Origin of the sequence: Streptomyces sp. NPDC051567 (assembly GCF_044454165.1) — a bacterium.
Taxonomy (GTDB): Bacteria; Actinomycetota; Actinomycetes; order Streptomycetales; family Streptomycetaceae; genus Streptomyces.
The window spans coordinates 113014-226926 of the sequence record NZ_JBITDK010000010.1; the positions used below are offsets into that span (position 1 = coordinate 113014).

Sequence of the window (113913 nt, forward strand, 5' to 3'; positions counted from 1 at the left end):
GGGTACAGCGGACTCGGTGTGTCCGTGGACTGGCGCTGAGCGGGCGTCACCCGTGGATCGAACAAGGGGGAAAATCGATAATGGTCATGCTACGCCTCACTGTTGAGGATCTGTCCAGAGTTCGCTTCATCGGAACCCTGGGTGCGGAATTCGAAACACGTTTCGCCGAGGCGCGGCTCGCCGAGTCGCAGCAGGACGTCTTCGTCGAATGGCGGCGAAGGGTTAAGCGGCGGTTACGCGCCATGAGCCCAGCCGAAGTCTACGCAGTCACCTCCCGAACCCGCCTGAGGTCTCCGGCCAGTTCCTCGACGATTGGCGACAGGAATTTCTACGCGGCCGCGGTGGAACCTTTCTGGGCGCAGATACGGAACTACCTGGAGCTGGCTCGCGAGGTATGCGGCCGGGCCGTCGTCTCCGGCGGTGTGGAGAGCGCACTCAACAATCTTCATCCAGCCATCAGCTGGGAAGCCCCGGTGCTACGGGTGAATCACGGCCCGCACGACAGGGAGATCGAACTCACTGGCAAAGGGCTGGTCCTGGCTCCGTCACTCTTCGCGCCGAATCCCCTGATGCTCCATTCGAGCACGGGGTGGCAGGGGACGCCGACCCTTGTGTACGCCGTCGTACCGGATGCCGATACCGCCGCCGGACTCTGGCAGGGCGCGGAGGGCGGAACTGCCTTGAGTGAACTCCTCGGGCACACCCGGGCGAGCGTTCTGGAGAGCGTACGCGTACCCGGTTCCACCGGCGAGATATCGCGCCGCCTTCACATATCGAATCCATCGGCAAGTAAACACGTGGGGGTTCTGCGACGGTCCGGTTTCGTGACGACGGAGCGGAAGAACAACTCTGTCGTCCACCGGCTGACTCTGCTGGGCGAAGCGGTTCTGGGCTGAGAAGCGGTTCTCGGTCAGACAAGTACGGGGAGATTTGTTCATGTCCAATACATCATCTTGGCTGGTGACGCACCAGCGAAACCCGTCGGCGGCTCGTCGCGTCGTTTGTTTTCCGCATGCCGGCGGGAGCGCGAGCTTCTTCCGGACGTGGGCCAAGGACCTCGATCCGGATGTCGAATTAGAGGCGGTCCAGTACCCCGGGCGGGAGAACCGCCTTGCCGAACCGCTGATCGCGTCGATGGGGGAGTTGGCGGCCGGCGTGGCCGAGGCGCTCAGCGCCGACCGGAGGCGCGAAACCATTCTGTTCGGCCACAGCATGGGGGCCGCGGTCGCCTATGAGACGTTACGGCTGCTGGAGGCGACGGGCACGTCCCGGGTCACCCGCCTGTGCGTGTCGGGGCGGGAGATATCGGGCTTCTCCGAATCGGTCGACTCCGGCCCGCGTGGTGACGACGACCTGCTGGCGACGATGGCGGACCTCGGCGGTACGCGGTCGGCGGTGCTGGACGACCCGGACCTGAGGGCCATGGTGCTGGACATCGTCCGCAACGACTACCACCTGATCGACACCTACCGGCCGGACCCGGAGGCCACCCCGGTGAGCGCGGAGGTCATCGCCCTGACCGGCGACCGGGACCCCCGGGTCGACGTGGACCAGGTCAAGGCCTGGGAGTCGGTCACTACCGGCGCGTTCTCCGTGAGGGTGTTCCCCGGTGACCACTTCTATCTGACCTCGCATGTCACGAGACTGCTGGAGATCGCGACCGCGCGACAGCGAGATCAGCTTTGAGCTCCCGCGTCATGAACACCCGAGCAGGCAGTTTCCATTCTCGTGGCGCGGCCGGCCACGGGTCCTGGGCGGGTGACGGTAGGGGAAACCCGACCAAGAAGTCTCGACCTAGCTCTGATGACCTCGACGGCGCCCGCGAGTGCAATGGCACTGTGAGATTCCGTCGAGTCGAATACCCGGTCACCACCGCGGACACGGTCACCGACCCCGCGGCCCCCTCCCTCCCCTGGTGGAACCGTCGGGGCACGTGGGCCACAGGATGGCTGCTCGCCGCCCTGTGGGCCGCCGCCTTCCCCGTGGTCTCCTCGCTGGATACGCACAGGCTCTGGGGAACGAGCGCCGCGCTCGGGTACGCGGCTGCCGCAGCCGTCTCCTACGGGCTGCCCGGCCCACGTGCCCGGCGTGCGGCGGTGGCCCTCGCGCTGGCCGGCGCGGTGGTGGTGCCACTGCTCTTCCTCGTCCTGACGGGACGGGCCCAGAGCGAGGTCGACGTAATCGAGCGCTCCGGCCGATTGCTTCTGGAGCAGGGAACCCCGTACCTGCCCCACCCGCGCAAGGTTACGGACTACACGCCGTACCTCCCCGCCATGGCTCTGCTCGGCATCCCCAAGGCGTTGGTGGGCGACCACGGCTGGGCGGCCCGGCTGCTCGGTGACGCCCGGATCTGGTGCGCGGCGGTGTTTCTTCTCTGCCTGCACTCGGCTCGGCTGACGCTCCGTCGTCCCAGGTCGGCCGCCACCCTTACGGGCCCGCGCGCGCGGTTGCCGTACGGAACGGCCGTGGCGGCGCTGATCGCGTCTCCCGTGGTGGCCCTGCCCCTGTGTGTCAGCGGAGTCGACCTCCCGCTGACCGGCCTGTGTTGCCTGGCGCTCGCCATGGCGGCCCGCGGGCGCCCGGCGGCGGCGGGGCTGACGCTCGCCGTAGTGTGCTCCCTCAAGTGGACCGCCTGGCCCGCGATCGCGGTGGTCGTGCTCCTGCTCGGGCATGTGGCGGGCCGCCGGGCAGCCCTGCGGTGCGCGGGCACTGCGGTAGCCGGCGCGACCCTGCTGATCCTGCCCAGCGCGGTGCTCTCACCTGGGGCCATGATCCAGCAGGTGCTGGCCTTCCCGACCGGACGCGGCGACCTGCCGACCCCGGCCGCCAGTCCGCTGCCCGGCCGGCTGCTGGCGGACCTGGGTCCGGCCGGCTGGTACGCGGCCGTCGGTCTGCTGATCTGCGGGGCGCTCGCCGTCGCCGCGTCCCTAGTGCACCGCCCGCCCGCTCATCTGCGGGCCGCGGCCGACCGGCTCTCGATCGGCCTGCTCGTGGCCTTCACCCTGGCGCCCGCCGGACGCTTCGGCTACCTCGCACTACCCCTCGTGCTGATGGGGTGGGCCCGGCTCGCCGATCCGCGCGAACCGGTCCCCAGCCTGACGGTGCGCGGCGCACGGCCCGAACGCGCCGCCCCCGCCGTCCCGGCTCGGCGCACGTACGCCGCCACCGCCTTCCGCACGGGAGGGGAATGATGACCGGCCCGCTGCCGCACCGACGGCCGTCTCCCGCCGACGGCCACCGCCCGCCGTACGGGGCCGGGGGAGAGACCGCCGGCCGGGTGGCCGGCGGCACCGACGGCCTGCCCGGCAAGCGCATCAGGGGCGTGGCTGCCGCCCTGAGCCGGGCGGCCGTCCACTGCTCCTTCGTGGAAGAAGAGGTTGCCGGTCTCGGCGCGTTCGTCGTGCCCGGCGACGTCTGCTTGGACATCGGCGCCGAATACGGCCTCTACACGTGGACGCTGGCCGCCCTGGTAGGCCCCTCCGGGCGGGTGCACAGTGTCGAGCCCCTGCCCGGTCCCGCCCGCTGGCTGCGCACCGGCGCCCGGCTCCTGGGCTGCCGCAACGTCACCGTCCACCGCACCGCCCTCGGTGCCCGTCCCGGTCACGGGACCCTGAGCCTGCCCCGGCGCAGGGGGCTGCCGGTGCACGGGCGCGCCTTCCTGACCCAGGGGGCCTCCGGGCCCGGCCCCAACAGCGAGTTCCGCACATCCCGGCCGGTGCCGGTCCCGGTCCGGACGCTGGACCAACTGGCGTACCGGGCGGGCATCGGAAAGCTGGGATTCCTGAAGGCCGATGTCGAGGGCGCCGAACTCGCCGTCCTGACCGGGGCGCAGCAGGTTCTGCGCCGCTGCCGGCCGACCTTGCTCCTGGAGATCGAGAGCAGGCACATGGACAAGTACGGAGCACGGCCGGCCGACGTGGTCAGCCATCTCCACGACCTCGGATACGGCCTCCACCGCAGGCGCGGAGGGAGCTGGGCCGAAACCACCCACATCACCGACGACTGCCGCAACTACCTCTTCGTCCCCTGAGGTCCCGTGTCCGGCATTCAAGATGATCCATACCGAAGGCGGCGACGGCACCCATGAGCACCACCCTTGTCATCACCAACGACTTCCCGCCACGCCAGGGCGGCATCGAGACCTTCGTCCACGCGATGGCCACCCGCGTTCCCGGCAACGACGTGGTGGTCTACACCTCGAACGAACCGGGGGCAGCCGCGTACGACGCCACCCTGCCGTTCCCCGTGATCCGGGACTCCACCCGCACCCTGCTGCCGACCCGGCGCGTCACCCGAAGGGCGCTGGCCATCGCCCGCGAACACGGCTGTGACCGGGTCTGGTTCGGTGCGGCGGCCCCGCTCGCCCACATGGCCCCGGACCTGCGGCGGGCCGGCATCCGCCGGACCGTCGCCACCACTCACGGTCATGAGATCTGGTGGGCACGTACGCCCGGGGCGCGCCAACTCCTGCGACGCATAGGCGACAGCGTGGACGTGGTGACCTACCTCGGTGACTACACCCGGTCCCGCATTGCACCCGCCCTCGGACCGCGGGCCCGGATGAGCCGGCTCGTGCCGGGAGTCGCCCCCGAGGACTTCCGGCCGGACCTCCCCGCGCGGTACGTCCAGGAGCTCCGCGACCAGTACGGCCTCAACGGCAAGAGGGTCATCCTGTGCGCCTCGCGCCTGGTGCCGCGCAAGGGGCAGGACGTCCTGATCCGCGCTCTGCCGCTCATCCAGCGAGCCGTACCGCAAGCCGCGTTGGTGATCGTCGGCAAGGGACCGTACGAGCGGCGGCTGCACGCCCTGGCCCGCAAGCACACCGCGGAGGGTTCCGTCGTCTTCGCGGGTGGCAGGGGCCACACCGAAATGCCCCCCTTCTATGCGGCAGCCGACGTCTTCGCCATGCCGTGCCGCACCAGGCGCGCGGGCCTGGAGGCGGAGGGTCTGGGCATCGTCTTCCTGGAGGCGGCGGCCAGCGGGCTGCCCGTGATCGCCGGTGACTCCGGCGGCGCACCCGACACCGTGCTCGAAGGGCGGACCGGGCACGTCGTCGACGGGACGGACGTCAAGGCCGTCGCCCGATCCGTCGCGCAGACCCTGCTGTCGCCGGACCGCGCCGTGATGGGCGCCGCCGGACGTCAATGGGTCGAGCGGCAGTGGTCCTGGGACGCCTCGGCCCGCCGGCTGACGCAGCTGCTCGACCCCGACCTGGAGAGGCTGCCGGAGGAGCACGCGCACCCACGCTGACGAAGGCGGACGGCTCCGGTGGCGGCGTACGGGACGGCTGCGGCGCAGGTGTGCGGGTCCGGCCGGTGACGTACGCCGCCGCCGGGGTCCGCGATGGCCTCACAGGTTCTTCAGCTCGGCCGATGGTAGGGAAAACCCTCCCGCGAAGACTCCTCACAGGCCCACTGTCCAGCGCCTGCGTCCGTGCTGGACTGGACGTATCACCTCCGACCGTACTGAGGACCACCGATGACACTGCTCACCGACATCCAGCTACCGGCGACCCAGATGGTCTCCGTCTCCAAGAGCCACCCCGGTGCGACGGGGCCGGTGCCGGTGCTGCGCGACGTCACCGTGGGGTTCCCCGCGAAGTCCATGACCGCGATCATGGGCCCGTCCGGGGCGGGGAAGACGACGCTGCTGCACTGCGCCGCGGGGCTGGACCGCCCCACGAGTGGACAGGTGTTCCTGGGCGACACGGACCTGGGTGCCTGCGACGAGAAGCAGCTGACGCTGATCCGGCGCAGTCGCATCGGTTTCGTCTTCCAGCAGTTCAACCTGCTGCCCATGCTCACGGCGTATGAGAACGTGGCGTTGCCACTGAGGCTGAACGGCCGGCCCCGACACGCGGTCGTCGTGGAGGCCCTGCGACAGGTGGGCCTGGAGGACAAGGCGGGACACCGTCCCGCGCAGCTCTCCGGCGGCCAGCAGCAACGCGTGGCCATCGCCCGGACCCTGGTGGTCCAGCCTGAGATCGTCTACGCGGACGAACCGACCGGATCGCTCGACCGGCAGACCGGCCGACAGATCATGGCGCTGCTCCGGGACGTGGTGGACCGGACCGGCGGGACCGTGGTGATGGTGACCCACGACCCGGTGGCGGCGGCCTGGGCGGACCGGGTGGTCTTCCTTCACGACGGCCGAACCGTGGACAAGATCGACAACCCGACGGCTGAGCAGGTCGCCGCCCGCCTCGGCCGGTGGGAGTCCTGATGTGGCGCCTCTCCGTACGCTCGGTACGCCACTACTGGGTGCTGTTCGCGGGAACCCTCGTCGCGCTGGCCCTCGGCGTGGCGCTGATCGGGGTGTCGACAGCGGCGCTGGCCGCGACCTGGAACGTACCGCAGCCTTCCGGCTCCGGTGACACCTCCATCACCCTCACGGACGGCAAGGGTACGAGCCACACCTTGGTCACCGGTGCCCCCGACATGGGCGGGATCCAGACCGTGCTCGTGATGGCCGGCGTCGTCTCCGCCTTCGTCACGGTCTTCGTCATCGCCGGAACCGGCGCTTTCGGCGTCGCCCTGCGCCGCCGGGACATGGGCCTGCTGCGGCTGGTCGGCGTGGGCGGACCGCAGGTGCGGCGCATGGTGATCGGCGAGTCGGTGGCGGTGGCGCTACCCGCGACGCTCGTGGGCTGCGCGCTGGCGGCCGTCACCACACCGCCCGTGCTGCGTGGCCTCAACGGTACCGGCCTGTCGCCCATCGAGATGCGGGCCGGGTCGCTCGGCGGGCCGCTGCTGTTCGCCGCGTCGTGCGGCTTCCTCATTGCCGTGCTCGGCGCGCTGGCGGCCTCCCGGCAGGCCTCACGCACCGGACCCGTCGAGGCGCTGCGCGAGGCCGATCTGGACTCCCGGGCGATGACCGCCGGACGCGGGACGACGGGTGTTCTGCTGTTCGTCAGCGGCGCCGTGATGCTCGCCCTGACTCCGAACGCGGGCTTGGAGGCGGCCACCCCGCTCGCGCTCTTCGGCCCGATGGCGCTGACTCTCTCGGCCGCGTTGCTCTGTCCTCTCTACCTTCCCTCGCTGATACGGCTGGTGACCGCCGGACTCAAGCGGCCCCAGTCCGTGCCCGGCCTCCTGGCGGTGGCAGCGGTGAGTACATCGAGGCGCCGGACCGCCTCACTGGTCGGCCCGGTCCTCGCCATCGTGGCCATCGTCGGCACCTTCACCGCGGTGATGGCCACCACCGGCGCCACCGTCACCGCCGACGACCGGCAGCGGACAGCGGGCCAGTTGGTGGTGGAGTCCGTCACGCCGGGCAAGGGTCTGAGTCAGGACGTGCTGGCCGAGCTGCGCGAACAACCGGGCGTCCGCGCCGTATCGGCGCTCGCTCCGATGGACGTCGCGGTGGCCGGGCCGTACTCGGCGTGGGAGGACGACGCGGCCGTCGTGGACGTACCGGAACTGGCCCGTACGCACCGCGTCAGCGCGCTGGAGGGCAGCGTACGAGCACTCGCACCGGGCACGGTCGCGGTCTCGAAGGAGTTCTCCGACTGGTACGGAGTCCATGCGGGCGACCGGATCACCTACGGGCGCTTCGGTGGTCAGCCGGTCACGGCCGACGTGACGGCGGTGCTGGACGGCGGCTCGGCGGTGCCGCACGTGGTCCTTGCCCCCGGTACGAGTGGAGCGGCGGCGCCCGAGCGGGCGACGGTCCTGCTGGACGGGGCACCGGGCGGAGCCGACGTCGAGGCGACGGCGGCACGGTTGAACAGCGAACTGCGGGACGCGGGCGCCAAGGCGACACCTACCGCGGACTGGTTCGGTGCCTCCGCCGGTGAGCAGGACCGTCTCAACGACCTGGTCCTACTGGTACTGGTCGGACCCGCCTCGGTGTACGCGTTGATCGCGGTGGCCAACACCCTGGTCATGTCGTACAGCCGACGTGGCAGGGAGATCGCCGGGATGCGCATGGTCGGCGTCAGCGAGGACCAACTGCGCCGGATGGCTCTGTGGGAGGCCCTGACCACTACCCTGGCCGGCGCGGGGGTAGCCGCCGTCGTGATCACCCTCGGCCTGTGGGCGTACGGGGGAGCACTGGAGGCCACGTACGGAACGGTCGACATCAGTGTCCCCTGGACAGTCCTTGCCGGCCTCGTGGCCGCGTGTCTGGCGGCCGCCATCGCAGTAGCGGTGTCCGCGACGAGGCACCTTGCCGGACGAAGTGCCATCGCTGTGCTCAACTCATATCAATGACACCGATGTTCGTATCGTCTGCGGGCCGTGCTCCTCTATGCTGAGCGCACTGCGCACCAGGCTTGATCGAGCGCACATGCTGGTACTCCAGCCTTACCCTCAAGCGGCATCGTCCGTTTCATCCCTCCCGCTGGGTCGACTTCAGCACTCAGGAGCCGCCATGCGCGTTGTATTGGCCGAAGATTCTGCCCTTTTGAGGGTCGGCATGGCGCGGTTGCTGACGGACGAAGGGGTTGAGGTTGTCGCATCGTTGGGCGACGCCGAGAACCTCCTCCAAGTGATCCGTGAACGCTCCCCCGATGTAGCCATCATGGACGTCCGGATGCCCCCCACCTACACGGACGAGGGCATCCGAGCGGCCCGCCAGGTCCAAGTCGACTGTCCGGCAACAGCGGTTCTTGTTCTATCCCAGTACGTCGAGCATGGTTATGCTGAAGAGCTCCTGCGCAACGCGCCCGCCGGCTCCGGGTATCTGCTGAAGCAGCGGGTAGGTGACTTCGATGAGTTCCTCTCCGCTCTCAGACGAGTGGCCAAAGGCGAGACCGTGCTGGACTCCGAAGTGTTCAAACAGTTCGTCGGAAATCCCCGGGAACGCCGCACTATCGACATCCTCACCTCCCGCGAACTACAGGTCCTCGAACTCGTCTCCACCGGCCTCACCAACAGTGGCATAGCCAAGCGACTGGGCATCTCGGAACGCGCTGTGGAGAAGCACGTCACCTCAATCCTGAGTAAATTGCAGATCCCAGCCTCAGGAGAGAACCACCGCCGCGTACTGGCGGTACTCGACTACCTGCGAGGCGTGTAGCCAGGCCGAGGGGCCGGTGCCCCCGCCCTTTGAGCCCTCGTCGGCGCCCCGAGGATTCTCGTGCTGAACGATTGGATGCTCCAGGCGAGGGGCGTGCTTAGGGCTCCTTGCCGAGTCGGTGCGAGCCTGGGCCGTACGGGCCCAATCGCTGGAGGGTGCACCGGCACTCCTGGCTAGAATGCCTCGGCGCACGCCTGCCGCATTTCGGCCTCCCTGCGCGTTTCCTGTCTCCCAGAGCTGTCGAGCGGTCACGTAGGAACGGGAAGCAGTCGGCGTTATGGGGGCGGTGAGGCTTTGTGTATGACGCTCACTCTGCGCGTAATATACACCAGCTGTGCGCCCGATTCCTTTCAGGTGGACCGGTGGCCTGCGGTTTCCTTTCGCGTGTTTCCTGTTCGCATCTTTGCGAAACAGAAAACGGTCGAGCTGGTTGGGTGAAGTTCCGAGAATGGCTTCTTTCGTCGAGCAAGGTGTGAAACGCGTAAGTCGGTGCATTGTGGCGTAGAGCTGAGATATTCTGGTCGGCCGTGGCTGGTGTGATGATTCGGCCGTCCGTGGTGGTGTGAGTACTCGACCGTGGATCGTGGACGACGAGTTGTGGGCACTGATCGAGCCGCTGCTGCCGCCTTGGCCGACGAGGTCACCGGGGCCGCGGCCGGTAGCTGACCGGCTGTGCCTGCAAGGGATCTTGTACATGCACGGAACGGACGCCCCGACCGACTCACCCCGATAGACGCCCCATCCCCTGCCCGCATCGTGGCCCTGCGCGGCACCGACAACTGGTGGGACGAACCGGGCCTGCGAGCCGCCTTCACCCGGGCCTACACCCGCGACCGTCTCCGTTGATCCCCGACCTGGGATCCCTCGAACCCGCCGCGCCGTCCTCCTCGGCCTGCTCCTGACGGTCCGTACCCGCACCCGCCTCCACCTCGCCGGCCCCCTCAGCCGCACCCTGAACCGACACCTGGTACACCACCGGCACCGAAGCGCCTTCCGCATCCACCCCAACTTCACCACGGCCGAGGCATCAGGCGGCTGTCGGGGAACCTGCTCCGGCCCGCCCCCTGACTGGTGACGCGCGGTGCTTTGCCAGGCGTGGGTCGGGGGTGGGGCTCGTCTCCAACGGATCGTTCCGCCGCAGGTCACGGCCAGAGCTCGGGCGGCGTGGGTGTGCTGATCGGCTTCGCCGACGGCAACACCTTCGTGTCTGAGCCGGGCGTGCCGCTGTGGCCGAGGTGCTTCGGCGTAGTAAGAATTGTCCTCCAATTTTTTCGGGGTGATCTTAGGTGAGCGGCGGATCAGGGGGCGCCATGCGTTAGCGTGGCAAGCGTTGATGGCGAGCCCCCGTGCTGGTTCGTGCTGACTTTTGAGGCGCAGTAGGGGTAAACGTGCAGGTCAGAGCGATTTCATGAGATTCCTGCACACCTCCGACTGGCACCTCGGCCGCTCCTTCCACCGCGTGAACCTGCTCGGCGCCCAGGCCGCCTTCGTCGACCACCTCGTGGAGACCGTCGCCGCCCACGAGGTCGATGCCGTCCTCGTCTCCGGTGACGTCTACGACCGGGCCGTGCCCCCGCTGCCCGCCGTCGAACTGTTCGACCAGGCCCTGCACCGGCTCGCCGCGCTCGGCGTGCCCACCGTGATGATCTCCGGCAACCACGACTCCGCCCGCCGGCTCGGCGTCGGCGCCGGGCTGATCGGCCGGGCCGGAATCCACCTCAGGACCGACCCGGCGGGCTGCGCCGACCCCGTGGTGCTGTCCGACGTCCACGGCGAGGTCGCGCTGTACGGGCTGCCGTACCTGGAACCGGCCCTGGTCAGGGACGGTTTCGGGGTGACGAAGGTCAGCCACGAGGCGGTCCTGTCCGCGGCCATGGACCGGATCAGGGCGGACCTGGCCACCCGCGCGCCCGGCACCCGTTCCGTCGTCCTCGCCCATGCCTTCGTCACCGGCGGCCAGGCCAGCGACAGCGAACGCGACATCGCCGTCGGCGGGGTCGAGTCCGTGCCCGCCTCCGTCTTCGACGGGGTCGACTACGCGGCCCTGGGCCACCTCCACGGCTGCCAGACGGTCGGCGAACGGGTCCGCTACTCCGGTTCCCCGCTCGCCTACTCCTTCTCCGAGGCGGCCCACCGCAAGACCATGTGGCTGGTCGAACTGGGCGCGGCGGGCGAGATCGCGGGCGCCGAACGGATCGACACCCCCGTGCCCCGGGCGCTCGCCCGGGTCCGCGGACGGCTGGACGCCCTGCTGGAGGACCCCGCGTACACCCCGTACGAGGACGCCTGGGTCGAGGCCACCCTGACCGACCCGGTCCGGCCCGAGGACCCCATGGTCCGGCTCGCCGCCCGCTTCCCCCACACCCTCAGCCTCGCCTTCGACCCCGAGGACCGCGCCCCCGAGGCCGCGGGCTCCTACGCCCAGCGGCTCAAGGGCCGCAGCGACCAGGAGATCGCCGAGGACTTCGTCGCCCACGTGCGCGGCGGCGGCCCCGCGGACGAGGCCGAGCGGGCCGTGCTCCAGGACGCGTTCGCGGACGTACGCGCCCAAGGAGGCCGGGGCGGCCAGGACGGCCAGGACCCCCACGAGACCCGCCCCACCCCGCAGGAGAGCGTCCGATGAGGCTGCACCGGCTGGAGGTCACCGCCTTCGGGCCCTTCGCCGAACGGCAGGAGATCGACTTCGACGCGCTCTGCGCCGCCGGGATCTTCCTGCTGCACGGGCCCACCGGCGCCGGGAAGACCTCCGTCCTGGACGCCGTCTGCTACGCGCTCTACGGATCGGTGCCCGGCCCCCGCCAGGCCCCCGGCACCGGACTGCGCAGCGACCACGCCGCCCCCGGCACCCCGACCGAGATCACCCTGGAGCTGACCGCGGGCGGACGGCGCCTGGAGATCACCCGGCGCCCCGAACAGGACCGCCCGAAGAAGCGCGGGACCGGCACCACCCGGGACAAGGCACAGAGCCTGCTGCGCGAGCACACGGGCCGGGCCTGGGAACCACTGAGCCGGTCCCACCAGGAGATCGGCGAGGAGATCGAACAGCTCCTCGGCATGAGCCGGGAACAGTTCTGCCAGGTGGTGCTCCTGCCCCAGGGCGAGTTCGCACGGTTCCTGCGCGCCGACGAGGCCGCCCGCGGCCGGCTCCTGGGCCGGCTCTTCGACACCCGGCGCTTCGCCGCCGTCGAGACCCTGCTCGCCGAACGCCGCCGGGCCGCCGAGGCCAAGGTCCGGGCCGGAGACGAGAAGGTGCTCTCCACCGCCCAGCGACTCGCCCAGGCCGCCGGGGACAGCGCCGACCTGCGGGCCTGGCCGCTCCCCGGGCACCAGCCGGGCGACCCCGGGCTGGCCTCGGCGGTCCGGGCCTGGGCGGCCGTCGCCCGGTGCGCCGCCCGGGAACGGCTCACCGTCGCCGAGTACGCCCTGAGCGCCGTCGAGAGCCGCTGCGCCACCGCCCGCCGGGACGCCGAGGAGGCCCGGGAACTCGACCGGCTCCAGCGCCGCCACGCGGAGACCACCCGCCGGGCCGCCCTGCTCACCGCGGCCGGAACCGAACGCGAACGGGTACGCGGCCTCCTCGACCGGGCCCGCCGGGGAGCCCTGGTGGCCCCCGCCCTGGAACTGCGCGGAGCGGCCTCGGCCGCCCACCTCTCCGCCGCCCACGCCGAGACGGCCGCCCGCGCCGGACTCCCGCAGGCCCTCGCCGGGGCCGGGGCCGAACAGCTCGCCACCGTCGAACAGCGGCTGCGCGAGGACCTCGGCGCCCTGGGCGCCGCCCACCGGGACGAGCAGCGCAGCGCCGCGATCGGCCGCGCGCGGGCCGACCTGGAACGCGAGGCGAGGGCCGCCGAGGAGCAGCACCAGGAGTCCGCCCGGTGGCTGGAGGAGTGGGAGACCACCCGGGCCGCCCTCCAGCGGCGCGCGGACGCCGCCCAGCAGGCCGCGACCCTCGCCGAGCAGCTCGCGGGCCGGCTGGAACCCGCCCGCCTCCACCTCGACGCGGCCCGGCGCCGGGACACGCTCGCCGCCGACGCGCGGCAGGCCGCCACCGCACTCCTCTCCGTCCGCGAGGAGTCGGCCGCCGCCCGGCAGCGCTGGCTGGAGCTGAAGGAGGAGCGGCTGCGCGGGATCGCCGCCGAACTGGCCGGGGCGCTGGTGGCGGGGGAACCGTGCGCCGTGTGCGGTTCGCCGCACCACCCGGCCCCGGCCCGGCCCGCCCCCGGCCACGTCGACCGCGCCGCCGAGGACACCGCCCACGCCGCCTTCGAACAGGCCGAGGCGGCCCGGTCCGCCGTCGAACGCCGGCTCGCCGCCGTCGAGGAGGCCCGCACCGAGGCCGAGGCCGCCGCCGGGTCCGCCACCACCGCCGAACTCCTCGCCCTGACCGCAGAGCTGAGCTCCCGCCACGCCGCCGCCCACGCCGAGGCCGCCGGGGCGCACACCGCACGCGAGCGGCTCACCGCCGCCGAGCGGGAGCACGCCGCACGCAGCTCCGACCGGCAGGACGCCGAGCTCCGGGCCGCCGCCCGCGCCTCCCGGCGCGAGGCCCTGGACCAGGAACAGGCCTCGCTGGAGTCCGGACTCGCCCTGGTGCGGGGCGGCGCGCCCACGGTCGCGTCCCGCGCCCGCACCCTGGAGGACCGGGTCCGCACGGTCGCCGGGGCCGCCGCCGCGCTGCGCCGGGCCGAGGCCACCGCCGCCCGCCTCAAGGAGGCCGACGACCAGCTCGCCGACGCCGCCTTCACGGCGGGCTTCGACACCACCGGGGCCGCCGCCGACGCGGTGCTCCCGGAGTACGAGCGCACCGCGCTCCAGCACCGGCTGGACGGCTGGCAGGCCGAGGAGGCCACCCTGGCCGACCGCCGCGCCGAGACCGGCACCGCCGCGGCGGCCGATCTGCCCCCGGCCCGGCCGGAAGCCGCCGAGGCCCGCGCGGCCACGGCCGCGGCACAACTGCGTACCGCGGGCTCCGCCGTGGACGCCGCCCGCTTGCGGTGCGCGGAACTGGACCGGCTCTCCCGCCAGGCCGGGCAGGAACTGCGCGCCCTGGGACCGCTGCGCGAGGCGTACGACCGGGTGGCCCGGCTCGCCGGGCTCACCGCGGGCACCTCCGCCGACAACGAGCGCAGGATGCGGCTGGAGGCGTACGTCCTGGCCGCGCGGCTGGAACAGGTCGCCGCCGCGGCGACGGTACGGCTGCTGCGCATGTCCGGGGGGCGTTACACCCTCGTCCACTCCGACGCCCGGTCGGGCGGGCGCGGGCGCTCCGGCCTGGGCCTGCACGTGGTCGACGCCTGGACCGGCAGCGAGCGGGACACCGCCACCCTGTCCGGCGGCGAGACCTTCTTCGCCTCGCTGGCCCTCGCCCTGGGACTGGCCGACGTGGTCACCGACGAGGCGGGCGGCATGCGCCTGGACACCCTCTTCATCGACGAGGGCTTCGGCAGCCTCGACGACCAGGCGCTGGACGAGGTGCTCGACGTCCTGGACTCGCTGCGCGAGCGGGACCGCAGCGTCGGCATCGTCAGCCATGTCGCCGACCTGCGGACCCGGGTGCAGACCCAGCTGGAGATCGTCAAGCAGCGCGGGGGCTCGGTGGTGCGCCACCGCACCGCGGCCCACCCCGGCTGACGGCCCCCCGCCCCCTCACCGGCTCCGGGAGGACGTCACCGGGGGAACGCGGACGGGCCGCTCGTCCCCCTCCGGGGCGAGCGGCCCGTCCACGTGCCGTGCTGTGCCGTGCCGTGTGTCAGAGCTTCGACAACTCGTCCACCAGGTCGTCCAGCCCCAGCGACCCCTGCGACAGGGCCGCCATGTGCCAGGCCTTCAGGTCGAAGGCGTCGCCGTGCGCCGCCCGCGCGTTGTCCCGGCCCAGCAGCCAGGCGCGCTCGCCCAGCTTGTAGCCGATCGCCTGGCCCGGCATCGACACGTAACGGGTCAGCTCGCTCTCGACGAAGTCCGCCGGGCGTCCGCTGTGCAGCCCGAAGAACTCCTGCGCCAGCTCCACGGTCCACCGCTCGCCCGGGCGGAACGGCGAGTCCGCCGGGATCTCCAGCTCCAGGTGCATGCCGATGTCCACGATGACCCGCGCCGCGCGCATCATCTGGCAGTCCAGGTAACCGAGCCGCTGCTCGGCGTCCTTGAGGTAGCCCAGCTCGTCCATCAGCCGCTCCGCGTACAGCGCCCAGCCCTCGGCGTTGGCGCTGACGATGCCGACGGTGGCCTGGTAGCGCGAGAGCTGGTCCGCGACGTGCGTCCACTGCGCGAGCTGCAGGTGGTGGCCCGGAACGCCCTCGTGGTACCAGGTGGAGACCAGGTCGTAGACGGGGAAACGGGTCTGGCCCATCGTCGGCAGCCAGGTACGGCCCGGACGGGAGAAGTCCTCTGAGGGGGAGGTGTAGTACGGGGCCGCGGCGCCGCCGGACGGGGCGATCCGGGACTCCACCTTCCGTACCCGCTCGGCGAGTTCGAAGTGGGTGCCGTCGAGGTTCTCGATCGCCTCGTCCATGATCCCCTGGAGCCAGGCCCGGACCTCCTCCACGCCCTCGATGTGGGTGCCGTGCTCGTCCAGGTGCTTCAGCGCCTCCCAGGGCCCGGCGCCCGGCAGGATCTTCGCCGCCTCGGCCTTCATCTCGTCGAGCAGCCGGTGGTACTCCGCCCAGCCGTAGGCGTACGCCTCGTCCAGGTCGAGGTCGGTGCCGTTGAAGTAGCGCGACCAGCGGGCGTACCGCTCGCGGCCCACGGTGTCCGGCCTGCCCGCGACGGCCGGGGCGTAGACGGCGCTCATCCAGTCGCGCAGGCCGGCGAGGGCGGCGGTCGCACCGGCCGCCGCGCTGTCGAGTCCGTCGCGCAGGGCCTCGGGGCCGTGGGCGACGAAACCGGCGAAGAAGGCGGGCTCGTCGCCGTCCTCGCCGGCCCAGCCCGTGAGCTGCTCGATGAAGGTGGCGGTGGGGCGCGGCGCACCGTACAGCCCGCGGTCCAGGCCCAGCTGGAGGCTCTCGCGGTAACCGGCGAGGGCGGCCGGGACGGCGTGCAGCCGCTCGGTGATCGCGGCCCAGTCCTCGTCCGTGTCGGCCGGGGTGAGGCCGAAGACCTCACGGATGCTGTGCACGGGGGAGTGGATGTTGCTGACGGCGCGCAGGTGCTCGTCGGCCTCGTGGACGCCCAGTTCGGCGGTGAGGCGCTCGCGCAGCAGGCGGGCGCAGCGGCGCTCGGCGTCGCTGTCGGCGCCGGGCAGCCGCTCGGCGGCGTCGAGGCGGCCGAGGGTGGTGCGGGCCAGTGCGGCGACGGCGTCACGGCCCGCCGGGGAGAAGTCCGGGAGCTTGCCGGAGCTCGCGGCGACGCCGAGGTAGGTGCCCATGACCGGGTCGATGGCGATGAGTTCGTCGACGTAGGCGTCGGCCACCTGGCGGGGCAGCAGGGCGGCACGCCGCGCGTCGTGCGGGGGAAGGATCTCTGACATGCGGACATCTTCGTACGCGGGACGGGTCCGCGTCATCACCGTTCGCTCTCGGCCTCCTGACGCGGGCGGGAGCGGGACCCCGGGGCCGGGGAGCCGCGCTCCCGGGGCGGGGCGCCGTACGGGCCGGCCCCGCCCCGCCCCGGCGGCCGGGGTCACGGAGCCTGCCGCACCTCCTTGCGGGCCTGCTCGCGCGGGAGCCCGTACGACGACCCGTACGACGACCCGTACGGCCGCTCGTGCGGAAGCCGGGCGCCGGCCGGGCCCGTGGCCAGCCGGGCCGTGATCACCAGGGTGCCCTCCTCGATCTGGTAGTCGAGCGGGAGCCCGAGCCCGCGCATGGCGGCGACCATGCCGGTGTTGGACGCCTGGGTGACGGCGTACACGCTGTCGCACCCGGCCTCGGTGGCCAGCGCGATCAGGCGGCGCAGCAGCTCGGAGCCGATGCCCCGGCGCTGCCAGTCGTCCTCGATGAGCAGCGCGACCTCGGTCTCGTCGCCGTCCCACAGCAGATGGCCGAGGGCGACGAGCTTGCCGGAGGTGGTGGTGGCGGCGAGGGTGCGGCCGAAGCGGGGGCTCAGCAGGTGACCGAGGTAACGGTCGGCGTCGGCGACGGGCCCGTGGTAGCGCAGGGCGAGGGTCCGCTCGGAGCAGCGGTCGTGCATGGCGCGGGCGGCCGGCCGGTCGGAGCCGTCGGCGCGGCGGAGGACGATCTCGTTGCCCTCGGGCAGGGTCAGCACGTCCTGGCCGCGCGGGACGCGGGGGCCGAGCCGGGCGTCGAGCTCGACCAGGGCGCGGGCCCGCGCGAACTCGGTCGGGGTGAAGGGAAGGTGGGGGCGCTCGACGGTGATCGCGCCGCCCGAGGGGTCGCGCAGCCGCATCACCGTGGCCTCCAGAACCCCTTCGACGGGGGCGTCGGCGCCCGCGTTGGGGCGGCCGGAGAGGGTGGTCGCCGGGATCGAGTGGATGGTGCAGCGGCCCAGCAGCTGACGCAGGGCGAGCGGGAGCTCGGCGGTGTCCAGGGCGGTACGGGTGGCCAGGCCCAGGAGACGGGTGGGGGTGTCGACCAGGTCGTGGGCGTCGGCCCGCTCGATCCAGGTGGACCGGCCGCCGGCCCGGGAGACGGTCCGGGTGAGGTCGGCGGAGGGCAGCTGCCGGGGGGCGCGCAGCAGGAACTCGTCGACCGTGGAGCCCTCGGGGAGCGGGTGGGTCTGGAGGGTCAGGATGTCGACGCCACTGCCGGCCAGGGCGGTGCAGAGCGCGGCCAGGCTGCCGGGCTCGTCCCGCACGGTCGTCCGCATCTGCCACAGGGTGGTCGTGGCGGCGGCGGTCCCGCCCTCGGCGGCGCCGGTCTCCCGGGCGGTGGCGGTCGTCGCGGCGGCCGGCCCGGCGGCCGGGGCCGGATCGGTGGGCGCGGTGGTCCGCGGCGGCGGCGCATGGCTGTGCCGCCGTGCCCACCAGGTGTGGAAGGCCGCCGTGCCCAGGAGCGCGACGGCCGAGGCGACCAGCAGGATCGGGCCCCTGGGGCCGTGCACGACGAGATTGGCGATGGCGTCCGCGACCGCCACGGCGCAGAACAGCGCGGCCAGCTCGACGACGTCGCGGCGCCAGTGGTGACGGTGGTGGCGGTGGGGACTCTGGGCGGATGCAGGGTTACGGTCAGTCATGGACACCACTGTCGCGCAGGGGTGTTGCGTGATCGCGAACGATCTGTGACCGACTGGTTAAGCGTCGATCGAGCCTGTTTCGCCCAGTTTTCCGGTGCATTTCCCGTCCGGAGGCCCGGGATTCACGGGCCTCCGGGTCCATTCACGGGTCCATGGGTCCGTTCACGGGTCCATGGGTCCGTTTCCGGGCCTCCGGGTTATCGGGTCTCCGGTTCCACGAGCCTCCGGACGGGGCGCGTCGTGGACGGTGCGGGACGGGGCGGTGCGGTGCGGTGCGGGGGCGACAACCGGGGGCGACAACCGAGGGCGCGGGAGGGGCGCGCAGGAGCATCTGCCGTCATCGTTACCCGGCGGTAGACCTTGACGGCAAGCCTTCGGCCAGAGTCGCCCCGCGCGAACATCCCGTGAACGGCTTGATACGTATGCCCGATCTGCCCGCCAAAGGTACGAGGATTGGTCTTGACCAAGGGGGTGCACCGTCCTATCGTCGCAGGGATAGTGCAGGAACCTTTAATAAACAAGGGCGCGGAACTGCCGCTGACACACGGCGATTGCAGCGTTGGCAGGAGGAGTCAGGGTGGGGACCATGCAGCTCGAATCGGTACAGGAGCCTAAGTACTGGCACCTCAGGACCGTTCTCAGTGAGGCGCTCGACCAGGACTTCGCCGTAGGTGAGGTCCTGCCGAACGAACGTGAGCTCGCCGCCCGTTTCGGAGTCGCCCGCGCGACCCTGCGGCAGGCACTGGAACAGCTTGAGCTCGAAGGCCGCCTCCAGCGCCGTCGCGGTGTCGGCACCACGGTCGCCCCGCCGCGCGTCGGCGTCGCCGTCGGCAGCACGCAGCACAGCTGGCCCGGGGAGGGCGGCGACGGCTGGGAGCCGGTGGACGCCACCGAGACCCTGCCGCCTGCGGCCGTGCTCAAGTCCCTCGGCGCCGAGCCCGGCTTCGACGCCGAACGCCCGGTCCACACGGTGCGTCGCACCCGGGTCACACAGGGCCAGGCCGTCGCGTCGGAGCTGCTGTACGTGCCGGACTCCTCCGTGCCCGGCCTCCCCGCCATCGAGGCCCCGGCGGGTCCCGCCCGCGCCCGCGCCGTCCTGCGTGAGCTCCAGCGGCTCGTGCTCGACGGCCAGGACCGCTCGGTGGAGCTGGGCTCCGCCCGCGCCGACGACGCCAGGGAGCTGGACCGCCTGCCGGGCGCACCGGTCCTGCTGGTCACCACCCGCTACTTCACGGCGAAGGGCACGGCCGCGGTCTCGGTGGCCACCTACCGCGCCGACACCTGCCGCCTGACCTTCGGCGACTCGGGCGACGTCGAGATCACCCACGAGCCGCGCGTCGCCTCCTGACCCCTCCTGCCCCTTCCTGATACCTCCCGCACTCTTCCGCACGCCGGGCGGCCCTTCCGCAGAGCCCGGCGATGCTCCCTGCGGTGACTCCCTCTTGTGGCTGTGGCTGTGGCCGGGGTCTGTGAAGTCGCCCTGCCCGGCCTGGTTCCCGCCGCACGCAGGGACGTCCCGGTGGGCGCGGCGTTACAGCCGCGCGACTGGGCGACGGAGCCGCCTGGACCGGCCGGGGCGCGCGATGACCTCACTTGCGGCGAACCGCTCGCGCGCAGCCCACATTTCCGGCCAGGGGGTGAAGTCACCCGGCACCGGATAAAAGGTTCTTTCCGGTGCATTTCGTGCGCCGCTGATGCCTCTGTGACGGATGCGACACTCGGACGGCTGTGCCACTCGCCGTGGCCCCGAACCCCGCGCTCCGCCCTGCCCCTGAGCCTGCCCCTGCCCCGTGCTCGCGGCGAGATGCGGGCTGTCGGCCGGTGCGGGGCGAGGGCGGGCGCTTCGGGATCTCCTGGGCTTCCCCGTCCGCCCTCCAGGCCGCTTCCCCGAGGTGGGTGCGCTCGCCGCCTGGCGCCCGCTGAGGCCCGGACGAGGCGCGTCCTGGCCCTGGGGGAAGGCCGCGGGCCCGTTCGGGCCACACGGGCCCTCCTGTGACTTTCCCGCAACACGCACCCCCGGCGTCACAGGGCGCGGTGGCCGACGTCGACATGGACACCGGCCGGGTTCGCGCGAGGCGAGGGGCGGCGGGGTGGGCGGGGCAGGGGGTGTGGGTGGGCCGGGGCGGTCGACCCGGACATGGTCAGCGGCGGCGGGCCGTGACCGTCTTCTCCACCGCGAAGAGTTCCTCCTCGACGTGGTCCAGCGCGAGCCGAAGTGCCCCCGTGGCCACCGCGGCCTCGCCCAGCAGGGACAGGGCGACCCTCGGCGGGCGCAAGCAGTAACGTTCCAGCTCCTGGCGGAGAGGGCCGAGAACACCGTCCAGGCCGGCCGCCCAGCCGCCGACCACGACCAGCTCCGGGTCCATCGCCAGGACCAGCGCCGCCACGTCGTGCACCAGCCGCTGCAAGAACCGTTCCACGGCGGCCACCGCTCGCTCGTCCCCCCGCTTGGCCATCGCGAAGACCTCGGCCACCGCCGACTCGTCCAGCGGGTCCAGCGGTTCTCCGGTGGTCGACAGCAGACTCTCCGGAGCGACCTCGCGGCCCAGCAGATGCAGTGCGCCGATCTCCCCGGCGGCCCCGCCGAACCCCCGGTGCAGTCGTCCGCCTATCAACGAGCCGGCGCCGGGGCTGAGTCCGGCCATCACGAACACCATGTCGTCGGTGTTCTGCGCGGCCCCCTTCCAGTGCTCGGCGACCGCCGCCGTGTTGGCGTCGTTCTCCACCTGCACCGGGCAGCGGAACGAGCGCTGCAGGCGCTCCCCGAGCGGCAGCCCCGTCCAGCCGGGCAGAGCCGTCCCCAGGCGGACGGTGCCGTCCGCCTCCACGATCCCGGGGCTGCCGACCCCGACCGCCCGCAGGGAGTCCCGCGGTATGCCGGCGCGGCGCAGCAGGTCGGCGACGGCCATCCGCACCTTCTCCAGCCGCTCGTCGGCGGACGCCGTCTCGGCGACATCCTTGGTGCCCGCGCCGATCACCCGGCCGTCCAGCCCCGACAGCAGCACCGCGACCCGGCGCGAACCGATCTCTATCCCGAGCAGGTGTCCGGCTTCGGCGCGGAACCGGAAGCGTCTCGCGGGCCGCCCCTGTCGGCGCGTGCCCTCTTCCACTCCGGCCTCGACGACGAGCCCGCTACCGATCAGCCCTTCCACGACCCCCTCGACGGTCGGCCGGGAGAGCCCGGTCACCCGGGTGAGGTCGGTGAGGGTCGGCGATCCGGCCGCACGCAGTGCCCGTAGCACGACGGCGGAATTGATCCGCCGGAGCAGAGAGGGGTCCCCGCCGGTCAGCTGCCCCAACGTGTGTCCTCCCAGCTAGCGAGCCTGTCAGCCGGATCGTACTGCCCGCCCGATGCGGTGGCGAGAAGTGGCCCCCCATTGACCGGAACAAGACCGTCTTCTCAAGCCGGTGCGACGAATCCCGACTCGTATGCCATGATCACGGCCTGGGTCCGGTCCCGTGCGCCAAGTTTCGCCAGGATCGCACTTACGTGCGACTTAACTGTCTCTGCGCCAATGATCAACTCGGAGGCGATCTCCACATTGGTCAGCCCCCGTGCCACGAGTCGCAGGACCGCCTCCTCCCGCTCGGTCAGTGCGGCCCGCTCCAGTACCGCCCGTGCCTTCCGGTTCCCGTACTCCGCGGCCAGCGCACGTACCGCCGCGGGGAAGAGCAACGTCTCGCCCTCCGCGACCAGTCGTACGGCGTGAACGATCTCCGACGGCCGGGCTCGTTTCAGCAGGAACCCGTCGGCTCCGGCTCGCAGCGCCTGGTAGACGTACTCGTCGTTCTCGAAGGTCGTCACGACCAGGATCTTCGGCGGGGAGTCCACGGTCCGCAGCACCGCACGGGTCGCCTCGATCCCGTCCAGGAGCGGCATCCGCACATCCATCGCCACGACGTCCGGTCGCAGTTGTCTCACGAGCGGGACGACCGAAGCCCCGTCGGCCGCCTCACCCACCACTTCGATGTCGGGCTGGGCTTCCAGGACGGCACGCAGACCCGCGCGTACCAGGGGCTCGTCGTCGACGAGCAGGACGGTGACCGGCATCCGGTCAGCGTATTCGGTCCAGCGGGAGCCGGGCGCGCACTCTCCAGCCACCCGCGTACGGCCCGGTCGTCGCCTCCCCGCCGAGGAGCTGGGCCCGTTCCCGTATCCCCCGTAGCCCGTTTCCACCGCCCGTCGTGACGGTCGGGCGGTCGGGCAGCGGGTTCGTCACCTCCAGGTCCAGCCGGGTCCCGGTCATCTCCACCCGTACCCGCACCGGTACGGGACCGCAGTGCCGCAGCACATTGGTGAGTGCCTCCTGCAGAATCCGGTACCCCTCCCGGGTGACCGGCCCCGGCAGGTTCTCCAGCGGACCGGTCAGCCGGGCGTCCACCGCGGCCCCGGAGGCCCGGGCCGACTCCAGCAGCCGCTCCGCCTTCACCAGGGTCGGCCGCTGGGAGGGCGGCTGTGCGGACTCCCGCAGGACCAGCAGGACACGTTCCAGGTCCTCCAGTGCGGCGCGTCCGGTCTCTTCGATGGCGATCAGCGCCCGATCGGTGAAGTCGGGATCGGCCGCCGCCCGCGCCGCCCCCGCCTGCACGACTGCCACCGTCAGCGCGTGTCCGATGGAATCGTGAAGCTCCCGTGCGATCCGTGCCCGCTCCAGCAGTTGCTCGGTACGGGCCTCCAACACGGTGAGCCTCTCGGCCGCGGAGGGCCCCAGCAGCCGCCGGGCGATCGTGGTGATCGCGTTGCCGAGCAGGACCACGACAACGATCAGGACGACCAACGGAACCGGTGCGAGCAGAGCCGCTGCCCAGCGGGGCGGGGTGAAGAGCGCCGCTGGATCATCGGTCAGTGGGTGCCCGACCGCGATCGCGATCAGCTCCAGGGCCGTCACCGGCAGCCACACGGTCGCGAACATCGCCATGCCCGCGACGACCAGCCGTATCTCCAGCCACAGCAACGTCCGCCACCGGTCGCCCCAGCGCGCCGACCGCGTAGCGGTGATGCTCCGGCCGCCGGAGCCGTCATCGTCCGGGGTCAGCAGGAACTGCGCCTGAAGGACTTCGGACAGCCGTACCCAGGGCAGGAACGCGAACGGTATGACGATCAGTAACGGTGCCCACGGCCAGGAGGGCTTCACGAACATCCAGACGGCCGGCAGAAGCAGGGGGACGCACAGGTGCAACCAGCGCGAGTACGTCACTGGTCGGAACGGGGCGCGGAGCAGTCGGTACATGCCTTCATCGTGACAGTGCCCTGGTCACGAGCGTCTCCCCCACGTGGGGGAGACGCCACCCCCGTACGGGGGAGGTAGGAGGAGGGCCGGGCGGCGAATCTGGGGTCATGAACCGCATCGAGATCCGCGAACTGACCAAGGACTACGGCACCGATCGTGTCGTGGACCACCTCACCTTCGATGTCCTGCCCGGCCGGGTGACCGGTTTCCTGGGGCCCAACGGCGCGGGAAAGTCCACGACCATGCGGCTGCTGCTGGGTCTCGACCGCCCCACCTCAGGCACAGCCACCATCGGTGGACGCCGTTTCACCGAGTTCCAGGACCCGCTCCGGGAAGTGGGAGCCCTGCTCGACCCCCAGGCGGCTCACAGCGGGCGCACGGCCCGGGACCATCTCCTCGCGCTCGCCGTCAGCAACAGCATTCCGGCGGCCCGGGTGGAAACGGTCCTGGAGCAGGCCGGCCTCGCCTCGGTGGCCCGGCGGCGGATCGCAACCTTCTCCCTGGGGATGCGCCAGCGCCTGGGCATGGCCGCGGCGCTGCTGGGCGACCCAGGGGTGCTCCTCCTGGACGAGCCGACCAACGGTCTCGATCCCGAGGGCATCATCTGGATACGTGAGCTGATGCGCGGTCTCGCCGCAGAAGGGCGCACCGTCCTCGTCTCCAGCCACCTGATGGCCGAGAACGCCTCGTTCGTCGACCATCTGGTGGTACTCGGCCAGGGCCGGCTGCTCGCCGACACCTCGATGACGGAGTTCATCGACGCCCGCAGTGCCCCGAGAGCGCGGTTGCGGACATCCGATCCGGAATGTCTGAGAGCTGTCCTCGACAGGGAGGGGTTCCGCCTGGTCGCAGCCGAAGAAGGGCGTTGGACCGTCGACGGCATACCGGCCGCGGCGATCGGAACCCTTGCCGCACGCGAGGGCATCCCGATGCTCGAACTGTCCGACGACCGGGTCTCGCTGGAACAGGCGTACCTCGACCTCACCGCCGAGCGCTCCCCGTTCTCGTCCGTGGCCTGACCGCGCCCCGTCTTCCTCCGCTCTTTGCCCGACTCCGACTCCTGTACCTGCCACCCGGCCCGAATGGAGACCCCTCATGACCACCGGAGCCCTGCCCACCGGAGCCCTGCCCACCGTCCCCGTCCTGCACTCGGAATGGATCAAGATACGGTCCAACCGGTCGTTGCTCGGCTCGCTCGTCGCCGTCTTCGTCGTCACCGTGGGCACGACCGTGCTCACCGCCGCCACGATCGGCGCGGCGACGGAGGGTGCGATGGGTGAGGACCCGCTGCTCACCGCCTTCTACGGAGTCAACTTCGGCCAGATAGCGGCCATCGCCTTCGGCGCCACCGCCTTGGCCGGGGAGTTCCGTGACGGAGCGTTGCGGGTGTCGCTCACCGCTGTCCCGAACCGCACCCGGTTCTACCTCTCGAAGGTCGCTGTGGTGGCCGGACTTTCCTTCCTCGTCGGGCAGGTCACGGGTCTCGTCACCTTCGTGGCAGGGCAGGCGTTCATGGGCGAGCACGCCCTCGGCCTGGGCGACCGGGGCTCGCTGAGGGCGGTCTTCGGCAGCGGCGTCCATCTGATGCTGATCGCACTGCTCGCGGCCGGTCTGACCGCGGTGGTACGCAGCGGCACCCTGGTGATGAGCCTGCTCATCCCCTTCATCCTGATCGTGCCTTTCGTGGTCGGTCAGGTCGTCGGAGGCGCCGGGCAGTTCCTGCCCGACCGGGCGGGACAGATGGTGATGCGCCTGGAGGCGCAGGGGGCCCTGGGCCCCTGGACCGGGCTGGGGGTGGCCGCACTGTGGTCACTCGCGGCACTGATCGCAGGCTGGTTCGCGATGCGCCGCCGGGCCGCGTGACAGCAGCGGACCGCAGAGGTGGACAATCGTAGGGGGAGAGGATGTCTGGATCGATCGTGCCGCACCGCACACGCAGACCGCCCGTGACCACGTCCGGGAGGAGGCGGTCACGGGCGGCGTCGGCCCCTCAGGGGTCAGAGAATGGAACCCGGCGCGTACCCGGCGGCCTCCGGGTGCTGCTTGGCGATGGCCTCGATGCGGGAGACCACCGCCGCGACCTGGTCACCCGCCGCACCGGTGAAGGACAGCTTGTCGGCCATCAGGGCGTCGAGCTGGGCCCGGTCCAGCGGCATCCGCTCGTCGGCGGCCAGCTTCTCCAACAGCTCGTTGCGCTCGGCGCCCTGCTCGCGCATGGCGAGCGCGGAAGCCACCGCGTGCTCCTTGATGACCTCGTGGGCGGCCTCGCGGCCCACTCCGGCCCGTACCGCGCCCATCAGGACCTTGGTGGTCGCGAGGAAGGGGAGGTAGCGGTCCAGCTCACGGGCCACGACGGCAGGGAAGGCGCCGAACTCGTCGAGAACCGTCAGGAAGGTCTCCAGCAGGCCGTCGAAGGCGAAGAAGGCGTCCGGCAGGGCCACCCGGCGGACCACGGAACAGGAGACGTCGCCCTCGTTCCACTGGTCACCGGCCAGCTCGCCGGTCATCGAGGCGTAGCCGCGCAGGATGACCATCAGGCCGTTCACACGCTCGCAGGAGCGGGTGTTCATCTTGTGCGGCATCGCGGACGAGCCGACCTGGCCCGGCTTGAAGCCCTCGGTGACCAGCTCGTGGCCGGCCATCAGCCGGATCGTCTTGGCGATCGACGACGGGGCGGCGGCCAGCTGCACCAGGGCGGTGACCACGTCGTAGTCGAGCGAGCGCGGGTAGACCTGGCCGACCGAGGTGAAAGCCTGGGCGAAGCCGAGGTGGGTGGCGATGCGCTGCTCCAGGTCGGCGAGCTTGGCGGCATCGCCGCCCAGCAGGTCGAGCATGTCCTGGGCGGTGCCGACCGGGCCCTTGATCCCGCGCAGCGGATAGCGGCCCAGCAGGTCCTCCAGGCGGGCGTAGGCGACCAGCAGCTCGTCGGCCGCGGTGGCGAAACGCTTGCCCAGGGTGGTCGCCTGCGCGGCCACGTTGTGGGAACGGCCGGCCATGACCAGCTCGGCGTGCTCACCGGCCAGCGTGCCGAGCCGGGCGAGGACGGCGACGGTCCGGTCCCGGGCCAGCTCCAGCGAGAGCCGGATCTGGAGCTGCTCGACGTTCTCGGTCAGGTCGCGGGAGGTCATGCCCTTGTGGACGTGCTCGTGACCGGCGAGGGCGTTGAACTCCTCGATCCGGGCCTTCACGTCGTGCCGGGTGACCTTCTCGCGTTCGGCGATGGAGGCGAGGTCCACCGTCTCCAGGACGCGCTCGTAGTCGGCGAGGGCCGCGTCCGGGACCTCGATACCGAGGTCCTTCTGGGCGCGCAGCACGGCGAGCCACAGCCGCCGCTCCAGCGTCACCTTGTACTCGGGGGACCACAGGACGGCGAGCTCCGCGGAGGCGTAGCGGCCGGCCAGGACATTGGGGATGCGGGGCTTGGCTGTCACGTGGAGGGATTCTACTTGGGCCGCCGCTGTGCGTTTGCGCAGGTAGGTGACCCGCCTCCGATTGTGGGTTGCTACGAGGCGAGGCGGAGTGAGCCGGACGGTCCGTTCTGCGGCCTACGGAAGGCGCTCGTCCGCCGGGTTCCGGTACGGCAGCAGCTCCGGGCGCTTGGCCGGGCGGCCGTCCCCGGAGGAGCGGCCCGTCAGGCGGCGGCCCACCCAGGGGAGCAGATGCTGCCCGGCGAAGCTCAGGTCCTGGCTCCGGCGCACCCTCCAGCCCGGAGGCACCGCGGCCGGGAGCCCGCCGCGCCAGTCCTCCTCGGCGGGCAGGCCCAGCACCTGCCAGACGGCCTCCGCCACCCTGCGGTGACCCTCGGCCGTCAGGTGCAGCCGGTCGGCGTCCCACATCCGGGGATCGCCCAGGACGGGAGCCCCGTACAGGTCCACCACCAAGGCTCCGTGCCGGGCGGCGAGCTCCTCGACGATGGCGAAGAGTTCCTCCATGCGGGGCCGGAAGCGTTCCATCACCGGCCCGTCGCGCCCCGGCGAGCGCATCAGGACGAGGCGCCCGCAGGAGGGGGCCAGCAGGCCCACCGCCCGCTCCAGGTGTCCGCGCACCCGGCCCATGTCCACCTTGGGCCGCAAGGCGTCGTTCAGCCCGCCCACCAGGGTCACCACATCGGCGCCCATCGAGGCCGCGGCAGGGGCCTGCTCCTCGGCGATCTGCCCGATCAGCTTGCCGCGCACCGCGAGGTTCGCGTACCGGAAACCGGGCTCGCGCGCCGCCAGGCGGGCCGCCAGCAGATCGGCCCAGCCCCGGTAGGAGCCGTCCGGGAGCAGGTCGGACATGCCCTCGGTGAAGGAGTCACCGACCGCGACAAAACTGGTGTAAGACACATTCATCTCCATGGCGGAGCGATGCTACCGCGCGGTACTCCGGCCCCGCAGGGCCGGAGTACCGCACACCGGGGACGGCCCTCAGGCCGAAGCCGGCCTGCTGAACAGCTCGCGCAGCACGTCCTCCATGGTCACCAGCCCCGTCATGGCGCCGTCCGCCCCGAGCACCGCCGCCAGATGGGTACGGCTGCGCCGCATCGCGGTCAGCACGTCGTCCAGCGGCGTGTCCGCCCTCACCTGGGCGATCGGCCGCAGCGCCGACACCGGGAAGGGCTCGTTCCGCTCCGTCGCGTCCGCGTCCAGGGCGTCCTTGACGTGCAGGTAGCCCAGAATCCTGCGCTGCGCGTCCGTCACGGGGAAGCGGGAGTACCCGGACTCCGCAGAGAGCCGCTCCAGCCCGGCCGGAGTGATGCCCTCCCGGGCCGGAACCACCCGGTCCGCGGACAGCACCACATCGGTGACGGGCCTGCGGCCCAGCTCCAGGGCGTCGTGCAACCGCTCCCTGGCCCGCTTGTCGATGAGCCCCGCGTCACTGGAGTCCTTGACCATCCGGGCCAGCTCGTCGTCCGAGAAGGTCGCCGCGACCTCGTCCTTCACCTCCACCCGCATCAGCCGCAGCAGGGTGTTGGCGAAGGCGTTGATCGCGAAGATCACCGGCCTCAGCGCCCGGGTCAGGGTCACCAGCGGCGGACCCAGCAGCAGCGCGGTGCGCACCGGCTCCGACAGCGCCACGTTCTTCGGCAGCATCTCGCCGAAGAGCATGTGCAGGTACGTGGCCAGCGCCAGCGCCACCACGAAGGAGATCGCGTGCGTCAGCCCCACCGGTACCCCGAGGAGGTCGAACAACGGGGTCAGCAGGTGCTCGATGGCCGGTTCGGCCACCACACCCAGCACCAGGGTGCACAGCGTGATGCCCAGCTGGGCCGCCGCCATCATGGCCGACACGTGCTCCAGGCCCCACAGGACGGCACGGGCCCGCCGGTCGCCCTGTTCGGCATACGGCTCGATCTGGCTGCGCCGGACCGAGATCAGCGCGAACTCCGCGCCGACGAAGAAGGCGTTGACGACCAGGGTCGCCAGACCGATCAGAAGCTGGATCGCGGTCATCGGACGTCCTCCGTGTCACGGCCTGCGGCCGGCGGGTCCGGCACGTGCAGCAACACCCGCGCGGCCCGGCGCCCACTGGCGTCCACCACGTCCAGCTGCCAGCCGCCGAGTTCCAGACTGTCGCCGACGGCCGGGATACGGCCCAGCTCGGTCGCTATCAGACCGGCCAGGGTCTCGTACGGACCCTCCGGCACGCGCAGCCCGATCCGCTGGAGCTGGTCGGTGCGCGCGGCGCCGTCGGCGGAGTAGAGCGGGCGCCCGGAGGCGTCCGTGCCGGCCGGGGCCAGGTCCGGGGTCTCGTGCGGGTCGTGCTCGTCACGGACCTCGCCGACGACCTCCTCGACGATGTCCTCCAGCGTGGCCACACCGGCCGTGCCGCCGTACTCGTCGATGACCACGGCCATCGTCTGCCGGCCGGACAACCGGTCCAGCAGCCGGTCCACGGTCAGCGACTCCGGTACGAGGAGCGGCTCGCGCAGCAGCTGCGACACCGGATGGCGGTACCGCTCCTCGGCGGGCAGCGCCAGCACGTCCTTGATGTGGACGGTGCCGACGACGGTGTCGAGGCTGCCGCGGTAGACCGGGAAGCGGGAGAGACCGGTGGCCAGGGTCGCGTTCGCCACGTCCTCGGCGGTGGTCTGCACGTCGAGGGCGGTCACCTGGACGCGCGGGGTCATCACGTTCTCCGCGGTCAGGTCGGCCAGGTTCAAGGTCCGCACGAACAGCTCGGCGGTGTCCTTCTCCAGCGCTCCCGCCTTCGCGGAGTGCCGGGCCAGCGCCACCAGCTCCTGCGGGGTGCGGGCGGAGGCCAGCTCCTCGGCCGGTTCCATGCCGAACCTGCGGACCATGTGGTTCGCGGTGGTGTTCAGATGGCCGATCAGGGGCTTGAAGGCACGGCTGAAGACCCGCTGCATGGTGGCCACGCGCTTGGCGACCGTCAGCGGGGAGGAGATCGCCCAGTTCTTGGGCACCAGCTCGCCGACGACCATCAGGACGACGGTCGACAGGAAGGTGCCGAGGACCAGGGCGGTGGAGGAGGCCGCCCCGGCGGGCAGCCCCATGGCCTCGAACGGGCCCTTCAGCAGGGCGGAGATCGAGGGCTTGGAGATCATGCCGATGACCAGGCCGGTCACGGTGATGCCGAGCTGGGCGCCGGAGAGCTGGAAGGTGAGGCTGCGGACGGCGGTCAGGGCACTGTCGGCCCCGCGCTCGCCGCGCTCCACGGCTCGTTCGAGCTCGCCGCGCTCGATGGTGGTGAGTGAGAACTCGGCCGCGACGAAGACTCCGCAGGCAAGACAGAGCAGCAGCGCCAGGACGAGCAGGAGCACTTCGGTCATCGGCCGTTCACCTCCGTCCCATGATCGGCCAGGAGGAGGGGTATCGCGCGATGTCGGGTACTGGGAGGCTCGCCCATGGGCGGACGCTCACACCTTTCACTGAGAGGAAAACGGGTCCCCACATCGTAAAGGACGGGCAAACCGGACGGATCATTCATGTGACGGATCTGGCTCCGGACGACAGGACCGAGAGGACCGAGAGGACCGAGAGGACCGACAGGTACGGGGAATGCCCGCCCCGCCCCGCCCCGCCCCGGTACCAACACCGGCACCGGCAGGACGTCGCCGTGCCGGGGCCCCGCCGGACCACAGGCGGAAGTCGGTGGCGTACGGCCCGGACCGCGTGCTTGGCTGCCGATCATGAACCTGATCCGGATACGGACCGCCGTCCCGGCCGACGCGGAGAACGTGCTCGGCTTCTGGAAGGAAGCCGCGGAGGGCACGTCCGTCACGGACGACGTGGACGGTGTGTCCCGGCTCATCGGCCGTGATCCCGACGCCCTGATCCTCGCGGAGTCCGACGGACTCCTCGTGGGCTCCGTGATCGCCGGTCACGACGGCTGGCGCTGCGCCCTGTACCGGCTGGCCGTCCTGCCCTCCCACCGGCGGCAGGGGATCGCCACCGCGCTGCTGGAGGCGGTCGAACGGCGCTTCGCGGAGCTGGGCGGCCGGCGTGCCGACGCGATGGTGCTGGAGACGAACGAACGGGCGCACCGGGTGTGGGCCGAGGCCGGTTACCACCGCCAGGACCAGTGGCGGCGCTGGGTGAAGCCCCTCGGACAGGCCTGACGGGCCGGGCTGCCGGCTCTTCGGTGTCCCGGCTCCTCGGCGTCCCGGCCCGTCCGGCGGGCGCGGACGAGAGGGCCGGAGCCGGGGCCCGCCCGTTCACCCGGCGGAGCGGCGGGCCGCTCCGATCACGCAGTACGAGGTGGGCAGCGCCGGGCCGCGTTCGGGCAGCCGGAAGCTGCGCTGCGAGACGATCCGGAAACCGGCGGCCTCGATCGAGGCCAGCGGGTCGCGGGAGGTGTGGCAGCCGCCGAAGAGGCGGGGCCACACGGTCCGGTCCAGGGCCCGCTGCACGGCCGCCATCCCGGGGCCGGGCGCGAGGCCGTGCTCAAGGAAACGCAGCTCGGCGTCGGGCCGCAGCACCCGGTGCAGCTCGGCGAGGGAGCGGGGCAGGTCCCGTACGGTGCACAGCACCAGGGAGGTGACGGCGACGTCGAACGCCTCGCTCTTGACCGGAAGGGCCTCCGCGGCGGCCGGTACGAGGTCCACGGGAACCTCGGCGCGCTGGGCTGCGGCGTAGGCGAGGCGGCGCAGGACCTGCTCCGGTTCGACGGCGACCACCTCGCAGACGGCCCGGGGGTAGTGGGCGAAGTTCATGCCGTTGCCGGCGCCGATCTCGATGACCCGGCCGGAGACCCCGTGCAGCAGCTCACGGCGGAGGGGGGCGAGGCCGGCGCGGGTCTCGGCGGTGGTGCTCGCGCGGGCGTAGAACCGGGCGAAGAGGGGATGGTGGACGGGGTCGCGGGGCGACGTCTGATGCGGGGGGTGAAGGCGGCGCAGGGGCATGGCGGACCTCCGGGGGCGGATGTACCCGTACCTCCAGGGTGCCCCTCGCCGCACGGCCTCATCCACGGGTGCACCGCGCGGGCGCACTCCGCCCGGCCCCGCCCCCGACGCGCCCCGGCCCGGCCCGCCTCCGCCCGGCCCGCCCCCCCGACGCGTCCCCGCCCCGCCCCGGGTGCGTCAGGCGGGCCAGGCGGAGAGGAAGGACCGGGCCGACCAGGTGCCCGACAGGGGCGGGGCCAGCCAGGAAGGGGCCGCGGCGCGGAAGTCCGCCGGGGACAAGGTCCCCGCCCCCGCCGGGACCGCGCCCAGCAGCGGGAGGCCCGAGACCTCCGGGAGGTCGGCCAGGTTGCAGCGGGAGGCCAGGTCCGGGTCGGACGGCCAGCTCCCCACCACGACACCCAGCCCGGCCAGCCCCCGGGCCCGCAGGGCCTCCGCCGTCAGCGCGGTGGAGTTGAGGGTGCCGAGACCCGCCGGGGCCACCAGCAGGACCGGGGCCCCGAGCAGCCGGGCCGCGTCCGCGAGGGTGTGGCCGGCCTCGTCGAAGCGGACCAGCAGCCCGCCCGCGCCCTCCACCAGGACCAGGTCGTGCCCGGCGGCGAGCCGGGTGGCCGCCTCCGCGATCCCGGCCGGCGCCACGGTGGCCAGACCGGCCCGGCGGGCCGCCGTGTCCGGGGCCAGCGGCTCCGGGTAGCGGACCAGCTCCACCGCCGTCACCGCCCGCCCGGCCAGCCGCCGCACCTCGGCGGCGTCCCCGGGCTCCCCCGGGCCCACACCCGTCTGGGCGGGTTTGAGCACCGCCACCGAGCGGCCCGCGGCCGACGCGGCTGCCGCGATCGCCGCCGTGACCACCGTCTTGCCGATCTCCGTGCCCGTGCCGGACACCATCAGGACCGTCATCGCACGCCCCGGCTCTCCCGCGCCGCCGCGCACACCGCGCGGCAGATGCGGGCGATGTCCGCGTCGTCCGCGACGAACGGCGGCATCGTGTAGATCAGGTCCCGGAACGGCCGCAGCCACACGCCCTCGCGGACCGCCGCCCGGGTGGCCGCCGCCACGTCGACCTCGTGGTCGAGCTGGACCACCCCGATCGCGCCCAGGACACGGACGTCCCGGACCCCGGGGAGGGCCGCCGCCGGTGCCAGGCCCGCACGCAGCCCCGCCTCGATCCGGGCGACCTCGCGCTCCCAGTCCTGGCCGAGCAGCAGCTCGACCGAGGCCAGCGCCACGGCCGTGGCGAGCGGGTTGCCCATGAAGGTCGGCCCGTGCGCGAGCACCGGCACCTCGCCCCGGGAGATCCCCCCGGCCACCCGCCCGGTGCACAAGGTCGCCGCGAGCGTGAGGTAACCGCCGGTCAGCGCCTTGCCCAGGCACATCACGTCCGGGGTGATCCCGGCGTGGTCCGCCGCGAAGAGGGCGCCCGTCCGGCCGAAACCCGTCGCGATCTCGTCCAGGACCAGGAGGACCCCGTACTCGTCGCACAGGTCGCGCAGCACCCGCAGGTGGCCCGGGTGGTGGAAGCGCATGCCGCCCGCGCCCTGGACCACCGGCTCCACGATCACCGCGGCCAGCTCGTCCGCGTGCGCGGCGACCAGGGCGCGCAGGTGGTCCGCGTACGCCGGGTCCACGGGCGTGTCGAAGCCGCCGGGCGGGGCGTCCGCGAAGACCTGGCGCGGCAGCACCCCCGACCACAGCTCGTGCATGCCGCCCTCGGGGTCGCAGACGGCCATGGGCTGCCAGGTGTCGCCGTGATAGCCGCCGCGCCAGGTCAGCAGCCGGGTCTTGCCCGGCCGCCCGACCGAACGCCAGTACTGGAGGCACATCTTGACCGCGACCTCGACGGAGACCGAGCCCGAGTCGCAGAGGAAGACGTGTTCCAGACCGGCCGGGGTGATCTCGACGAGCTTCGCGGCCAGCCGGACGGCGGGTTCGTGGGTGAGCCCGCCGAACATCACGTGGGACATCCGGCCGAGCTGCGCGGTGGCCGCCTCGTTCAGCACCGGGTGGTTGTAGCCGTGGATCGCCGACCACCAGGAGGACATGCCGTCCACCAGTTCGATTTGCCCCTGGGCGGGGGCGGCCAGCCGCAGCCGCACCCCCGAGGCGGAGGCGACGACCAGCGGCTCCTGACGTCCGGGCATCGGACCGTACGGGTGCCAGACGTGCTGCCGGTCCAGCGCCAGCAGCTCCGCCGCGGTCAGTCGCTCCGCGGCGGCCGGAGGCGGCCCGGCCGGCCGGAGCCGGACCGGCGGCGGCGGTTCGAGCGTGTGGAGCTGATCAGGCATTGGGAGCGAGATCCGTCCCCGCGCCACGGCGGCGCACGGCCACCAGGCCGGGCCGTACCTCGCCCGCGCCCGCCTGCGCGGGAACGGCTCCGGGAACGGCTCCGGGGACGGCTCCGGGCGCGGCGGCCCCGGCCTGCGGGGCGTGCCCCGCGCACCCGCCGCACGCCGAGCCGCACCCGGCCTCCGCACCGGCGGACCCGCACATCCCGCCCGCGCGCCCGGCCGCGGCGGCGACGGCCGAGGCCGCCACGTCGGAACGGTGCGCGGGAAGGGTCGACGTACCGGCACCCTCCACCTCGAAACCGGCATCCGCGATCATGTCGAGGTCGGCCTGCCCGGCCTGGCCCTCACTGGTCAGGTAGTCGCCCAGGAAGATGGAGTTGACCAGGTGCAGGGCGAGCGGCTGCAACGTGCGCAGATGGACCTCGCGCCCGCCCGCGAGCCGGACCTCGACGTCCGGGCAGACGAAGCGCACCATCGCGAGGACGCGCAGCGCCCGCTGCGGCGTGAGGTTCCACTCCTTGGCGAGCGGGGTGCCCTCGAAGGGGATCAGGAAGTTGACCGGCACCGAGTCCGGGTCCAGCTCGCGCAGCGAGTAGACGACGTCGACCAGGTCCTCGTCGCTCTCGCCCATGCCCGCGATCAGACCGGAACAGGCGGACAGGCCGGCGGCGTGCGCCTTCCGCACCGTGTCCACCCGGTCCGCGTACGTGTGGGTCCTGGTGATCTGACCGTACGTCGCCTCGGAGGTGTTGAGGTTGTGGTTGTAGGCATCGGCCCCGGCGTCCTTGAGACGCTCCGCCTGGCCGTCCGAGAGCAGGCCCAGGCACGCGCAGACCTCGACGCCCTCGTTCTGCTCCTTGATCGCCGCGATCGTCTTCCCGACCCGCTCCACGTCCCGGTCGGTCGGCCCGCGACCGCTCGCCACCAGGCAGACCCGCTTGGCGCCGCCCGCGACCCCGGCCGCCGCGGCCTGGGACGCCTCTTGCGGCTTCAGCCAGGTGTACTTGAGGATCTCGGCCTTCGAGCCCAGCCGCTGCGAGCAGTACGAGCAGTCCTCCGGGCACAGGCCCGACTTCAGGTTGACCAGGTAGTTCAACTTGACCCGGCGCCCGAACCACTGGCGCCGCACCTTGCCGGCCGCGGCCACCACGTCGAGCAGTTCGTCGTCGGAGGTCGCCAGTACGGCGAGCGCCTCTTCGCGGCTCGGCAGCTCGCGCCGCAGCCCCTTTTCCACCAGCGTGTTCAGCAGGTCCATGGGCCCGATCCTGGACCACACGACCGTCCCCGGCCAAGGAGAGATCGCACAACATGACGGGACGGCAGTGTGTGTATCGCCACACCTGGCGCTCAAGGCACGGCGGTTAGGGTCGGGCAGGTCTGTGGACTGCCGACAGAAGATCGAGGACCCGACGATGCCTGAGCACCCCCCCGAGCCCGTGGCCGCCTTCGCCTGGATCGAGGAGGCGCAGAACGCCCGTGAACAGGCCGGACTCGTCCGGACCCTGCGCCCCCGGGCGGCCTCCTCACCGCTCCTGGAGCTCGCGAGCAACGACTACCTCGGTCTGTCCCGACACCCCGAGACCGTCCGGGGTGCCCAGGAGGCGGCCGGGCGGTGGGGTGCCGGAGCCACCGGTTCCCGTCTGGTCACGGGCTCGACCGAGCTTCATGCGGAACTGGAGCGGGAACTGGCCTCCTTCTGCGGTTTCGAGGCCGCGCTGGTGCTCTCGTCCGGGTACGCGGCCAACCTCGCCGCCGTCACCGCGCTCAGCGACCGGGGCACGCTGGTCGTCTCCGACGCCGGGAACCACGCCTCGATCGTCGACGGCTGCCGCCTCTCGCGCGCCGCCACCGCCGTGATCCCGCACTCCGACCCGGACGCCGCGCACAAGACGCTCGCCGCCCACCGGGGACGGGCGCTGCTGGTCAGCGACTCGGTCTTCTCCGTGGACGGGGACGCCGCCCCGCTCGCCGGATACGCCGCCGCCTGCCGGGACGCGGGCGCGGCCCTGGTCGTCGACGACGCCCACGGGCTCGGCGTCCTGGGCGAGGGCGGCCGGGGCGCGGCGCACGCCGCCGGGCTCGCGGGCGCGCCCGACGTGGTCGCCACCCTGACCCTCTCCAAGTCCCTGGGCAGCCAGGGCGGCGCGGTGCTCGGCCCGGCCCGGGTGATCCGGCACCTGGTCAACACCGCCCGGACCTTCATCTTCGACACCGGGCTCGCCCCGGCCGCCACCGGCGCCGCGCTGGCGAGCCTGCGGCTGCTCCAGCGGGAACCGGAACGGGCCGGCCACGCCCGGGAGGTGGCCGGCCGGCTGTACGGGCAGCTCACCGCGTCGGGCCTGACCGCGGCCCGGCCGGACGCGGCCGTGGTCTCGGTACGGGCCCCCTCGGCGGCGGCGGCCCTGCGCTGGGCCGCCGACTGCCGCGAGGCGGGCCTGTCCGTGGGGTGCTTCCGGCCGCCGTCGGTGCCGGACGGCATATCCCGGCTGCGGCTGACGGCCCGCGCCGATCTCACGGGGGAGGAGATCGGCCGGGCCGTGGCGACGATCCTGTCCACCGCCCCGGCCGGAGCCACCGACCGGTAGGCCCGGCCGCCCCGGGCCCGCCGCCTGCCCGGCCCGGCTACCGGAGCGGTTCCGTCCGGAGGCGGGCGAGGAAACCGTCCCAGGCGGGCGCGGCGAGGAGCACGGCCGGGCCGTCCGCCCGCTTGGAGTCGCGGACGGCCAGGAGGCCGCCGCCGAGGACGGCCGCCTCCACACAGTTGTTCATCCCGGTGCTGCGGCTGCTCCGCCGCCACCGCGTACCGTCCGGCAGCCCGCTCGCGGACGGGACCGACGGCGGGGACGGAGGGACGGACGAGGGGGGTGTGGGCACGGGGGTGCCTCCTTCTTACGCGTCGTCAGCGAGTGAGCCGATGAGGTCCGACGAGTCCTGGGGCGGGAGGGCGTGCGCCTGGATGGTGCGGAACACGGCGCTGTACGCCTCGACGTCTTCCTTCCGCTCCAGGTGGAGGCTACTCGTCAGATGGTCGAGCACCACCACGTCCAGATCGGCGATGTCCGGAAAGGAGAAGATCACGAAAGGCCCGGTAAGGCCGGGATGTCCTCCTGCGCTGAACGGCAGCACCTGCAACCTCACCCGAGGCAGCCGCGCCACCTCCACCAGGTGCCGCAACTGCTCCGCCATCACCCCGGGTCCGCCGACCTCCCGCCGCAGCGCCGCCTCGTCCACCACTGCGCTCAGCTCCAGCGGCGGATCGGCCCGCAGCACCGCCTGCCGGGCCAGCCGCACGTCGACCAGCGCGTCCACCTGCGGTCCGGACGCCCCGCCCAGTGCGGACCTGGTCACGGCCCGCGCGTATCCGGCGGTCTGCAACAGGCCCGGCACCACCGACAGTTCGACGGTACGGGCCGACCGGGCGCCTGCCTCCAGGCTGATGAAGTCCCGGTACTCCCGCGGCAGCAGAACCCGGTAGTCGTGCCACCAGTGGCGGACCCGCCCGGCGTCGTCGCCGCCCGGTCCGGGCCCGGCGGCCGAGACGGCCAGGGCCTCCAGCAGCGCCCGGTGACGGGCGCTCACGACCTCCCCGTAGGCGTCGAGGAGGAGGCGGATGTCGTCCGGCCTGACACCGCTGCGCCCCGTCTCGATACGGCTGATTTTCGATTGGTGCCACCCCACGGCCCGGGCCGCCTCACCACTGGTGAGTCCGGACCGGTCGCGCAGCGCGCGCAGTTCCTCGCCGAGCTTGCGCCGGCGTACCGCGGGACCGTGCCGCACACCGCCTCCTTCCACCCGTACAGCTCCTCCCAGTCTGCTGTCCGCGCACACTCTCGCGCGGGACGGTTCACCGCTTTGGGCGACAGATATATGCATATCGTGGGGGAACGGCGGAAACATCGGGACGATGAGTGACACTCTGGCGTCCAGCACAGATCCGGGGCGGAACCGCCCCGGTGGGAAAGGGACCTGGGAAAGGGACCGTCGCCATGGCAGACCACCAGGAAGCATCCGTCACTCTGCCGAGCGAACCCGCCTCGGTCTCCACCGCACGCCGCTATGTCGCGGAGGTCCTGGGCGAATGGGGGCTGCCCGCCGGGGCCGACACCGCGGACCGGGTCCGGGTGATCGTCTCGGAGCTCGCCACCAACGCCGTGCAGCACACGCTCGGCCTGTCGCCCACCTTCACCGTCGCTGTCCGTCTGGAACGGGAGGAATGGCTGCGCGTCGGGGTGACCGACAGCCATCCGGCCCGGCCCAGGCGGCTCCCGGCCGCCGTCCAGCAGGACAGCGGCCGGGGGATGGTGATCGTCCGGTGGCTCGCCGTGGAGGCGGGCGGCCGGCTCTCCGTCAGCCCCACCGAAGACGGCGGCAAGACGGTGTGGATCGCCCTGCCCTGGACCGCCGGACCCCTGTCGGGGAGCGTCGCCCCCTTCTGCTGACCCCGGGCCCGGAAGCGGCCCGACGGCGGAACCGGGCGGGCAGGGCGGGCGGGTGGGACCAGTGGGGCCCAGGAGGTCGCTGGGACCCGGGCGGAACGGGACCGTCCGGGCAGCGGGCCGGGCCGGGCCGGGCCGGGCCGGGCGGAGGGCCGGGTCAGGCGGCGGCGCGCTCCGCCGCGCTGCGCTCGATGCACAGCTCGTTGCCCTCCGGGTCCGCGAGGACGACCCAGCCGGAACCGTCCTCCCGGCGCCGGTCGTCCACCAGCCGCGCCCCGAGGCCGGTCAGGCGCTCGACGGTCTCGTCCCGGGTACCGACGGGCGGCTGGATGTCGAGGTGGACCCGGTTCTTGACCGACTTGGCGTCCGGCACCCGGATGAAGAGCATTCCGGGGACGCCCGGCTGACCCGGCTCCAGCAGGATCTCCTCGTCGCCCTCCACATCGTCCGGGTGGATCGCGTAGCCGGTCACCTCGGCCCAGAACTCGGCCATCTTGTACGGGTCGAGCGCGTCGATCGTGATGTGGTGGATGGGGTTGAGAAACATGCCTCTCCTCGGTCGCGGTTCCGGGTGCGAAACCGTGCGGGGGAGGTCCGGCGGGACTTCTGGAGCGTGCCCTGGACCCGGTACCTCCTCGTAACGTGGGTTAACCCGGCGGAAAACCGCCGCGCCTAGCGTGGCGGCCACGCCTCCCTGTCAATGATCACCCATGGGCGGGTAAAGCACCGGTGATCCGGACGGAAAGCCTTGCCCTCGCCCGGGCAAGACCTGCTCGGCACGGATACCCGCAGGTCAACAAAGTGTTGAAGATGGCTGAGGTCGGTACGACGCAAAGTTGACCTTGTCCCGGAAGGTGGGGGAACCCTGTGCGACTGACACCGCACGAACAGGAAAAACTGCTCATTCACGTGGCCGCCGACGTGGCCGGGAAGCGAAGGGCCCGCGGGCTGCGGCTCAACCACCCCGAGGCGGTCGCCCTGATCGCCTCCCACATCCTCGAAGGGGCCCGCGACGGCCGGACCGTGGCCGAGCTGATGGCCTCCGGCCGTACCGTGCTCGGCCGCGAGGAGGTCATGGAGGGCATCCCCGAGATGATCCACGACGTCCAGGTCGAGGCGACCTTCCCGGACGGCACCAAGCTCGTCACCGTCCACGACCCCATCGTCCGGACGGGAGGCTCCCCGTGATTCCCGGCGAAATCATCCACGGGGCCGGGCCGGTCCTCCTCAACGAGGGACGTCCCGTCACCCGCCTCACCGTGCTCAACACCGCCGACCGGCCCGTCCAGGTCGGCTCCCACTACCACTTCGCCGAGGCCAACCCCGGCCTCGAATTCGACCGCGCCGCCGCCCACGGGCTACGGCTCGGCATCGCCGCCGGTACGGCCGTCCGCTTCGAACCGGGCATCCTGGCCGCGGTGGAACTCGTACCGCTGGGCGGCCTGCGGACCGTACCGGGGCTGCGCGGGGAGACCGGGGGGCCGCTCGATGGCTGAGCTGTCGCGCCAGGACTACTGCGGCCTCTTCGGGCCGACGGCCGGTGACCGCATCCGGCTCGCCGACACCGACCTCTTCGTGGAGATCGAACGGGACCTCAGCGGCGGCCCCGGCCGCTCCGGGGACGAGGCCGTCTTCGGCGGCGGCAAGGTCATCCGCGAGTCCATGGGCCAGGCCCGCACCACCCGCGCCGAGGGCGCCCCCGACACGGTGATCACCGGCGCCGTCGTCCTCGACCACTGGGGCGTCGTCAAGGCCGACCTCGGCATCCGCGACGGCCGGATCTGCGGCATCGGCAAGGCCGGCAACCCCGACACCATGGACGGGGTCGACCCCGCCCTGGTCATCGGGCCCGAGACCGAGATCATCGCGGGCAACGGGAAGATCCTCACGGCCGGAGCCGTCGACGCCCACGTCCACTTCATCTCCCCGACCGTCGTCGAAGAGGCCCTCGCCTGCGGTATCACCACCCTCGTCGGGGGCGGCACCGGCCCCGCCGAAGGCTCCAAGGCCACCACCGTCACCCCCGGACCCTGGCACCTGGCCCGGATGTTCGCCGCGCTGGAGGCGTACCCCGTCAACATCGGCCTGCTCGGCAAGGGCAACACCATGTCCCGCGAGGGCATGCACTCCCAACTGCGCGGCGGCGCCCTCGGCTTCAAGATCCACGAGGACTGGGGGGCCACCCCCGCCGTCATCGACGCCTGCCTGAAGGTCTGCGAGGAGACCGGCGCCCAGGTCGCCCTCCACACCGACACCCTCAACGAGGCCGGTTTCGTCGCCGACACCCTCGCGGCCATCGCCGGGCGCACCGTCCACGCCTACCACACCGAGGGCGCGGGCGGCGGGCACGCACCCGACATCATCACCGTGGTCCGCGAGCCCAACATCCTGCCCAGCTCCACCAACCCCACCCGGCCCCACACCGTCAACACCGTCGAGGAACACCTCGACATGCTGATGGTCTGCCACCACCTCAACCCGGCCGTCCCCGAGGACCTCGCCTTCGCCGAGTCCCGCATCCGGCCCTCGACCATCGCCGCCGAGGACGTCCTGCACGACCTCGGCGCGATCTCGATCATCTCCTCCGACGCGCAGGCCATGGGCCGGGTCGGCGAGGTGGTGCTGCGCACCTGGCAGACCGCCCACGTGATGAAACGGCGCCGCGGCTTCCTGCCCGGCGACGGCCCCGCGGACAACCACCGGGCCCGCCGCTACATCGCCAAGTACACGATCAACCCGGCCGTGGCCCAGGGCCTGGCCCGCGAGATCGGCTCGGTGGAGACCGGCAAACTCGCCGACCTCGTGCTGTGGGACCCGGCCTTCTTCGGGGTCAAGCCCGAACTGGTCGTCAAGGGCGGCCAGATCGCCTACGCGCAGATGGGCGACGCCAACGCCTCCGTCCCCACCCCGCAGCCGGTCCTGCCCCGCCCCATGTACGGCGGTCTCGGGCGCGCACCCGGCCTGAACTCGGTCAACTTCACCGCGCGGGCCGCACTCGACGACGCGCTGCCCGAACGGCTCGGCCTCGGCAAGGAGTTCGTGGCGATCGAGAACACCCGCAAGGTGACCAAGGCGGACATGCGCAACAACGACGCCGTGCCGAGGGTCGAGGTCGACGCCGACACCTTCACCGTCACCATCGACGGAGAGGTCGTGGAACCGGCGCCCGCGGCCGAACTCCCCATGGCCCAGCGCTACTTCCTCTTCTGATGCGGGGCCCCTCCCGATGAGCCGCGCCGCACTGCTCGTCCTCGCGGACGGCCGCTTCCCCGCCGGGGGCCACGCGCACTCCGGCGGGGCCGAGGCCGCCTGCAAGGCGGGCCGCATCCACGACGCCGCCACCCTGGAGGACTTCTGCCGGGGCCGGCTGCACACCTGCGGACTCGTCGCCGCCTCACTCGCCGCGGCCGCCGCCCTCGGACTCGACCCGGCGGAGCTCGACGCCGCCGCCGACGCCCGCACCCCGTCGCCCGCCCTGCGCACCGCGGCGCGGCGGCTGGGACGGCAACTGCTGCGGGCCGCCCGCGCGACCTGGCCCGCCGCCGAACTGGAGGCCCTGGCCGCCGCCTTCCCGCGCGGCGCCCACCAGCCCGTGGTGCTCGGCCTCACCGCCCGCGCGGCCGGGCTCGGCCCGGCGGACGCCGCGCACGTCGCCGCGTACGAGAGCGTCGGCGGCCCGGCCACCGCGACCGTGCGGCTGCTGGGCCTGGACCCCTTCGAGGCGAGCGGGGTCCTGGCCCGGCTCGCCCCCGAACTCGACGCCGTCGCCGCCCGCGCGGCGACGGCCGCCGAACGGGCCCGCGCCCACGGCACGGACACCCTGCCCGCCACCTCCTCACCACTGCTGGAGATCGCGGCGGAGGTCCACGCCGACTGGCCGGTACGCCTCTTCGCCTCCTGAACCGCATGGCTTGAACCGCACGGCTTGAACCGCCCTGCCGGAACCGTTCCTCCCGACCGCCCCGCCCCGCCCGGCCGTCCCTCCCACCCCGTCCCTCCCAAGGAGCACCCGTGCACCTCGACCACCCCGTGACCTACCCCCACCGGCACACCCACAGCGCCGGACCCCTCCGGGCCGACGGCACCCGCCGCGCCCTGCGCATCGGCCTCGGCGGACCCGTCGGCTCCGGCAAGACCGCCACCGTCGCCGCCCTCTGCCGCGCCCTGCGCGCCGAGTTCTCCATGGCCGTCGTCACCAACGACATCTACACCCGCGAGGACGCCGAGTTCCTGCTCCGCGAGGCCGTCCTGCCGCCCGAGCGGATCACCGCCGTGGAGACCGGAGCCTGCCCCCACACCGCCATCCGCGACGACATCTCCGCCAACCTGGAGGCCGTGGAGGAACTGGAGGAGACGGCCGGCCCGCTCGACCTGATCCTCGTCGAGTCCGGCGGCGACAACCTCACCGCCACCTTCTCCCGGGGCCTGGTCGACGCCCAGATCTTCATCATCGACGTGGCGGGCGGCGACGACATCCCGCGCAAGGGCGGCCCCGGCGTCACCACCGCCGACCTGCTCGTCGTCAACAAGACCGACCTCGCCCCCCACGTCGGCTCCGACCTCGGCCGGATGGCCCGCGACGCCGCCGAACAGCGCGGAACCCTGCCCGTCGCCTTCCAGTCGCTGCGCGGCCCCCAGGGCGTGACCCCGGTGGCCGCCTGGGTGCGCGAACGGCTCGCCGCCTGGCCCGTACGGTGACCGGCCCGCCCCCGGTCCCCCCGCCCGCGGCGGGGCTGCGCGCCACCGCCCGCGTCCACGCCGTCGCCGACGGACGCGGCTCCACCGCCCTGCCGCTGCTGGCCGGGGAGGGACCGCTCGCGCTGCGCCGCCTCCGGGGCCGGGGGGCCGCGGCGGGCGTGATGCTGGTCGGCGCGATGAGCGCCCCGCTGGGCGGCGACCACCTCACCGTCGAGGCCACCGCCGGGCCCGGGGCGGAACTCGACCTCGCCTCGGCCGCGGCCACCCTCGCCCTGCCCGGCCGCGGGGGCGAGCCCGCGCGGTACGACGTACGCCTGACCCTGGAGGACGGCGCGGCGGTGCGGTGGCTGCCGGAGCCGCTGGTCTCCGTGCGCGGCAGCGACCTGCGCGTGCGCACCCGGGCCGTGCTCGCCCCCACCGCGCGGCTGCTGCTGCGCGAGGAACAGGTGCTCGGCCGTGCCCGGGAGGCCCCCGGACTGCTGCGCAGCCGGCTCTCCGTCAGCCGCGGCGGCCGTCCGCTGCTCGACCAGGAACTGGCCTGCGGGCCGGGCGCCCCCGGCGGCTGGGACGGTCCGGCGGGGCTCGCGGGCCACCGGGCCGTCGGCCAGCTCCTGGTGGTGGACCCGGCCTTCGCCGCGGCCCCGCCCACCGCCGCCGTACTGGGGGAGTTCGCCGTGGCCACCCCGCTGGCCGGTCCGGCGGTCCTGGTGACGGCCCTGGCCCCGGACGCCCTGCGGCTGCGCGCCCTGCTCGACGCGGCCCGCCGTACGTACGGCTGGTGACCGCCCCCACGCCCGCCCCCGGACCGGCCCGGCACCGCTCAGCGGTACACGGCTTTCCGGTTATCGGGTTGGCAAAGAACGCGGAGCGCCTCTGTCGCGGGACACGGGTCAGCGGCGAGGATGCCTGCGCATGCCGACGATCCGAACCCGGCCGCCCACGGCGGCACCTGACGCAGGGGGAACGACCACGTGATACGCAACGCGGCACTGGGGAGCGCCGCCACCTTGATCACCGGCGCGCTGACGGCGGGCCTGCTGCTCGCGCCGTCCGCCTCGGCGGCCCCTTCCGGCCGTGACAACGGCGCCGCGGAGGCGGTGGGCGTCACGATCGCCGCCGCCCGCGCCGCCCGCGCCGGGATCGAGTGGAAGGACTGTCCCGCCGACTGGGGCCTGGAGAAGCCCATCCAGTGCGGCTGGGTCAAGGTCCCGCTCGACTACACCAAGCCGTTCGGCAGGACCATCGACCTCGCGGTCGACCGGATCGCCAGCACCGGCACCGAGGGCGAGCGCCAGGGCGCGCTCCTCTACAACCCCGGCGGCCCCGGCGGCTCCGGCATGCGCTTCCCGCGCCGGGTCGTCACCAAGAGCCCGCTGTGGGTCAACGCCTCCAGGGCGTACGACTTCGTGGGCTTCGACCCCCGAGGCGTCGGCCACTCCGCGCCGATCTCCTGCATCGACCCGCAGGAGTACGTCAAGGCCCCCAAGGCCGACCCGGTCCCGTCCGGCGAGGCCGACAAGCGCGCCCAGCGCAAGCCCGCCGCCGCGTACGCGGACGGCTGCGAGGAACGCAGCGGCGAGATGCTGCCGCACATGACCACGCCGAACACCGCCCGCGACCTGGACGTCATCCGGGCCGCCCTCGGCGAGAAGAAGCTGAACTACCTCGGCGTCTCCTACGGCACCTACCTCGGCGGGGTCTACGCGACCCTGTTCCCGGCCCATGTGCGCCGCATGATCGTCGACAGCGTGGTCGACCCGGACCAGGACAACATCTGGTACCAGGCCAACCTCAACCAGGACATCGCCTTCCAGACCCGCTGGCAGGACTGGCAGGACTGGGTCGCCAAGAACGACGGCGTCTTCCACATCGGCTCCACCCGCGCCGAGGTCGAGGCGAAGTACCAGGAACTGCGCGCCACCGCCAAGGCCGCCCCGATCGGCGGGGTCGTCGGCCCGGCCGAACTCGTCGGCTTCTTCCAGGGCGCCCCGTACTACGACTCCTCCTGGGTGCCGGTCGCCCGGACCTGGGCCGCGTACCTCGCCGGTGACACCCGGGCGCTCGTCGACGCCATCGCCCCCGACCTGTCGGACACGCGGGGCAACGCGACCGCTGAGAACGGCAACGCCGTCTACACCGCCGTCGAGTGCGCCGACGCCAAGTGGCCCACCAGCTGGGCGAGGTGGGACCGCGACAACACCGCGCTGCACCAGAAGTACCCCTTCCTGACCTGGTCCAACGCATGGATGAACCTGCCCTGCGCGACCTGGAGGTCCAAGCAGGGCGACCCGGTCGAGGTCCGCGGCGGGCGCGGTCTGCCGCCGGTGCTGATCGTCCAGTCCGAACGGGACGCGGCCACCCCGTACGCGGGCGCGGTCTCGCTCCACCGCCGCCTGCCCGGCTCGCGGCTGATCACCGAGCGGAACGCCGGCTCGCACGGTGTCACCGGCCTGCTGAACCCGTGCGTCAACACCCGGGTGGACGCCTACCTGCTGACCGGTGAGGTCGACGCCCGCAACGTGACGTGCGAACCGCACGCCACCCCGGTCCCGCCCGCCCCGGCCACGGCGAAGTCCTTGGCCGAGGCCCCCGCGGCCGGATTCCCGACGCCCGAGGAACTCCCGGCCTTCCGGTAGCCACGGGACCGGCGCGCCGGCCGGGCCGGTACGCCGGAAACCGGGACGCCGCGGGACGGGGCGTCATGACCGGCGGTGCCCCGCGCGGGGCGACGACCCGCACCGCGCGGGCCGCCGCGGGGGAGAGGGCTCAGCGCGTCGTGCGCCGGGCCCTCTTCCGCTCTTCCTCCTCGGCCCGGACCTCGGCCGCGTACCGGTCGACGTACTCCTGCCCGGAGAGACCGAGGACGGCGTACATGATCTCGTCGGTGACGGCCCGCAGGACGGCCCGCTCACCCTCCATCCCGGCATAGCGGGAGAAGTCCAGCGGCCGGCCGAAGCGGATGGTCACCCGCCGGATCTTCGGGAGCCGCTGACCGGGCGGCTGGATCTCGAAGGTCCCGACCATCGCGCACGGGACGACGGGCACCCCCGCGCCGAGCGCCATCGCGGCCACGCCCACCTTGCCCTTGTACAGCCGCCCGTCGTGCGAGCGGGTGCCCTCGGGGTAGATGCCCAGCAGCTCGCCCTTGGCCAGTACGCCCAGCCCCTCGCGCAGGGCGGCCTGTCCGGCGTCCTTGCCGGAGCGGTCCACGGGGATCTGCCCGGCGCTGCGGAAGAAGGCGGCCGTGAGCCGGCCCTTGATCCCGGGGCCGGTGAAGTACTCGGCCTTCGCGAGGAAGGTGATCCGCCGGCTCAGGATCGCGGGCATCAGGAAGTGGTCGGAGAAGGACAGGTGGTTGCCCGCGACGATCGCGGCGCCCTGTGCCGGAATGTTCTCCAGCCCCTCGATCCGCGGCCGGAACAGCAGCCGCAGCAGTGGCCCGAGCAGCACGTGCTTGAGCAGGTGGTAGAACACCAGGTCGCTCCCGTCGATGTCCTGTTCGTCTTCTTCGCCGCTGTCGTACGGACGGCGGGCGCCGCGGCGGACCCGGCCGCCGCACGGGAGGTCAGCCGCCGTCCGAGACGGCCAGGGTGGCGGTCAGCAGGACCAGCACCACCCAGCAGAACCAGAGCCAGCCGTTGCTCCCGAGCGCCACGGAGTACGCGGCGACGGCCACCAGGGCGGCGAAGGACGTGACGGCCATCACCTTGACAGATGCGGTCATACCCCATGGTGACGTGCGCGGGCGTCGCTCCGCTAGCGGCCACGCGCCTGGAGCGCGGCCAGATAGGCGTTGTACTCCGCCAGCTCCCGGTCGCCGTCCCGGTCCGCGGCCCGGTCGGAGCGTTTCGCCGCCCGCTGCTCGGAGTGGTACCACTGGTAGACCAGCGCGATCAGCACCAGCACCGAGGGGATCTCGCTGAAGGCCCACGCGATGCCGCCGCCCCACTGCTGGTCGAGCAGCGGATCGATGCCCAGGGAGGCGGGCGGGTCCATGTACGTCTTGATCATCGGCTCGCTCGCCATCATCAGGGCGATGCCGAAGAAGGCGTGGAAGGGCATGCCCGCGAACAGCTCCAGCATCCGCATCACGTAGCCGGGGCGGTGCGGGCCCGGGTCCACGCCCATGATCGGCCAGAAGAAGACGAGGCCGACGGTGAGGAAGTGCACCATCATCGCGACGTGCCCGGCCCGGCTCTCCATCAGGAAGTCGAAGATCGGGGTGAAGTAGAGGCCGTAGAGGCTGGCGATGAACAGCGGGATCGTGAAGGCCGGATGGGTGATCACCTTCATGTAGCGGCTGTGCAGCAGCATCAGCAGCAGTTCGCGCGGCCCCTTGTGCCCGCGCGCCGCGGGCGCCAGCGCGCGCAGCGCCAGGGTCACCGGCGCGCCCAGCAGCAGCAGGATCGGGGTGATCATGCTGATCACCATGTGCTGGACCATGTGCACGCTGAACATGACCATGCCGTAGTCGTTCAGCTTGGTGCACATCACCAGGATGATGGTCAGCACACCCGCGGTGAACGCGACGGTCCGGCCCACCGGCCAGGAGTCCCCGCGCCGGCGCAGCCGCAGCAGGCCCCACCCGTACAGGGCGAGGAGGGCCAGCGAGCCGAAGAGGAAGACGGCGTCGAAGGAGAACTCCAGACCGCGCCCGAGAGTGAACGGTGGCAGGTCCATGTTCATGCCCGTGCCGTGACCGCTGTGATCCATCTGTTCACTCCCTTGACTGTGGCGCCCCACCACAGTAATGCCGCCCCTGGACGGCCCTGCGCCCGGGGGCAGGAAGCGTCACAGAACGGTCTGAGCCTCCGCGTAACGCTCCTGCGGGACCGTCTTGAGCGTCTGCACCGCCTCGGCCAGCGGCACCATCACGATGTCGGTGCCGCGCAGCGCGGTCAGCATGCCGAACTCGCCCCGGTGCGCCGCCTCCACGGCGTGCCAGCCGAAGCGGGTGGCCAGGACGCGGTCGTACGCGGTGGGCGTGCCGCCGCGCTGGACGTGGCCGAGGATGACCGGGCGGGCCTCCTTGCCCAGGCGGCGCTCCAGCTCGACGGCGAGCAGGTTGCCGATGCCGGCGAACCGCTCGTGGCCGTACATGTCCGTACCGCCCTCCTCGAACTCCATCGAACCGGCCCGCGGCTTGGCGCCCTCGGCGACGACGACGATCGCGAACCGCTTGCCCGCGGAGAAGCGCTCGCCGACGATCGCCGTCAGCTCGTCGATGTCGAAGGGGCGCTCCGGCACCACGATGGCGTGCGCGCCGGCCGCCATGCCCGAGTGCAGGGCGATCCACCCGGTGTGGCGGCCCATGACCTCCACGACCATCACGCGCTGGTGCGACTCGGCGGTGGTCTTCAGCCGGTCCAGCGCCTCGGTGGCGACCCCGACGGCCGTGTCGAAGCCGAAGGTGACATCGGTGGAGGCGATGTCGTTGTCGATGGTCTTGGGGACGCCGACGATCGGCAGACCGCCCTGGGAGAGCAGGTGCGCGGCCTTGAGCGTGCCCTCGCCGCCGATCGGGATGACGGCGTCCAGCCCCAGGTCGGACATGTGGCCCAGCGCCCGCTCCACCCCGTCGCGCAGGTGCGCCGGCTGGACCCGGGAGGAGCCGAGGATCGTGCCGCCCCGGGCGAGGATGCCGCCGACCGCGTCGAGGTCGAGCTTGCGGTAGTCGCCCTCCAGCAGGCCCTTCCACCCGTCGAGGAAACCGATCACCTCGTCACCGTGGTCGACGACGGCACGGTGCACGACGGAGCGGATGACGGCGTTCAGGCCGGGGCAGTCGCCACCGGAAGTGAGCACACCTATGCGCATGGCAGGAAGGGACCTTTGCAACGTGGGGGCCGACGACCGGACCACGGCGTCCGGTTGGAACTACGGTCACCCTACAAGCGGAAGGCTGCCGGACCGAACCGTGCTCCACATGCTGGTCGCCCGCACCGCACACGCACGCCGGCCCGGATTCCCCCAGGGGAATCCGGGCCGGGCGGCGTGGCGCGCCGAAACCTACGCGGGCTGCGTGGCCGCCGAGATGCGCTCCGCGCGCAGCGCGTCGTACCACCGGTCGTCGAGCGGCGGCAGCGCGTTCACGTCGAGGGCCAGCTTCAGCAGCAGGTCCGCGATGAGGGGGTTGCGGGCCATCACGGGACCGTGCATGTAGGTGCCGAACACCGTGTCGTTGAACGCGCCCTCGGTCCCGTCCCCGGTGCCGTTGCCACGGCCCAGCCGGGTACGGGCGAACGGCCGCGCCGTCGGACCCAGGTGGGTGATGCCCTGGTGGTTCTCGAAGCCCGTCAGCGGCGGCAGGCCCAGCCGCGGGTCGATGTCGGCGAGGACGTCGCCGACGCACCGCTCACCCTCACCGCGCACGGTGACGACGTCCAGCAGGCCCAGGCCCTGCTGGCGCTCGCCCATGTCGTTGACGAACTCCTGGCCGAGGATCTGGTACCCGGCGCACACCGAGAAGACGATCGCCCCGTTCGAGACGGCGCGCTCCAGGCCGCCGTCGCGCAGCAGCCGCTCCGCGGCCAGCCGCTGTGGCCGGTCCTCACCGCCGCCGATCAGGTAGATGTCGCCCGAGGTGGGGATCGGCTGGTCGCTGCGCACGTCCACGCGCTGCACGTCCAGGCCGCGCTGGCGCGCCCGGCGCTCCACCACGAGGGCGTTGCCCTGGTCTCCGTACGTGCTCAGCAGGTCGGGGTAGACCCACACCAGACGCAGGCTGTTGTCGCTCATGCTCTTGTCCTTTATGGGTACTAGTTGCCGACGCGGCGGCGCACGTCCTGGAAGGCGGTGTAGTTGGCGATCAGCTCGATCTGGCCGGGCGGCGCGAGCTGCACGGCCTCGTCGAGGGTCTCGCACACCCGGAAGTCCAGACCCGCGACCTCCAGCCGGACCGCCAGGTCCAGCTTGCGGTCACCGATCACGAAGATCGGGTGGCCCGCCAGCCGCGGGTAGTCCACGTCCCACAGCCAGGAGGTGTCGGTGCCGTCGGCGCCGCGCGCGTTCACCGACAGGATGACCGGTGTGGGCGGCGGGTCGATCAGCGAGAACGTCTCCAGCCAGCCCGCCGGGTTCTTCGCGAGCAGCAGCCGCAGCTCACGGCCCTGGAAGCTGACCACGTCGTAGCGGCCGGCGACGGCCTGGACCTGGTACATCCGCTCCAGCGCCACCTGCGGCGGGACGCCGAAGACGGCGGCCACGGCGGCCGAGGTGGCCGCGTTGGCCTTGTTGGCGCGGCCGGGCAGCTGGAGGTGGATCGGCCAGGCCGAACCGTGCGGGTCCAGCACGTGGTCACCGGAGAGCACCCAGCTCGGCGTGGGGCGGCGGAAGCCGCACTCGCCGCAGAACCAGTCGTCCCCGGGGCGCTGCATGACACCGCCGCAGGAGGGGCACGACCAGGCGTCGTCCTTCCACTCCTGCCCGGCCGCGACCCACACGACGTTCTGCGAGGAGGAGGCCGACCAGACGATCAGCGGGTCGTCGCAGTTCGCGACGATGACCGCCTTGGAGCCGGAGAGGCCCTCGCGCCACTTCTCCGCGAGCATGCGGGTCTCGGCGGCGCGGTCGAGCTGGTCGCGGGAGAGGTTGAGCAGGGCGATCACCTTGGGGGTGACGTCCCGGGCCACCCCGGCCAGGTACTTCTCGTCGACCTCGATGACGCCGTACCGGGCGTCCGAGCCGCCCGCCAGCGCCGAGGTGATGCCGGCCGGCATGTTCGCGCCGAGGGCGTTGGAGACGACCGGGCCGCTGGCCCGCAGGGCCTCCGCGATCAGCCGGGTCGTCGTGGTCTTGCCGTTCGTCGCGGAGACGAGGACGACGTCGAGGTGTTGCGCCAGCGCTCCGAGAAGATCGGGGTCGAGTCTCAGTGCGACTTTGCCCCCGATCACCGATCCGCTTCCGCGTCCCGCGGCCCGCGACACCGCCGCCGCGGCCTTGCCCGCCGTCACGGCCAGCTTGGCCCGCGGCGAAAGCGGCTCCGTGTTGCCTGCCATCGTCCCTTGTCCTCCTCGCGTCGGTCGGCCCCAGCCTATCCAGTACCGGCCGGAGCCTTGACCGCGGCGCCCCCGCACCGCCGCGGATCTCCTCATATATTCGCCCGTCGTACCCTTACGGCCATGCGACAGCGCCCCATCCCCGGTACCACCGGTCACGTCCGCACCATGAGTCTGCTGGGCGACCCGGTGCTCCACGCGGCCTGCGCGGAGGTCACCGAGTTCGGTCCGGCCCTCGACCGGCTCATCGAGGACATGTTCGCGACGATGTACGCCGCCCAGGGCGTCGGCCTCGCCGCGAACCAGATCGGCGTCGGACAGCGGGTGTTCGTCTACGACTGCCCCGACGACGAGGAGGTCCGCCACGTGGGCCACCTCGTGAACCCGAGGCTCGTCCGCGCGGACGGGGACGCGTTCGTGGGTCCCGAGGGCTGCCTCTCGCTGCCGGGGCTGGAGGCGGGCACGGCCCGCTTCGACCACGCGGTCGTCGAAGGGGTCACCTCCGACGGCGCGCCCGTACGGATCTCCGGCACCGGGTTCTTCGCCCGCTGCCTCCAGCACGAGTGCGACCACCTCGACGGCACCGTCTACGCGGACCGGGTGACGGGGCTGCGCGCGCGGCGGCTGCGGCGGGCGGTCCGCCGGGCGCCGTGGAGCGCCGGGGCGCCGCGCGGCTAGGCGGTCCGACCCCGCCGGGCCGGGTTTCCTGGGGCTCCGCCCCAGACCCCGCGCCTCAAACGCCGGCGGGGCTGAAGAGGTGCCCGGCGGGGGTGGGGTCAGAAGCCGGGGCCGTCGGGGCGGTTGCCCGTGGTGGCGAGGCGGCCCCAGAGGAGGTCGGTGAGGCCGGTGACCAGTTCCGCGCGGTCGCAGGGGCGTTCGCCGAGCCACCAGTCGCCGGCCGCGTGCATCATGCCGACGATGCCGTGGCCCCAGACGCGGGCCAGCCGGTCACCGCCGGGCCCGAGGTCCACCCGTTCGCCGATCACCTGCGCCAGCTCCTCGCCGAGACGGCGCAGCAGCGGGGCGGAGTGCAGGCCGACGTCGAATCCGCGCTCGGCGGCCTGGGTGTCCTCGGCGGGGTGCATCAGGAAGCGGTAGACCTGCGGGCGGGCCTCGATGGCGGCGAGATAGGTGTCCAAGGTGGCCTCCACCCGGCGGCGCCGCTCGGCGGGGGCGTCCAGCGCGGCCCGCAGCGAGTCGAGCAGGGCGTCGGTGTGCCGGACGGCGAGCGCCTGGTAGAGGCCCGCCTTGTCGCCGAAGTGCCGGTAGAGGATGGGCTTGGTGATGCCCGCCTCCGCCGCGATGGCGTTCATGGAGGCCTTCGGCCCGTCCCTGAGGACGACCCGGTCGGCCGCTTCGAGCAGCTCCCGGCGCCGCCGTTCGGCCGTTCCCGGCTCGCCGGCCTGCTGCGTGGTCTCCATGCCGTGTTCTCTCCCCGCCCTGGCGATGTGCGTGACGCCCACGCAACGTAACACCCCTCACGCCCTGGCCGGTGTAGCGGCCGAGCCTCGTCAGGAGGTGCTTGACAGTGTTCGCCCGCCGGTAAAAGACTGTGGTCACGGCAGGGTTACCTCAAGTAACCCCGCCTGGGCGGTCCACGCCCGGGACCGGCACGGACAGCAGGCACGGACAGCAGGAGGGGACATGGCGGAGTTCACCATGGAGCTGAGCGAGGACCAGGAGCAGGTGCGGGAGTGGGTTCACGGCTTCGCCGCCGGTGTGATCCGGCCCGCCGCCGCGGAATGGGACGAGCGCGAGGAGACTCCGTGGCCCGTCATCCAGGAGGCGGCCCGGGTCGGCATCTACTCGCTGGACTTCTACGCCCAGCAGTTCTTCGATCCGACCGGGCTCGGCATCCCGATGGCGATGGAGGAGCTGTTCTGGGGCGACGCGGGCATCGCCCTCTCCATCGTCGGCACCGGTCTCGCGGCCATCGGCGTCTTCGCCAACGGTACCGAGGAGCAGATCGGCACCTGGCTTCCGCAGATGTACGGGGACCGCGACGACGTCAAGCTCGCCGCCTTCTGCTCCTCCGAACCGGACGCGGGCTCCGACGTGGGCGCCATGCGCACCCGCGCGGTCCACGACCCGGTCCGGGACGAGTGGGTGCTCAGCGGCACCAAGACCTGGGTGACCAACGGCGGCATAGCCAACGTCCACATCGTCGTCGCCGTCGTCGACCCGGAACTCGGCACCAAGGGACACGCCTCCTTCATCGTGCCGCCGGGCACGCCGGGCCTGACCCAGGGCCAGAAGTTCAAGAAGCACGGCATCCGCGCCTCCCACACCGCCGAGGTGGTGCTCCAGGAGGTACGGGTCCCCGGCTCCTGCCTGCTGGGCGGCAAGGAGAAGCTGGACGAGCGGCTGGCGCGGGCCCGCGAACGGGCCCGCGGCGCCGGGGGCGAGCGGGTGCGCAACGCCGCCATGGCCACCTTCGAGGCGTCCCGCCCGGCGGTCGGCGCGATGGCCGTCGGCACCGCGCGCGCGGCGTACGAGGTCGCCCTCGACTACGCCCGGACCCGCACCCAGTTCGGCCGCCCGATCATCGACAACCAGGGCGTGGCCTTCCAGCTCGCCGACATGCGCACCCGGATCGACGCGGCCCGGCTGCTGGTGTGGCGGGCCTCCTGGATGGCCGCCGCGGGGCGTCCCTTCACCTCGGCGGAGGGCTCGATGTCGAAGCTCTTCGCGAGCGAGACGGCCCGCCAGGTCACCGCCCAGGCGGTCCAGATCCTCGGCGGCAACGGCTTCACCCGCGAGTACCCGGTGGAGCGCATGCACCGGGACAGCGCGATCTACACCATCTTCGAGGGGACGAGCGAGATCCAGCGGCTGGTGATCGCCCGGACGCTCTCCGGGGTGCCGATCCGCTAGTGCTGGGCGGCGCGGGCCGGCGCGGGCCGGTGGACCTTTCCGGTCGCGGCGCCAGGGAGCGTCTTCGACGGGGCGCCGTCCGGGGTGGCCGGGGCGCGGCGGGCGGGTGTGGCGTGCGGGGCCGTACGGGCGTGCGGGTGCGGGGCCCGGAGCGCCCCGGGGTGCTCCGGGGCCGTCCAGGGGCCCGTCAGGGCCCCCCGGGCCCCCGCCGGGCGGACCGGCGGCCGGTGCGCGTCCGGGCTCACTTTGCCGCCAGCAGCCGGTCCACGGCGCGGCCGAAGAGCGCGCGTCCGGCCGCCGCGACCACCGGGTCGAGGAACCGGGGGAGTCCGCGCACCCGGAGCTCCTCGCGCCAGTGGACCTCGCTGCCCCCGCCCGGGGCGCCGCGGATCTCGATCTCCGCCCAGCCCGTGACCGTCCGTCCCCGCTTCTCCAGCCGGACCAGCCCCGCCCCGCCCGCCACCGGGGGACGCCAGAGCGTGACCTCCATCGGGTCGTCGAACGTGACGCTTCCCACGCCGGTCCGCGCCGTGAAGACCGTTCCGACGCGGGTCGGGGGCGGTGTCACGAGGATCGTCCGGGTGCACGGGACCTGCGCGCCGTGGCGTTCCCAGTCCGTCAGCCGCCGCCAGGCCCCGGCCGGGGGGAGAACGGTGCGGCGAATGATCCGGACGGCGGGCATGAGCGCATCGTAACCGGGCATACACACCGTGAACTGGACCACCGACATGGGTTCCGTCCAGGGGCGGCGATCGGCAATACTCACCGCCACTGTGGATCGCGGATTCGGCCGGGTGACCACCGGCCCTCCCGCCCCACTCCGCGAGGAGGTGCGCCATGTGCTCCCACCAGCCCCCCTGCCCTACGGCCGACAGCGCCGACCACGATGCCGCCCGCACCGTCGCCTTCCGTCCCGAACAGGGCTGGAGTCTGCTCTGCAACGGCGCCGTGGTCTTCGACGACACCGGTGAACTGCTCCCCGACGGCCGGGCGGTGGCACCCCGCCGCCCGGCCCTGGTCTGAGCGAGGAGGCAGCATGCGTCAGCAGCTGATCCGCAAGCCCGTTCCGAAGCCCGCCCCCCGAGACCTGGACCTGCGCACACCGTCGGGCAGGCCCCTCCCGTACTGATCCCGTACCGACGGGAGCCCGCGCGGGCGGGGCCCACCCCGCCCGCAGAGTCCCGCCCGCCGCGCCGTCGGCCGCCGCGCCCCCCGACGCGGCGGCCGTCCGTCACGACCCCTCCGGCGGCGCCTCACCCGGTGAGGACGACCCGCCGCTCCGGGGAGAAGGCGCCCCAGTTGCCGTCCGGCAGCCGGGCGCGCAGTTTGACGTTCCACTCCGTACCGGCGGGCGCGGTCGCCGTGATCCGGTACTCGGCCCGGCCGGTGGGCACGGCGCCCTCGCCGAACTGGATGACGGTCGTGGGCTGCCCGTTCACGTACAGCTCGTACTCCCGGGTCTCGCGCCCGGTGTCCGGGGCGGTCCAGGTCAAGGTGACCGCGCCGGGTGAGGGGGCGGCCTCCAGACCGGTGGGCGCGGTGTCCGGGCCCCGGCCGGGCGGGGTGGTCACCTGGACGGCCGGGCCGTCGGCGGAGGAGTTGTCCGCGCCGTCGCGGGCCCGGACCGTGAAGGTGTAGGGGGTCTCCGGCTGGAGGCCGGCGAGGGTGGTGGAGGTCTCGCCGGAACCGGCGGTGTGGATGCGGATTCCGCTCTGGTAGACGTCGTAGGCCGTCACGCCCGTGTCGTCGGTCGCGGCCGTCCAGGAGAGCCGGACGCCCTGGGGGCCCGTCGCGGCGGCGGTGGTGGTGGGCGGGGCGGTGGGGGCCCGGCGGTCCTCGGCCGTGGCGGCCGGGGTGCTCACCTGGACCTCCGGGGCGCTCGCGGAGCGGTTCCCGGCGGCGTCCTTGGCCCGGACGGTGAAGGCGTAGGCGGTCTGCGGGGCCAGGCCGGTGATGTCCACCATCGTCTTCTCGGGGGGGAGTTCGCGGACCAGCCGGCCCGCCTGGAAGACCTGGTAGCCGCTCACCCCGTCGCGGACCGGCGCCGTGTTCCACATGACGTGCACGCTGGTGGCGCTGCCGGCCTGCGCGGTGAGCCCGGCCGGGACGGACGGGGGGTCGGTGTCGCCGGAGGAGCAGGCCGTCAGGGCGGTCACGGCCAGGCAGAGGACGAGCGTGGGGGCGGTGCGTCGCACGGGGGCGCTTCCCTCCGCTTTCTCGTGGTTCTCGCGGGTCCCGCAAAGGTCTAGACATATATGGCACGCGAGGCGGGGGCCGGGCAAGACCCCTGAGGAACCGGGAGGGCCGACGGCCGTCGATGTGACCCGGTCTGTCTTCTTCTGATCGCGTCTGGCATTATTGCGATCTCTTTGCAATAACGGATGATCGCAAGCAGGGGTGTGCAGAGCATGACGGCCCGGACAGTACGGGGAACGGCCACAGCGACGCTGGCCGCCGCACTCCTCATCGGAGTGACGGCCTGCTCGAACCCCACGGGGGGCGCCGCGGGCGCCGACTCCGCCGTGGTCGGCATCGCGACCGAACCCGAGAGCCTCAGCCCGCTGCTGGGCTACGGCAAGGACGGCAACTCCAAGATCTTCGACGGTCTGCTCACGCACGACGCGCAGATGAAGCTGAAGCCCGCGCTGGCCGAGGCCCTGCCGGAGGTCTCCGCGGACGGACGCGCCTACACCTACACCCTGCGCCAGGGCGTGAAGTTCAGCGACGGCGCCCCCTTCTCCGCGAAGGACGTCGTCTTCACCTACCGGACGATCCTCGACGCGAAGACGAACAACGCGTCCAAGACCGAACTGGACGCGGTCGAAGGCGTCGAGGCGCGCGGCGACCACCAGGTCGTCTTCACCCTCAAGTACCCCTACGCGCCGTTCGCCGAGCGCACCGTGCTGCCGATCGCCCCCGAACACATCGCGGGCCGCCAGGACGTCAACAGCGGAGACTTCACCACCAGGCCCGTCGGCACCGGCCCCTACCTGCTCACCGCCTGGTCCAAGGGCGAGAAGCTCAGCTTCAGGGCCAACCCCGGCCACTGGGGCGGCGAGCCCGCGGTGAAGAAGTTCACCATGGCCGTGATCAAGGACGACGACGTACGCGCCACCCGGCTGCGCTCCGGCGAGCTGGACGCGGCGATCCTGCCGCCCAACCTGGCCAAGGGCTTCGAGAAGGACCCGGCCCGCACCACCTACGCGGCGAAGACCTTCGACTACCGCAACGTGACCCTCCCGACCCACCACAAGGTCACCGGTGACACGGCCGTCCGGCAGGCACTCGACCTCGCCGTCGACCGCCAGGCCATGGTCGGCACGCTCCTGGAGGGCGCGGGCAAGCCCGCCTACGGCCCGGTCCCCACCGACAGCCCCTGGTTCACCCCCGGCACCGAACGCGCCCACGACCTCGACCGCGCGAAGAAGATCCTCGACGACGCCGGCTGGCAGCCGGGCCAGGACGGCATCCGCGCCAAGGACGGGGTCCGCGCCGCCTTCCCGCTCTGGTACACCTCCGGCGACAAGATCCGCCAGGACCACGCGCTGGCCTTCGCCTCCGACGCCAAGAAGGCGGGCGTCGAGGTCACCACCGAGGCCGGCACCTGGGAGGTCATCGAGCCCCGGATGAAGACCGACGCCGTCCTCGCGGGCGGCGGCTCCCCGGCCGACCCGGACTTCGACCAGTACCTGCTGCTCACCTCCTCGCTCGGTGGCGACGGCTTCAACAACATGGCCCGGTACGACAACCCGGCCGTGGACCAGGCCCTGGCCGAGGCCCGCAGGAGCGCAGACCCGGCCGTCCGCAAGGCCGCGTACGACACCGTCCAGCGCGAACTGGTCAAGAACCCGGGCTACGTCTTCCTCACCCACATCGACCACCTGTACGTCGTGAACGACAAGTGGGACGGACTCACCACCCAGATCGAGCCGCACGACCACGGCCTCGGCTCCGGCCCCTGGTGGAACGTGGAGAGCTGGAAGCCGAAGCAGAAGTGAGCCGGGACACGTGAGCACGCGCTCCCACCGCCTGCCCTGGGGGCCGATGGCGCGCATGACGGGACGACGGACCCTGTCCGCCGTCCCCGTCCTGCTCGCCGTCACCCTCGGGGTCTTCGCCGTCGCCGCGCTCTCCCCCTTCGACCCCGTCAAGGCGTACGCGGGCACCGCGGGCCTCACCGCCTCGCAGGCCGAACTCGACCAGCTCCGCGCCAACCTGGGCGTCGACCAGCCCCTGGTACAGCGCTGGTGGGAGTGGCTCACCGCCGCGCTCACCGGCGACCTCGGCACCTCCGCCGTCATGCGCCAGCCCGTGGCCGACGTCATCACCGAACGCCTGGGCTGGTCCGTGCTGCTCGCCGGGTGCGCCTTCGCGTTCGCGGTCCTCGCGGGCACCGCGCTCGGCGTGCTCGCCGCCCGCCGCCAGGGCGGCCCGCTGGACCGGGCCGTCTCCTCCCTCGCCTACACCCTGGAGGCCGCCCCGGCCTTCTGGCTGGGACTCCTGGCCATCTGGTTCTTCTCGGTGCGCCTGGGCGTCCTGCCCTCGGGCGGCCTGACGGACGCGGGCAGCGACGTGGTCACCCTCGGCCAGGTCGCCTCGCACGTGGTCCTGCCCGCCCTGGTCCTGGGCCTCTCCCAGCTCCCCTGGTTCTTCCTGTACGTCCGCCAGGGCGTGGCCGACGCGCTGGAGGAGGACCCCGTACGGGGCGCCCGCGCGCGGGGCCTGGCCGAACGGCACGTCCTGCTCGGGCACGCACTGCGCTCCGGGATGCTCCCGATGCTGACGCTGATCGGCTCACGCGTCCCGGAGCTGATCACCGGCGCCCTGCTGGTGGAGACCGTCTTCAGCTGGCCCGGCATCGCGGCGGCCACCGTCCAGGCGGCGACCTCGGTGGACTTCCCGCTGCTGGCCGCGCTGACGGTCCTGGCCACGGCCGCGGTCCTGGCCGGCAATCTGCTGTCCGACCTGCTCTACGGGCTGGCGGACCCGAGAGTGGGCTTCGATGGCTGACACGACCGCGGCCGACACGACCGTCTGGAAGTCCGCCGGCCGGGCCCGGCGCTCGACACGGAACCTGCGCGTGCGCACCTCGGCGGCGGTCATGGCCGTGATCGTGCTCGCCGTCCTGCTGGTACCGCCCCTGGCCCAGCTCGACCAGCAGGCCGTCGACCTCTCGGCCCGACTCCTGCCCCCCTCCTGGGACCACCCCTTCGGCACCGACGACGTCGGCCGCGACCTGCTGCTGCGCTGCGTCTACGGCCTGCGGGTCTCCCTGCTGGTCGGCCTGGTCGCCGCACTGGTCGCCACGGTCGTCGGCACGGCGGTGGGCGCCGCCGCCGGAGCGCTGGGCGGCTGGACCGACCGCGTGGTGATGCGCGCCGTCGACACCCTCTCCGCCATCCCGCACCTGCTCCTGGGCATCTTCATCGTCGCGATGTTCCGCCCCGGCGTCTGGCCCGTGGTCGCCTCCGTGGCCGTCACCCACTGGCTCTCGACGGCCCGCATCGTCCGCGCCGAGGTCCTCTCCCTGCGCGGCCGCCCCTACGTGGACGCGGCCGTCTCCGGCGGCGCCTCACGCCGGCGCGTCACCGTCCGCCACCTCGTCCCCGGCGTCCTCCCGCAGGCGGGCCTCGCCGCCGTGCTGATGGTCCCGCACGCGATGTGGCACGAGTCGGCCCTCTCCTTCCTCGGCCTGGGCCTCCCCTCCCACCAGGCCAGCCTGGGCAACCTCGTCCAGAGCGCCCGCGGCTCCCTGCTCGCCGGAGACTGGTGGCCCACGCTCTTCCCCGGCCTCCTCCTCATCGTCCCGACCCTGGCCGTCGCCGGTCTCGCGGGCGCCTGGCGCGACCGGCTCAACCCCCGCCGCCGCTCGGAGCTGACCCTGTGACCCGCGCCGCCCCGGTGACCCGCCCGCCCGTGCTCGACGTCGAGAAGCTCTCCGTCCGCTTCCGGATGCGGGCCGGCCGGTACGTCGAGGCCGTCACCGACGCCACCTTCCGGCTCGGCCCCGGCGAGTGCCTGGCCCTCGTCGGCGAGAGCGGCTGCGGCAAGTCCGTGCTCGCCTCCGCCCTCCTCGGTCTCCTCCCCGGCAACGCCGAGACCGCCGGGGCGGCCCGGCTCGCCGACGGCACCGACGTCCTCGCCGCCGGTGAACGCGCCCTCGCCCGGACCGTACGGGGCCGCCGCATCGGCCTGGTCCCGCAGAGCCCGGCCGCGCACCTCACCCCCGTACGCACCGTCCGCGCGCACCTGGAGGAGACCGTCCGCGCGCTGACCGCCACCCGCAGGCCACGGCTGCGCGCCGCCGCCGAGGAGGCCGCCGGACGCGCCGCCTTCCCCGCCACCCACCTCGACCGCCACCCGCACGAACTCTCCGGCGGCCTCGCCCAGCGCGCCGCCACCGCCCTCGCCCTCATCGGTGACGCGCCCCTGCTCCTGGCCGACGAACCCACCACCGGCCTCGACCGCGACCTCGTCCACCGCACCGTCGACGAACTGCGCGCCCACACCCGCGCCGACGGCCGCGCCCTGCTGATGATCACGCACGACCTCGCCGCCGCCGAACGGATCGCCGACACCGTCGCCGTCATGTACGCCGGACGGATCGTCGAACTCGCCCCCGCCGAAACCTTCTTCGGACCCCACGGCCCCCGCCACCCCTACGCCCGGGGCCTCCTCGACGCCCTCCCCGAACGCGCCTTCGTCCCCGTCCCGGGCCTGCCGCCCGAACTCGGCGCGCTCCCGCCCGGCTGCGCCTTCGCCGCCCGCTGCGCCCGCGCCGACGAGAGCTGCCGCGCCGTACGGCCCGCGCTCACCGAAGGAGTGGCCTGCCACCATGCTTGAGCTCAAGGACATCACCGCCGGGTACGACCCCCGCGACCCCGTCGTCCGCGGCGCCCACCTCACCCTGCGCCCCGGCGAGTCCCTCGGCCTGCTCGGGCCCAGCGGCTGCGGCAAGTCCACCCTCGCCCGGGTCGCCGCCCTGCTGCACCGCCCCGACCACGGGAGCGTCGTCGTCGACGGCCGCACCGTCACCGGGTTCCGCCACCGGGCGCCGCGCTCCCTGCGCACCGCGATCGGCGTCGTCTTCCAGCAGCCCCGGCTCTCCGCCGACCCGCGCCTGACCCTCCTCGACCTCGTCGCCGAACCCCTGCGCGCGACGGGACGGCGCACCGGGGCGCGGGAGAAGGCCACCGCGCTCGCGGGCCGGGTCGGCCTCGGCGACGACCTGCTCGCCCGGCGCCCCCACGAGGTCAGCGACGGGCAGCTGCAACGCGCCTGCCTGGCGCGGGCGCTGGTGCTCAGCCCCCGGTGGCTGGTCTGCGACGAGATGACCGCGATGCTGGACGCCTCCACCACGGCCGCCCTGGTCGCCGTGGTCGAGGAGTACCGGGCCGGGACCGGCGCGGGCCTGCTCGCCGTCGGCCACGACCCGGTCCTGCTCGCCCGCTGGTGCGACCGTACGGCCCACTGGGACGAACTGGCGCGGTGACCGGGACGGTGGGCGGGCCCGCCGCGTCCGGTGCGGGCCCGCGCACCGTCCCGGTCACAGGCCCAGGTGGTCGCGCAGGGTGGTGCCGGTGTACTCGGCGCGGAAGACGCCGCGTTCCTGGAGCAGGGGGACGACGGTGTCCGCGAAGCCGTCGAGGCCGCCCGGGGTCAGGTGGGGGACGAGGATGAAGCCGTCGGCGGCGTCGGCCTGGACGAGGGAGTCGATGGCCCCGGCGACCGTGGCGGGCGAGCCGACGAAGGTCTGCCCCGCGGTGGTCGCGATGACCAGCTCCCGGATCGACAGGTTCCGCGCGGCGGCCAGCTCGCGCCACTCCTTGGCGGTGGCGACCGGGTCGCGGAACATGCGGACACTGGCGCGGCCGAGGGCGATGGTGTTCTCCCCGGGGTCGGGGTCGATGTCGGGGAGCGGGCCGTCCGGGTCGTAGGCGGAGAGGTCGCGGTTCCAGACGTGTTCGAGGTACTTGACCGCCGTGGCCCCGCTGACCTGGAGGCGGCGCACCTCCCGGGCCACCTCCCGCGCCTCGGCGTCGGTGTCGCCGAGGACGAAGGTGGCCGAGGGCAGGATCTTCAGCTGGTCCGGGGTGCGGCCGTGGCGGGCGAGGCGGCTCTTGACGTCGGTGTAGAAGGCCCGGCCCGTGTCCAGGGCGCTGTACCGGCTGAAGATGGCGTCGGCCGAGGCGGCGGCGAACTCGCGGCCCTCGTCGGAGTCGCCCGCCTGGAAGACGACGGGCCGCCCCTGCGGGCTGCGGGGGACGTTGAAGTGGCCCTCGATGTCGAAGTGCCGGCCGTGGTGGGCGAAGGCCCCGGCGTCCGGGTCGCGCAGGAAGGTCCCGGACACCGCGTCGGCGAGGATCTCCGTACCGTCCCAGGCGTCGAACAGCTCGTGCGCGGTGGCGAGGAACTCCCGGGCCCGGGAGTAGCGCTCCTCGCGCGGCAGGAAGCCACCGCGCCGGAAGTTCTCCCCGGTGAAGGCGTCCCAGGAGGTGACGACGTTCCAGGCGGCGCGGCCCGCGGAGAGGTGGTCGAGGGTGGCGAACTGGCGGGCCACCTCGTAGGGCTCGTTGAAGGTGGAGTTGATGGTGCCGGTGAGGCCCAGCCGGTCGGTGACGGCGGCGAGCGCGGCCAGGACGGTGAAGGTGTCGGGGCGTCCGACGACGTCCAGGTCGTATATCCGGCCGCCCTGTTCGCGCAGGCGCAGCCCCTCAGCGAGGAAGAGGAAGTCGAACTTGGCGCGTTCGGCGGTCCGCGCGAAGTGGGTGAAGGAGTCGAAGTCGATGTGGCTTCCGGCGGCCGGGTCGCTCCACACGGTGGTGTTGTTGACGCCGGGGAAGTGGGCCGCGAGATGGATCTGCTTGAGCGGCTTGCTCATGGTGACGGGGCCCTTCGGTTCAGGGTCGGGCGGCGGCGTAGCGGTTCGCCGGGCGGTCCAGGCCGAGCAGCCCGCGCAGGGTGTCCGCCTCGTAGGCGCGGCGGAAGACGCCGCGGCGCTGGAGTTCGGGCACCAGGGAGCGGGTGATGGCCGGGAGGTCGTGGGCGAGCACCCCGGGCCGCAGCCGGAAACCGGACAGCCCCGCCTCCCGCCACTCCAGCAGCAGCCCGGCCAGCCCGGCGGGCGTCCCGGCGAAGACGCGGGCGTCACTGGTGTACGGGGCGCCGTGCGCGGAGTCCAGCCGCCGGAGCCGGCGCGCGGCGGCGGCCGGGGAGGTGTCGAGGAAGACCGTCAGCTCCCCGAAGAGGTGGAGCGGCTCCCGCTCGCGTCCGGCGGCCCGCAGCGCCTCCCGGGCCTCACCGACGGCGGCGCGGGCCCCGGCGGCGTCGTGCGGGGTCAGGTACCCGAGGTCGGCCGACCGGCCCAGGAGCGCGTACGCGCCGCCGTCACCGGCGAGGACGCTGACCACGGGCTGGCCCTGCGGGGGGCGGGGGGTGATGGAGGGGCCCCGGACGCTGAAGTGCCGTCCCGTGAAGTCGACGGGGTGGAGCTTGTCGCGGTCGACGAAGCGGCCGGTGGCCACGTCACGGATCTCGGCGTCGTCCTCCCAGCTGTCCCAGAGCCGCCGGACCACCTCGACGTGGTCGGCGGCCTCGTCGTGGAGCCCGGCGAGGGGTTCCCGCGCGAGGGTGCGGCGGCCGAAGTGGCGGGCCTCGTCGGGGCGGGCGCAGACCTGGACGCGCAGCCCGGCCCGGCCCCGGCTGACGTGGTCGAGCGTGGCGAGGGCCTTGGAGAGGTGGAAGGGCTCGGTGTGGGTGGCGGTCACGGCGGGGACCAGGCCGATGTGCCGGGTCAGCGGCGCCACCCGGGCCGCGGTGAGGACCGCGTCGAGCCGTCCGCGGACCTGGTCGGTGCGGTGGTCGGCCCCGGTGGGGTGCGTGGACTGGAGGCCGAGGGAGTCCTCGAAGGTGACGAAGTCGAGCAGCCCGGCCTCGGCCTCGGTGACGAGCGAGGCCCAGTGGGCGGCGGTGAACAGCTCCCCGGGCCGGGCCCCCGGCTCCCGCCAGGCGGCCGGGTGCCAGCCGGCGCCGTCGAGCGCGACGGCGAGGTGCAGGGGGGCGGCGGGAGGGGCGGCGGGCGAAGGGGACGGCGGGGGTGCGGACACGTCGGAGCACGCCTTCCTGTTCCTGATCGGCCGTACCGCGAGAGCGCCGCAACGGCCGGCGGCGGTACTTCCCGGAACGCTACGCCGGACCCCGGTGGCGTTCAATGACCGCAGTATTAAGGAACGTTGGCGGCCGTGTTGCACCGGCGCGGGGAGGCCGCCGCCTCCCCCGGACACCCCGCCCCCACCCCGGTCCGGTGCGTTTCCGGGGCCCGGGAGGGGCGAGGAGGCGGGGGTGCGGGACGGCCGGGCGGGCCCGGCCGTCAGGGCCCGGCCGTCAGGGGCCGGCCGTCAGGGGCCGGTCGACGCCCGCGCCGGGTCGCCCGCCGGGACGGGCGGCGCCACGCCGTGGGTCCGCAGGGCGAGCAGGTAGCCCGCCTGGAAGCGGCTGTCGGCGCCGAGTTCGTCCATGAGCTCGGCGATGTGCCGTCGGCAGGTCCGCAGGGACATGCCCAGCCGCCGGGCGATCACCTCGTCCTTCGCACCGCCCGCCAGGCGCCCCGCGATGGTGTCCTGCAACTGGAGGGAGGTCGTCGCGGTGTACGAGGCGGCGAAGGGTTCCGCGAGCCCCCAGGCGGTGGTGAAGACGGAACAGAGGAAGGCGACGGCGGACGGCTCCCGCAGCACCACGGCCGCGTCGGGGTTGTCCCAGACGGGGAGGAAGACCGTCGCGCGGTCGAAGACCAGCATCTTGCCGAAGAGTTCGCCGAGCGTGCGGACCTCGGCCCCGGCCGCGCTCACGGCCTGGACGTACTCCTGGGTGCCCGGACTGTAGCGGGCCGTGTGCTGGTAGAGGGTGTGCAGCCGCACCCCGCGCCCCAGCATCTCCAGATCGCGCGGGAGCGCCCGTTCCAGATACCCGGCCGGGCGTCCGCCGCCGGGCTGGACGGTCAGCACCTCCTCGGTGCAGCGGGCCGCCGCGTCCGAGATCAGGAGCATGACGCGGTCCCGGGACTCGACGACCTCGACGGCGCCGGAGTCGCCGCTGCGGCGGTAGGTCTCCTCGTACAGGGGGATCAGGGAACTCAGCCGCGCCCGGGTGCGTTCGAGGCTCTCCAGGCGGCGGCGCAGCAGGTTCTCCTCGGGGCCGACGAGCTCGGCCGCCGCCGTGTACGGGCTGACCGCGCGCCACCGGGCCCGGGCGTCGTCGGCGTCGCGGGTGACCAGCCGGTGGCGCACCAGCTCGGCGACGGAGCGTTCCGTCTGGTCCTCGGTGAGCGCGAGCGCGGCGGCCAGGGCGGGTGCCGGAGCGGGGCCGTGTTCCAGCAGGCGGGTGTACAGCCGCAGCGCGGGCGCGCCGAGGTCCGGCATCTCCTCCGCTCCTGCCGTCGCGGAGGGTGGGGACGGAGGCCGTAGTAAGCCCCGGACCCCCTCCGCTGTCTCCTCTTCTATGGTTATGTCCAAAATATCTCCCCTCTCTTTCATGCCACGCACCTTGCTGAGGGTCGTCTCCCCTGGACCGCGAGTTCGGTTCAGGAGATTCTTGAGTTGTCGGAAAGAAAAACCCTCACCCGGGTTCTTCGCCAAGAATTCACTTTCTCAGGAGTACGGCATGAAGCTCACTCGGTTCCTCTGTGCGGCAGCGCTGGCCGCGGGTATTGCGGGCAGCATCGGAATGGGGTCGGCGTCCGCCGCCGCCACCGGCCCGGTCTCCGCGGAAAGCACCGCCACCTGCGCCACCCCTCGTCCGGGGGACACCGAGTGGAGCAACCCCGCGACCCACTGCCCGCCGATCCTCTAGAGCCCCTCTGGCCCTACAGGGTTCCCGCCACCACGCGAACCCCTCTGGAATGACCGATGACGAACCCCTCTCTCGACCGCAGGGAAGCACGTCTTCCCTGGTGGGCAGTGGTCTCACTGGTCAGCGCCGGCTGCTGCGCGGTCCTGCTGTGCCGCCGCTCCGCAGGTGGCCCGCCCTCCCGGGCGGCCCGTCTCCCCGGTGGCACCCGTCCCCTCCGGGACGACTCGGCCTCCCATCTCACCACTTCGTGGTGACGGAAATTACTCCTCCGGCATGACCTTCTGAAAGGTCGTGCCAGTAAAGCAGCAGACCGGTGTGAGGGAAAGACAGGCCGAATCCTCTCCGGTCTCAATTGGCCCCGCCCGCTCCTCCGCGCGGCCTCCCGGGTGACCTGCACCATGTGTGTTTTCCGAACCCCCGTATCCCCGTATCGCCCGTATCCCCGTCCGGGGAACCGCTTCGCGGCGATCCACGCCGCCCTCGAATGTCCGAAAAGTCACTAGAAGGAGAAATGTCATGGGTATGACCCGGAAGCGCATCGCCATCATGATCGTCAGCTCGGTCGCCGCCGCGGGCATCCTGCTGCCCTCCGCCGCCGCACACGCCGCCGAGGCCCCCGCCCCGAAGTCCGTGGTGTCGGTCCAGGCCGCGGTGCCCGGTGAGGTGGGCGCCCTGGGCGCCAAGGTCGACGTCGCCTCGGCCGTCCTCGACATCACCCAGAAGATCATCAACATCGTCACCAACGCCATCGAGCGGGGCCAGAACCGCGAGGGCTACGTGAAGAGCCTCATGGAGGGCGGCTTCTACGAGGCCGGCCAGCGCTACAACGTCATGGTCATCAACGACAGCGTCAGCCACTCGACCAACCTGCACGGCGTGGTCTACGACGCCAGGGTCAGCGGCATCCACGGCAAGTACCGGGTCCTGGTCTTCGAGTCCGGCACCTTCACCAACCACGGCGACGGCGGCTGGATCAACTGGGCCTTCCGCGGCTGGTTCGACCGCAACGGCGGCAACGTGACCTTCCACCGCTCCTGGTAGTACCGCCCGCCCGCCTCCCCGCACGATCCCCGCGCGCCCCCCTCCCGACCCACAGCCGAAGGACCACCGCCATGCGCCGTCACACCGCACTCGCCACCGTCGCCCTGACCGCCCTCGCCCTGACCGGGGCCGCGGCCCTCCCGGCCCAGGCCGCCGAACGCCCCGCCGCCGTCTCCGCCCAGGCCCAGGCCCCGGCCGCGACCCCGGCCGAGGCCCCGACGGCGCAGGCCCAGCCCGCCGCCGCCGCGAAGGCGGTCAGCGTCAGCGTCTCCATGGACCAGCTCGGCACCGGCGCCGCCGTCGCCAACGCCCTGAAGGGGATCAGTACGGACGACCGCGGGAGCTTCGTGCAGCAGGCCGTCGACAAGGCGTTCAACGCGTCCGGCGGCCGGCACAACGTGATGCTGTTCAACCTGAGCCAGGGGTACAACGACCAGTTCCAGAACACGAGGATCTACGCCAACGTCCAGTGGGGCAACATCTACTACGGCCTGTGGATCTTCGAGTCCGGCACCTTCACCAACACCGGTGACGGCGGCTGGATCAACTGGGGCTTCCGCGGCTGGTTCGACCGCAACGGCGGCAACGTGAACTTCCACCGCTCCTGGTGACGCCGACCGGCGGCCCCCTCCCGTCCCCCACCGGGGACGGAGGAGGGGGCCACCGGGCGTTCACGCGCGTTCCGTCTGCGGGCCGGTGGCCGGCCCGGCCGGGGCCCTGGGCTTCGCGAAGCGGACCGGCGCCTGGAAGCGGGCCTTGCGGGCCGCGCGCCGCAAGGTGGTCAGGACCGCCGGGCCCGCGAGGAGGACGCAGACGAAGGTGGTCACGGCCCGTCCGGTGTCCCAGCCCAGCGAGGTCGCCAGGTCGAAGGCGAGGTAGCGCTGGAACTGCTCGGTGAACGGCAGACCGGGCAGGTAGGCGATGGAGCTGTTCGGGTCGAGCGAGAAGGGCCAGAAGGACAGGTTCAGCAGGAAGCCGAAGAGGTAGCCGGAGAGCGACCCGTACCCGGCGAGCATCAGCACCTCACGGCGGCCGGTGGCCCGCGGCAGGAAACCGGCGAGCATGCCGACGAAGGCGCAGCCGAACATCTGGTACGGCATCCAGGGCCCGACCCCGCCGGTGATCAGCGCGGAGGCGAAGAGCGAGGTGCAGCCGAGGGCGAAACCGAACCCCGGCCCGTACACCCGCCCGGCCAGGACCAGGAGGAAGAAGACCGTCTCGATGCCCGCGGTGCCCGCGCCCAGCGGACGCAGCGCCGCGTTGACGGCCGACAGCACCCCCAGCATGGCCAGGGCCTTGGAACTGATCCCGCCCTCGGCGATCTCGGAGATCACCACGCACAGCACGACCACCAGCAGGACACCGAAGATCAGCGGCGGCGCGTAGTGCGAGCCGAAGGTGCCCGGCACCACCAGGAACGGCCAGAAGAACGCGACGATCCCCAGGAAGGCCGCCAGGGCGATCACCACCCCGGCGCGCGGGCCGATCCGGATGGCGGTGGCGGCCCGCCCGGTCACGAGCCGCTCCCGTGGCCGCCGAGGACGGCCGTCACCTGGCCGACCGAGAGGTAGGGGAGCGGGGCCAGGATCTTCGCGGCCTGCGGGGCGAAGACGGGGGAGGCGACGATGACCTCCGCGGTCGGCCCGTCGGCGACGACGTCCCCCTCCGCCATCACCACCACCCGGTCCGCGGCCCGCGCCACGAACTCCACGTCGTGCGTGGAGATCACCACCGCCCGGCCCTCGGCAGCGAGGCCGTCGACGATCCGGATCAGCCCGCTCTTGGCCCGGTAGTCGAGCCCGCGCGTCGGCTCGTCCAGCAGCAGCACCCGTGGGGCCGCCGACAGCTGGATGGCCAGCACCAGGGCCAGCTTCTGGCCCTCGGACAGGTCACGCGGGTGCGTGGCGTCCGCGATGCCGGGCGCGAGCCGGTCCAGCAGGGCGCGGGCGGACGGGCCGCCGGAGCCGGCCGACTCGGCGTCGGCCTGCCCCAGTTCCTGCCCCACGCTCTCCAGGTAGAGCAGGTCGGTGGGCGTCTGCGGCACCAGACCCACCAGCTGCCGGGCCTCGGCGGCGGACAGCTTGCGCGGGTCCCGGGGCTTCCCGCCGGACGCCGGGGCCACCGCCACCGAACCGGCCTGCCGCGGCCCCGAACCCTGGAGCGCCCAGAGCAGGGAGGACTTCCCGGAGCCGTTGCGCCCCATCAGCGCCGTGACCTCACCGCCGTGCAGCACGAGGGCGACCTCCCGGACGGCGGGCACGCCCTGGTAGGTCACCGTGACCCCGCGGGCCGTGAGGAGTTCGGGCCGGTCCGCCGCCGGGGCCGGACGCACGGGCGGCGGCACGGCCCGTCCCAGCCGGGTGCGCAGCGGCCCCGCCGCCCGGCGGGCGTCACGGACCGACAGCGGCAGCGGGGTCCACCCCGCCACCCGGCCCAGCTCCACGACGGGCGGCGCGACGGACGACGTACGGAAGACCTCGGCGGGCGGGCCGGAGACGACCAGGCCGTCGCCCGGCAGGTGGATGACGCGGTCGGCGTACTGGACCACGCGCTCCAGGCGGTGTTCGGCGAGGAGCACGGTGACCCCGAGGTCGTGCACGAGCCGGGTGACGGCGGCCAGCACCTCCTCGGCCGCGGTCGGGTCCAGGGCGGAGGTCGGCTCGTCCAGGACCAGCACGCGCGGATGGGCGGTGAGCACCGAACCGATCGCCACCCGCTGCTGCTGCCCGCCCGACAGCTCGTGCAGCGCGCGGTGGCGCAGATCGGCGAGGCCGAGGAGGTCGAGGGTCTCCTCGACGCGCTTGCGCATGACGGCCGGCGCCACCGCCAGCTGCTCCATCGCGTAGGCGAGTTCCTCCTCGACCGTGTCGGTGACGAAACCGTCGAGCGGGTCCTGACCCACCACGCCGACCACGTCGGCGAGTTCACGGGGCGGATGCGAGGCCGTGTCCCGGCCGTCCACGAGGACCCGGCCGTACAGCGTGCCGCCGGTGAAGTGCGGGACGAGCCCGTTGACCGCCCCGAGCAGCGTCGACTTGCCGACCCCGGTGTGACCGACCACCAGACACAGCTCGCCCTCCTCCACGGTCAGGTCCACATCGCGCAGAACGGGTCCGGCCGCGCCGTCGTACTCGACGGTGACCTGGTCGAAGGTGATCACGTGGTTCCGGTTTCCTCGGTGCGCGGTACGGGGACGCGCGCGGCGGGCGGGGTCGGTGGCGGGGCGAGGAATCCGGCGGCCCCGGCCAGCAGGATCGCGGCGGCCGGGACCGGCGGGAGCGTCGGCCAGCTCAGCGGGTAGAGGGAGGGGTTGAGCGCGGCGGCGTCGAAACCCGCGTTGCCGAAGAGCAGGACGGCACAGACCACACCGCAGCCCGCCACCGCCCACTCGGGCAGGCGCCAGGGGTCGGGCCGGTAGGTGGTCCGGATGATCCGGCGCCCCCCCAGGCGCAGCCCGGCCACGCACAGCACCGTCCCGGCGCCCAGCGCGGGCAGGCCGAGCAGCGTGGGCGCGGTGGCGTCCAGCAGACCGTACGCCCCCGCGCACAGCCCGCACATGCCGAGCAGCATCAGGGCCCCGGTCAGCCGGCGGGAGGCCCTGGTGGCCGTCCCGGCCCGGCCGTACCCGCGCGAGTCCATGGCCGCGGCCAGCCGCAGCGAGCGCTCCAGGGCGTCCTCCAGGACGGGGACGACGATCCCGCGCAGCGCCCGCAGCCCCTTGCCGCGCCCGGCCCGCAGCCGCCGCGCCCGGTGCACCCGCTGGACGCTCTGCACCAGTTGCGGCGCGACGCTGAGGGAGACGGTGACCGCCACGCCCAGCTCGTACAGGGCGCCGGGCAGGATGCGCAGGGCCCGCTTGGGGTTGGCGAGCGTGTTGGCGGCGCCGACGCAGCAGAGCATGCAGGCCAGCCGGAGCCCGTCGGTCGCGGCCGACAGCAGCGCTTCGAGGGAGACCGGTCCGCCGATCTGGATGCCCGCGTACCAGTCGGGGGTCGGGAGGTGGGGCAGCGAGAAGAGGAAGTGGTCGTGCGGGGTGATGCCCGTCGCGAAGACCGCCCGGAAGACGACCCGGATCGCGACGACCGTGAGCGCCAGGTACAGGTAGTAGACGAAACCGCGCGCCCAGGGCGCCTCGGTACGGCGCAGGGTGATGACGTAGCCGAGGACGGCGAGGACGAGGAGGAGCAGCAGCGGGTTGTTGGTCCGGCTGACGGCGGTGGCCAGGGCCAGGGCCCAGATCCACCACGCCACCGGGTGCAGGGTGCGGGGCAGGCGACGGCCGCCCGCGTCCGGCGCGGAGCCGGACGTGGACGTACGCGCGGGCGCGGCCGGGGTGGTGCGTGACACGTGACCTACTCCGTACGGCGGCGGCGCTTGGCGGCATGGAGGGCGGCGCCGCCGATGAGCACCACCAGCGCTCCGGTGACGACGGCGGGCAGGAACGATCCGGCGTCGTGCGCGGCCTCGGCGGCCGGGGCCGCTTCGACGACCCGGGCACCCGGCGACGGCGCCGCACCCGCGCCGCCGGAGGCGGCAGGCCCGGGGGAGGAGGACTGCGGTGCGGACGGCGACGGACCGACCGGAACCGGTTCCGGGACCGGCGACGGGACGGCGGAGGACTCCGCGGGGGCGGGTGCCGGTACGGGAGGCACCGGCGCGGTCGGCCGCGGCGCGGGCCCGGTGTCCACGCCCGGCGCCAGCGGGTCCGCGGTCCTGGTCTCCCGCGGGGCCGGGGCCGGATCAGGTTTCCCGCCGTCCGCCGGCCGCGCGTTGTGGGCGCGCAACTGGTCCGGGGTGAGCGTGGGTCTGCCCCGGGTCCCCTCGACGTCGGTGGAACCGAAGACCCACAGATCGACACTGCCCGGCCCCGGCTTGTAGAGCATGGCGCCGAGCCGGCTGTACTCCCAGGTGTTCTGCCCGGGTCCCGCGTGCCAGTACGACCAGTACGCGGCGGCGGGCGGGGTCAGGACGCAGTCCTCCTGCTCCGGGGGCGGGTACTGCTTGCCGCCCTGGTGGCCGCTGTACCCGATCCGGCAGATGAACGCCGGGCCGTCGTGGCCCGTGCCGGTGGTCCGCCAGCCGCCCTGGTTGAGGAGCTCGTACCCGGTGGTGGGCGTGGTACCGCAGGAGCGGTAGACGGGGCCGCCCCAGCGGCTGAAGTCCACCGCGAGCACCACCCCCGAGGAGGTGGTGCACTGCCCCATCGGCTGCGGGGCCGCCCCGGCCGGGCCGGCGGTCGCGCCGAGCGCGGCGGCCGTCAGGACGAGCGCGGCCGAGCCGTTGCCGAGGGCGCGCGCGATCCGGGCCCTCATCGCTGCTCACCGGCCGCCGTACGGCGCCTGCGCGCGGCCAGGCTCACGCACCAGCCGCCGAGGACGAGGGCGCCCGAGGCGACGGCGAGGGCGCCGGCCCGGCCCCCGGTGGAGGCGAGCGGCCCGCCCCCGGGGCCTCCTGCGGCTCCGCCGGTGACACCGGTGACGTTCGTACCGCCTGTGCCGTTCGTGGCGCCCGGGGTCCCGCCCGTGGTCCCGCCGGGGGTCACGATGACCGGCGCGCCCGTGGAGGAGGACGGGGAGGGGCGCGGGGCGGACGCGGACGGCTCCGGGTCCGGCGTGGGCTGCGGGACGGTCCCGGTCAGGCTGCGGTGGAGCACCCCGAAGGAGATTCCGGTGGCGCCGCCGACGGCCTGGGTGGAGGCCCGCACGTCGGAGCCGCGCTGGCCCGCCGCCGCGATGTTGAAGCCGCCGTCCGGGTTCTGCTGCGAGGCCAGGAACCCCAGCGCCCCGGCGATCCGCGCACCGTACTTCGGCACGTCCAGGGAGAGCGCCTGCACGGCCAGGGCCGCGGAGTTCACCGAGTCGCCCGCGGCGCCGGGGAAGCCGCCGTTCGCGAGCTGCCGGGAGGCGATCCAGGCGAGCGCGGTGTCCACGGCGCCCTGCGCCTTCGCGTCGGGGACCAGGTCGAGGGCCATGGCGGCGATCGCGGTGGAGTCCACGTCGGAGTCGCCCGTGGACGGGATCTGGCTCGGCCAGGCTCCCGTGGACTGCTGGAGACCGGCCAGGTACGCGACCGGTGCGGTGGCGGCCCGCCTCTCGCCCGCCCGCAACTGCGCCGTGACGCCCAGCGCCTGCCCGAACACCGAGGGCGTGTAGGAGTAGTTGCCCGGCGCCGCGCACCTGCGGTCCGGCTTCTCGCTGGGCGCCGTGCAGATGCCCTTGTCCAGGGCGGCGATCAGGTCCTGGCCGCCGAAGGCGCGCGGGTCGCGGCCGACGGTCTGGGCCAGCAGGGCGGTCTTGCCGATCGACCCGCCGCCCGCGGTCCTGCGGCCGACACCGGTCCAGTCGTGGACCCCGCGGCCCGTGCCGTCCTTGCCGCCCTTGTCGAGGAAGTCCACGACGGCGCGCAGCCTGTTGTCGTCGCGGCCGGTCGCGGCCAGCGCGTAGGCGCCGTCGATCGTGAGACCGAAGTCGGCGAAACCCGGGCTGGACTCGTAGTACCGGCCCTGCTTGAGGACCGGGCCGGTGAGGTAGGTGACACCCCGCCCGAGATCGGGACGCTCACCGGCCGGGACGGTCGGCGCAGTGGTGGGAGGCGTCGTGGGCGGGCCGGTCGGGGGTGTGGTCGGCGGGTCGGTGGGCGGAGTCGTCGGAGGCGTCGTGGGCGGCCGGGTCGGTTCGGGGGTCTTCGTGGTCAGGGTGACCAGGCTGGTGTCCCGGCCCGCGAGGACGGCCGTGGTCGTGGGGTAGAAGGCCGGGTCCGGGAGCCCCTCCTCGAAGCCGAAGCCGCCGTCCGTGAGCTGCTGCCCGGAGAGCCAGGAGACGGCCGCGTCGGCCCGGACGGTGTCGCCGAGGGCCCGCAGGGCCTGGGCCGCGTAGGCGGTGGCGATGACGGAGCCCGTGGTGGCGTCCGTGTAGCCGGGGAAACCGCCGTCGGGGCGCTGGGCCAGCGTGAGGTAGCTCCGGGCCTTCGACACCGTCGCGTCCTGCCCGCCCGCGTGCCGCAGCACGAGGGAGACGAGCGCGGTGGTCGCCGGGTCCGGGTCACAGTTCTCGCCCGGCCGGATCAGGAGGGAGGTGATGCCGCCGTCCGCGCACTGGAGCTGGGTCAGCCGGGTCACGGCCTCGGCCGGCGGGGTGACGCCCGCGCGCAGGACGGCCAGCAGGGCCAGCGCCTGGCCGTCCGCGTGGCCCGCGTCCAGGAAGTCGCCCTTGCCGGTGCAGCCGGGCGTGGACCCGCTCTCCGGGCCGGCGGGACAGACGTTCTTCACCAGGTCGCCGATCAGGTCGCGTCCGCCGAAGGCGCGCGGGTCGCCCCCGGTGACCTCGGCGAGCAGCGCGAGGCGGCCGGCGGCGTTCGCGTCGGGTGCCCGGTCCGGGCCGGCCGGGTAGGCGTACGCGTCGGTCTCCGCCGCCAGGAAGGCGGTGATCCGGTCGAGGGCCGGGCTCCCGCCCTCCGCCGCGGCCAGCGCGTAGGCGGCCTCGGTGGTGAGGAAGTGGTGGGGGGCGTCCGCGCCCTCGTCGACGACGCGTTCGCCGTCGGTGAGCCGTCCCGTCAGCCACCGGGCGGCGGCGGGGACGTCGATCTCGCGGCCCGGGACGGGCGGCCCGGGGGTGGGGCTGGTCGTGGGGTCCGGCCCGGGGGCGTCGCCGCCCGCGCGCACCTGGTCGGGGGTGAAGGAGGGCCTGCCCGTCGACCCGCCCACATCGGTGCCGCCGAACACCCAGGCGTCGACGTCGCCGTCCTTCGGCACGCGGTCCATGGCGCCGTACCGGCTGTAGCTCCAGTCGGCCTGGCCCGGGGAGGCCACCCAGTACGACCAGTAGGCCGTGGCCTGCGGGGTGAGGACGCAGTCCTCCTCGTCGGGGGTCGGGTACCGCGTCCCGGCGGCGAAGGGGCCGTAGCCGATGCGGCAGATGAAGGCGGGGCCGTCGTGCTCGGTGCCCGTGGTGCGGAACCCGGCCTCGTGGAGCAGTTCGTAGCCGGTGGTCGGCGTCGGGTCGCAGCCCCGCTCGACCTTGCCGCCGAAGGGGCCGAAGTCGACGGCGACGACCGCGCCCCGCGTCGCCGTGCACGGGTCGAGGGGGTCGGCGGCGGCCGGTGTCACTGTGACGAAGGCAACGCCCGTGCCGAAGGTGAGGAGTACCGCCGCTACGAGGCACGGCCATCGCCGCCCGCCCCTGCGCCGGACTGTCTGCTCTGCGGTACCCACCACGGCCCCTCGTGTCGTCCGGGCGGGCAGAGCGTGGCACATCGGGCCCCCGCGCACGGCGGATGCCGTGGGGGAGCCGGTCGGACCACGCCGTAGTCCGCGACGGCGTTCTCTCGCTGTATGAGCTGCATGACCTGACTCCAGGCATTCCGGCTCGCCCGCACTCTGTACGGGCACACGGTTGCGGGTCAGCGCCGGATTCAGACCGGCTTCCCCTGGAGTTGAGTGCTTATCAGACGGAGTGAAACACGCGGCCGAAGACAGCGTCAAGGTGGCCGGAACCCCACCCGCCGCCACGGGCCCGGGGCCTGCGGGCAGGCTGGCGCGCCCATGATCCCTCCGGTAGCGTCCGGGGCTGCCACGTGGGGGAACCCGGTGCGAATCCGGGGCTGACGCGCAGCGGTGTGGGAACGGCAGGGGGCCGTTCACCGAGCCCGAATGCCCAGGCGGCAGTGATCGAAGGAAGCCGTACCACGCGTTCGGACGGCGGCCACCGCCTCCGGAGCCGCGGCTGCGGCGGGGTGTGTCCGGCCGTCCCTCAGCTCAGGAGCAGGCCATGTCCCGTCCCCGTACCGCCCGTCGCGCCGCACTGGCGATACCCGCCGTCCTCGGCGCTTTCGCGCTCACCGTGCCGCCCGCCGCGGCCACCTCCTCGCCCGCGCAGATCGCGACCTCGAAGACCAACGGCGTCTCCTACCTCAAGTCCCTCCAGGCCGCCGACGGTTCGTACGCGGGCTCCGGTCTCTCCAACGAGTGGGCCTTCAGCGTCTTCGCCGCCGCGGGCACCGCCGCGGTGGACGTCACGCCCGGCGGCGACGCGACCAAGAACGCGCGCACCGTCTACCGGAACCTGCTGTCCGGCGCGGGCTGGCCCTCCGCCACCCCGGTCGTCACCGACTACGAGCGCGGTGCGCTCAACGCGTACGCCGCCGGGATCGACCCGGCCCGCGTCTCCGCCTCCCGCAACCTCGTCGCCGACGTCTACGGCTACTGGCAGAACGCCGAGGCGGGGTACTTCGGCCCGTCCGGGAACTACAACGGCACGGTCTTCGCGGCCCTCTCCCTGGGCGGGGCCCGGACGCAGACCGGCGGGCAGCGCGTGCCGCAGGCCCTGCTCGACTCGATGACCACCCGCATCCGCGCCAACCAGCACAACGACGGCGGCTGGAACTTCAGCAAGGCCGAGGGCAACCCGGCCGCGCTGGCCTCGGCGAGCGACATCGACATGACGGGCGCCTCGATGGCGGCCCTGTGCGTCTCGGGCGTGCCCGCCACCGACGCGGACATCGTTCAGGCCAAGGCGTTCCTCAAGAGCAAGCTGGTGGCCGGCACCGGCGCCCTCAACGGGATGTTCGGCGCGAACACGAACTCCAACGGCTGGGCCGTCTCCGGCCTCAACGCCTGTGGCATCAACCCGCAGACCGGCGACTTCCTCACCTCCATGGGCAGGACCCCGGTCGACTTCCTGATCGCCCAGCAGTTCAAGCCGGGCGGCGGCTTCAAGTACCTGCCGAGCGACACCTCGCCCTCCGCCTACGCCTCCATCGACGGCCTGCGCGCCGTCACGGGCGGCGGTTTCACCTCGGCGCCCCCGGTCCCGGTGACGGCCGGTGCCGCACGGTGGGCGGCCGAGAGCGCGTTCACCCCCGGTACGGCGTCCAAGCTGGCCCTGACCGTGGACGACGGGGCCGGCGGCCTCAAGGTCTGCTCGGTCACCGTCACCCCGACCGGCGCCACGACCACGCTCGGCGAGGTCCTCACCGCCGCCACCACGGCCGCGACGCCGTCCGGCTGCGTCACCGGGGTGACGCCGTCCTCGGGCGGCTCCGGCGCCGTCACCGCCGTCAACGGCAAGGCCAACAGCGGTGCTTCGACCTGGAAGGTCAGCATCGACGGCTCCGCCTTCGCGGGCGCGGACCGCTCCACGGCCGTCGCCGTGGGTGACACCATCGCCCTGCGCCGGGGCGTCTGACCCCTGGCCGGGAGGGACGTACACCGGCCGGGAGGGACACCCGCCACCGCGTCCCTCCCGGCCCGGCCGCCTCTCCCGGCCCGGCCGCCTCTCCCGGCCCGGCCGCCTCTCCCGGCCCGGCCGCCTCTCCCGGCCCGGCCGTTCGGCCCGGCCCGTCATCCGTTCGAGCGAACCGGCGGCCGGCGGCCCAACCGGCCCGGCGGATGCGACGAAGACCCAGGTGAGGGACCGGCCCGGCCGGTCCCCCGGAAACGGTCCGCGGTCCCGCGGACCGGTACTCATCTGTGGAGGCACCCATGTCCCGTGTACTCAGGAGCGCGGCGCTCGCGCTGGCGGCAGCCGCCGCGGTCGTCGGCGGCGCCCCGGCGGCCTCGGCCGACGCGGGGGCGCAGGGCCTCGCCGCGTACTCGCCGGGCGTGGCGTCGGGCAACCTCGTCCAGATCCCGGTGCACGTGCCGGTCAACGCCTGCGGGAACACGATCGGCCTGATCGGCCTGCTGAACCCCTCCTTCGGCAACGTCTGCGTCAACAGCTGACGCCCACCCCGCCTCCGGCCCGCCGCCGTTAACGGGGCGGCGCGGGCCGGAAGGTCCCCCGACACGCGCCGGTAACGGCCGCGCCGGGGGCCCGGCCGCGGGTGGCGGTTTCGGCGCCGCCACCCGCGGTACACCCCTTCCTTGTCTCTTTCCTTCCCCCCTCCTTCTCCCTTCCTTCTCTCCCGACCGTTGTTGCACATGTCTTGCAACAACGGGCCCCGGACCCTTTCGGCCCAGTGGACCGCCCTCGTGTCGCGAGAAGATCCGGCGCCGCGATCTTGGCCCCTCCACCGCCGTCACCAGCGGGTTCGGGGGAGCGGTCGCCACGAACGGGGCACCACCGCCCCGTGAGGTGGCCACCGGGACACCACCCGACGTGCTTGTCTGCCGCTGCGCAGCGATGCGTGGTGGTGTGTCCCGGCCCGGCAGTCCCGTTGCCTTGCCTGCCGGAGGGGACAGTGCGAGTCCGCTCGCCGCGGTGCCGACCGTTCTTCCACCCCCCCACACCCGTCTTCCCTCCGCGCCGCCCCCGGGCCGCACAGGGGAGACCACCGTTGGAAGGAACCCTGTGAAGGCAACCCCGGCCGGGCCCCGTTCGCGACGAGTCCTCGACCACTCCCTCCTGGTGCTCGGCGCCGGCGCCCTGGCGACCGGCATGGGCCTGCTGACCCTCGCACCGGGCATCAGCGCGGCCTCCAGCCACCGCGAGGCACCGCTCATCGCCGGTGACCCCCGCGCGGACAACACGGACGTCTACGCGTTCACCAGTCCCGACCGCCCCGACACGGTCACCCTCCTCGCGAACTGGATTCCGTTCGAGGAACCGAACGGCGGCCCCAACTTCTACGCCTTCGGCGAGGACCTCCGCTACAACATCAAGATCGACAACAACGGTGACGGGGTCTCGGACACCACCTACACCTGGCGCTTCACCAACAAGGTCCGTGACGCGGCCGGCCAGTTCCTCTACAACACCGGACCGGTCACCTCCCTGACCGACCCGGACCTGAACTTCCGCCAGGTCTACGACCTGGTGGTCTCCCACGGCGCCGAGAGCAAGGTCCTGCTCTCCGGAGTGCCCGCCGCCCCCTCCCGCGTCGGCAACGCCTCCATGCCCGACTACGGTTCCCTGCGCGCCCAGGCCGTCCGCACCCTCCCCGGCGGCGGCAAGACCTTCGCCGGACAGGCGGAGGACCCCTTCTTCGCGGACCTGCGCGTCTTCGACCTCCTGTACGGCGGCAACCTCTCCGAGCGCGGCCAGGACACCCTGGCCGGGTACAACGTCAACTCCGTCGCCCTCCAGATCCCCAAGAGGGAACTCGCGCTCAAGGGGAACGCCACCCGCAACCCGGTGATCGGCGTGTGGTCGACCACCGAACGCCAGGGCGTGCAGGTCGCCGACTCCCGCACCGCGCACGCCCCGTGGAAGCAGATCTCACGCCTGGGCAACCCCCTGGTCAACGAGGTCGTCGTCCCGCTCGCGTACAAGGACGCCTTCAACACCCTCAACCCGGACCAGGACCGCACCGTCAAGCCGGTGGTCGACAAGGTCTACGACCCGGTCCTGCCCAAGCTCATCCAGCAGGTCTACGGCGTCCCCGCCCCGGCCACCCCCCGGGCCGACCTCGCCGAGATCTTCCTGACCGGCATCTGCAAGGCGTGCGGGCCGATCAAGGCCGACCTCAACGCGCACCGCCTCAACCAGGACGCCCGCCCGAAGGACATCGTCCCCGCCGAGGAACTCCGCCTGAACCTGGCCGTACCGCCCACCGCCCGGCCCAGCAGGCTCGGCGTCCTCGCCGGTGACCTGGCCGGCTACCCCAACGGCCGCCGCCTGACCGACGACGTCATCGACATCTCCCTCCAGGCCGTCGAAGGCGCCGCCCAGACCGGACAGCTCGTCCCCGCCCTCGCCGCCGGAGACAAGGTCGACGCCAACGAGGTGCCCTTCGCCACGGCCTTCCCCTACCTGGCCCTGCCGCACACCAAGTCCGTCAACAGCGGCCCCGGCGGCTCCGACACCGTCCGGCAGTCGTCGCTGAAGCCCTCCCACGCCGCCGGGATCGGCGCCGCGGGTCTCGCCCTCCTCGGCGCCGGCGCGCTGCGCCTGCGCCGCCGCGCCAGGACCAGCTGACGCCGGAACCGAGACGGACGGTCACCGGTGCCCGGCCCCTCCCCGGGCCGGGCACCGGTGACCACCGACAGGGGAGAACACCTCATGCACCCGGACGACCCCGGACCCGGACCGGACCCCGTCCCGCCCCCGCCGCCGCGCACCCGCGGACGGCTGCGCGGCGCCTTCGCCGCCCTGGCCCTGGGCGCGGTCATGTTCACCGTGGGAGCCGTCGGCCTGGACCCGCCCGGCCCTCGCCCCCCGGACACGGCCGCCCCCACCGGCTCCCCGGCCCGGTCCCGCGACCCGGCCCAGGCCCTGCGGGAGCGGGTGGCCCGGCTGCCCCGGGACGCGGGCGCCTGGGCCGCCCTGGGCATGGCCTACGTCCAGCAGGCCCGCACCACGGCCGACCCCGGCACCTACACCCGGGCCGAACGGGCCCTGCACCGCTCCCTGTCCGTCCGGCCGGACGGCAACACGGCCGCGGAGACCGCCACGGCCGCGCTCGCGGCGGCCCGCCACGACTTCCCCACCGCCCTCACCTGGGCCCGCCGCGCCACCACCACCGACCCGTACAGCGCGACGGCCTTCGGCGCCCTCGCCGACGCCCTCACCCAGCTCGGCCGCTACGAGGAAGCCTCCCGGGCCGTGCAGCGCATGAACGACCTGCGCCCGGACGCCTCCGCGCTGGCCCGCGCCTCCTACGCCTTCGAGCTGCGCGGCGACACCGCCCGCGCCCGCACGCTCATGGAACGCTCCCTCACCGCCGCCGCCACCCCCGCCGAACGCTCCTTCGCCCACGCCTGCCTGTCCGCCCTCGCCCTCCAGGACGGCGACGCCGCCCGCGCCCTGGCCCAGGCGGTACGAGGACTGCGCGAGGACCCGCAGGACCCGGCCCTCCTCGAAGCCCGCGCCCGCGCCCACGCCGCCCTGGGAGAGAACCGGCAGGCCGTCGACGCCTACGAGGCCGCCCTCGCCGTCGCCCCGCTGCCCCACTACCTCCTGGGCCTCGGCGAACTCCAGCAGTCCCTGGGCCACCCGGACCGGGCCGAGGCCGCGTACGAGGTCCTGCGCGCGCAGGAGACCGTACGCCGGGCCGGGGGCGAGGCCCCGGCCGACACCGACGCGATCCTCTTCGAGGCCGACCACGCAAGCCCCGGACGGGCGGTGACGATGGCCCGGGAGACCCTGCGGACCCGCCCGTTCCTCGCGGTCCACGACGCCTACGGCTGGGCCCTGCACCGGGCCGGACGCGACGAGGAGGCCCTCGCCCACGCCGACGAGGCCCTGGCCCAGGGCACCCGGGACACCCTCTTCCACTACCACCGCGCGGCGATCCACCACGCCCTCGGCGACGAGGACGCGGCCCGCCGCGACCTCGGGGCGGCCCTGCGCGGCGCGCCCCGCTTCCCTTCCCCGCACGCCGCCGCGGCGCGTGCCCTGCTCCAGCGGATCGACGGCACCCCATGAACCCCACCCCGCGCCGCGCGGCGCTCACCGCGGTCTCGGCCGCCCTGGTCACCGCCGCCTGCCTGCCCCCGGCCACCGCCGCCCAGCACCACCCCCTGGGCAACTTCACCGTCAACTACCACACCGGCCTCACCCTGTACCCCGACCGCGTCGAGGCGACGGTGATCGTCGACCGCGCCGAGATCGCCACCGTCCAGGAACGCCCCCGCGTCGACACCGACCACGACGGCGAGACCACCCCCGCCGAGCGCCGGGCGTACGCCCGCACCGCATGCGAGGACCTCGCCGGACGACTCCACGTGGACACCGGGGGGAAACCGCTGCGCTGGCGGCCCTCCTCGGCCGCCCTCGGCCACGAACCCGGCGAAGCAGGCCTCAGCACCAGCCGCCTCACCTGCGCCTGGACCGCGCCCGCCGACCTCTCCCGGGCCGCCGCCGTCGACCTGAGCACCGCCTACGACACCCGCCGCATCGGCTGGCGCGAGATCACCGTCCGGGGCCGGGGCCTGCGGATCACCGGTACCGCCCTGCCCGCCGTCTCACCCACCGGCGAACTGCGCCGCTACCCGCAGGACCCGTCGGCCCGCCCCCTCGACCAGCACTCCGCGAGCCTGCGCACCGAGCCAGGGACCGGCACCGGTGACGGTGACGGCGGCGCTGGCGGGTCCGCCGAGCCCGGGGCCCTCGCCGCGGGGAGCGCGGCGCTGCCCGCGGCGGGCTGGGTCCGCCAACGGCTCGACGAGGTCGCCGCGCTCTTCGACTCGCTGGTCGGCGCCCGCGAACTCACCGTGCCCGTCGGGATGCTGGCCCTGCTGCTGGCCCTCGTCCTCGGCGCCTCCCACGCGGTGCTGCCCGGACACGGCAAGACCCTCATGGCCGCCTCCCTCGCGGGCCGGCGCGGCACCCGGCGCGACGCGCTCACCGTCGGCGCCACGGTGACCCTCACCCACACCGCCGGGGTCCTCGTCCTCGGCCTCGCCCTGCCCGCCGCCACCCACCTGGCCGGGGAATCGGTCCTCACCTGGCTCGGCGCCGCGAGCGGAGTGCTCGTCACCGGCATCGGACTCCGGCTGCTCACCCTGGCCCTGCGGGGCCGCCCCTCCCACGGCCACCACCATCACCACGACGGAACCCACGGACACGAGCACCACCATCACGGCCACGGCCACGGCCACCGTCATGACCACGACGACCCGCACGAGCACCCGCACCCGCACACCCCTTCCGTCCCCGCCCCCGTCCCCGTCCCCGCCCACCCGCACCCGACGGCCGGGGCGGGCGCCGTGGCCACCCTGGACCGGCCGGAGACCACCGCCCATGCCGCGGCGCCCGCCACCGCCGCGCCCGCCCCGGTGATCCCCTCGCCCCGGCGCGCGGGCCGGGGCGGGCTCATCGGCATGGGCGTCGCCGGGGGACTCGTCCCGAGCCCCTCCGCGCTCGTCGTCCTCCTCGGCGCCGTCGCCCTGGGCCGCACCGCCTTCGGCGTCCTCCTCGTCCTCGCCTACGGCCTGGGCATGGCCGCCACCCTCACCCTGGCCGGCCTCCTCCTCGTCCGGCTGCGGTCGCACCTCGGGGCCCGCCCGTGGACCAGGGCCGTCCGTGCCCTCCCCGCCCTGCGCGGACTCGCCCGCACGGGCCCGGCCGCCACCGCGCTCCTCGTCGTCCTCGTCGGCCTGGGCCTCACCGCGCGGGCCGTCCTCGGCGCCGGGTAGCCCGGGCCCGAGGGCGCTCCGTCCCGGGGTGAGGTATCTCTAAGACATGGATCTTCCCGACTTTCCGGACTTCTCGGATGTTCAGGACTTCGCCGACGCGGACCGCGGATTCGTGGCCGCCGCCTCACCCGCCGTGGTGCGGGCGGCGGACGGCCGCGTGGTCTGGGACAACGACGCCTACGCCTTCCTGGACGGCGACTGCCCCGACACCGCCAGCCCGAGCCTGTGGCGCCAGAGCCGACTGGCCGCGCGGCAGGGCCTGTACGAGGTCACCGAGGGCATCTACCAGGTCCGCGGCTTCGACCTGTCCCACATGACCCTGGTCGAGGGGGACAGGGGCGTCGTCGTCATCGACCCGCTGATCTCCGCGGAGACCGCCGCGGCGGCCCTGGCGCTCTACCGTGAGCACCGCGGCCCCCGGCCGGTCACCGCACTGGTCTACACCCACTCCCACGTCGACCACTTCGGCGGCGCCCGGGGCGTGCTGCCCCACGGCCACGACCCCGTCCCCGTCGTGGCCCCCGCCGGATTCCTCGAACACGCCGTCTCCGAGAACGTCTACGCGGGCGCTGCCATGACCCGCCGCGCGGTCTACATGTACGGCTCGGAACTGCCCAAGGCCCCCGACGGCCAGATCGGCGCGGGCCTGGGCCAGACCACCTCGGGCGGCACCGTCACCCTGATCCCCCCGACCCTGGACATCACCGCCACGGGCCAGGAGGAGACGCTCGACGGCGTACGGATCGTCTTCCACCTCACCCCGGGCACCGAGGCCCCGGCCGAGATGAACTTCTACTTCCCCGCCCACCGCGCGCTGTGCATGGCCGAGAACGCCTGCCACACCCTGCACAACATCCTGACCCTGCGCGGTGCCCTCGTCCGCGACGCCCGGGTCTGGGCCCGCTACCTGGACGAGGCCCTCGTCCTCTTCGGCGCCGACAGCGACGTCGCCTTCGCCTCGCACCACTGGCCCACCTGGGGCACCGACCGGATCGCCGCCTTCCTCAGGTCCCAGCGCGACCTGTACGCCTACCTCCACGACCAGACCCTGCGGATGCTCAACCGGGGCCTGACCGGGCCGGAGATCGCCGAGGAGATCGAACTGCCCCCGGCGCTGCGGGGCTGGTCCGGACGCGGCTACTACGGTTCCGTCAGCCACAACGTCAAGGCGGTCTACCAGCGGTACATGGGCTGGTTCGACGGGAACCCCGCGCACCTGTGGGAACACCCGCCGGCCGAGCAGGCCAGACGGTACGCCGACCTCGCGGGCGGCATCGAGCCCCTGATCATCGAAGGACTCGCCTACGCCGAACGCGGCGACCTACGCTTCGCCGCGACCCTCCTCAACCACGCGGTCTTCGCCCAGCCCGGCCACACCGGGGCCCGGCTGGCCCTGGCCGGGGTCTACGAACAGCTGGGGTACGGGGCGGAGAACGGCACCTGGCGCAACTTCTACCTCATGGGCGCCCTCGAACTGCGCGGCGCCGTCCGCGCCGGCGTCCTGGACATGAGCAACCCCGAGATGTCCGCGGCCCTGACCGTGGACCAGGTCCTCGACTCCCTCGCGGTCCGCGTCGACGGCCCCCGCTGCTGGGACGTCTCCCTGGCCGTCGACCTCGAACTGACCGACCTGGACCGCACCTGGCGCCTGGAGCTCTCCCACGGCGTGCTCATCCACCGCAGCCGCCCCTCCGCCCGGCCCACCCCCGGCGAGACCCCGGCCGAACTGACCCTGACCCTCACCAGGCCCCAGCTCCTGGCGGTCCTGGCCGGCCAGGAACCCGACTCCGTCACCCGCACCGGCGACCCCACCGCGCTGGCCCGGCTGACCGCCGTGCTCGACACCCCCGGACCCGACTTCCCCGTCGTCACCCCCTGACCCCTCCCCGCACCGTACGGTCCCCGCCGCGCGGGGGACCGTACGGGCCCGTCCCCGACCGGAAGGAGGCCGGATGCCGACACCGGGGAAGGCCGCCGCCCGGACGGGCACCCGCGGCCGGCCGCCGAAGCCGCTCTTCAGGCGCCCGAGGCGGGAGGCGCGCCGCGGCCTCGCCCAGCTCCTGTGCGCCCTCGGGGGCTTCGGCCTGGGCCTGCTGGCCGCCGCCGTGGACGGGGGACCGCAGGTCGGGACGGACCGGGCGGTGGGGCTGGTGTTCACCATCGGGTTCGGCGTCATCAGCCTGGTGAGCATCATCTACTCGATGCTCTTCCTGGTCGTGCAGTTCTCGGCCAGTGCCTTCTCCCCGCGGCTCGTCCTGTTCCGGGACGCGCCGATCGTCCGGCGGACCTTCGCCTTCGCGATCGGCGTCTTCGTCTTCTGCGTGACCGCGGGTCTCGCCACCGGCGCCAGGGAGACGGTCTCGGCGTCGCTGCCCCTGGTCGCGGTGCTGCTCGCCCTGGTGGCCCTCGGCTTCATGCGCGCCCTCCAGACCCGGGCCTTCGCCTCGATCCAGCTCGCGCACTCGCTGGCGGCGATCGCGGGCCGGGCCCGTCGCGTGACCGACGTGCTGTACACCGAGCCGTACCGGGCCCGGGAACCGCCGCCCGGCCCCGGCCCCCGCTCCGGCCCCGTCGTCACCGTGCGCTGGGGCCACGGGCCCGCCGTGTTCCAGCAGGTCGACGTGGCCGCGCTCGTCACGGCCGCCGGGAAGCACGACAGCGTCGTCGTCCTGCGGCCCGCCATCGGCGACACCCTCTTCGCGGGCACCGTCCTGGCGGAGATCGACGGCCCGCTGCCGGAGCGCGTCCTGAGGGCCGCGGTCCTGACCGGGCGGGAACGCGCCTTCGCACAGGACACCGAACTCCCGTTCCGGCTGCTCGCGGACATCGCGCTCCGGGCGCTCTCGCCCGCGGTCAACGACCCCGCCACCGCCGCCCAGGCCCTCGACCACCTCGAAGACCTGCTGATCCGGCTCGCCGACCGCGATCTCGACGCCCGCCGGGTCACCGACGGGCAGGGCGCCGTACGCGTGGTCGTCACCCTGCCCGGCTGGGAACGCCTCGTGCGGACCGCCCTCGACGACCTGATGGTCTCCGCCACCGGCTCACCGCTGGTGCTCGCCCGGCTCCGGGCGGCCCTCGGGCGGCTCCTGCGCGCCTGCCCCGGCCCGCGCCGCCCGATGATCGAGGCCCGGCTCCGCTGGGTCGAGGCGCGGGGAAGGGAGCACCACCCGCTCTTCTGGGACCCGCTCCCGCCCTGAGGGGCGCGCGCGGGCCGCCGCCGCGATGCATTCGAGTTGTTCGATACGTGTGAACGGCGTCGCCTTTCAGCCTGCTCGAACTCTTGTGCGCCGGGCCGTTCCCGGTGAAAGGGAAACTCCTCCACCCGGTCGATTGTGCGCACTCGACCTCAAGTAGTTCCGGCGGTACGCTCCTCGGCGACAGCGCTGTCCGCTGTCCACTGTCCAGGCGTGCGGAAAGGCGGTGACACGGTATGAAGGACCTTCAGGGCCCCGCGGAACTCACCCGCCGCCGCCATGTCGACCTCGTCCGCGTCTCCAGCGCCCTGTGTCGCCCCACCTGCTGAAACACCGCCCCCTGCGGCCCACGCGCCGAACCACCGGAACCGGCCCCCGCCTCCCTCGCGCCGCCCTTTCCCGGGATTTCGCCGCCCTTTTCCTCCTGCTCCCCTCCCGGGCCGCCGATTTCACGCATTCTTCATGAATGTGGTTCCGCGGCCGGAGGGGCCCGGTGAATCCCGACCGACTTTCCGCACCCCAGGAGTTTCCGCATGCCCCTCCTGCCCACCGCCGAACCGCTGCGCTTCGCCTATTGGGTGCCCAATGTCAGTGGTGGCCTGGTCACCAGCACGATCGAACAGCGCACCGACTGGGGGTACGACTACAACCGCGAACTGGCCGTGCTCGCCGAGAACAACGGCTTCGACTACGCCCTGAGCCAGGTCCGCTACATGGCGAGCTACGGCGCCGAGTACCAGCACGAGTCGACCAGCTTCAGCCTCGCCCTGCTCCTCGCGACCGAGCGGCTCAAGGTCATCGCCGCCGTCCACCCAGGGCTGTGGCACCCCGGCGTCCTGGCCAAACTGGGCGCCACCGCCGACCAGCTCTCGCACGGCCGCTTCGCCGTCAACGTCGTCAGCGGCTGGTTCAAGGACGAGTTCACCGCCCTCGGCGAACCCTGGCTGGAGCACGACGAACGCTACCGGCGCTCGGAGGAGTTCATCCGCGCGCTGCGCTCCGTCTGGACCGAGGACCACGCCGAACTGGCCGGGGACTTCTACCGGATCAGGGACTTCACCCTCAAGCCCAAACCGCTCACCGCCCCCGGCCGCCCGCACCCCGAGATCTTCCAGGGCGGCAACTCGACCGCCGCCCGGGCCATGGCGGGCCGCGTCTCCGACTGGTACTTCAGCAACGGCAAGGACTTCGACGGGGTGAGCGAACAGCTCGCCGACGTACGGGCCTCCGCGACGGCGGCCGGCCGCCGGGTCCGCTTCGGGCTCAACGGCTTCCTGATCGCCCGCGACACCGAGGCCGAGGCGCGCGAGGTGCTGCGCGAGATCGTCGCCAAGGCCGACACCGCGGCCGTCCGCGGTTTCGGCGCCGCCGTACGGCAGGCCGGCCGGTCGGCCGCCGACGGCAAGGGCATGTGGCAGGACTCCTCCTTCGAGGACCTCGTCCAGTACAACGACGGCTTCCGGACCGGGCTGATCGGCACCCCGGAACAGATCGCCGAACGCATCGTGGCCTACAAACGGCTCGGCGTGGACCTGCTGCTCCTCGGCTTCCTGCACTACCTGGAGGAGGTCGAGTACTTCGGCAGGCGCGTCCTGCCCCTCGTCCGTGAACTGGAGGCACGGCTCCCGGACACCGCGCCCGAACCCGCCACCGCCCCGGCCTGACCTCGCCCCGCCCCGACCGAACCCGCCCCGACCGAACCCGACCCGACCCCGAACCCGACCCGACCCCGAACCCGACCCCGGAACAAGGAGCCCTCCGTATGAGCATCACCGCACCGGCCGACTGGACGACCCTGCCCGCGCCCGCCGACGCCGCCGGATGGATCGCGCGCGCCGCCGAGGTGGGCGCCGTCCTCGCCACCGACGCCGCCGCCCGCGACCAGGCGGGCGCGACCCCGTACGCCGAGATCCGGCTCCTCAAGGAGTCCGGCCTCGTCACCCTGCTCGGACCCGTCGCCCACGGCGGCGGAGGCCAGGACTGGACCACCGCCTACCGGGTGGTCCGCGAAGTCTCCAAGGCCGACGGGTCGATCGGCCAGCTCCTCGGCTACCACTACCTGTGGAACTGGGCCGCCCGGCTGGTCGGCACCCCCGCGCAGTGGGACCACGTCGAGGCCGAGGCCGCCCGCAACCGCTGGTTCTTCGGCGGCGCGGTCAACCCGCGCGACAAGGACGTGGTGGTGCGCGAGGAGGGCGAGGCCCGCGACACCCTCGTCTTCACCGGCCGCAAGAGCTTCTCCACCGGCAGCAAGGTCTCCGACGTCACCGTCCTGGAAGGCGTCCTGGACGGCACCGACCAGCACATCTTCGCCATCGTCCCCTCCGACAGCGAGGGCCTCACCTTCCACGACGACTGGGACAACATCGGCCAGCGCCTCACCGAGAGCGGCGGTGTGAGCATCGACGGCGTCCGCGTCCCCTGGGCCGCGGCGGCCGGCTACACCGACAAGACGTTCACCCCGCGCGTCTACAACACCCTCAACGTCCCCACCATCCAGCTCGTGTTCATCAACTTCTACCTCGGCATCGCCGCCGGCGCGCTGGAGACCGCCGCCACCTACACCCGCACCAAGACCCGCCCCTGGCTCCACGGCGGCCACGACCGCGCCGTCGACGAGCCCTACGTCATCGACGTCTACGGGGAACTCACCGCCAAGCTCTGGCAGGCCGAGGCACTGGCCGACCGGGTCGCCGAGGAAGGACAGCGGCTGCACGCCGACCCCGACGCGATCACCGCCCGCGACCGCGGCGAGTTCGAGGTGCGGGTCGCCGCGGCGAAGGCCGTCACCACCGAGGTGGCGCTGGAGATCACCAGCCGCATCTTCGAGGTCACCGGAGCCCGCTCCACGGCGAGCTCCGAGGGCCTCGACCGCTTCTGGCGCAACATCCGCACCCACACGCTCCACGACCCGGTGGCGTACAAGCGGCGCGAGGTCGGCCGCTACGTCCTCACCGGCGAACTCCCCGAGCCCACCTGGTACTCCTGACCCACACGCCCCACCCCGTACCGTCCACCCGCGTCGGCGGCCCCGGTGTGCCGGTGCCGCCGACGCGCGCGTGTGCGCGGGAGCGTCAGTCCAGCGGGCGGGCGGTGTACCCGGCCTCCGCGACGGCCGCGACGACGGCGGCCGGATCGACCGGGCCGTCGCACTCCACGACGGTGCGCCCCTTGCGGACGTCGGTGGTGCAGGACACCACCCCGGGCACCTCCTCGACCTCGTCGTCGATCAGCAGGCCACAGCTTCCGCAGTGCATGCCCGTGACGGCGAACTCCCTGCGCGTGGTGGTGCTCACGTGGTGCTCCCTGAGGTGGTGAAGGTGATCTGGCCGCCGTACATGCCCATGCTGCACATGTACGACAAGGTGCCCGGCCCGGGGGTGCCGAGGTCGACGGTGGTCCGCCCGGTGACGGGCAGGATCTTCTGGACCCCGAGATCGGGGACGACGAAGGCGCGGATGCAGCCGCCCGAGCCCTTGGTGTCGATGACGAGCGTGGTGGGGACCCCCGCGGTCGCGAGGGCGGCGGCGGGGGAGAACGTGGTGGTCGAGGCCCGGACGGTGATGGTCTGGCGCCCGTCCGGCCCGGTGGTCACCGCCCCGGCGGCCGGGGCGCCCGCCGCGGTGACGGGCCGTTCGCCCTGCGGCCACCAGCCGCCGAGCCGCAGCCCCGACCCCAGCGTCCACAGGGCGACGACCAGCACCACGACACCGGTGACGAACGTCAGCCTGCCCTGCCACATCCGGGCGGCCGAGCGGAGGAAGAAGCCGAGCAGGGCGAAGAGCGGCCCGGTGCCCAGGACGAAACCGGCCATCACGGCCGCTCCGGCGAGCACGGAACCGGAGGTGACGGCGATCAGCTCCACGCTGAGCGTGACCCCGCAGGGGATCAGCACGGTCAGGAACCCGAGCAGCGCGGGCGTCGTGGAGCCGGTGGCCTTCGCCGAGCGGCGGACCCTGCGCCCCCAGGAGGCGGGCGGGCGCGGCACGAAGCCGCGTACGGCCTTCACCCCGAGCATGTCGAGGGCGAACAGGACCATCAGCACCGCGGCGGCGACCAGCAGCGTTGCCTGGGTCCGGGGGCCCGGCTGGACGGCGCCGCCCAGCAGGCCGAGGGCCGCGCCGAGCAGGGCGTGGGAGACGAGTTTGGCGCCGAGGAAGGCGAGGACGGGGGCGAAGGCGCCGCCGCGCTCCGCCCGGGGCGGGGCGGCGCCGTCCTTGGCACGGCGCCCGACGGCACCGGCGAGCAGGCCGCCCTGGACGGCGGCGCAGGAGGCGCCGCCCGCGAAGAGGCCGGTGGTGACACCGGTGACGAACAATGCGGTGGTCGAAGCCATGGGGAAAGATCTCTCGTACGTGGTGCGGCGCCGTACGCGCGGGGCCGCGGAGCCGGATCAGGGCAGGACGCAGCAGCCCGCGGCGTGGAAGCGGGCTGAGGGGTCGTGTCCTAGGTACGGCTGACGCAGAGGGATCTGAGGTCGGGGGCCCGGGGGCGGGCGCAGCCGGGGGCACGCTCCGCGGGCGGCTGCCCGTGGAGCGCGGTGACCGCCGACGGGGGCGGGGCCGGGGGGACGGCCCAGGCGAGGGGGGCGGGGGCCTGCGCGGAGGCGAGCGGGCACTCCTCGCCCCGGGCGGGACAGCCGCCGTCGCCGGTGGCGGTCGGAGCGGTGCGGGCCGGGGCCCCGGAACGGTGCTCCGCCGGGGGATGCGCGGCGCCCGTCCCGGCGGTGTCCGTCACGCCGGTGTCCGCCCTGGTCGCGCCGGTCATGGTCGTGCCGGTCATGGTCATGGGGGTCATGGGGGCCGCGTCGGCCATCGAGGTCGCGTGGCCCGTCCCCGCCGCGCCCATCAGGAAACCGCACATCAGCAGGAAGCACGCCACCAGCGCGGCGAGGCCCGAGGAGGCCCGGCGGGCGGTGTGGCGGTGCATAGGCGTGATGCTACGACACGGCCCGGACGGCGGGGACGGCGGCCGGTGACCTCCCCCGGACCCTCCCCGCCTTCGCTCCCTCCCCGCCTTCGCTCCCGGAGACCGGACCGCCGGGTCCCTCCCGGTGCGGCGGGAGGGACCCGGCGGTGGACCCGCCCTCGCGGGACGGTCCGTGCGGGACGGTCAGTGGCAGGGCTTGCTGCCGTGGTTGGCGCCCTTCTTGCGACGGGACCGCTTCTTGCGCGCGCGCTTCGACATGGCGGGCTCCCCCTTCAGGCGGTGTGGCCGACGAGGAGGTCGGCGAGTTTGGTGAGGCGCTTGACGGTGCGGTCGTCGGTGGCGGCGGCTGCCGGTGCCACCCGCGTGGAGCGGTCGTAGTAGGCGCCGTTGACGATCTCGGTGGACGGGTCGCAGAGGTGCACGACGTGCGCCGCGCCCTCGGCCGCCGGCATCCCCTCGTGCCCGTAGAGGGGCAGGAGACCGGTCGCGCAGATGCCGGGGTCCACGGAGACGGCGGTGACGCGCGGGTCGGCCGCGAAGACGGTCAGGGCGAGCTGCGACTGCGCGTACGCGGCGAGCCGGGAGTACCGCCGGATGCGCTGCGGGTCGTTCCACTGGATGGCCGCGGCGCGGTGGAGCGAGGAGGAGACGTTGACGACCCGCCCGCCCGGCTCGGAGGTGAGCGCGGGCTCCAGGAGGTTGGTGAGGAGGTAGTGGGCGAGGAAGTTGACCTGGAAGGCGATCTCGTTGCCGTCCTCGGTGAGGGTGTGGCGCTCGGGCGCCGCCATCGCCGCGTTGTTGACCAGCGCGTGCAGCCGCGGGTGGTCCCGTACGACCGCCTCGGCGAGCCGCTCGACGTCCTCCAGGCGGGCGAAGTCGGCGGAGACCGGGCGCAGCCGGGCGGCGTCCGCGCCCGCGGCGGCGATCAGCCGGTCGGTGGCCGCCCGGGCCTCCTCGGGGGTGCGGCCGTGGACGAGGACGGTGGCGCCGCGCTCGGAGAGCTGGCGGGCACTCTCGTAGCCGATGCCGGAGGTGGCGCCGGTGACGAGCACGGTGCGCCCGGACAGGGATGAAGGCATGTCGGATTCCTGGTGACGGGCACGGCCGGGGCACCCGGCGCCCGGCGCGAAGCGGGGGCGTGGGCTCGGCACGTGCGGGGGGAACGGTGGGGGAGGTGAGGCGTGGGCGTGATCCGGCCGGGGCCCTCCGGAGGGCCCGACGGGTACGGGTACGCGGGCGACGCCCGGCCGTGTCAGACGGCCGTGCGGACAGCGGGCGCTGCCGGCTGCACCGGATTCGGTGGCCGGTCGTCGTGGCGCGGACCGCTGTTCATGGACCCATCCCAGCGCATCCCGTTCCGGGCGGCAAGGCTCCGAACGCGCCCTTGACGGCCTCCTGACGCAAGCCTGTCGGCAGGCCGGGAGCGACCGGGAGCGACCGGAAGCGGCGGAGAATCCCGGCGGGCCCGTGCTGGGCACGGCGAAGAGGAACCACCACCACACGGGTAACGCCCCGGAGGGCTTCCGGCACCCGGCACCCGGCACCCGGCGCAGGGCCGTGCCGGGCCGCACGTCACGCACCGCGCCCTCTGAGCGGAGCCCCGCGCTCCGCAGGACCGCGCCCGCCGGACCGGGCCGTGGTCAGTCCCCGGTGCGGCGGCCCCAGACGTAGACCTCGTCGCCCAGCCGCAGGATGTTCCACAGGGTCTTCGCGTCCTCGTAGCGGAGGTTGACGCATCCGTGCGAGCCGGGGTCCTCCCAGATGTCGCGGTAGCTGGCGTGGAGGGCCTGGCCGCGGTCGAAGAACTGGGCGAAGGGCATCGGGCCGTCGTACAGCGTCGACCAGAACTCCTTCTCCCGGTCGAATATCTCGTGCCATCCGGTACGGGTCGGGTACCCGGGCATCCCCGTACGGGCGGGCACCGGGCGGAAGACGACGGCCCCGGCCTCCTCGACCCACAGGATCTGCCGGTCCATGTCGATGCACACCACCACCCCCGACGTGGCCGGGCAGCCGCCCGGCCCGCCCGGCCGGGCCAGGGCCTCCTCCCACACCACCGCCCGGTAGGTGTACAGGCCCGCGTACCCCTGCGCGGGGTTGATCCCGTGCTTGACCTGGAACGCCTGGATCGCCGCGCAGTCCGTCGCGGACTGGACCCCGTCCACGGTCAGCCCGAGGTGGCGTTCGGTCTCCTCCTGGTACGGGCCGGTGGACAGCGAGCACGGGGCGGCGCCGCGCTCCCCGGCCGTCACGCCCGGCCCGGCGGCGTGCGCGGCCGGGGCGCCGACGATCCCGGCCGGTATCAGCAGCCCCGCCGCCGCTATGAGCCCCCACAGGGGGCGGGCCGTCCGGGCCCTGACCCGCCGTCCGGTCATCCGTGTGCTCCTCGCCCTCGCTGTCCGCGCGCGTCGTGGCGCCATGGCAGACGTAGCCCCGGGCGCCCGGAGACAAACAGGCGCGCCGATGACTCACCCTTCCGCACGAACGACTACCCCCGTACGGCGCACCTGCCGTACCTGCCGGAGGGGGTCAGGGCCCCTGGTGCTGCGGGGCCGGGGTGCGGGGGGCGGGGGGCGGCGCGTTGACGTTGTCCGGGGTGACGGGCCGTCTGCGGGCCAGGACGGCGAGCACCGTGGCGCAGGCCGCGGTGACGGCCGCCACCAGGGCGACCCCCAGGCCGCCGCGGTCCGCGACCGAGGCGGAGAGGGCGCCCAGGAGCGCCGCCGCGGGCAGGGTGAGGACCCAGGAGACGGCGATCCGCCCGGCGACCTTCCAGCGCACGTCGGGGCGGCTGCGGCCGAGCCCCGCGCCGAGGATGCTGCCGGTGCAGACCTGCGTGGTGGAGAGCGCGAACCCCAGGTGCGTCGAGGTGAGGATGACCGTCGCGGCGCTGGTCTCGGCCACGAAGCCCTGTGCGGGGGCGATGTCCGTGAGCCTGCGGCCCATGGTCCGGATGATCCGCCAGCCGCCCGCGTACGTGCCCAGCGAGATCGCCAGGCCCGCCGTGAGCACCACCCACCAGGGCGGTCCCGACCCGGTGCCCAGCAGGCCGGCGGAGACGAGGGCCAGGGTGATGACCCCCATCGTCTTCTGCGCGTCGTTGGTGCCGTGGGCCAGCGCCACCAGCGAGGCCGAGCCGACCTGGCCCACGCGGTACCCCCGCTCGCCCACGCCCCGGCCCGCCCGCCGGGTGATCGCGTAGGCCAGCCGGGTGGCCGACACGGCGACCACGCAGGCGATGACCGGTGAGGCGAGCGCGGGCACCAGGATCTTCCCGCTGACCTCGCCCATGTGGACGGCCGACTGCCCGGCGCCCGCCCAGACCGCCCCGATCAGCCCGCCGAGCAGTGCGTGGGTGGAGCTCGACGGCAGGCCGAGGAACCAGGTCAGCAGATTCCACAGGATGGCCCCGGTCAGCCCGGCGAAGATCATCTCCAGGGAGACCTTCGCGTCGTCGACGATGCCGCCGGAGACCGTCTCCGCGACCTTCACGGAGAGGAAGGCGCCGGCCAGGTTGAGCACCCCGGCGACCGCGACGGCCACCCGTGGCGCCAGCGCGCCCGTGGCGATGGAGGTCGCCATGGCGTTGGCCGTGTCGTGGAAGCCGTTGGTGAAGTCGAAGGCCAGTGCCGTCACGATCACCAGGACGAGGAGGAACGTGCCCGAGCCCACCGCCGACCTCCGTACCGGTGCCGCCCGCGTCCCGGCCTCTCCCAGCCGGAACCGCCACGGGAAACCCACGCTAGGCGAGCCCGGACACCCCCGCGCGCGCTGCGCCGCCGCACGGGGCGCAGGGCGGCGGCCCCTGCGGCCCGTGCGCGCGGCATCGGGGCGTGTATCGCCAGGAAAATTCCGTGGAGCTACTGGTGTTCTCCATGAATACTCTGCCGGAGAACCGGGCGGGGAGCCTGACCTAAATGATGGCGGCGCCATCCCCCAGGCTATGCTGGATACAGGTGGCGGCATGATGAATGCAGCGCTTGAAATGTTCCTGGGGCGTTAAGGGGAGAATGTGGACATGGTCAGGATGTCGGACGGCGGAAACAGCTTCCGCGTGCATGTTCTGGGCCGGCGGGAGCCCGGCGTTCTGCCGGTGCACGACTTGCTCGACGCCGAGATCTTTGTGGAGAGCGGGTTCGTCCACGGGCGCCTCGGCATCTGTTTCTACATCTCGGACCTGGAACAGTGGTCCGAGGCGTTGGACGACCTCGCCGAAGGTCAGGAAATCGAATGGCTGGACAATGGAAACGGTCCTGTGGTCAGGATCGAGTTCCAGGAGGGGGACACCGGCGTCCCGGTGGTGTTCGTCGAGGACACGTCCGCCTCCGGCACGGTGGCGACCATCCCGATGGTGCTCGACGAGGGCTGGGTCGAGGAGCAGCGCGAGCACCTTCGCGAGACGCTGCGGACCTGGCCGAGCGAGGTACTGAAGACGTCACCGGGCGCTTATGAATGGCGGCGCTGAGCGGCTGCGAACGAGCCGGGTCGCCTCCGGCGGGGGGTGAATGACGTACGGGCAGAACTCCTGTGGAGTTCTGCCCGTACGTCATTCAGTGGTTCGGGATCCGGACGCCTGGTCCGCGATCGCTGCGAAGGGGTGGGAATCAGTCCCTGTTTCTTGCTACTGGAAGAATGTTGCGCCCATGTACCATCCGTTGTCGTCGAATGCTTCGATCCGCACGGCGAATGGCACGTTGCTGCCCGGGTGGTAAAGAGGTGTTCCCGAGTACATGATGGTTGCCTGGTTGTCCTTGACGTGTGCGGCGATCTCCTTCTCGAATTCATTCATGATGCCGTTGTCGATTGTTGACGTCGTTCTGACGAAGTTCTCCGGCGTGTTTCCTGATCCGCCCAGCGCCCTCGGGAGGAGGTGTCCGCGCGTATCTCCGTTGTCCCCGCTCACGAAGCCCGGCAGGTTATTGCCCATCCGCTGCGTCACCTTGGTTCCGTTGGGCGTCTGCGGAGTGACGATCGCCACGATTTCCGAACGGCGGCCGTCCGCGTCTATCGACCCGTAATCGACGTCACCGCCCCCTGCGGACCCCTTGTTCACCGCCTTCTTCGGTGCCGCCGCCTTCTTCGGCGCCGCGGCTTTGGTCACCGTGCCGCCCTTGTCGGCCTTCTTCGCCTTCGCCGCGGATTCCTTGGCCTGGCGGGCTGCGGTCGCCGCGGCTTCCTCGGCCTTCTTGGCAGCCGCGGCCGCCGCCTCCTGCGCGGCTCTTCGCGCGGATGCAGCTTCCTCCTCCAGCTTCCTGGCCCGTTCGGCGGCCTCCTCCACCTGCCGCTTCCACTCGGCCATGTCCTCGGCGTACTTCGCCATGGCCTGCTCGTAGCGCTCCGCGCGCATGAGGATGTCCCGGGCGAGGGACAGCTTGCTCATCCAGCTGTTGTAGGCGTCCCAGGCCCGGTCGAGGGCCTACAGGACATGCTTGGCACGCCCCGCGAACGGGAGCAGCGCGTCCACGGCGATCGATCCGCACGCACTCCAGGAACCGCCGAGGCAGTCCCTGATGTCGTTGTAGCCGGAGGCGTCCTTGAGGATGCCCACCGCGACGTCGAGCGCGACGTCGAGCGCACTACGGCCGTTGGCCCAGTTCGCCCATGCCAGCTCGGCATCGGTGAAGTCCTTGATGGGCATCACCGGCGGCGCGATGGCCAGTCCGCTGGGGTCGCTGAAGGTGACCGGCGAGTTGGCGGCGTAGGCGTACGGGTTCTGCTGCTTCGGCTCGTTGAAGTCGACCACCGGGTCGACCGAGAGGAACCGTCCCACGACGGGGTCGTACTCGCGCGCGCCCAGATGCACCAGACCCGTCGAGTCGTCGACCTCACCGCCGACAAAGCCCTTCTTACCCGGCCATGCCGCCGGAGTCGCTCCGCGCGCCTCGCCGAAGGGGGTGAACTTGCGCCGGGTGACCTCCTGGGTGGCCGCGTCGACACTGGTCTGCGCCGTGCCGTTGTGGTCGCCCAGCAGGTAGGACGTGGAGACCACGCCGTTCTTGGCGCTGCGCACCATCGCCGGACCGGCCGGGTGGGCGTAGTACCGGTTGCTCTCGAACGTGCCGGCCTTGGTGAGCTTCACCTCGGTGCCCGGCAGGTAGAGCGTGGTGCCCGAGGGGTCGCGCTTGATCAGACGGTTGCCACCCGCGTCGTACAGGTACTCCGTCGTCTCACCACCCTTGGTCACCTTGGCCAGGCGGCCCTCGGTGTTCCACTCCAGGTTCTGCGTGCCGCCCGGGACGGTACGGGACGTGGTGTTCCCGGCCGCGTCGAAGCTGTACGACGACCAGTACGGGTTCGGCCGCGCAGCCGTCGGTGGCCGTCCACGCGTCGCTCATGCGGCGCATGTAGTCGTAGGCGAAGCACTGGGTGTCGGTCGTGGCGGAGGCCTCCGGGCCCTCCTTGTCGGTGATGCTGAGGATGTTGCCGACGGCGTCGTAGGTGTACGACGTGTCGTTGATCTGCCCCGGAGCCTTCTCACGGCTGTTGACCTGCCGGGTGATCCGGCGGGTCTGCTCGTCGAAGAAGTTGGCCGAGTACAGCTGGGAGCCGGCCGTCCCGGTGTGCGTGCGCAGGACGTCGCCCATGGGCGAGTAGTCCACCTTGGCCACGAACGTCTTCCCCGCCACGCCCATGAGGGTGGGGAGTTCGTAGTGGTTGTAGGTCATCGTGACGCGCTCGCTGGGCAGACCGCCCACCGCGGGCATCTGCGTCCACTGCTTGAGGCCGGTGTCGGCCGGTAGCCGGTGGAGAACTCGTACGTCCCGGCGAGAGCGCCCTCGGAGTCCGGGACGGTCATCTTCGTGCCGGTCGGCCGGTACTCGGTGTCGTATCCCTTCACCGACTGCGTGTAGGCCTTGCCGTCGACGTAACGCGTCGAGGAGACCGGCAGGCCCAGCGCGCCCGGGAGCGTGTCGTACACGGTCTCGGTGAGCTTGGGCCCGGTGAGTGAGCCCTCGTGCACCGCGGTGGTACGGCCCAGCGTGTCGTAGGCGGGTGCCAGGACCTTGCCGCGGGCGTCCGTCATCGACTCCAGACGGTCACCCTTGCCGTAGGACATCACCGCCGAGCCCTTGTCCGGGTCGGAGGTCCTGGTCTGCCGGCCACGGAGGTCGTACTCGAAGGACCAGGTGTCACCGGCCTCGTTGACGACCGAGGCGAGCTTGCCCCGGCGGTCGTAGGCGAACCGGGTCGTGTCGTACGCCCCGGTCGGCGAGTCCGAGCGGAAGTAGCGCATCTCGGTCTTGCGGCCCTGGCCGTCGAGGAACGCCTGGGTCGGCGTCTCGCCGGTCGGCGGGTCCACCGTCAGCGAGTCACCGCCGTAGCGGGTGGTCGTCCGCGAGGTCTCCAGGCCGTGCTTGCGGGAGATCTGCGCGGTCGACCGGCCGGAGCCGTCGTACTCGGTGAGGGTCGAGGACGGGACCTCGTTGTTCTTCGGCGCCCACAGGGCTCCGGATGGCGCGCCGCCCGTGTAGTAGGCGCCGTTGCTCTTCCAGACCTGGCCGAGGCTGTTGTAGAAGGTGTCGCTGACGACCCGGCCGCCGCCGAGCGCCTCCATCGGGGTCTGGCGGATGCGCAGGCTGCTGTCGAAGATCTCGTGGCTGCTGCGGTAGGTGCCGTCGTCGAGCAGGCTCCTGGTCGAGATGACCACCGGCGCGTCGCGCCGCACGTCGTAGGCGAACTCGGCGTCCGCCGACTTGGTGGTGGGGTCCCGGTCGGCGGACCACGCCTTGGCGAGGCGGCCCAGACCGTCGTACTGCATGACGCTGCGACGCCCGTTGGCGTCCTGCTTGGCCAGGATCGAGCCGCGGCCCGGATCGGCCTCACCGTGGGCGACTTCAACGGCGACGGCCGCGACGACGCCGCCCTCGTGTACGACTACGGCACCGGCCGCTCGGCGCTGCACACCCTGCTGGGCAAGCCCGACGGCACGGTCGAGAGTCCGGTCCGCAGCTGGGACACCCCGGAGGAGTCCTGGTACGCCTCCAGTACGGGTCTGCTCACGTCGGGAGACTCGGACGGCGACGGACGGTCCGACATCTCGATCATGTACAACTACGCCGTCGGATCGACGAAGGCGTTCACGTTCAAGAGCCGCCCGGACGGTGGCTTCGAGAACACCTTCCTGAGCTGGCAGGCCCTGCCCGGCACCTGGTGACGTAGCGCAGGACCACGGCTGAACCCGGGCCCCGTACCTTCCCCGCGAAGGTGCGGGGCCCGGTGCCGTGCGGGGCGACGGCACGGCTTCACCTGCCCCTCCCGGGGCGGACATGACGGATGAGGACATGACGGATGCGGGCATCGTTCGGCATGCGCACGTTCAGGGTGGGAACGGCGCCGCGACCTCCCGGACCCGGTGACCGCCGACGGCTTCCGCGCGGGTCCCGCGCCGGTGGTCCCGACGGCGCAGACCACCGTCCCGCAGCCGGGTTTCGTCAAGTAGGCGCCGCCGGGCGCCGCCCTGTCCGGCACGGACGTGACCGGGCCGTTCGCCTACGCGGGCGCGGCGGGGTTCCAGACCGGAACCGTCGCGCCGGACACCTCGTACGTCCTGTCGACGTCCCGCTGCCCGAACCGTTACGACTCGGGCCAGGGCGTCCGGTCCGTCGAGTTCGGCACCGACACCCAGGTCTTCCAGGTCCGCTTCAAGCAGGTCAGCGCGGCCACCCGGTTCCGGCTCTCCGTCGACGGGCGCAAGGCCACCGATCTGACGCAGTCCGCCGGCGGGATCACCGCGGGCTCCGGTCATCTCCTCACCGTCGACCTCGGCTCCGCCTCGCCCCGCAGGATCAGGCTGGACTTCTCGACGTTTCCCTTCGGCGGGGTCTACCTCCCCCCCGTCCACCTCTCCCGCCGCATCACCGCCGCGATCCACGAACTCCTCCCCGCCTGAACCGTCCCTCTCCGACCTGTTCAGGCGCTCTCGGCCTGGAACATCCAGTGGTGTTTCTCCAGGTCCCCGGTCAGGCCGATCAGGATGTCCTGGGTGACGGGGTCGGGGTCCCCGGTGGAGCGGATGCGTTCGCGCATGCGGACGATCACCACGCCCAGGGCGTCCACGAGAATCCGTACCGCGTCCGTGTCCTTCACCCACCCTTTCGGTACGCCGGCGATCGCGCTGGACGACGCCACCGTGGCGGCTCGGCCGTCCGGGGCCACTCCGAGGGCGGAGGCGCGTTCGGCGACCACGTCGGAGTGGGTGCGGGCCGAGGTGACGACCTCGTCGAGCTGGAGGTGGACGGACCGGAAACGGGGTCCCACCACGTTCCAGTGCACCTGTTTGGCGGCGAGTGCCAGATCGATCAGGTCCACCAGGGCGCCTTGCAGCGCTTCGCCGACGATCTTCAGATCGGCGTCAGGGAGGGCGCTCTTGACGACAGACACGGGATCTCCGTTCCGTGACGTCGTCGGCGTTGTTCCCCGTTCCCGTTTCCCGTAGGTGTTCCGTGTGGCGGAGAGGGGCGCCGGCGACGAATAAATGGACGAAACCTCGCCTGAGGTTATCAGTCGGCATAAAAGGTGCAATTGGTGTCAAGGGTCGAGAGAGGTGCCGCCCGGACCCGGCCCGGCCCCGGCTCACAGCAGCCGGGGCCGGTCCCGTACGGCGTCGGGGCCGGTCAGCGCCAGATCGTCTGGACCGAGTCGAGCTGGACCCAGGTGACCGGGTTGCCGGTGTTGCCGCCGTAGACGGTCACCGCGCCGGTCGTACTGATCTCCAGGCGACAGGAGTTGATGCCCTGGCTGTTGTTGCGCGGGGCGACGGCGCGGGTGACCGACGTGGGCTTCAGCACGCCCGGCATCGTCGCGATCCTGGTGTCCGCGGTGAGGTCGCAGGTGATGGCGCCGCGCGCCTGGAGGAAGGTGGTGCCCGCGATGGTGATCAGGCGTATCTGCGGCTTCGCGTTCGCCTGCGCGGTGACACCGGGCTCAAGAAGGAGATCGGTCCAGGGCTGGGCGTCGACGGTGCCGGGAGCGGCGGCCGCGGGAGTGGCGGTCAGCAGGGTCGTGGCGGCGGGCACGGCGAGAGCGGCGGCGAGGACACTGCGGCGGTCGTAGGACATGGAAAGGTTCTCCTTGACGGGACGCGGGTTGAGGAACGGGTACGGACGGGACCGGTGGGACCGTCGGGCCGGGTGGTGGCCGTCAGTGCCAGGTCGCGCTGAAACTGTCCAGTTGGGCCCAGGTGATGGGGTTCGTGCTCTGGCCGCCGTACAGCCGCAGGTTGCGGTCGGTGTCCGCCTCGACGCGGGCGACGCACCGGCCGTCGCTGTTGTTGCGCGGGACACTGCCCCGGACGACGATGCTCGGCACCAGGGCGTCGGGCAGCGTCCCGATCACGGTGTCGGCGCTGAAGTTCCCCTTCACACCGCCGCTGAGCTGGAGCGTCGTCGTACCGGCGAGGCTGATCAGCCGGGCCCGGGGGGTGGCGACATCTGCTGTCACACCGCTCGCGAGCCTGATCGTCTGCCAGTCGGTGAGCACCTTGACCCCGTCGGTCCCGGGAGCCTGGGACAGCGACAGGACGGTGCACGTCCGCGGGCCCGGGTTCTCGCAGGCGAAGCCGAAGTGCAGGTGCGGTACGCCGCCCCGCACCGAGACGGCCATGCCCTCGGGCTCGCGGTACACCAGGCCCTGGCCGGCGGTGACCAACTGCTGCTGGAGGACGGCTCCGGTGCTCCAGTCGACGGCGGTGAGGTAGGTGTTGCCTGGCGGCCTGTTGGCGGGGTTGTCGGGGGCGATGGCCTGCCCGGCCAGCATGTAGAGGACGTTGCCCAGGGAGGCGTAGCCCTGGAAGACGCCGTTGGGGGAGGGCTGTGAGATGCGGGCCAGCGGCTGCCACACACCGGCCGCCGCCCGGTCGAGGTCGTACATCTCGTACTTCATGCCGCCGCTGCTGAAACGGACGATCAGTCGGTTCGTCGTCGGGTCGATGGTGCAGGTCACGCTCGTGGCGCCCGCCGCGGGCGTGTAGGGCGTGGCGTGCTTCGGCGAGCCGTGGTCCAGGACGGTGCCGTCGCTGAAGGCGAAGTGGGTGACGGCCGTGCCGTACCCGTCGTTCTCGGCACCGGTCGGCCGGGCCGCGGTCTCCGTCCAGAGCCGGGAGACGCCCGCACGGTGCTCGACCCCCATCTGGACGCCGTGCCCGAACCCCCGCAGGTACATGGAGCCGGTGATGGCGCCCGCCGGGCTGAGCCGGGTGACGGCCAGGTCGCCGCGGTCGGCCCGTACGGAACCGTCCACCGGCCCGGAATCACCCGGCAGGGTGAGCTGACCCTCGGCCACCTGGAGGACGAACACGTCGCCGGTGACGGGGTCGATGCCGAAGGACTGCATGACCGTGGCGTTGATCAGGCGGCGGCGGTGGACCAGCTTGCCCACCGGCCCCGCGAGGTCGACCAGGTCTGTGGCGGTGATGCTCAACTTCTCTCCTCGCACGATCTTCTTCACCTGTCGGTGACGGGTGGAGACGGGTACGGCCCGGAGCGAACCGGGCGGGCTTGCGGGCCGCGCTCATGACGCGCGGCCCGCAAGGAGTAACTCCCGCGCCACCGGCCTGGTTCCAGCCGGGCGATCCCTCCCGGCGCAGGTCGCGGGCCCTGCCGTCCCGAGCGTGGCCCCGCCGGGTACGCCTTTGTCCCCCCGCGTCCGGCCGGGCCCCCGTGGGAGGGGCGGGGGCCCCTCCCACGGGCGCGCGGTCAGGCCGTCGCGGGCGCTCTCGCCGCGTCGGGCCGTGACGGTTCGAGACGGCCGGTGCGGTGCAGCCCGTACAGGGCCGCGGCGCAGGCCAGGCCGAGGACGAGCAGGGCCGTCCACGGCAGCGCGGACATCCCGGCGGCGCGGGCGGTGTCCAGGGAGGCCCCGATCAGCAGGTTCCCCAGGGTGATGCCGATGCCGCAGATGGTGTTGTACAGCCCGTAGTGGGTCGCGACGAGCCGGCCGCCCGAGAGGCGCACGATGGTGTCCATCTCGAAGGGGTAGGCGATCATCGTGCCCACGGCCAGCAACAGGGCGGCCAGCGTCGACGGCAGGCCCGCGAGCAGCCAGCGCCCCACCCCGTCCTGCGGCACGGGCACGGCCGTGGCGATCAGCAGCGGCACGAACGCGCCGCCCATCGCGAGCAGCCCCCAGGTGAGGGCCCGTCCCGGCTCCATACGGGTCTTGCACCAGGCCGTCACCCGGGTCTGGAACAGGATCGTGGTCAGCGCCGAGACGGCGAAGAGCGTGGTGGCGGCGGCCGCGGAGAACGTTCCGTCACCACCCAGGCGCCGCACCTCCAGGGGGAGCGCGAGGTACACCTGGAAGGTGAGCACGTACGAGCCGATCATGGCCGCGGAGAAGAGCAGGAAGGGCCGGTTGGCGAGGATGCCCCGCCACTGGTCCCGCAGGCCCGCCCGCCCGGCCTTCCCCCCGTCGCCCCCGGGTCCGCCCGAGTCGTCGGCCCGGCGCGCGGGCAGGCTGCGGATCTGCACGACGCTGAGCAGCGCGAAGATGCCCGCCGAGACCAGGCAGGTGATCCGGAAGTCGACCCCGGTCAGCACGAGACCCGCCAGCGGTCCGAGCAGGATGCCCGCCTGGTAGAAGACGTTGAACAGGGCGAACGCCTCGACCCGCCGCTCACCGGCGTCCGCCGCCAGGTAGGCGCGGACCGCCGGGTTGAACAGGGCCCCGGCCAGGCCGGTGGCCGCCGAGGCCGCCAGCAGGGCGGGCAGCGAGTCCACCAGCCCCAGCGCGGCGAACCCGGCGGTGCGCAGCACGCATCCGGCGACGATCAGCGGTTTGTAGCCGAACCGGTCCGCCAGCATGCCGCCGACCAGGAACATCCCCTGCTGACTGAAGTTGCGCACCCCCAGGACGAGTCCGACGACCCAGCCCGCGAGGGCGAGCGAGCCGGACAGGTGCTGGGCGAGGTACGGCATCAGCATGTAGAAGCCGAGGTTGATGGTGAACTGGTTGACCATCAGCAACTGGACGCTGCGCTCGTAGGAGCGCAGTTGCGCGAGAGTGCCCTTCACCGGCCCTCTTTCTCCACCACGGAGGGCTTCCTCGCAGAGGGCTTCCCCACGGCGGGCTCCGCCACGGAGGGTTCCGTCGCGACGGGCTCGGGCCCGGTCGCGGGCTCCCCGGCCAGGGTCAGCGGGTCGACCACGGTGGTGCACCGGGTCCAGCGGGTGACCTCCTTCTCGTCCATCCGGCCCACCGTCTCCGGTTCGGCGGCCGGCGGGCCGTCGAGCAGCCCGTGGGCGGCGCAGTAGTCGTCGTCGTACACCGTGCCGAGGTAGCGCTGCGGACCGTCGGGGAAGACGGCGGCGATCCGGGTGTCCGCGGGCAGGGTGCGGGCCAGCCAGCCGGCGACCAGGGCCACCGCTCCCACGCTCCAGCCGCCGGTCGCGTAGTGGGACGCCGCGAGCTGACGGCAGGTCCACACCGCCTCGCCGGGGGCGACCCAGTGCACCTCGGAGAAGTTCTCGTAGGCGACGTTGCGCGGGTAGATGCTGGAGCCGAGGCCGCGCATCAGACGCGGACGGGCCGGCTGGCCGAAGATCGTCGAGCCGACGGTGTCCACGCCGACGAGCTTCAGCTCCGGGTAGAGCTGGCGCAGGACCCGGGAGACGCCCGCGGAGTGCCCGCCGGTGCCCACGCTGCACACGAGGACGTCGATGTGGCCGAGTTCCGTCGCGAGTTCCAGTGCCAGCGGAGTGTACGCCGAGGTGTTGTCGGGGTTGTTGTACTGGTCCGGGCACCACGAGCCCGGCTGCTGCTCCAGCAGCCGGGTCACGCGGTCGCGGCGGGCCTGCTGCCAGCCGCCGGTCGGGTGGGGCTCGGAGACCAGGTTGACCTGGGCCCCGTACGCGGTCAGCAGCCGGTTCATGGACATTTCCAGACCGGGGTCGGTGACCAGGGTGACCGGGTGGCCGTGGACCATGCCGGCCAGGGCCAGCCCCAGGCCGAGGGTGCCGCTGGTGGACTCGATGATCCGGGCGCCGGGGCGCAGGTCGCCGCGGGCACGGGCCCGCTCGACCATGTGCAGCCCCGGACGGTCCTTGATGCCGCCGGGGTTGAAGCCCTCCAGCTTCGCCCAGAAGCCGCGGCCCTCCGGTGAGAGGGGCTCCGACACGCGGAGCAGGGGGGTGTTGCCGACCAGCCCGGACAGGGCGGTGCGGGACGGCAGGCCGGAAGTGGTGGGGAGGATGGTCATGTCTTCGGCTCTCGTTCGTCGACGGCTGTCTCTTCGCGCGTCTCGCCGGTCATCGCCGCGGGCGGGGAGGTTCTCCCTCCCCGTACCGGGCGGTGGCGGGCGGCGGCCGGTGGGTACGTACGGCCGCACGGACGGGTTCTAGACGCGCCACCGGCAGACGCTGATCAGGGTCGAGCGCCCGGTGTTGGCCGCCAGACGTCTGAGTGCCGGCGGGTACCGGACGGCCGGGAGCACCGCTTCGACGCCGGCCGGGGCCGGGAGCGCGGCGGCCGGGGTGTGGGCGGGCGCCGCCTGCCGGGCCTCGGCCAGGGGGCGCCCGAACGGGACGCAGGTCTCGGCGGAGTCGGGTACCTGGGGGCTGTCGCCGCCGGTCTCGGCGCCGATGTGGGCGTGCGGGGGGAAACCCGACGCCTGGCTGTGGGAGTGTCCCGCCGTCCGGGGGTGGGTGAGGCACCCGATCGAGACGATCGCCAGCGAGACGATGAGGCAGACCGCCAGCGCGCCCCGTAATCGGGCGGTCGCGGTGCCCAGAAGTCTGAACGGACGTGAAGGCACAGTTCCTCCGTGCGGTGCTTCCTCCGTGCGGTGCTTCCTTCGCGGGGCGCTTCCTCCGTGGGGAGGTGCTCGTGCGCGAGGAGCGGTACCGGTACCGGGAGCGGTCGGGTCGGTGGGGCGCCGTCGGCGGGCCCGCGCGGACCACGCGGACCACGCGGACCACGTGGACCGGACGGCCCGGACGGTCCGTGGAGGCGCGGTGGGGCCGGTCCCGCCGGGCGGGCCGGAGCGGGCGCCGGGAGCGGTCACCCGGATCGGCAGGGTGGCGACGGCGTGCGGAAGGACCGGACCGGTCCAGGCCGCCTCCTCCGGATCTTGCCGGTCGGCGCGGGCGAGGCAAGATCCGGAAGAGACGGCCTAGATCCGCAGGAGTCCTGGACCGTCCGGTATCGCCGGGACCGGGCTGTCGACCCGTCCGGCGGCCGGGGGGAGGGAGGGCGCCGGGGCGTGGCCGCAGGAAGCGGAGCCGGGGCGGGCGAGAGGGCCCGGCCCGGGAGCCTGCACGGTGCTGCCCTGCTCCGACTGGCCCGGCATGCAGTGCTCGGCCGGACGGGCCGCGCTGTGCGCGCCGGAGCTGTGCGCGCCGGAGCTGTGCGTGCCGGAGCTGTCCGCGACGGCGTAGGACGCACCGGTGCCCGTCGGCGAGAGGGACGGTGAGGCGGACCCGAGGGCGGGCGCGGACACGTGCGAAGACGCGTACGCGGACACGGATGCCGCGTCGCCGGAGTGGTGGGACGTGGTCCGCGTGTCGACGCCGTGCGCGTAGACCAGGCCGGTCAGCAGCAGTGTCAGCCACAGCATGCGCAGCGGACCCCTGGCTATCCGGGTCCGCAGAACACCGATGGGTGACCGCGCCGTGATCATGTCGTGATCGTAGTCGATTCCATGAGCCGGATCGCGGTGGCCCTCCTGAATGGCCGAGTCGGCACCCTCCGGCGGGAGGGTGCCGCGCGGTGCGGCCGAAGGCGCGACAACTGCGCTTCGCCCGGGGCGACTTGGCGCGTGGGCCCTGCGCGCGCCGGTCCGGTTGGGATTCGGCTGCGGTCCGGGAATGGTCCGGCCACGGTCCGGGAGCGGTTTCCGGCCGCCTTCACCGCTGCCTTACATACCCCCCCTAGGTATGCTACGTTGCTCCGCGAAGGTACCCCCAGGGGGTATAAAACAGAGAAGGGGTCAGGGCAATGTCAACCGTCAATCCCCGGCGCTGGTGGGCACTTGCCGTGCTCGCCACCGCCCAGTTCATGGTCATCATGGACACCTCGATCATCGGGGTCGCACTCCCCGAGATGCAGAAGGACCTCGGCTTCTCACAAGGTGAGCTGCAGTGGGTCTTCAACGCCTACGTCATCGTCTTCGGCGGGCTGCTCCTGCTCGGCGGGCGCCTCTCCGACCTCGTCGGAGCCCGCAAGATCTTCGCCGCCGGCTGGGTCGTCATGATCGTCGGTTCGGTGCTCGCCGCCGCCGCGCAGACCGCCTGGGTCGAGATCGTCGGCCGCGCCGTCCAGGGCGTCGGCGGTGCGCTGATCGCACCCGCCGCCATGACCCTGCTGATGGTGCTCTTCGCCCACGACCCGAAGGAACTGGGCAAGGCGATGGCGCTGTACGGCGCCGCCGCACCCGCCGGCGGAACCGCGGGCGTCTTCCTCGGCGGTGTCTTCACCGAGTGGATGAGCTGGCAGTGGGTGTTCATCATCTACATCCCGATCGGCCTCGCCACCCTCGGCGTCACCAAGCTGCTGCCCGCCGTCGCCTCCCGCCGCGGTTCCGTGGACGTCCTCGGCGCGGTCGCCGTCACCGCCGGTCTCGCGCTCGCCGTCTTCGCCGTGGTCCGTGCGCCCGAGGTGGGCTGGGGGTCCACCGGCACCGTCCTGCAACTGATCGGCGCCGCCCTGCTGCTCATCGTCTTCTTCGTGATCCAGAAGTCCATCCGCGAACCGCTCATGCCGCTCAGCGTGTGGCGGGTCCCGCGACTGGGCTCGGCCAACCTGGCGATGACGCTGCTCGGCGCCGCCTGGATTCCGATGTGGTACTTCCTCAACCTCTACCTGCAGCAGGTCCTCGGCTACGGTGCCTTCGCCTCCGGCGCCGCGTTGCTCCCGATGACCATCCTGCTGATGATCTTCATGACGATGATCACCGCCCGTCTCATGGGCCGGTTCGGTGCGAAGCCGCTGATCGTGGGCGGTCTCCTCGCCCTCGCCGCCGGACTGCTCTGGCTGGCCGCCGTCCCGCCGACCGGCACCTTCCTGGTCGACGTCCTGCCCGCCTCGCTCGTCGCCGCGCTCGGCATGGCGCTCGCCTACATCCCCGCGATGATCGCCGCCATGGCCAGTGCCCCCCAGGAGCAGGCCGGTCTGGCCTCGGGAATCGTCAACACCACCTACAACGTGGGCTCGGCCCTCGGCCTCGCCGCCCTGACCGCGCTCGCCACCACGCAGGGCGCCGGTGAACTCGGCAACCTGACCGCCCTCACCGACGGCTTCAGCGCCGCGTTCCTCGGCGCCGCCGCCATCGCCGTCGTCGGCGCGGTGGTCACGCTCCTCGCGATGAAGAGCGACAAGGCCATGGCCGCCGCCGCTGCCGCCCCCGCGCCGCGGAGCGAGACGGCCAAGGTGTGACGTACGGGGTCACCCGTACCCGCACAAGGGGTCGCCCGACGTCCTTCCCGGACGTCGGGCGACCCCTTTTCCGTCACCCCGTCACCCCGTCACCCCGTCACCCCGTCACCCCGTCACCCCGTCACCCCCGCTTCCCCACGCGAGGAGACCCAGATGAAGGAGACCCGCATGAAGGACATCCGGACCCGCGCGGTCCACGTCGTCAACGAGCCGCTCCCGGGCGGCAGCAGGCCGCTGTCCGTGCCGCTCGTCCAGTCCTCGGCCTTCGCCTTCGACTCCGCCGCCGAACTGGCCGAGGCCATGGCGGGGCCCGACGGCGCGTACGTCTACAGCCGCCGGGGCAACCCCACCGTGCGCGCCCTGGAGCACACCCTCGCCGGACTGGAGGGCGGCGCCTCGGCCATCGCCTTCGCCTCGGGCATGGGCGCCATCAGCGGCGTCCTGCTGGCGCTGCTGCGCCCCGGCGACCAGGTGGTGGCGCAGCGGTGCCTGTACGGGGGGACGTACGCGGCCCTGACCGACCTGGCGGAGCGGTACGGCGTCGAGGTCACCTACATCGACGGCGACGGGGCAGACGGGTTCGAGGCGGTGGCGGGGCCGCGCGCCCGGCTCCTGCTGCTGGAGACCATCGCCAACCCGACCGGCCGGGTCCCGGACCTGCCGGGGCTGCTGGCGGCGGCCCGGCGGCGCAACGTGGTCAGCGCCGTGGACAACTCGCTCGCGTCGCCCGTCCTGTGCCGCCCCCTCGAACTCGGCGCCGACATCGTGCTCCACTCCACGACGAAGTACCTCGCCGGGCACTCCGACGTCCTCGGCGGAGCGGCCGTCTTCGCGGACGACGCCCTGCGGCGCCGGGTGTGGCCGCGCACGGTCGAACTCGGCGCCTGCGCCGACCCGTTCGCCGCCTGGCTGACCCTGCGCGGCATACCCACGCTGCCGCTGCGGATGCGGGAGCACTGCGCCAACGCGGGTCTGCTGGCGGCGCGGCTCGCCGCCCATCGGGCCGTCACGGCCGTCCACTGGCCGTGGCTCGCCTCCCACCCCTCGTACGCCACGGCCCGCGCGGTGCTCTCCGGCGGCGGCGGGCTGCTCTCCTTCGACCTGGCGGGCGGCCGGCCGGCGGGCCGGGCCTTCGTGGAGGCCGTCCGGGTGGCACGGCTGGCGCTGTCCCTGGGCGGGGTGGAGACGCTGGTGACACATCCGGCCACCACCTCCCACCGCGAGCTGGACGGCCCGGCGCTGGCCGCGGCCGGGATCGGCGCGGGCCTGGTGCGGATGTCGGTGGGCATCGAGGACCCCGAGGACCTGTGGCGGGACGTCGAACAGGCCCTGTCCGTCGTTCTTTTGGGTTGACAAAATAAACGAATGATTCGTAGATTGGTTCAGGCCAAGGAAATACTCCGCTACGTCAAGGGGGGCGCCTGATGCGCTACTTCGAGGACTTCCGGACCGGTGACGTCCACGAGCTGGGCACCGTCACCGTCACGACGCGGGAGGTGCTGGAGTTCGGGAAGCGCTTCGATCCGCAGCCCTTCCACACGAATCAGGAACTCGCCGCCGACTCGGCGTTCGGCGGCCTGATCGCCAGCGGCTGGCACACCGCCTCGATGTTCATGCGCCGCTACGTCGACGGCCTGCTCGCCTACAGCGCCTGTACCGGCTCCCCGGGGGTCGACGAGATCCGCTACCTGAAGCCGGTCCGGCCCGGGGACGTCCTCACCGCGCGCGTGGAGATCCTCGGTTCCCGCCCGTCACCGTTCAACCCCGGCACCGGCGTCGTGCAGCCCAAGTGCCTGCTCCTGGACAGCGACGGGACCGTCGTCTTCAGCATGATCCTGCACAGCATCTTCCGGCGGCGCCCCGTCGCCCACCCCGCCCCGCGCCCCGCGTCGCCGTCAGGCGCGCAGGACCCGGTCCCCTGCGCGCGGGCCATGGCCTGAACCACCCGGCCGGGTCCGCCGCGGACCGCCCGCCCGCCTGACCGCCCGTACCTTCCCCACCCGATGTGAAGGGAGACCTCCTGTGGAGGCCGTATCCCGCACCGCCCAGTGGACCGCCGCAGCGCGGGCCCTGGAGACCGAACGCGACGACCGGCTGTTCGCCGATCCCCACGCGCGCACCGTCGCCGACACGATCGGTTTCGAACTCCTCGACCGCTACGCGGGGGCCGGCACCGTGCCGTTCCTCGCCATCCGCACCACCTACCTGGACCGGGCGATCGTCCGCGCCGTCGAGGAACACGGCATCCGCCAGGTCGTGTTCCTCGCGGCCGGCATGGACACCCGCTTCTACCGGCTCCCGTGGCCCGACGGCGTGAGCGTCTACGAACTCGACCGCCCCGCCCTCCTGGAGGCCAAGGCGCGGATGCTCGCCGACGAGCCCGCCCCCGCCGGACGCACCCGCGTCACCGTCCCCGTCGACCTCACCCAGGACTGGACGGGGCCCCTCAAGGAAGCAGGCTGGCACAGCGACGAACCGGTGCTGTGGGTGGTCGAGGGCCTGCTGTTCTTCCTGCCCGAGCACGCGGTCCGCAACCTGATCTCGACCCTGGCCTCGCACGCGGCGCCCGGCTCGGTGCTGCTCGGCGACGTCATCAGCAAGGCCGCCCTGGACAACCCGCTCTCCCGCCCCTTCCTCCGCTGCCTGGAGGAGGACGGCAACCCGTGGCTGTTCGGCACCGAGACCCCGGAGCGGCTCCTCACCGACTGCGGCTGGGCCGTGCGCGAAGTCCGTCAGCCGGGCGAACCGGGCGCCGACTTCGGCCGCTGGCCCTACCCGGTCCCGCACCGCGGCGTCCCGGGCGTCCCCCGGTCCTTCCTGTTCACCTGCGACCTTCCCCCTGCTGAGGTGAGAGCGGCATGAGCGCCACCCACGAGTTCCACCAGCGCGTCATCAGCGACGCGGGGGCCGCTGTACGCGGACTCACCGTCGCCCTCGGCGAACGCCTCGGCCTCTACCGCGCCCTGGCCGAGGCCGGACCGCTCACCCCGGCCGCCCTCGCCGAACGCACCGGGATCTCCCGGCGCTACGCCGAGGAGTGGCTGCACTCCCAGCTCAGCGCCGGGTACGTCGAACGCCACCCGAGCGCCGACACGTACACGCTCCCCGCCGCGCACGTCCCCGTCCTGGCCGACCCGCAGGCCGTCACCTTCGCCGCCGGGTTCTTCACCGCCCTCAAGGCGCTGTACGCCACCGAGGACCTGCTCGTCGGCGCCTACCGGACCGGCGACGGCGTCGGCTGGGCCGAGCACGACCCGGCCCTGGACACCGGGATGGGAAGCTTCTTCCAGCCCACCTACGAACACCGGCTCGTCCCCGACTGGCTGCCCGCCCTCGACGGGGTCACCGCCAAACTGGCGGCCGGCGGCACCGTCGCCGACATCGGCTGCGGCGTCGGACACACCACACTGCTGATCGCCAGGGCGTTCCCCGAGGCCACCGTCCACGGCTTCGACTACTGCGAAGAGGCCATCGTCATCGCCCGGCAGCTCGCCGAGGAGGCCGGACTCTCCGACCGCGTCCGCTTCGAGGTCGCCTCGGCCGACGACTACCCGGGCTCCGGCTACGACCTGGTCACCTTCTTCAACGCCCTGCACGACATGGGCGACCCCGTCGCCGCCGCGCAGCACGCGTACAAGTCCCTGGACCCGGAGGGGACCTGGATGCTCGTCGAGTCCAACGTCTCGCCCCAGGACATCGACACCGACACCCCCGCCGCCCGCATGTTCATGGCGCTGTCCGCCGTGATGTGCCTGCCCGTGGCCGTGGCCCAGCGCGGACCCCACGCGCTCGGCAACCACTCCGGCGAGAAGGCGTTCCGCGCCATCGCCCAGGAGGCCGGCTTCACCCGCTGGCGGCGCGCGGCCGAGACGCCGGTCAACGCCGTCTACGAAGTACGGCCCTGAGCCCCGCGCCCGCGCCCCGCGCCACCACACCGAGGAGTCACCATGGGCGTCGCCGCCCCCCTGCCCGTAAGCGACCGGTTCCTGGAAGTCCTGGAACGGCTCAGCTCCCGCTCCATCGAGGAGTACTACAACCCCTACCAGCAGTTCGACTGGCCCGAGAAGCTCGAAGAGGGCCGGCTGTGGATGACCCCCGAACTGCTCACCGTCTACGGCACCCCCTTCTACGAACAGCTCGGCGAGGAGGCGGTGCGGCGGCTCTCCAAGTGGGAGAGCATCAACTTCTACAGCCTCAACGTGCACGGCATCCGGGAGCTGCTCATCGAGGTCGTCGGCCGCATCCACATGCCCGGCTTCGAGGTCCCCTCCGACTTCTTCCACCACTTCATCGGTGAGGAGAACGAACACATGTGGTTCTTCGCCGAGTTCTGCCGCCGCTACGGCCAGAAGATCTACGGATCGACCGCCATGCGCGCCGACTCCGCGTGGGAACCGGAGGTGGAGAACTTCCTCGTCTTCGCCCGGATTCTCTTCTTCGAGGAACTCGTCGACCACTACAACATGCGGATGGCGCAGGACGAGTCGCTCTGCCACACCATCCGCGAGGTCAACCGCATCCACCACCAGGACGAGTCCCGGCACATCGCCTTCGGCCGCGAACTGGTCTCCCTCCTCTTCAAGCGGATGCGTGAAACCGTCACCACCGAGCGGCTCGCCGAGGTGGAGGACTACCTCAAGAAGTACGTCGTCTACAGCGTCAACTCCCTCTACAACCCGCACGTCTACCGCGACGCGGGCATCGCCGACCCGCTGGCGCTGCGCAACGCCCTGGTCGCCGACGAGCGGCGCCGCCCGTTCGAGCGCAAGGCCATCCGCAAGCCGCTCGGCTTCTTCCTGAAGACCGGGATCTTCACCGACGACGTACTGCCCGCCATCTGAACGAGCCGTCCGCCGTCCGAGAGGTGACTCCACCATGACCGTGACAACCCCTTCGAGCGTCGGGGAGATGAGGGGCCTGCCGTCCCTCGGTCCCGAGGGAACCGCCCTGCTGCGGCTCCTCGACGACACCTTCGAGGGCTGGGGCGTCTACGCGGGCGCCAGCCCGATGACCATGCCCCCGCTGCTGCCGGCCGCCGACCTGGCCCGCCTCGACTACTACGACAACTTCCCGCACCAGGCCGTCGTCGCCGCCCCGCTCGACCTGGCGGCCCGGGCGACCAGCGAGTTCTGCAGGGAATCCGGCTGCTTCCCCTGCGACGCCCTCCAGCCGGCCTCGCTCGGCCTCCCCTCCGCGTCCTGCTACGCCGTGTACATAGACCACCAGGGCCGCGAGGTCGCCGACGACACCCTGGTCACCGTCGTCGGCTGGTGCTTCCGCAAGGAACAGCACTACGAGGACCTCCGCCGCCAGCTCGGTTTCCACATGAGGGAGATCGTGGCCATCGGCAGCCGGCAGCACGCCGAGGCACACCTCACCGCCTTCACCGCGCGGATCAACGCCTTCGCCGAGGCCCTGGACCTGCCGCTGCGCCGCGAGGCCGCCTGCGACCCGTTCTTCGACAAGGGCAGCTCCAAGGCGCTGCTCCAGCGGCTGACCCCGGTCAAGCACGAG

At 73.0% G+C, this 113913-nt stretch carries 105 protein-coding genes, 1 pseudogene and 2 riboswitches (2 of these 108 cut by a window edge); of the genes and pseudogenes, 55 read left to right on the forward strand and 51 right to left on the reverse strand.

Annotated features, from left to right (window positions below; all coding sequences use genetic code 11):
• From ACIA5F_RS14220 to ACIA5F_RS14275, 12 genes and pseudogenes are all read left to right on the forward strand, one after another.
• A protein-coding gene (locus ACIA5F_RS14220; protein WP_399352521.1) for a cytochrome P450 crosses the window boundary here: on the forward strand, positions 1-39 show its final stretch. Its footprint begins 1134 nt before the window's first position; 39 of the gene's 1173 nt are visible here — the last part of the coding sequence; the start codon falls outside the window, past its left edge; the stop codon is at positions 37-39.
• Positions 40-80: 41 nt separating this feature from the next.
• Entirely contained in the window at positions 81-896 is an 816-nt protein-coding gene (locus tag ACIA5F_RS14225; protein ID WP_399352523.1) for an ArsR/SmtB family transcription factor, read from the forward strand.
• Positions 897-960: 64 nt separating this feature from the next.
• Positions 961-1686, forward strand: coding sequence for a thioesterase II family protein (locus ACIA5F_RS14230; RefSeq protein ID WP_399352525.1), 726 nt, complete (start codon positions 961-963; stop codon positions 1684-1686).
• 152 nt (positions 1687-1838) lie between these two features.
• The gene (locus ACIA5F_RS14235; RefSeq protein WP_399352527.1) at positions 1839-3191 is read left to right on the forward strand and encodes a glycosyltransferase 87 family protein; all 1353 of its coding nucleotides are present in this window, start codon (positions 1839-1841) and stop codon (positions 3189-3191) included.
• 86 nt (positions 3192-3277) lie between these two features.
• The gene (locus ACIA5F_RS14240; RefSeq protein ID WP_399352529.1) at positions 3278-4030 is read left to right on the forward strand and encodes an FkbM family methyltransferase; all 753 of its coding nucleotides are present in this window, start codon (positions 3278-3280) and stop codon (positions 4028-4030) included.
• A gap of 53 nt (positions 4031-4083) precedes the next feature.
• Positions 4084-5250 carry a glycosyltransferase family 4 protein gene (locus ACIA5F_RS14245; protein ID WP_399352530.1) on the forward strand — a complete coding sequence of 389 codons (1167 nt, stop codon included), beginning with the start codon at positions 4084-4086 and terminating at the stop codon, positions 5248-5250.
• A 228-nt stretch (positions 5251-5478) separates the two neighbouring features.
• Positions 5479-6222: an ABC transporter ATP-binding protein gene (locus ACIA5F_RS14250; protein ID WP_399352532.1), complete on the forward strand. Its 744-nt coding sequence runs from the start codon at positions 5479-5481 to the stop codon at positions 6220-6222.
• On the forward strand, positions 6222-8210 hold the full coding sequence (locus ACIA5F_RS14255; protein ID WP_399352534.1) for an FtsX-like permease family protein: 1989 nt from the start codon (positions 6222-6224) through the stop codon (positions 8208-8210). The genes ACIA5F_RS14250 and ACIA5F_RS14255 overlap by 1 nt, the downstream gene beginning before the upstream one ends.
• A gap of 160 nt (positions 8211-8370) precedes the next feature.
• A complete protein-coding gene (locus tag ACIA5F_RS14260; RefSeq protein ID WP_399352536.1) occupies positions 8371-9018 on the forward strand; it encodes a LuxR C-terminal-related transcriptional regulator in 648 nt (215 codons plus the stop codon).
• A gap of 580 nt (positions 9019-9598) precedes the next feature.
• A pseudogene (locus ACIA5F_RS14265) lies at positions 9599-9724 on the forward strand (transposase); the annotation flags it as partial.
• Between the two features lie 702 nt (positions 9725-10426).
• Positions 10427-11641: an exonuclease SbcCD subunit D gene (locus ACIA5F_RS14270; RefSeq protein ID WP_399352538.1), complete on the forward strand. Its 1215-nt coding sequence runs from the start codon at positions 10427-10429 to the stop codon at positions 11639-11641.
• Positions 11638-14649 carry an AAA family ATPase gene (locus ACIA5F_RS14275; protein ID WP_399352540.1) on the forward strand — a complete coding sequence of 1004 codons (3012 nt, stop codon included), beginning with the start codon at positions 11638-11640 and terminating at the stop codon, positions 14647-14649. The genes ACIA5F_RS14270 and ACIA5F_RS14275 overlap by 4 nt, the downstream gene beginning before the upstream one ends.
• A 118-nt stretch (positions 14650-14767) precedes the next feature.
• Here the strand turns inward: ACIA5F_RS14275 and ACIA5F_RS14280 are convergent, their stop codons facing one another.
• Together ACIA5F_RS14280 and ACIA5F_RS14285 are read right to left on the reverse strand one after the other, a co-directional pair.
• A complete protein-coding gene (locus tag ACIA5F_RS14280) occupies positions 14768-16480 on the reverse strand; it encodes a DUF885 domain-containing protein (protein WP_399352542.1) in 1713 nt (570 codons plus the stop codon).
• Between the two features lie 152 nt (positions 16481-16632).
• Positions 16633-18144 (reverse strand): GNAT family N-acetyltransferase, encoded by a 1512-nt coding sequence (locus ACIA5F_RS14285; RefSeq protein WP_399352544.1) that lies wholly within the window; start codon positions 18142-18144, stop codon positions 16633-16635.
• Between the two features lie 577 nt (positions 18145-18721).
• On the opposite strand from ACIA5F_RS14285, the gene ACIA5F_RS14290 reads away from it, so the two are divergent.
• Positions 18722-19492, forward strand: a complete 771-nt coding sequence (locus ACIA5F_RS14290) for a GntR family transcriptional regulator (RefSeq protein WP_399352546.1) — start codon at positions 18722-18724, stop codon at positions 19490-19492.
• 793 nt (positions 19493-20285) lie between these two features.
• Here the strand turns inward: ACIA5F_RS14290 and ACIA5F_RS14295 are convergent.
• The 3 genes from ACIA5F_RS14295 to ACIA5F_RS14305 form a co-directional block, all read right to left on the reverse strand.
• Entirely contained in the window at positions 20286-21443 is a 1158-nt protein-coding gene (locus tag ACIA5F_RS14295) for an ROK family transcriptional regulator (protein ID WP_399352548.1), read from the reverse strand.
• Between the two features lie 101 nt (positions 21444-21544).
• Positions 21545-22195: a response regulator gene (locus tag ACIA5F_RS14300; RefSeq protein ID WP_399352550.1), complete on the reverse strand. Its 651-nt coding sequence runs from the start codon at positions 22193-22195 to the stop codon at positions 21545-21547.
• 4 nt (positions 22196-22199) lie between these two features.
• Positions 22200-23375 carry a sensor histidine kinase gene (locus tag ACIA5F_RS14305; RefSeq protein ID WP_399352552.1) on the reverse strand — a complete coding sequence of 392 codons (1176 nt, stop codon included), beginning with the start codon at positions 23373-23375 and terminating at the stop codon, positions 22200-22202.
• A 107-nt stretch (positions 23376-23482) separates the two neighbouring features.
• Between ACIA5F_RS14305 and ACIA5F_RS14310 the strand changes: the two genes are divergently transcribed.
• Together ACIA5F_RS14310 and ACIA5F_RS14315 are read left to right on the forward strand one after the other, a co-directional pair.
• Complete coding sequence (locus ACIA5F_RS14310; RefSeq protein WP_399352554.1) at positions 23483-24394, forward strand: ATP-binding cassette domain-containing protein; 912 nt, start codon at positions 23483-23485, stop codon at positions 24392-24394.
• A gap of 76 nt (positions 24395-24470) precedes the next feature.
• Complete coding sequence (locus ACIA5F_RS14315) at positions 24471-25238, forward strand: ABC transporter permease (RefSeq protein ID WP_399352556.1); 768 nt, start codon at positions 24471-24473, stop codon at positions 25236-25238.
• A gap of 134 nt (positions 25239-25372) precedes the next feature.
• On the opposite strand, the gene purB is transcribed toward ACIA5F_RS14315, so the two are convergent.
• The 4 genes from purB to ACIA5F_RS14335 all read right to left on the reverse strand — a co-directional run bounded on the left by purB (position 25373) and on the right by ACIA5F_RS14335 (position 30144).
• Positions 25373-26806 (reverse strand): adenylosuccinate lyase, encoded by a 1434-nt coding sequence (gene purB / locus ACIA5F_RS14320; RefSeq protein ID WP_399352557.1) that lies wholly within the window; start codon positions 26804-26806, stop codon positions 25373-25375.
• Between the two features lie 114 nt (positions 26807-26920).
• Entirely contained in the window at positions 26921-27712 is a 792-nt protein-coding gene (locus tag ACIA5F_RS14325; RefSeq protein WP_399352559.1) for an SGNH/GDSL hydrolase family protein, read from the reverse strand.
• Positions 27713-27781: 69 nt separating this feature from the next.
• Positions 27782-28807, reverse strand: coding sequence for a hemolysin family protein (locus tag ACIA5F_RS14330; RefSeq protein ID WP_399352561.1), 1026 nt, complete (start codon positions 28805-28807; stop codon positions 27782-27784).
• Positions 28804-30144 carry a hemolysin family protein gene (locus ACIA5F_RS14335; RefSeq protein WP_399352563.1) on the reverse strand — a complete coding sequence of 447 codons (1341 nt, stop codon included), beginning with the start codon at positions 30142-30144 and terminating at the stop codon, positions 28804-28806. The genes ACIA5F_RS14330 and ACIA5F_RS14335 overlap by 4 nt, the downstream gene beginning before the upstream one ends.
• A 360-nt stretch (positions 30145-30504) precedes the next feature.
• Between ACIA5F_RS14335 and ACIA5F_RS14340 the strand changes: the two genes are divergently transcribed.
• The gene (locus ACIA5F_RS14340; RefSeq protein ID WP_399352565.1) at positions 30505-30933 is read left to right on the forward strand and encodes a GNAT family N-acetyltransferase; all 429 of its coding nucleotides are present in this window, start codon (positions 30505-30507) and stop codon (positions 30931-30933) included.
• Between the two features lie 96 nt (positions 30934-31029).
• Here the strand turns inward: ACIA5F_RS14340 and ACIA5F_RS14345 are convergent, their stop codons facing one another.
• The 4 genes from ACIA5F_RS14345 to bioB all read right to left on the reverse strand — a co-directional run bounded on the left by ACIA5F_RS14345 (position 31030) and on the right by bioB (position 35256).
• The gene (locus ACIA5F_RS14345; protein WP_399352567.1) at positions 31030-31716 is read right to left on the reverse strand and encodes a class I SAM-dependent methyltransferase; all 687 of its coding nucleotides are present in this window, start codon (positions 31714-31716) and stop codon (positions 31030-31032) included.
• Between the two features lie 177 nt (positions 31717-31893).
• The gene (bioD, locus tag ACIA5F_RS14350) at positions 31894-32613 is read right to left on the reverse strand and encodes a dethiobiotin synthase (RefSeq protein WP_399352569.1); all 720 of its coding nucleotides are present in this window, start codon (positions 32611-32613) and stop codon (positions 31894-31896) included.
• Complete coding sequence (locus ACIA5F_RS14355; protein ID WP_399352571.1) at positions 32610-33998, reverse strand: adenosylmethionine--8-amino-7-oxononanoate transaminase; 1389 nt, start codon at positions 33996-33998, stop codon at positions 32610-32612. The genes bioD and ACIA5F_RS14355 overlap by 4 nt, the downstream gene beginning before the upstream one ends.
• Positions 33991-35256: a biotin synthase BioB gene (bioB, locus tag ACIA5F_RS14360; RefSeq protein ID WP_399352573.1), complete on the reverse strand. Its 1266-nt coding sequence runs from the start codon at positions 35254-35256 to the stop codon at positions 33991-33993. The genes ACIA5F_RS14355 and bioB overlap by 8 nt, the downstream gene beginning before the upstream one ends.
• 157 nt (positions 35257-35413) lie before the next feature.
• Between bioB and ACIA5F_RS14365 the strand changes: the two genes are divergently transcribed.
• Positions 35414-36586, forward strand: a complete 1173-nt coding sequence (locus ACIA5F_RS14365; protein ID WP_399352575.1) for an 8-amino-7-oxononanoate synthase — start codon at positions 35414-35416, stop codon at positions 36584-36586.
• 37 nt (positions 36587-36623) lie between these two features.
• Here ACIA5F_RS14365 and ACIA5F_RS14370 read toward each other — a convergent pair whose 3' ends face one another.
• Both ACIA5F_RS14370 and ACIA5F_RS14375 read right to left on the reverse strand, forming a co-directional pair.
• Complete coding sequence (locus ACIA5F_RS14370) at positions 36624-36875, reverse strand: DUF397 domain-containing protein (protein WP_399352577.1); 252 nt, start codon at positions 36873-36875, stop codon at positions 36624-36626.
• 15 nt (positions 36876-36890) lie between these two features.
• Complete coding sequence (locus ACIA5F_RS14375; RefSeq protein ID WP_399352579.1) at positions 36891-37778, reverse strand: helix-turn-helix domain-containing protein; 888 nt, start codon at positions 37776-37778, stop codon at positions 36891-36893.
• A 209-nt stretch (positions 37779-37987) separates the two neighbouring features.
• On the opposite strand from ACIA5F_RS14375, the gene ACIA5F_RS14380 reads away from it, so the two are divergent.
• Positions 37988-38440 carry an ATP-binding protein gene (locus ACIA5F_RS14380; RefSeq protein ID WP_399352581.1) on the forward strand — a complete coding sequence of 151 codons (453 nt, stop codon included), beginning with the start codon at positions 37988-37990 and terminating at the stop codon, positions 38438-38440.
• Between the two features lie 154 nt (positions 38441-38594).
• On the opposite strand, the gene ACIA5F_RS14385 is transcribed toward ACIA5F_RS14380, so the two are convergent.
• On the reverse strand, positions 38595-38984 hold the full coding sequence (locus ACIA5F_RS14385) for a VOC family protein (protein ID WP_399352583.1): 390 nt from the start codon (positions 38982-38984) through the stop codon (positions 38595-38597).
• A gap of 320 nt (positions 38985-39304) precedes the next feature.
• Here ACIA5F_RS14385 and ACIA5F_RS14390 point away from each other — a divergent pair, with 320 nt between their 5' ends.
• The 7 genes from ACIA5F_RS14390 to ACIA5F_RS14420 all read left to right on the forward strand — a co-directional run bounded on the left by ACIA5F_RS14390 (position 39305) and on the right by ACIA5F_RS14420 (position 45771).
• Complete coding sequence (locus ACIA5F_RS14390) at positions 39305-39625, forward strand: urease subunit gamma (RefSeq protein WP_399352585.1); 321 nt, start codon at positions 39305-39307, stop codon at positions 39623-39625.
• Positions 39622-39933 carry an urease subunit beta gene (locus ACIA5F_RS14395; RefSeq protein ID WP_399352587.1) on the forward strand — a complete coding sequence of 104 codons (312 nt, stop codon included), beginning with the start codon at positions 39622-39624 and terminating at the stop codon, positions 39931-39933. The genes ACIA5F_RS14390 and ACIA5F_RS14395 overlap by 4 nt, the downstream gene beginning before the upstream one ends.
• Complete coding sequence (locus tag ACIA5F_RS14400; protein WP_399352589.1) at positions 39926-41647, forward strand: urease subunit alpha; 1722 nt, start codon at positions 39926-39928, stop codon at positions 41645-41647. Before ACIA5F_RS14395 ends, ACIA5F_RS14400 begins: the two co-directional genes overlap by 8 nt.
• Before the next feature lie 16 nt (positions 41648-41663).
• Entirely contained in the window at positions 41664-42338 is a 675-nt protein-coding gene (locus tag ACIA5F_RS14405) for an urease accessory protein UreF (protein WP_399352591.1), read from the forward strand.
• A gap of 110 nt (positions 42339-42448) precedes the next feature.
• Positions 42449-43135 carry an urease accessory protein UreG gene (ureG, locus tag ACIA5F_RS14410; protein ID WP_399352593.1) on the forward strand — a complete coding sequence of 229 codons (687 nt, stop codon included), beginning with the start codon at positions 42449-42451 and terminating at the stop codon, positions 43133-43135.
• Positions 43132-43917 carry an urease accessory protein UreD gene (locus ACIA5F_RS14415; RefSeq protein WP_399352595.1) on the forward strand — a complete coding sequence of 262 codons (786 nt, stop codon included), beginning with the start codon at positions 43132-43134 and terminating at the stop codon, positions 43915-43917. The genes ureG and ACIA5F_RS14415 overlap by 4 nt, the downstream gene beginning before the upstream one ends.
• A 189-nt stretch (positions 43918-44106) precedes the next feature.
• Complete coding sequence (locus ACIA5F_RS14420; protein ID WP_399352597.1) at positions 44107-45771, forward strand: alpha/beta hydrolase; 1665 nt, start codon at positions 44107-44109, stop codon at positions 45769-45771.
• Between the two features lie 130 nt (positions 45772-45901).
• Here ACIA5F_RS14420 and ACIA5F_RS14425 read toward each other — a convergent pair whose 3' ends face one another.
• The 6 genes from ACIA5F_RS14425 to ACIA5F_RS14450 all read right to left on the reverse strand — a co-directional run bounded on the left by ACIA5F_RS14425 (position 45902) and on the right by ACIA5F_RS14450 (position 51132).
• A complete protein-coding gene (locus ACIA5F_RS14425) occupies positions 45902-46609 on the reverse strand; it encodes a lysophospholipid acyltransferase family protein (RefSeq protein ID WP_399352599.1) in 708 nt (235 codons plus the stop codon).
• 91 nt (positions 46610-46700) lie between these two features.
• Positions 46701-46859 carry a hypothetical protein gene (locus ACIA5F_RS14430; protein WP_399352601.1) on the reverse strand — a complete coding sequence of 53 codons (159 nt, stop codon included), beginning with the start codon at positions 46857-46859 and terminating at the stop codon, positions 46701-46703.
• Between the two features lie 32 nt (positions 46860-46891).
• A complete protein-coding gene (locus ACIA5F_RS14435; RefSeq protein WP_399352603.1) occupies positions 46892-47848 on the reverse strand; it encodes a cytochrome c oxidase assembly protein in 957 nt (318 codons plus the stop codon).
• A gap of 78 nt (positions 47849-47926) precedes the next feature.
• Positions 47927-48952 (reverse strand): 6-phosphofructokinase, encoded by a 1026-nt coding sequence (locus ACIA5F_RS14440; protein ID WP_399352605.1) that lies wholly within the window; start codon positions 48950-48952, stop codon positions 47927-47929.
• Between the two features lie 192 nt (positions 48953-49144).
• Entirely contained in the window at positions 49145-49873 is a 729-nt protein-coding gene (locus ACIA5F_RS14445; RefSeq protein ID WP_399352607.1) for a type 1 glutamine amidotransferase, read from the reverse strand.
• Positions 49874-49893: 20 nt separating this feature from the next.
• Complete coding sequence (locus ACIA5F_RS14450) at positions 49894-51132, reverse strand: MurT ligase domain-containing protein (protein WP_399352609.1); 1239 nt, start codon at positions 51130-51132, stop codon at positions 49894-49896.
• Between the two features lie 123 nt (positions 51133-51255).
• Here ACIA5F_RS14450 and def point away from each other — a divergent pair, with 123 nt between their 5' ends.
• Positions 51256-51810, forward strand: a complete 555-nt coding sequence (gene def / locus ACIA5F_RS14455; protein WP_399352611.1) for a peptide deformylase — start codon at positions 51256-51258, stop codon at positions 51808-51810.
• A 98-nt stretch (positions 51811-51908) separates the two neighbouring features.
• On the opposite strand, the gene ACIA5F_RS14460 is transcribed toward def, so the two are convergent.
• Positions 51909-52553, reverse strand: coding sequence for a TetR family transcriptional regulator (locus ACIA5F_RS14460; protein WP_399352613.1), 645 nt, complete (start codon positions 52551-52553; stop codon positions 51909-51911).
• 223 nt (positions 52554-52776) lie between these two features.
• Here ACIA5F_RS14460 and ACIA5F_RS14465 point away from each other — a divergent pair, with 223 nt between their 5' ends.
• Positions 52777-54006, forward strand: coding sequence for an acyl-CoA dehydrogenase family protein (locus tag ACIA5F_RS14465; protein WP_399352615.1), 1230 nt, complete (start codon positions 52777-52779; stop codon positions 54004-54006).
• Between the two features lie 241 nt (positions 54007-54247).
• On the opposite strand, the gene ACIA5F_RS14470 is transcribed toward ACIA5F_RS14465, so the two are convergent.
• Positions 54248-54688, reverse strand: coding sequence for an SRPBCC family protein (locus ACIA5F_RS14470; RefSeq protein ID WP_399352617.1), 441 nt, complete (start codon positions 54686-54688; stop codon positions 54248-54250).
• Between the two features lie 155 nt (positions 54689-54843).
• Between ACIA5F_RS14470 and ACIA5F_RS14475 the strand changes: the two genes are divergently transcribed.
• Positions 54844-55029, forward strand: coding sequence for a DUF5999 family protein (locus ACIA5F_RS14475; protein WP_399352619.1), 186 nt, complete (start codon positions 54844-54846; stop codon positions 55027-55029).
• A 230-nt stretch (positions 55030-55259) separates the two neighbouring features.
• Here ACIA5F_RS14475 and ACIA5F_RS14480 read toward each other — a convergent pair whose 3' ends face one another.
• On the reverse strand, positions 55260-56201 hold the full coding sequence (locus tag ACIA5F_RS14480) for a fibronectin type III domain-containing protein (RefSeq protein ID WP_399352622.1): 942 nt from the start codon (positions 56199-56201) through the stop codon (positions 55260-55262).
• Between the two features lie 213 nt (positions 56202-56414).
• Between ACIA5F_RS14480 and ACIA5F_RS14485 the strand changes: the two genes are divergently transcribed.
• From ACIA5F_RS14485 to ACIA5F_RS14505, 5 genes are all read left to right on the forward strand, one after another.
• Positions 56415-58004 (forward strand): ABC transporter substrate-binding protein, encoded by a 1590-nt coding sequence (locus ACIA5F_RS14485; RefSeq protein ID WP_399352624.1) that lies wholly within the window; start codon positions 56415-56417, stop codon positions 58002-58004.
• A 46-nt stretch (positions 58005-58050) separates the two neighbouring features.
• A complete protein-coding gene (locus tag ACIA5F_RS14490; RefSeq protein ID WP_399352738.1) occupies positions 58051-59016 on the forward strand; it encodes an ABC transporter permease in 966 nt (321 codons plus the stop codon).
• Positions 59009-59893, forward strand: a complete 885-nt coding sequence (locus ACIA5F_RS14495) for an ABC transporter permease (protein ID WP_399352626.1) — start codon at positions 59009-59011, stop codon at positions 59891-59893. Before ACIA5F_RS14490 ends, ACIA5F_RS14495 begins: the two co-directional genes overlap by 8 nt.
• A 65-nt stretch (positions 59894-59958) precedes the next feature.
• Entirely contained in the window at positions 59959-60849 is an 891-nt protein-coding gene (locus tag ACIA5F_RS14500) for an oligopeptide/dipeptide ABC transporter ATP-binding protein (protein ID WP_399352740.1), read from the forward strand.
• Positions 60842-61498 (forward strand): ABC transporter ATP-binding protein, encoded by a 657-nt coding sequence (locus ACIA5F_RS14505; RefSeq protein WP_399352628.1) that lies wholly within the window; start codon positions 60842-60844, stop codon positions 61496-61498. The genes ACIA5F_RS14500 and ACIA5F_RS14505 overlap by 8 nt, the downstream gene beginning before the upstream one ends.
• A gap of 54 nt (positions 61499-61552) precedes the next feature.
• Here the strand turns inward: ACIA5F_RS14505 and ACIA5F_RS14510 are convergent, their stop codons facing one another.
• The 3 genes from ACIA5F_RS14510 to ACIA5F_RS14520 form a co-directional block, all read right to left on the reverse strand.
• Entirely contained in the window at positions 61553-62887 is a 1335-nt protein-coding gene (locus ACIA5F_RS14510; RefSeq protein WP_399352630.1) for an NtaA/DmoA family FMN-dependent monooxygenase, read from the reverse strand.
• 19 nt (positions 62888-62906) lie between these two features.
• The gene (locus ACIA5F_RS14515; protein WP_399352632.1) at positions 62907-64112 is read right to left on the reverse strand and encodes an LLM class flavin-dependent oxidoreductase; all 1206 of its coding nucleotides are present in this window, start codon (positions 64110-64112) and stop codon (positions 62907-62909) included.
• 291 nt (positions 64113-64403) lie between these two features.
• Positions 64404-65423: a LuxR family transcriptional regulator gene (locus ACIA5F_RS14520; protein WP_399352634.1), complete on the reverse strand. Its 1020-nt coding sequence runs from the start codon at positions 65421-65423 to the stop codon at positions 64404-64406.
• A 946-nt stretch (positions 65424-66369) separates the two neighbouring features.
• On the opposite strand from ACIA5F_RS14520, the gene ACIA5F_RS14525 reads away from it, so the two are divergent.
• On the forward strand, positions 66370-66894 hold the full coding sequence (locus tag ACIA5F_RS14525) for a stress protein (protein ID WP_399352636.1): 525 nt from the start codon (positions 66370-66372) through the stop codon (positions 66892-66894).
• A gap of 71 nt (positions 66895-66965) precedes the next feature.
• Positions 66966-67505, forward strand: a complete 540-nt coding sequence (locus ACIA5F_RS14530) for a hypothetical protein (protein WP_399352638.1) — start codon at positions 66966-66968, stop codon at positions 67503-67505.
• A gap of 60 nt (positions 67506-67565) precedes the next feature.
• On the opposite strand, the gene ACIA5F_RS14535 is transcribed toward ACIA5F_RS14530, so the two are convergent.
• The 5 genes from ACIA5F_RS14535 to ACIA5F_RS14555 are packed head-to-tail and all read right to left on the reverse strand — an operon-like array spanning position 67566 to position 75103.
• The gene (locus ACIA5F_RS14535) at positions 67566-68411 is read right to left on the reverse strand and encodes an ECF transporter S component (RefSeq protein ID WP_399352640.1); all 846 of its coding nucleotides are present in this window, start codon (positions 68409-68411) and stop codon (positions 67566-67568) included.
• Positions 68408-70054, reverse strand: a complete 1647-nt coding sequence (locus ACIA5F_RS14540; protein ID WP_399352642.1) for an ABC transporter ATP-binding protein — start codon at positions 70052-70054, stop codon at positions 68408-68410. The genes ACIA5F_RS14535 and ACIA5F_RS14540 overlap by 4 nt, the downstream gene beginning before the upstream one ends.
• Entirely contained in the window at positions 70051-71241 is a 1191-nt protein-coding gene (locus ACIA5F_RS14545) for an energy-coupling factor transporter transmembrane component T (protein ID WP_399352644.1), read from the reverse strand. The genes ACIA5F_RS14540 and ACIA5F_RS14545 overlap by 4 nt, the downstream gene beginning before the upstream one ends.
• Before the next feature lie 5 nt (positions 71242-71246).
• Positions 71247-72206: a hypothetical protein gene (locus tag ACIA5F_RS14550; RefSeq protein ID WP_399352646.1), complete on the reverse strand. Its 960-nt coding sequence runs from the start codon at positions 72204-72206 to the stop codon at positions 71247-71249.
• On the reverse strand, positions 72203-75103 hold the full coding sequence (locus tag ACIA5F_RS14555) for a prenyltransferase/squalene oxidase repeat-containing protein (RefSeq protein WP_399352648.1): 2901 nt from the start codon (positions 75101-75103) through the stop codon (positions 72203-72205). Before ACIA5F_RS14555 ends, ACIA5F_RS14550 begins: the two co-directional genes overlap by 4 nt.
• Positions 75104-75224: 121 nt before the next feature.
• A riboswitch (cobalamin riboswitch) is annotated at positions 75225-75362 on the reverse strand.
• A 106-nt stretch (positions 75363-75468) separates the two neighbouring features.
• Positions 75469-75547: riboswitch (cobalamin riboswitch) on the forward strand.
• 112 nt (positions 75548-75659) lie between these two features.
• Between ACIA5F_RS14555 and ACIA5F_RS14560 the strand changes: the two genes are divergently transcribed.
• The 10 genes from ACIA5F_RS14560 to ACIA5F_RS14605 all read left to right on the forward strand — a co-directional run bounded on the left by ACIA5F_RS14560 (position 75660) and on the right by ACIA5F_RS14605 (position 89092).
• On the forward strand, positions 75660-77075 hold the full coding sequence (locus tag ACIA5F_RS14560; RefSeq protein ID WP_399352650.1) for a hypothetical protein: 1416 nt from the start codon (positions 75660-75662) through the stop codon (positions 77073-77075).
• Between the two features lie 296 nt (positions 77076-77371).
• Positions 77372-77611, forward strand: a complete 240-nt coding sequence (locus tag ACIA5F_RS14565; protein ID WP_399352652.1) for a chaplin — start codon at positions 77372-77374, stop codon at positions 77609-77611.
• 568 nt (positions 77612-78179) lie between these two features.
• Entirely contained in the window at positions 78180-79745 is a 1566-nt protein-coding gene (locus ACIA5F_RS14570) for a DUF4331 domain-containing protein (protein ID WP_399352654.1), read from the forward strand.
• 84 nt (positions 79746-79829) lie between these two features.
• Entirely contained in the window at positions 79830-81194 is a 1365-nt protein-coding gene (locus tag ACIA5F_RS14575; protein WP_399352655.1) for a hypothetical protein, read from the forward strand.
• Positions 81191-82906, forward strand: a complete 1716-nt coding sequence (locus ACIA5F_RS14580; protein ID WP_399352657.1) for a nickel transporter — start codon at positions 81191-81193, stop codon at positions 82904-82906. Before ACIA5F_RS14575 ends, ACIA5F_RS14580 begins: the two co-directional genes overlap by 4 nt.
• Positions 82907-82952: 46 nt before the next feature.
• Positions 82953-84785 carry an alkyl/aryl-sulfatase gene (locus ACIA5F_RS14585; protein WP_399352659.1) on the forward strand — a complete coding sequence of 611 codons (1833 nt, stop codon included), beginning with the start codon at positions 82953-82955 and terminating at the stop codon, positions 84783-84785.
• A gap of 73 nt (positions 84786-84858) precedes the next feature.
• Positions 84859-86106 (forward strand): DUF2254 family protein, encoded by a 1248-nt coding sequence (locus ACIA5F_RS14590; protein WP_399352661.1) that lies wholly within the window; start codon positions 84859-84861, stop codon positions 86104-86106.
• A 233-nt stretch (positions 86107-86339) separates the two neighbouring features.
• Positions 86340-86432: a putative leader peptide gene (locus ACIA5F_RS14595; RefSeq protein WP_399352663.1), complete on the forward strand. Its 93-nt coding sequence runs from the start codon at positions 86340-86342 to the stop codon at positions 86430-86432.
• A 204-nt stretch (positions 86433-86636) separates the two neighbouring features.
• A complete protein-coding gene (sfnG, locus tag ACIA5F_RS14600) occupies positions 86637-87767 on the forward strand; it encodes a dimethylsulfone monooxygenase SfnG (protein ID WP_399352665.1) in 1131 nt (376 codons plus the stop codon).
• A 98-nt stretch (positions 87768-87865) separates the two neighbouring features.
• Positions 87866-89092: an acyl-CoA dehydrogenase family protein gene (locus ACIA5F_RS14605; RefSeq protein ID WP_399352667.1), complete on the forward strand. Its 1227-nt coding sequence runs from the start codon at positions 87866-87868 to the stop codon at positions 89090-89092.
• A gap of 85 nt (positions 89093-89177) precedes the next feature.
• Here ACIA5F_RS14605 and ACIA5F_RS14610 read toward each other — a convergent pair whose 3' ends face one another.
• From ACIA5F_RS14610 to ACIA5F_RS14640, 7 genes are all read right to left on the reverse strand, one after another.
• Positions 89178-89399: a cation transporter gene (locus ACIA5F_RS14610; RefSeq protein WP_399352669.1), complete on the reverse strand. Its 222-nt coding sequence runs from the start codon at positions 89397-89399 to the stop codon at positions 89178-89180.
• On the reverse strand, positions 89396-90439 hold the full coding sequence (locus ACIA5F_RS14615) for a sulfite exporter TauE/SafE family protein (protein WP_399352671.1): 1044 nt from the start codon (positions 90437-90439) through the stop codon (positions 89396-89398). Before ACIA5F_RS14615 ends, ACIA5F_RS14610 begins: the two co-directional genes overlap by 4 nt.
• A 110-nt stretch (positions 90440-90549) precedes the next feature.
• Positions 90550-91032, reverse strand: a complete 483-nt coding sequence (locus tag ACIA5F_RS14620) for a hypothetical protein (protein ID WP_399352673.1) — start codon at positions 91030-91032, stop codon at positions 90550-90552.
• Positions 91033-91215: 183 nt separating this feature from the next.
• Complete coding sequence (locus ACIA5F_RS14625) at positions 91216-91290, reverse strand: 50S ribosomal protein bL37 (protein WP_399352742.1); 75 nt, start codon at positions 91288-91290, stop codon at positions 91216-91218.
• 14 nt (positions 91291-91304) lie between these two features.
• Positions 91305-92111, reverse strand: coding sequence for an SDR family NAD(P)-dependent oxidoreductase (locus ACIA5F_RS14630; RefSeq protein ID WP_399352675.1), 807 nt, complete (start codon positions 92109-92111; stop codon positions 91305-91307).
• Between the two features lie 561 nt (positions 92112-92672).
• Positions 92673-93407, reverse strand: coding sequence for a L,D-transpeptidase (locus ACIA5F_RS14635; protein WP_399352677.1), 735 nt, complete (start codon positions 93405-93407; stop codon positions 92673-92675).
• Positions 93408-93561: 154 nt separating this feature from the next.
• Positions 93562-94704, reverse strand: coding sequence for an anion permease (locus ACIA5F_RS14640; protein WP_399352679.1), 1143 nt, complete (start codon positions 94702-94704; stop codon positions 93562-93564).
• 346 nt (positions 94705-95050) lie between these two features.
• Between ACIA5F_RS14640 and ACIA5F_RS14645 the strand changes: the two genes are divergently transcribed.
• A complete protein-coding gene (locus ACIA5F_RS14645) occupies positions 95051-95497 on the forward strand; it encodes a DUF5959 family protein (protein WP_399352744.1) in 447 nt (148 codons plus the stop codon).
• 156 nt (positions 95498-95653) lie between these two features.
• Here ACIA5F_RS14645 and ACIA5F_RS14650 read toward each other — a convergent pair whose 3' ends face one another.
• From ACIA5F_RS14650 to ACIA5F_RS14665, 4 genes are read right to left on the reverse strand one after another with little or no spacing between them, the layout of a single operon-like run.
• Positions 95654-96412, reverse strand: coding sequence for a DNA/RNA non-specific endonuclease (locus ACIA5F_RS14650; protein ID WP_399352681.1), 759 nt, complete (start codon positions 96410-96412; stop codon positions 95654-95656).
• 36 nt (positions 96413-96448) lie between these two features.
• Positions 96449-97216, reverse strand: coding sequence for an RHS repeat domain-containing protein (locus ACIA5F_RS14655; protein ID WP_399352683.1), 768 nt, complete (start codon positions 97214-97216; stop codon positions 96449-96451).
• The gene (locus ACIA5F_RS14660) at positions 97200-97727 is read right to left on the reverse strand and encodes a hypothetical protein (RefSeq protein ID WP_399352685.1); all 528 of its coding nucleotides are present in this window, start codon (positions 97725-97727) and stop codon (positions 97200-97202) included. The genes ACIA5F_RS14655 and ACIA5F_RS14660 overlap by 17 nt, the downstream gene beginning before the upstream one ends.
• Positions 97694-98791, reverse strand: coding sequence for a hypothetical protein (locus ACIA5F_RS14665; protein ID WP_399352687.1), 1098 nt, complete (start codon positions 98789-98791; stop codon positions 97694-97696). The genes ACIA5F_RS14660 and ACIA5F_RS14665 overlap by 34 nt, the downstream gene beginning before the upstream one ends.
• 66 nt (positions 98792-98857) lie before the next feature.
• Between ACIA5F_RS14665 and ACIA5F_RS14670 the strand changes: the two genes are divergently transcribed.
• Positions 98858-99187, forward strand: coding sequence for an FG-GAP-like repeat-containing protein (locus ACIA5F_RS14670; RefSeq protein WP_399352689.1), 330 nt, complete (start codon positions 98858-98860; stop codon positions 99185-99187).
• Positions 99188-99505: 318 nt separating this feature from the next.
• Positions 99506-99922, forward strand: a complete 417-nt coding sequence (locus ACIA5F_RS14675) for a hypothetical protein (protein ID WP_399352691.1) — start codon at positions 99506-99508, stop codon at positions 99920-99922.
• 20 nt (positions 99923-99942) lie between these two features.
• Here the strand turns inward: ACIA5F_RS14675 and ACIA5F_RS14680 are convergent, their stop codons facing one another.
• The 7 genes from ACIA5F_RS14680 to ACIA5F_RS14710 all read right to left on the reverse strand — a co-directional run bounded on the left by ACIA5F_RS14680 (position 99943) and on the right by ACIA5F_RS14710 (position 106645).
• The gene (locus ACIA5F_RS14680; RefSeq protein WP_399352693.1) at positions 99943-100413 is read right to left on the reverse strand and encodes a Dps family protein; all 471 of its coding nucleotides are present in this window, start codon (positions 100411-100413) and stop codon (positions 99943-99945) included.
• A 233-nt stretch (positions 100414-100646) separates the two neighbouring features.
• Positions 100647-101090: a hypothetical protein gene (locus ACIA5F_RS14685; RefSeq protein ID WP_399352695.1), complete on the reverse strand. Its 444-nt coding sequence runs from the start codon at positions 101088-101090 to the stop codon at positions 100647-100649.
• An 82-nt stretch (positions 101091-101172) separates the two neighbouring features.
• On the reverse strand, positions 101173-102450 hold the full coding sequence (locus tag ACIA5F_RS14690) for a hypothetical protein (protein WP_399352697.1): 1278 nt from the start codon (positions 102448-102450) through the stop codon (positions 101173-101175).
• A gap of 275 nt (positions 102451-102725) precedes the next feature.
• On the reverse strand, positions 102726-104042 hold the full coding sequence (locus ACIA5F_RS14695) for an MFS transporter (protein WP_399352699.1): 1317 nt from the start codon (positions 104040-104042) through the stop codon (positions 102726-102728).
• Positions 104039-105226 (reverse strand): PLP-dependent cysteine synthase family protein, encoded by a 1188-nt coding sequence (locus ACIA5F_RS14700; protein WP_399352701.1) that lies wholly within the window; start codon positions 105224-105226, stop codon positions 104039-104041. Before ACIA5F_RS14700 ends, ACIA5F_RS14695 begins: the two co-directional genes overlap by 4 nt.
• Before the next feature lie 138 nt (positions 105227-105364).
• Positions 105365-105781 carry a hypothetical protein gene (locus ACIA5F_RS14705; RefSeq protein WP_399352703.1) on the reverse strand — a complete coding sequence of 139 codons (417 nt, stop codon included), beginning with the start codon at positions 105779-105781 and terminating at the stop codon, positions 105365-105367.
• A 357-nt stretch (positions 105782-106138) separates the two neighbouring features.
• The gene (locus ACIA5F_RS14710; protein ID WP_399352705.1) at positions 106139-106645 is read right to left on the reverse strand and encodes a hypothetical protein; all 507 of its coding nucleotides are present in this window, start codon (positions 106643-106645) and stop codon (positions 106139-106141) included.
• A 317-nt stretch (positions 106646-106962) separates the two neighbouring features.
• Between ACIA5F_RS14710 and ACIA5F_RS14715 the strand changes: the two genes are divergently transcribed.
• From ACIA5F_RS14715 to ACIA5F_RS14745, 7 genes are all read left to right on the forward strand, one after another.
• Positions 106963-108399, forward strand: a complete 1437-nt coding sequence (locus ACIA5F_RS14715; RefSeq protein ID WP_399352707.1) for an MFS transporter — start codon at positions 106963-106965, stop codon at positions 108397-108399.
• 153 nt (positions 108400-108552) lie between these two features.
• Positions 108553-109752, forward strand: coding sequence for a trans-sulfuration enzyme family protein (locus ACIA5F_RS14720; RefSeq protein ID WP_399352709.1), 1200 nt, complete (start codon positions 108553-108555; stop codon positions 109750-109752).
• A gap of 71 nt (positions 109753-109823) precedes the next feature.
• Complete coding sequence (locus ACIA5F_RS14725; protein ID WP_399352710.1) at positions 109824-110339, forward strand: MaoC family dehydratase; 516 nt, start codon at positions 109824-109826, stop codon at positions 110337-110339.
• Between the two features lie 82 nt (positions 110340-110421).
• Positions 110422-111261: a class I SAM-dependent methyltransferase gene (locus tag ACIA5F_RS14730; RefSeq protein WP_399352712.1), complete on the forward strand. Its 840-nt coding sequence runs from the start codon at positions 110422-110424 to the stop codon at positions 111259-111261.
• Positions 111258-112304, forward strand: a complete 1047-nt coding sequence (locus tag ACIA5F_RS14735) for a methyltransferase domain-containing protein (protein WP_399352714.1) — start codon at positions 111258-111260, stop codon at positions 112302-112304. Before ACIA5F_RS14730 ends, ACIA5F_RS14735 begins: the two co-directional genes overlap by 4 nt.
• Before the next feature lie 42 nt (positions 112305-112346).
• Positions 112347-113240 carry a diiron oxygenase gene (locus ACIA5F_RS14740; protein ID WP_399352716.1) on the forward strand — a complete coding sequence of 298 codons (894 nt, stop codon included), beginning with the start codon at positions 112347-112349 and terminating at the stop codon, positions 113238-113240.
• Between the two features lie 34 nt (positions 113241-113274).
• A protein-coding gene (locus tag ACIA5F_RS14745; RefSeq protein WP_399352718.1) for a hypothetical protein crosses the window boundary here: on the forward strand, positions 113275-113913 show its 5' portion. The gene runs 222 nt beyond the window's last position; 639 of the gene's 861 nt are visible here — the first part of the coding sequence; its start codon is at positions 113275-113277; its stop codon lies off the right edge, out of view.

Coding starts and splice junctions, on each gene's coding strand:
- ACIA5F_RS14260 (WP_399352536.1), top strand. CDS start 8,371: ATGCGCGTTGTATTGGCCGAAGATTCTGCCCTTTTGAGGGTCGGCATG.
- ACIA5F_RS14630 (WP_399352675.1), bottom strand. CDS start 92,111: ATGCCTTCATCCCTGTCCGGGCGCACCGTGCTCGTCACCGGCGCCACC.
- ACIA5F_RS14575 (WP_399352655.1), top strand. CDS start 79,830: ATGCACCCGGACGACCCCGGACCCGGACCGGACCCCGTCCCGCCCCCG.
- ACIA5F_RS14365 (WP_399352575.1), top strand. CDS start 35,414: ATGCCTGAGCACCCCCCCGAGCCCGTGGCCGCCTTCGCCTGGATCGAG.
- ACIA5F_RS14500 (WP_399352740.1), top strand. CDS start 59,959: ATGCGGGCCGGCCGGTACGTCGAGGCCGTCACCGACGCCACCTTCCGG.
- ACIA5F_RS14530 (WP_399352638.1), top strand. CDS start 66,966: ATGCGCCGTCACACCGCACTCGCCACCGTCGCCCTGACCGCCCTCGCC.
- ACIA5F_RS14565 (WP_399352652.1), top strand. CDS start 77,372: ATGTCCCGTGTACTCAGGAGCGCGGCGCTCGCGCTGGCGGCAGCCGCC.
- ACIA5F_RS14315 (WP_399352556.1), top strand. CDS start 24,471: ATGACCACCGGAGCCCTGCCCACCGGAGCCCTGCCCACCGTCCCCGTC.
- ACIA5F_RS14345 (WP_399352567.1), bottom strand. CDS start 31,716: ATGCCCCTGCGCCGCCTTCACCCCCCGCATCAGACGTCGCCCCGCGAC.
- ACIA5F_RS14505 (WP_399352628.1), top strand. CDS start 60,842: ATGCTTGAGCTCAAGGACATCACCGCCGGGTACGACCCCCGCGACCCC.
- ACIA5F_RS14685 (WP_399352695.1), bottom strand. CDS start 101,090: ATGTCCTACGACCGCCGCAGTGTCCTCGCCGCCGCTCTCGCCGTGCCC.
- ACIA5F_RS14305 (WP_399352552.1), bottom strand. CDS start 23,375: ATGTACCGACTGCTCCGCGCCCCGTTCCGACCAGTGACGTACTCGCGC.
- ACIA5F_RS14275 (WP_399352540.1), top strand. CDS start 11,638: ATGAGGCTGCACCGGCTGGAGGTCACCGCCTTCGGGCCCTTCGCCGAA.
- ACIA5F_RS14720 (WP_399352709.1), top strand. CDS start 108,553: ATGAAGGAGACCCGCATGAAGGACATCCGGACCCGCGCGGTCCACGTC.
- ACIA5F_RS14385 (WP_399352583.1), bottom strand. CDS start 38,984: ATGTTTCTCAACCCCATCCACCACATCACGATCGACGCGCTCGACCCG.
- ACIA5F_RS14665 (WP_399352687.1), bottom strand. CDS start 98,791: ATGCAGTACGACGGTCTGGGCCGCCTCGCCAAGGCGTGGTCCGCCGAC.
- ACIA5F_RS14325 (WP_399352559.1), bottom strand. CDS start 27,712: ATGGAGATGAATGTGTCTTACACCAGTTTTGTCGCGGTCGGTGACTCC.
- ACIA5F_RS14380 (WP_399352581.1), top strand. CDS start 37,988: ATGGCAGACCACCAGGAAGCATCCGTCACTCTGCCGAGCGAACCCGCC.
- def (WP_399352611.1), top strand. CDS start 51,256: ATGCGACAGCGCCCCATCCCCGGTACCACCGGTCACGTCCGCACCATG.
- ACIA5F_RS14550 (WP_399352646.1), bottom strand. CDS start 72,206: ATGAGGGCCCGGATCGCGCGCGCCCTCGGCAACGGCTCGGCCGCGCTC.
- bioB (WP_399352573.1), bottom strand. CDS start 35,256: ATGGACCTGCTGAACACGCTGGTGGAAAAGGGGCTGCGGCGCGAGCTG.
- bioD (WP_399352569.1), bottom strand. CDS start 32,613: ATGACGGTCCTGATGGTGTCCGGCACGGGCACGGAGATCGGCAAGACG.
- ACIA5F_RS14650 (WP_399352681.1), bottom strand. CDS start 96,412: ATGAGCAAGCTGTCCCTCGCCCGGGACATCCTCATGCGCGCGGAGCGC.
- ACIA5F_RS14310 (WP_399352554.1), top strand. CDS start 23,483: ATGAACCGCATCGAGATCCGCGAACTGACCAAGGACTACGGCACCGAT.
- ACIA5F_RS14460 (WP_399352613.1), bottom strand. CDS start 52,553: ATGGAGACCACGCAGCAGGCCGGCGAGCCGGGAACGGCCGAACGGCGG.
- ACIA5F_RS14635 (WP_399352677.1), bottom strand. CDS start 93,407: ATGACCGGACGGCGGGTCAGGGCCCGGACGGCCCGCCCCCTGTGGGGG.
- ACIA5F_RS14475 (WP_399352619.1), top strand. CDS start 54,844: ATGTGCTCCCACCAGCCCCCCTGCCCTACGGCCGACAGCGCCGACCAC.
- ACIA5F_RS14715 (WP_399352707.1), top strand. CDS start 106,963: ATGTCAACCGTCAATCCCCGGCGCTGGTGGGCACTTGCCGTGCTCGCC.
- ACIA5F_RS14225 (WP_399352523.1), top strand. CDS start 81: ATGGTCATGCTACGCCTCACTGTTGAGGATCTGTCCAGAGTTCGCTTC.
- ACIA5F_RS14335 (WP_399352563.1), bottom strand. CDS start 30,144: ATGACCGAAGTGCTCCTGCTCGTCCTGGCGCTGCTGCTCTGTCTTGCC.
- ACIA5F_RS14590 (WP_399352661.1), top strand. CDS start 84,859: ATGCCGACACCGGGGAAGGCCGCCGCCCGGACGGGCACCCGCGGCCGG.
- ACIA5F_RS14645 (WP_399352744.1), top strand. CDS start 95,051: ATGGTCAGGATGTCGGACGGCGGAAACAGCTTCCGCGTGCATGTTCTG.
- ACIA5F_RS14700 (WP_399352701.1), bottom strand. CDS start 105,226: ATGACCATCCTCCCCACCACTTCCGGCCTGCCGTCCCGCACCGCCCTG.
- ACIA5F_RS14485 (WP_399352624.1), top strand. CDS start 56,415: ATGACGGCCCGGACAGTACGGGGAACGGCCACAGCGACGCTGGCCGCC.
- ACIA5F_RS14355 (WP_399352571.1), bottom strand. CDS start 33,998: ATGCCTGATCAGCTCCACACGCTCGAACCGCCGCCGCCGGTCCGGCTC.
- ACIA5F_RS14330 (WP_399352561.1), bottom strand. CDS start 28,807: ATGACCGCGATCCAGCTTCTGATCGGTCTGGCGACCCTGGTCGTCAAC.
- ACIA5F_RS14520 (WP_399352634.1), bottom strand. CDS start 65,423: ATGCCGGACCTCGGCGCGCCCGCGCTGCGGCTGTACACCCGCCTGCTG.
- ACIA5F_RS14465 (WP_399352615.1), top strand. CDS start 52,777: ATGGCGGAGTTCACCATGGAGCTGAGCGAGGACCAGGAGCAGGTGCGG.
- ACIA5F_RS14615 (WP_399352671.1), bottom strand. CDS start 90,439: ATGGCTTCGACCACCGCATTGTTCGTCACCGGTGTCACCACCGGCCTC.
- ACIA5F_RS14620 (WP_399352673.1), bottom strand. CDS start 91,032: ATGCACCGCCACACCGCCCGCCGGGCCTCCTCGGGCCTCGCCGCGCTG.
- ACIA5F_RS14725 (WP_399352710.1), top strand. CDS start 109,824: ATGCGCTACTTCGAGGACTTCCGGACCGGTGACGTCCACGAGCTGGGC.
- ACIA5F_RS14250 (WP_399352532.1), top strand. CDS start 5,479: ATGACACTGCTCACCGACATCCAGCTACCGGCGACCCAGATGGTCTCC.
- ACIA5F_RS14710 (WP_399352705.1), bottom strand. CDS start 106,645: ATGATCACGGCGCGGTCACCCATCGGTGTTCTGCGGACCCGGATAGCC.
- ACIA5F_RS14255 (WP_399352534.1), top strand. CDS start 6,222: ATGTGGCGCCTCTCCGTACGCTCGGTACGCCACTACTGGGTGCTGTTC.
- ACIA5F_RS14605 (WP_399352667.1), top strand. CDS start 87,866: ATGAGCATCACCGCACCGGCCGACTGGACGACCCTGCCCGCGCCCGCC.
- ACIA5F_RS14405 (WP_399352591.1), top strand. CDS start 41,664: ATGAGCCGCGCCGCACTGCTCGTCCTCGCGGACGGCCGCTTCCCCGCC.
- ACIA5F_RS14525 (WP_399352636.1), top strand. CDS start 66,370: ATGGGTATGACCCGGAAGCGCATCGCCATCATGATCGTCAGCTCGGTC.
- ACIA5F_RS14560 (WP_399352650.1), top strand. CDS start 75,660: ATGTCCCGTCCCCGTACCGCCCGTCGCGCCGCACTGGCGATACCCGCC.
- ACIA5F_RS14245 (WP_399352530.1), top strand. CDS start 4,084: ATGAGCACCACCCTTGTCATCACCAACGACTTCCCGCCACGCCAGGGC.
- ACIA5F_RS14445 (WP_399352607.1), bottom strand. CDS start 49,873: ATGAGCGACAACAGCCTGCGTCTGGTGTGGGTCTACCCCGACCTGCTG.
- ACIA5F_RS14440 (WP_399352605.1), bottom strand. CDS start 48,952: ATGCGCATAGGTGTGCTCACTTCCGGTGGCGACTGCCCCGGCCTGAAC.
- ACIA5F_RS14735 (WP_399352714.1), top strand. CDS start 111,258: ATGAGCGCCACCCACGAGTTCCACCAGCGCGTCATCAGCGACGCGGGG.
- ACIA5F_RS14430 (WP_399352601.1), bottom strand. CDS start 46,859: ATGACCGCATCTGTCAAGGTGATGGCCGTCACGTCCTTCGCCGCCCTG.
- sfnG (WP_399352665.1), top strand. CDS start 86,637: ATGCCCCTCCTGCCCACCGCCGAACCGCTGCGCTTCGCCTATTGGGTG.
- ACIA5F_RS14580 (WP_399352657.1), top strand. CDS start 81,191: ATGAACCCCACCCCGCGCCGCGCGGCGCTCACCGCGGTCTCGGCCGCC.
- ACIA5F_RS14740 (WP_399352716.1), top strand. CDS start 112,347: ATGGGCGTCGCCGCCCCCCTGCCCGTAAGCGACCGGTTCCTGGAAGTC.
- ACIA5F_RS14270 (WP_399352538.1), top strand. CDS start 10,427: ATGAGATTCCTGCACACCTCCGACTGGCACCTCGGCCGCTCCTTCCAC.
- ACIA5F_RS14435 (WP_399352603.1), bottom strand. CDS start 47,848: ATGGATCACAGCGGTCACGGCACGGGCATGAACATGGACCTGCCACCG.
- ACIA5F_RS14285 (WP_399352544.1), bottom strand. CDS start 18,144: ATGACTGACCGTAACCCTGCATCCGCCCAGAGTCCCCACCGCCACCAC.
- ACIA5F_RS14450 (WP_399352609.1), bottom strand. CDS start 51,132: ATGGCAGGCAACACGGAGCCGCTTTCGCCGCGGGCCAAGCTGGCCGTG.
- ACIA5F_RS14340 (WP_399352565.1), top strand. CDS start 30,505: ATGAACCTGATCCGGATACGGACCGCCGTCCCGGCCGACGCGGAGAAC.
- ACIA5F_RS14470 (WP_399352617.1), bottom strand. CDS start 54,688: ATGCCCGCCGTCCGGATCATTCGCCGCACCGTTCTCCCCCCGGCCGGG.
- ACIA5F_RS14400 (WP_399352589.1), top strand. CDS start 39,926: ATGGCTGAGCTGTCGCGCCAGGACTACTGCGGCCTCTTCGGGCCGACG.
- ACIA5F_RS14585 (WP_399352659.1), top strand. CDS start 82,953: ATGGATCTTCCCGACTTTCCGGACTTCTCGGATGTTCAGGACTTCGCC.
- ACIA5F_RS14280 (WP_399352542.1), bottom strand. CDS start 16,480: ATGTCAGAGATCCTTCCCCCGCACGACGCGCGGCGTGCCGCCCTGCTG.
- ACIA5F_RS14490 (WP_399352738.1), top strand. CDS start 58,051: ATGGCGCGCATGACGGGACGACGGACCCTGTCCGCCGTCCCCGTCCTG.
- ACIA5F_RS14595 (WP_399352663.1), top strand. CDS start 86,340: ATGAAGGACCTTCAGGGCCCCGCGGAACTCACCCGCCGCCGCCATGTC.
- ACIA5F_RS14300 (WP_399352550.1), bottom strand. CDS start 22,195: ATGCCGGTCACCGTCCTGCTCGTCGACGACGAGCCCCTGGTACGCGCG.
- ACIA5F_RS14495 (WP_399352626.1), top strand. CDS start 59,009: ATGGCTGACACGACCGCGGCCGACACGACCGTCTGGAAGTCCGCCGGC.
- ACIA5F_RS14510 (WP_399352630.1), bottom strand. CDS start 62,887: ATGAGCAAGCCGCTCAAGCAGATCCATCTCGCGGCCCACTTCCCCGGC.